General features: G+C 57.7%; 104 protein-coding genes, 7 tRNA genes and 1 pseudogene (1 of these 112 cut by a window edge). 68 read left to right on the top strand and 44 right to left on the bottom strand.

The genetic code is table 11. From position 1 onward, the window contains the following. The 3 genes from Absy_RS11995 to uvrA form a co-directional block, all read right to left on the bottom strand. Positions 1-48: the beginning of a YVTN family beta-propeller repeat protein gene (locus tag Absy_RS11995; protein ID WP_048854988.1), read on the bottom strand. The gene continues 1,152 nt to the left of window position 1, outside the view; only the first 48 of its 1,200 coding nucleotides appear in the window; it begins with the start codon at positions 46-48; its stop codon lies beyond the left edge, outside the window. A gap of 134 nt (positions 49-182) precedes the next feature. Continuing rightward, positions 183-1,007 (bottom strand): creatininase family protein, encoded by an 825-nt coding sequence (locus tag Absy_RS12000; RefSeq protein ID WP_048854989.1) that lies wholly within the window; start codon positions 1,005-1,007, stop codon positions 183-185. Further along, complete coding sequence (gene uvrA / locus Absy_RS12005) at positions 1,004-3,871, bottom strand: excinuclease ABC subunit UvrA (protein WP_048854990.1); 2,868 nt, start codon at positions 3,869-3,871, stop codon at positions 1,004-1,006. Before uvrA ends, Absy_RS12000 begins: the two co-directional genes overlap by 4 nt. Positions 3,872-4,110: 239 nt before the next feature. Here uvrA and Absy_RS12010 point away from each other — a divergent pair, with 239 nt between their 5' ends. The 4 genes from Absy_RS12010 to Absy_RS12025 all read left to right on the top strand — a co-directional run bounded on the left by Absy_RS12010 (position 4,111) and on the right by Absy_RS12025 (position 6,427). Next, positions 4,111-5,067: a tetratricopeptide repeat protein gene (locus Absy_RS12010; protein ID WP_048854991.1), complete on the top strand. Its 957-nt coding sequence runs from the start codon at positions 4,111-4,113 to the stop codon at positions 5,065-5,067. Positions 5,068-5,146: 79 nt separating this feature from the next. Further along, entirely contained in the window at positions 5,147-5,788 is a 642-nt protein-coding gene (locus Absy_RS12015) for an LON peptidase substrate-binding domain-containing protein (protein WP_084597192.1), read from the top strand. Between the two features lie 23 nt (positions 5,789-5,811). Beyond that, positions 5,812-5,997 (top strand): Trm112 family protein, encoded by a 186-nt coding sequence (locus tag Absy_RS12020; protein WP_048854993.1) that lies wholly within the window; start codon positions 5,812-5,814, stop codon positions 5,995-5,997. A gap of 34 nt (positions 5,998-6,031) precedes the next feature. Further along, the gene (locus Absy_RS12025) at positions 6,032-6,427 is read left to right on the top strand and encodes a hypothetical protein (protein ID WP_048854994.1); all 396 of its coding nucleotides are present in this window, start codon (positions 6,032-6,034) and stop codon (positions 6,425-6,427) included. A 9-nt stretch (positions 6,428-6,436) separates the two neighbouring features. Here the strand turns inward: Absy_RS12025 and Absy_RS12030 are convergent, their stop codons facing one another. The 4 genes from Absy_RS12030 to Absy_RS12045 form a co-directional block, all read right to left on the bottom strand. Next, positions 6,437-7,669 (bottom strand): multidrug effflux MFS transporter, encoded by a 1,233-nt coding sequence (locus tag Absy_RS12030; RefSeq protein WP_048854995.1) that lies wholly within the window; start codon positions 7,667-7,669, stop codon positions 6,437-6,439. A 142-nt stretch (positions 7,670-7,811) separates the two neighbouring features. Continuing rightward, the gene (locus Absy_RS12035; RefSeq protein WP_048854996.1) at positions 7,812-8,351 is read right to left on the bottom strand and encodes a Spy/CpxP family protein refolding chaperone; all 540 of its coding nucleotides are present in this window, start codon (positions 8,349-8,351) and stop codon (positions 7,812-7,814) included. Positions 8,352-8,830: 479 nt separating this feature from the next. Then, positions 8,831-8,906: transfer RNA gene (locus Absy_RS12040), tRNA-Ala, on the bottom strand. Between the two features lie 99 nt (positions 8,907-9,005). Further along, on the bottom strand, positions 9,006-9,638 hold the full coding sequence (locus tag Absy_RS12045) for a Maf family protein (RefSeq protein ID WP_048854998.1): 633 nt from the start codon (positions 9,636-9,638) through the stop codon (positions 9,006-9,008). Between the two features lie 368 nt (positions 9,639-10,006). On the opposite strand from Absy_RS12045, the gene hemE reads away from it, so the two are divergent. The 5 genes from hemE to Absy_RS12070 all read left to right on the top strand — a co-directional run bounded on the left by hemE (position 10,007) and on the right by Absy_RS12070 (position 13,207). Beyond that, a complete protein-coding gene (gene hemE / locus Absy_RS12050; protein ID WP_048854999.1) occupies positions 10,007-11,086 on the top strand; it encodes a uroporphyrinogen decarboxylase in 1,080 nt (359 codons plus the stop codon). After that, positions 11,086-11,778, top strand: a complete 693-nt coding sequence (locus Absy_RS12055; protein WP_048855000.1) for an HAD family hydrolase — start codon at positions 11,086-11,088, stop codon at positions 11,776-11,778. Before hemE ends, Absy_RS12055 begins: the two co-directional genes overlap by 1 nt. Further along, on the top strand, positions 11,778-12,230 hold the full coding sequence (hemJ, locus tag Absy_RS12060) for a protoporphyrinogen oxidase HemJ (protein ID WP_048855001.1): 453 nt from the start codon (positions 11,778-11,780) through the stop codon (positions 12,228-12,230). The genes Absy_RS12055 and hemJ overlap by 1 nt, the downstream gene beginning before the upstream one ends. A 246-nt stretch (positions 12,231-12,476) precedes the next feature. Continuing rightward, complete coding sequence (locus Absy_RS12065; RefSeq protein ID WP_048855002.1) at positions 12,477-13,061, top strand: LOG family protein; 585 nt, start codon at positions 12,477-12,479, stop codon at positions 13,059-13,061. Between the two features lie 69 nt (positions 13,062-13,130). After that, positions 13,131-13,207 (top strand) — tRNA-Pro (locus Absy_RS12070). 253 nt (positions 13,208-13,460) lie between these two features. On the opposite strand, the gene Absy_RS12075 is transcribed toward Absy_RS12070, so the two are convergent. Continuing rightward, a complete protein-coding gene (locus Absy_RS12075) occupies positions 13,461-13,907 on the bottom strand; it encodes a hypothetical protein (protein WP_052945766.1) in 447 nt (148 codons plus the stop codon). 217 nt (positions 13,908-14,124) lie between these two features. Here Absy_RS12075 and Absy_RS12080 point away from each other — a divergent pair, with 217 nt between their 5' ends. Beyond that, positions 14,125-14,805 (top strand): hypothetical protein, encoded by a 681-nt coding sequence (locus Absy_RS12080; protein ID WP_219810141.1) that lies wholly within the window; start codon positions 14,125-14,127, stop codon positions 14,803-14,805. Positions 14,806-14,861: 56 nt separating this feature from the next. Here the strand turns inward: Absy_RS12080 and Absy_RS12085 are convergent, their stop codons facing one another. Continuing rightward, positions 14,862-15,326, bottom strand: a complete 465-nt coding sequence (locus Absy_RS12085) for a methylated-DNA--[protein]-cysteine S-methyltransferase (protein WP_048855004.1) — start codon at positions 15,324-15,326, stop codon at positions 14,862-14,864. A 186-nt stretch (positions 15,327-15,512) separates the two neighbouring features. Between Absy_RS12085 and mnmE the strand changes: the two genes are divergently transcribed. The 8 genes from mnmE (at position 15,513) to Absy_RS12125 (ending at position 22,360) form a co-directional block, all read left to right on the top strand. Next, on the top strand, positions 15,513-16,832 hold the full coding sequence (gene mnmE, locus Absy_RS12090; protein ID WP_048855005.1) for a tRNA uridine-5-carboxymethylaminomethyl(34) synthesis GTPase MnmE: 1,320 nt from the start codon (positions 15,513-15,515) through the stop codon (positions 16,830-16,832). A gap of 24 nt (positions 16,833-16,856) precedes the next feature. Further along, entirely contained in the window at positions 16,857-18,737 is a 1,881-nt protein-coding gene (gene mnmG / locus Absy_RS12095) for a tRNA uridine-5-carboxymethylaminomethyl(34) synthesis enzyme MnmG (RefSeq protein ID WP_048855006.1), read from the top strand. Beyond that, positions 18,721-19,323, top strand: coding sequence for a 16S rRNA (guanine(527)-N(7))-methyltransferase RsmG (gene rsmG / locus Absy_RS12100; protein ID WP_048855007.1), 603 nt, complete (start codon positions 18,721-18,723; stop codon positions 19,321-19,323). Before mnmG ends, rsmG begins: the two co-directional genes overlap by 17 nt. Beyond that, entirely contained in the window at positions 19,310-20,101 is a 792-nt protein-coding gene (locus tag Absy_RS12105; RefSeq protein WP_048855008.1) for a ParA family protein, read from the top strand. Before rsmG ends, Absy_RS12105 begins: the two co-directional genes overlap by 14 nt. Further along, on the top strand, positions 20,098-21,009 hold the full coding sequence (locus Absy_RS12110; RefSeq protein ID WP_048855009.1) for a ParB/RepB/Spo0J family partition protein: 912 nt from the start codon (positions 20,098-20,100) through the stop codon (positions 21,007-21,009). Before Absy_RS12105 ends, Absy_RS12110 begins: the two co-directional genes overlap by 4 nt. A gap of 67 nt (positions 21,010-21,076) precedes the next feature. Further along, positions 21,077-21,152 (top strand) — tRNA-Lys (locus Absy_RS12115). Positions 21,153-21,416: 264 nt separating this feature from the next. Continuing rightward, entirely contained in the window at positions 21,417-21,866 is a 450-nt protein-coding gene (locus Absy_RS12120; protein ID WP_052945767.1) for an Ivy family c-type lysozyme inhibitor, read from the top strand. Positions 21,867-21,874: 8 nt separating this feature from the next. Further along, positions 21,875-22,360 carry a DUF4186 domain-containing protein gene (locus tag Absy_RS12125; protein WP_084597182.1) on the top strand — a complete coding sequence of 162 codons (486 nt, stop codon included), beginning with the start codon at positions 21,875-21,877 and terminating at the stop codon, positions 22,358-22,360. On the opposite strand, the gene ubiM is transcribed toward Absy_RS12125, so the two are convergent. From ubiM to Absy_RS12170, 9 genes and pseudogenes are all read right to left on the bottom strand, one after another. Further along, complete coding sequence (gene ubiM / locus Absy_RS12130; protein WP_048855010.1) at positions 22,336-23,535, bottom strand: 5-demethoxyubiquinol-8 5-hydroxylase UbiM; 1,200 nt, start codon at positions 23,533-23,535, stop codon at positions 22,336-22,338. The two genes, Absy_RS12125 and ubiM, sit on opposite strands and share 25 nt — an antisense overlap. A 5-nt stretch (positions 23,536-23,540) precedes the next feature. After that, positions 23,541-24,131 (bottom strand): nitroreductase family protein, encoded by a 591-nt coding sequence (locus Absy_RS12135; RefSeq protein ID WP_048855011.1) that lies wholly within the window; start codon positions 24,129-24,131, stop codon positions 23,541-23,543. A gap of 39 nt (positions 24,132-24,170) precedes the next feature. Beyond that, on the bottom strand, positions 24,171-24,545 hold the full coding sequence (locus Absy_RS12140) for a histidine triad nucleotide-binding protein (protein ID WP_048855012.1): 375 nt from the start codon (positions 24,543-24,545) through the stop codon (positions 24,171-24,173). A 5-nt stretch (positions 24,546-24,550) separates the two neighbouring features. Continuing rightward, entirely contained in the window at positions 24,551-25,018 is a 468-nt protein-coding gene (locus tag Absy_RS12145; RefSeq protein ID WP_048855013.1) for a phosphoribosyl-ATP diphosphatase, read from the bottom strand. Beyond that, positions 25,015-25,803, bottom strand: coding sequence for an imidazole glycerol phosphate synthase subunit HisF (gene hisF, locus Absy_RS12150; RefSeq protein WP_048855014.1), 789 nt, complete (start codon positions 25,801-25,803; stop codon positions 25,015-25,017). The genes Absy_RS12145 and hisF overlap by 4 nt, the downstream gene beginning before the upstream one ends. Next, positions 25,797-27,136, bottom strand: a pseudogene (hisA, locus tag Absy_RS13100) (1-(5-phosphoribosyl)-5-[(5-phosphoribosylamino)methylideneamino]imidazole-4-carboxamide isomerase). Before hisA ends, hisF begins: the two are co-directional and overlap by 7 nt. Further along, on the bottom strand, positions 27,136-27,792 hold the full coding sequence (gene hisH / locus Absy_RS12160) for an imidazole glycerol phosphate synthase subunit HisH (RefSeq protein ID WP_048855086.1): 657 nt from the start codon (positions 27,790-27,792) through the stop codon (positions 27,136-27,138). Before hisH ends, hisA begins: the two are co-directional and overlap by 1 nt. 135 nt (positions 27,793-27,927) lie before the next feature. Further along, the gene (gene hisB, locus Absy_RS12165) at positions 27,928-28,524 is read right to left on the bottom strand and encodes an imidazoleglycerol-phosphate dehydratase HisB (protein ID WP_048855015.1); all 597 of its coding nucleotides are present in this window, start codon (positions 28,522-28,524) and stop codon (positions 27,928-27,930) included. A 58-nt stretch (positions 28,525-28,582) separates the two neighbouring features. After that, positions 28,583-30,634 carry an NAD(+) synthase gene (locus Absy_RS12170; protein WP_048855016.1) on the bottom strand — a complete coding sequence of 684 codons (2,052 nt, stop codon included), beginning with the start codon at positions 30,632-30,634 and terminating at the stop codon, positions 28,583-28,585. Between the two features lie 182 nt (positions 30,635-30,816). Here Absy_RS12170 and Absy_RS12175 point away from each other — a divergent pair. Together Absy_RS12175 and Absy_RS12180 are read left to right on the top strand one after the other, a co-directional pair. Further along, a tRNA-Gly gene (locus Absy_RS12175) sits at positions 30,817-30,891 on the top strand. A 691-nt stretch (positions 30,892-31,582) separates the two neighbouring features. Then, positions 31,583-31,852, top strand: a complete 270-nt coding sequence (locus Absy_RS12180) for an HU family DNA-binding protein (protein WP_025826862.1) — start codon at positions 31,583-31,585, stop codon at positions 31,850-31,852. 87 nt (positions 31,853-31,939) lie between these two features. Here the strand turns inward: Absy_RS12180 and Absy_RS12185 are convergent, their stop codons facing one another. The 6 genes from Absy_RS12185 to Absy_RS12210 form a co-directional block, all read right to left on the bottom strand. Further along, positions 31,940-33,181: an MFS transporter gene (locus tag Absy_RS12185; RefSeq protein ID WP_048855017.1), complete on the bottom strand. Its 1,242-nt coding sequence runs from the start codon at positions 33,179-33,181 to the stop codon at positions 31,940-31,942. A 242-nt stretch (positions 33,182-33,423) separates the two neighbouring features. Further along, positions 33,424-33,498, bottom strand: a tRNA-Gln gene (locus Absy_RS12190). A gap of 68 nt (positions 33,499-33,566) precedes the next feature. Further along, on the bottom strand, positions 33,567-34,217 hold the full coding sequence (locus tag Absy_RS12195) for a TetR family transcriptional regulator (RefSeq protein ID WP_048855087.1): 651 nt from the start codon (positions 34,215-34,217) through the stop codon (positions 33,567-33,569). A gap of 66 nt (positions 34,218-34,283) precedes the next feature. After that, a complete protein-coding gene (gene proC, locus Absy_RS12200) occupies positions 34,284-35,105 on the bottom strand; it encodes a pyrroline-5-carboxylate reductase (RefSeq protein ID WP_048855018.1) in 822 nt (273 codons plus the stop codon). Positions 35,106-35,107: 2 nt separating this feature from the next. Continuing rightward, a complete protein-coding gene (locus tag Absy_RS12205) occupies positions 35,108-35,608 on the bottom strand; it encodes a type III secretion system chaperone family protein (RefSeq protein ID WP_048855019.1) in 501 nt (166 codons plus the stop codon). Positions 35,609-35,669: 61 nt separating this feature from the next. After that, positions 35,670-35,960 carry an accessory factor UbiK family protein gene (locus Absy_RS12210; protein WP_048855020.1) on the bottom strand — a complete coding sequence of 97 codons (291 nt, stop codon included), beginning with the start codon at positions 35,958-35,960 and terminating at the stop codon, positions 35,670-35,672. Between the two features lie 295 nt (positions 35,961-36,255). Here Absy_RS12210 and Absy_RS12955 point away from each other — a divergent pair, with 295 nt between their 5' ends. Together Absy_RS12955 and Absy_RS12215 are read left to right on the top strand one after the other, a co-directional pair. Beyond that, on the top strand, positions 36,256-36,387 hold the full coding sequence (locus tag Absy_RS12955; protein ID WP_257006382.1) for a hypothetical protein: 132 nt from the start codon (positions 36,256-36,258) through the stop codon (positions 36,385-36,387). Further along, positions 36,384-37,307: a DnaJ C-terminal domain-containing protein gene (locus Absy_RS12215; RefSeq protein WP_048855021.1), complete on the top strand. Its 924-nt coding sequence runs from the start codon at positions 36,384-36,386 to the stop codon at positions 37,305-37,307. The genes Absy_RS12955 and Absy_RS12215 overlap by 4 nt, the downstream gene beginning before the upstream one ends. A 51-nt stretch (positions 37,308-37,358) precedes the next feature. On the opposite strand, the gene Absy_RS12220 is transcribed toward Absy_RS12215, so the two are convergent. Further along, positions 37,359-37,772, bottom strand: a complete 414-nt coding sequence (locus tag Absy_RS12220) for a hypothetical protein (RefSeq protein ID WP_048855022.1) — start codon at positions 37,770-37,772, stop codon at positions 37,359-37,361. A 172-nt stretch (positions 37,773-37,944) separates the two neighbouring features. Here Absy_RS12220 and Absy_RS12225 point away from each other — a divergent pair, with 172 nt between their 5' ends. Further along, a complete protein-coding gene (locus tag Absy_RS12225; protein ID WP_048855023.1) occupies positions 37,945-38,274 on the top strand; it encodes a hypothetical protein in 330 nt (109 codons plus the stop codon). Between the two features lie 30 nt (positions 38,275-38,304). Here the strand turns inward: Absy_RS12225 and Absy_RS12230 are convergent, their stop codons facing one another. The 5 genes from Absy_RS12230 to Absy_RS12250 all read right to left on the bottom strand — a co-directional run bounded on the left by Absy_RS12230 (position 38,305) and on the right by Absy_RS12250 (position 44,644). Further along, positions 38,305-39,057 (bottom strand): 2OG-Fe dioxygenase family protein, encoded by a 753-nt coding sequence (locus Absy_RS12230; RefSeq protein ID WP_048855024.1) that lies wholly within the window; start codon positions 39,055-39,057, stop codon positions 38,305-38,307. Positions 39,058-39,069: 12 nt separating this feature from the next. Continuing rightward, positions 39,070-41,541, bottom strand: coding sequence for a mechanosensitive ion channel domain-containing protein (locus Absy_RS12235; protein ID WP_048855025.1), 2,472 nt, complete (start codon positions 41,539-41,541; stop codon positions 39,070-39,072). Positions 41,542-41,677: 136 nt separating this feature from the next. Beyond that, complete coding sequence (locus Absy_RS12240) at positions 41,678-42,328, bottom strand: RDD family protein (RefSeq protein WP_245614840.1); 651 nt, start codon at positions 42,326-42,328, stop codon at positions 41,678-41,680. Between the two features lie 54 nt (positions 42,329-42,382). Beyond that, positions 42,383-43,630: a bifunctional glutamate N-acetyltransferase/amino-acid acetyltransferase ArgJ gene (argJ, locus tag Absy_RS12245; protein ID WP_048855026.1), complete on the bottom strand. Its 1,248-nt coding sequence runs from the start codon at positions 43,628-43,630 to the stop codon at positions 42,383-42,385. An 81-nt stretch (positions 43,631-43,711) separates the two neighbouring features. Further along, positions 43,712-44,644: a peptidylprolyl isomerase gene (locus Absy_RS12250; RefSeq protein WP_048855027.1), complete on the bottom strand. Its 933-nt coding sequence runs from the start codon at positions 44,642-44,644 to the stop codon at positions 43,712-43,714. Positions 44,645-44,888: 244 nt separating this feature from the next. On the opposite strand from Absy_RS12250, the gene secA reads away from it, so the two are divergent. The 17 genes from secA (at position 44,889) to thiD (ending at position 63,370) form a co-directional block, all read left to right on the top strand. Beyond that, positions 44,889-47,612, top strand: coding sequence for a preprotein translocase subunit SecA (gene secA / locus Absy_RS12255; protein ID WP_048855028.1), 2,724 nt, complete (start codon positions 44,889-44,891; stop codon positions 47,610-47,612). 40 nt (positions 47,613-47,652) lie between these two features. Further along, entirely contained in the window at positions 47,653-48,402 is a 750-nt protein-coding gene (locus Absy_RS12260; RefSeq protein ID WP_048855029.1) for a YebC/PmpR family DNA-binding transcriptional regulator, read from the top strand. A gap of 2 nt (positions 48,403-48,404) precedes the next feature. Continuing rightward, complete coding sequence (gene ruvC / locus Absy_RS12265) at positions 48,405-48,911, top strand: crossover junction endodeoxyribonuclease RuvC (RefSeq protein ID WP_048855030.1); 507 nt, start codon at positions 48,405-48,407, stop codon at positions 48,909-48,911. Beyond that, positions 48,908-49,519, top strand: a complete 612-nt coding sequence (gene ruvA, locus Absy_RS12270) for a Holliday junction branch migration protein RuvA (protein WP_048855031.1) — start codon at positions 48,908-48,910, stop codon at positions 49,517-49,519. The genes ruvC and ruvA overlap by 4 nt, the downstream gene beginning before the upstream one ends. Further along, positions 49,516-50,592, top strand: coding sequence for a Holliday junction branch migration DNA helicase RuvB (ruvB, locus tag Absy_RS12275; protein WP_048855032.1), 1,077 nt, complete (start codon positions 49,516-49,518; stop codon positions 50,590-50,592). The genes ruvA and ruvB overlap by 4 nt, the downstream gene beginning before the upstream one ends. Beyond that, complete coding sequence (gene ybgC / locus Absy_RS12280; protein WP_048855033.1) at positions 50,589-51,002, top strand: tol-pal system-associated acyl-CoA thioesterase; 414 nt, start codon at positions 50,589-50,591, stop codon at positions 51,000-51,002. Before ruvB ends, ybgC begins: the two co-directional genes overlap by 4 nt. A 98-nt stretch (positions 51,003-51,100) precedes the next feature. Continuing rightward, positions 51,101-51,841 carry a protein TolQ gene (tolQ, locus tag Absy_RS12285; protein WP_095351614.1) on the top strand — a complete coding sequence of 247 codons (741 nt, stop codon included), beginning with the start codon at positions 51,101-51,103 and terminating at the stop codon, positions 51,839-51,841. A gap of 2 nt (positions 51,842-51,843) precedes the next feature. Then, positions 51,844-52,275, top strand: a complete 432-nt coding sequence (tolR, locus tag Absy_RS12290) for a protein TolR (RefSeq protein ID WP_048855035.1) — start codon at positions 51,844-51,846, stop codon at positions 52,273-52,275. 32 nt (positions 52,276-52,307) lie between these two features. Next, positions 52,308-53,315: an energy transducer TonB gene (locus Absy_RS12295; RefSeq protein WP_173957567.1), complete on the top strand. Its 1,008-nt coding sequence runs from the start codon at positions 52,308-52,310 to the stop codon at positions 53,313-53,315. Between the two features lie 24 nt (positions 53,316-53,339). After that, a complete protein-coding gene (tolB, locus tag Absy_RS12300; protein ID WP_048855036.1) occupies positions 53,340-54,710 on the top strand; it encodes a Tol-Pal system beta propeller repeat protein TolB in 1,371 nt (456 codons plus the stop codon). 319 nt (positions 54,711-55,029) lie between these two features. After that, positions 55,030-55,503 (top strand): peptidoglycan-associated lipoprotein Pal, encoded by a 474-nt coding sequence (gene pal, locus Absy_RS12305; RefSeq protein ID WP_048855037.1) that lies wholly within the window; start codon positions 55,030-55,032, stop codon positions 55,501-55,503. A gap of 144 nt (positions 55,504-55,647) precedes the next feature. Then, on the top strand, positions 55,648-56,511 hold the full coding sequence (locus Absy_RS12310; protein WP_181015907.1) for a tol-pal system YbgF family protein: 864 nt from the start codon (positions 55,648-55,650) through the stop codon (positions 56,509-56,511). Positions 56,512-56,607: 96 nt separating this feature from the next. After that, a complete protein-coding gene (tilS, locus tag Absy_RS12315) occupies positions 56,608-57,843 on the top strand; it encodes a tRNA lysidine(34) synthetase TilS (protein WP_084597184.1) in 1,236 nt (411 codons plus the stop codon). Positions 57,844-57,961: 118 nt separating this feature from the next. Beyond that, the gene (ftsH, locus tag Absy_RS12320) at positions 57,962-59,887 is read left to right on the top strand and encodes an ATP-dependent zinc metalloprotease FtsH (RefSeq protein ID WP_048855039.1); all 1,926 of its coding nucleotides are present in this window, start codon (positions 57,962-57,964) and stop codon (positions 59,885-59,887) included. Positions 59,888-59,984: 97 nt separating this feature from the next. Next, positions 59,985-61,016, top strand: coding sequence for a dihydropteroate synthase (gene folP / locus Absy_RS12325; protein WP_048855040.1), 1,032 nt, complete (start codon positions 59,985-59,987; stop codon positions 61,014-61,016). A 146-nt stretch (positions 61,017-61,162) separates the two neighbouring features. Continuing rightward, positions 61,163-62,506: a phosphoglucosamine mutase gene (glmM, locus tag Absy_RS12330; protein ID WP_048855041.1), complete on the top strand. Its 1,344-nt coding sequence runs from the start codon at positions 61,163-61,165 to the stop codon at positions 62,504-62,506. Between the two features lie 30 nt (positions 62,507-62,536). Further along, positions 62,537-63,370 (top strand): bifunctional hydroxymethylpyrimidine kinase/phosphomethylpyrimidine kinase, encoded by an 834-nt coding sequence (gene thiD / locus Absy_RS12335; RefSeq protein ID WP_048855042.1) that lies wholly within the window; start codon positions 62,537-62,539, stop codon positions 63,368-63,370. A 47-nt stretch (positions 63,371-63,417) separates the two neighbouring features. Here thiD and Absy_RS12340 read toward each other — a convergent pair whose 3' ends face one another. Next, a complete protein-coding gene (locus Absy_RS12340) occupies positions 63,418-64,182 on the bottom strand; it encodes a response regulator transcription factor (RefSeq protein WP_048855043.1) in 765 nt (254 codons plus the stop codon). Positions 64,183-64,615: 433 nt separating this feature from the next. On the opposite strand from Absy_RS12340, the gene tsaE reads away from it, so the two are divergent. From tsaE to Absy_RS12370, 6 genes are all read left to right on the top strand, one after another. After that, positions 64,616-65,074, top strand: coding sequence for a tRNA (adenosine(37)-N6)-threonylcarbamoyltransferase complex ATPase subunit type 1 TsaE (tsaE, locus tag Absy_RS12345; RefSeq protein WP_084597186.1), 459 nt, complete (start codon positions 64,616-64,618; stop codon positions 65,072-65,074). Then, positions 65,071-68,148, top strand: a complete 3,078-nt coding sequence (addB, locus tag Absy_RS12350; protein WP_048855045.1) for a double-strand break repair protein AddB — start codon at positions 65,071-65,073, stop codon at positions 68,146-68,148. Before tsaE ends, addB begins: the two co-directional genes overlap by 4 nt. Beyond that, the gene (gene addA / locus Absy_RS12355) at positions 68,145-71,738 is read left to right on the top strand and encodes a double-strand break repair helicase AddA (RefSeq protein WP_048855046.1); all 3,594 of its coding nucleotides are present in this window, start codon (positions 68,145-68,147) and stop codon (positions 71,736-71,738) included. The genes addB and addA overlap by 4 nt, the downstream gene beginning before the upstream one ends. A gap of 129 nt (positions 71,739-71,867) precedes the next feature. Then, positions 71,868-72,194, top strand: coding sequence for a thioredoxin TrxA (gene trxA / locus Absy_RS12360; RefSeq protein ID WP_048855047.1), 327 nt, complete (start codon positions 71,868-71,870; stop codon positions 72,192-72,194). A gap of 166 nt (positions 72,195-72,360) precedes the next feature. Continuing rightward, positions 72,361-73,266: an acetyl-CoA carboxylase, carboxyltransferase subunit beta gene (gene accD, locus Absy_RS12365; protein WP_048855048.1), complete on the top strand. Its 906-nt coding sequence runs from the start codon at positions 72,361-72,363 to the stop codon at positions 73,264-73,266. Positions 73,267-73,274: 8 nt separating this feature from the next. Further along, positions 73,275-74,624: a bifunctional folylpolyglutamate synthase/dihydrofolate synthase gene (locus Absy_RS12370; RefSeq protein WP_048855049.1), complete on the top strand. Its 1,350-nt coding sequence runs from the start codon at positions 73,275-73,277 to the stop codon at positions 74,622-74,624. A gap of 106 nt (positions 74,625-74,730) precedes the next feature. Here Absy_RS12370 and Absy_RS12375 read toward each other — a convergent pair. Next, positions 74,731-74,805: transfer RNA gene (locus Absy_RS12375), tRNA-Thr, on the bottom strand. A gap of 140 nt (positions 74,806-74,945) precedes the next feature. On the opposite strand from Absy_RS12375, the gene cysS reads away from it, so the two are divergent. Both cysS and Absy_RS12385 read left to right on the top strand, forming a co-directional pair. Continuing rightward, positions 74,946-76,322 carry a cysteine--tRNA ligase gene (cysS, locus tag Absy_RS12380; protein WP_048855050.1) on the top strand — a complete coding sequence of 459 codons (1,377 nt, stop codon included), beginning with the start codon at positions 74,946-74,948 and terminating at the stop codon, positions 76,320-76,322. Continuing rightward, entirely contained in the window at positions 76,319-77,092 is a 774-nt protein-coding gene (locus Absy_RS12385; RefSeq protein WP_048855051.1) for an RNA methyltransferase, read from the top strand. Before cysS ends, Absy_RS12385 begins: the two co-directional genes overlap by 4 nt. A 159-nt stretch (positions 77,093-77,251) precedes the next feature. On the opposite strand, the gene Absy_RS12390 is transcribed toward Absy_RS12385, so the two are convergent. Further along, on the bottom strand, positions 77,252-77,917 hold the full coding sequence (locus Absy_RS12390; RefSeq protein WP_048855052.1) for an alpha/beta hydrolase: 666 nt from the start codon (positions 77,915-77,917) through the stop codon (positions 77,252-77,254). Between the two features lie 476 nt (positions 77,918-78,393). Here Absy_RS12390 and Absy_RS12395 point away from each other — a divergent pair, with 476 nt between their 5' ends. From Absy_RS12395 to Absy_RS12420, 6 genes are all read left to right on the top strand, one after another. Then, positions 78,394-79,542: a cysteine desulfurase family protein gene (locus Absy_RS12395; protein WP_048855053.1), complete on the top strand. Its 1,149-nt coding sequence runs from the start codon at positions 78,394-78,396 to the stop codon at positions 79,540-79,542. A gap of 10 nt (positions 79,543-79,552) precedes the next feature. Continuing rightward, positions 79,553-80,716, top strand: coding sequence for a cysteine desulfurase family protein (locus tag Absy_RS12400; protein ID WP_048855054.1), 1,164 nt, complete (start codon positions 79,553-79,555; stop codon positions 80,714-80,716). 75 nt (positions 80,717-80,791) lie between these two features. After that, on the top strand, positions 80,792-81,106 hold the full coding sequence (locus tag Absy_RS12405; protein ID WP_048855055.1) for a ferredoxin family 2Fe-2S iron-sulfur cluster binding protein: 315 nt from the start codon (positions 80,792-80,794) through the stop codon (positions 81,104-81,106). Between the two features lie 28 nt (positions 81,107-81,134). Next, positions 81,135-82,217 (top strand): tRNA 2-thiouridine(34) synthase MnmA, encoded by a 1,083-nt coding sequence (gene mnmA / locus Absy_RS12410; RefSeq protein WP_048855056.1) that lies wholly within the window; start codon positions 81,135-81,137, stop codon positions 82,215-82,217. Between the two features lie 23 nt (positions 82,218-82,240). Then, positions 82,241-82,900 (top strand): glutathione S-transferase family protein, encoded by a 660-nt coding sequence (locus tag Absy_RS12415; protein WP_048855057.1) that lies wholly within the window; start codon positions 82,241-82,243, stop codon positions 82,898-82,900. A 4-nt stretch (positions 82,901-82,904) separates the two neighbouring features. Next, complete coding sequence (locus tag Absy_RS12420; RefSeq protein WP_048855058.1) at positions 82,905-84,035, top strand: glycosyltransferase family 4 protein; 1,131 nt, start codon at positions 82,905-82,907, stop codon at positions 84,033-84,035. 50 nt (positions 84,036-84,085) lie between these two features. Here the strand turns inward: Absy_RS12420 and Absy_RS12425 are convergent, their stop codons facing one another. Both Absy_RS12425 and Absy_RS12430 read right to left on the bottom strand, forming a co-directional pair. Then, positions 84,086-84,736, bottom strand: a complete 651-nt coding sequence (locus Absy_RS12425; protein ID WP_048855059.1) for an RluA family pseudouridine synthase — start codon at positions 84,734-84,736, stop codon at positions 84,086-84,088. 6 nt (positions 84,737-84,742) lie between these two features. Then, the gene (locus Absy_RS12430) at positions 84,743-87,319 is read right to left on the bottom strand and encodes a DNA translocase FtsK (RefSeq protein ID WP_245614844.1); all 2,577 of its coding nucleotides are present in this window, start codon (positions 87,317-87,319) and stop codon (positions 84,743-84,745) included. 561 nt (positions 87,320-87,880) lie between these two features. Here Absy_RS12430 and Absy_RS12435 point away from each other — a divergent pair. The 5 genes from Absy_RS12435 to Absy_RS12455 all read left to right on the top strand — a co-directional run bounded on the left by Absy_RS12435 (position 87,881) and on the right by Absy_RS12455 (position 94,078). Next, complete coding sequence (locus tag Absy_RS12435) at positions 87,881-89,998, top strand: GMP reductase (protein ID WP_148315560.1); 2,118 nt, start codon at positions 87,881-87,883, stop codon at positions 89,996-89,998. 15 nt (positions 89,999-90,013) lie between these two features. Then, on the top strand, positions 90,014-90,709 hold the full coding sequence (locus Absy_RS12440) for a histidine phosphatase family protein (protein WP_048855062.1): 696 nt from the start codon (positions 90,014-90,016) through the stop codon (positions 90,707-90,709). 83 nt (positions 90,710-90,792) lie between these two features. Next, a complete protein-coding gene (gene tldD / locus Absy_RS12445) occupies positions 90,793-92,250 on the top strand; it encodes a metalloprotease TldD (RefSeq protein ID WP_048855063.1) in 1,458 nt (485 codons plus the stop codon). Between the two features lie 117 nt (positions 92,251-92,367). Then, positions 92,368-93,630: a tyrosine--tRNA ligase gene (gene tyrS, locus Absy_RS12450; protein ID WP_048855064.1), complete on the top strand. Its 1,263-nt coding sequence runs from the start codon at positions 92,368-92,370 to the stop codon at positions 93,628-93,630. A 28-nt stretch (positions 93,631-93,658) separates the two neighbouring features. Further along, positions 93,659-94,078, top strand: a complete 420-nt coding sequence (locus tag Absy_RS12455; protein ID WP_084597188.1) for a hypothetical protein — start codon at positions 93,659-93,661, stop codon at positions 94,076-94,078. Between the two features lie 168 nt (positions 94,079-94,246). On the opposite strand, the gene Absy_RS12460 is transcribed toward Absy_RS12455, so the two are convergent. From Absy_RS12460 to Absy_RS12490, 7 genes are all read right to left on the bottom strand, one after another. Further along, a tRNA-Thr gene (locus Absy_RS12460) sits at positions 94,247-94,321 on the bottom strand. 68 nt (positions 94,322-94,389) lie between these two features. Then, a complete protein-coding gene (dksA, locus tag Absy_RS12465; RefSeq protein ID WP_025828648.1) occupies positions 94,390-94,803 on the bottom strand; it encodes an RNA polymerase-binding protein DksA in 414 nt (137 codons plus the stop codon). 343 nt (positions 94,804-95,146) lie between these two features. Next, the gene (gene ssb, locus Absy_RS12470; RefSeq protein ID WP_048855066.1) at positions 95,147-95,716 is read right to left on the bottom strand and encodes a single-stranded DNA-binding protein; all 570 of its coding nucleotides are present in this window, start codon (positions 95,714-95,716) and stop codon (positions 95,147-95,149) included. Between the two features lie 93 nt (positions 95,717-95,809). Continuing rightward, on the bottom strand, positions 95,810-96,409 hold the full coding sequence (gene rsmD, locus Absy_RS12475) for a 16S rRNA (guanine(966)-N(2))-methyltransferase RsmD (RefSeq protein ID WP_048855067.1): 600 nt from the start codon (positions 96,407-96,409) through the stop codon (positions 95,810-95,812). Further along, positions 96,409-97,185 (bottom strand): pseudouridine synthase, encoded by a 777-nt coding sequence (locus tag Absy_RS12480; RefSeq protein WP_048855068.1) that lies wholly within the window; start codon positions 97,183-97,185, stop codon positions 96,409-96,411. The genes rsmD and Absy_RS12480 overlap by 1 nt, the downstream gene beginning before the upstream one ends. Beyond that, positions 97,182-97,913 carry a gamma-glutamyl-gamma-aminobutyrate hydrolase family protein gene (locus Absy_RS12485; protein ID WP_048855069.1) on the bottom strand — a complete coding sequence of 244 codons (732 nt, stop codon included), beginning with the start codon at positions 97,911-97,913 and terminating at the stop codon, positions 97,182-97,184. The genes Absy_RS12480 and Absy_RS12485 overlap by 4 nt, the downstream gene beginning before the upstream one ends. Positions 97,914-98,042: 129 nt before the next feature. Further along, positions 98,043-98,198 (bottom strand): hypothetical protein, encoded by a 156-nt coding sequence (locus tag Absy_RS12490; protein ID WP_173957588.1) that lies wholly within the window; start codon positions 98,196-98,198, stop codon positions 98,043-98,045. 219 nt (positions 98,199-98,417) lie between these two features. Here Absy_RS12490 and Absy_RS12495 point away from each other — a divergent pair, with 219 nt between their 5' ends. Next, positions 98,418-98,909, top strand: a complete 492-nt coding sequence (locus Absy_RS12495; RefSeq protein ID WP_048855091.1) for a nucleoside deaminase — start codon at positions 98,418-98,420, stop codon at positions 98,907-98,909. Between the two features lie 184 nt (positions 98,910-99,093). Continuing rightward, a complete protein-coding gene (locus Absy_RS12500; RefSeq protein WP_048855070.1) occupies positions 99,094-100,668 on the top strand; it encodes a Do family serine endopeptidase in 1,575 nt (524 codons plus the stop codon). A 122-nt stretch (positions 100,669-100,790) separates the two neighbouring features. On the opposite strand, the gene Absy_RS12505 is transcribed toward Absy_RS12500, so the two are convergent. After that, on the bottom strand, positions 100,791-101,573 hold the full coding sequence (locus Absy_RS12505) for a Crp/Fnr family transcriptional regulator (protein ID WP_245614841.1): 783 nt from the start codon (positions 101,571-101,573) through the stop codon (positions 100,791-100,793). A 301-nt stretch (positions 101,574-101,874) separates the two neighbouring features. On the opposite strand from Absy_RS12505, the gene Absy_RS12510 reads away from it, so the two are divergent. The 6 genes from Absy_RS12510 to Absy_RS12535 all read left to right on the top strand — a co-directional run bounded on the left by Absy_RS12510 (position 101,875) and on the right by Absy_RS12535 (position 108,440). Beyond that, the gene (locus tag Absy_RS12510) at positions 101,875-102,708 is read left to right on the top strand and encodes an OmpW/AlkL family protein (protein WP_048855071.1); all 834 of its coding nucleotides are present in this window, start codon (positions 101,875-101,877) and stop codon (positions 102,706-102,708) included. A 9-nt stretch (positions 102,709-102,717) separates the two neighbouring features. Beyond that, the gene (gene hemN / locus Absy_RS12515; RefSeq protein WP_048855072.1) at positions 102,718-104,109 is read left to right on the top strand and encodes an oxygen-independent coproporphyrinogen III oxidase; all 1,392 of its coding nucleotides are present in this window, start codon (positions 102,718-102,720) and stop codon (positions 104,107-104,109) included. Between the two features lie 159 nt (positions 104,110-104,268). Continuing rightward, the gene (locus Absy_RS12520; RefSeq protein WP_052945770.1) at positions 104,269-104,946 is read left to right on the top strand and encodes a 2OG-Fe(II) oxygenase; all 678 of its coding nucleotides are present in this window, start codon (positions 104,269-104,271) and stop codon (positions 104,944-104,946) included. Between the two features lie 114 nt (positions 104,947-105,060). Continuing rightward, positions 105,061-106,698 carry an electron transfer flavoprotein-ubiquinone oxidoreductase gene (locus Absy_RS12525; protein WP_048855073.1) on the top strand — a complete coding sequence of 546 codons (1,638 nt, stop codon included), beginning with the start codon at positions 105,061-105,063 and terminating at the stop codon, positions 106,696-106,698. A gap of 63 nt (positions 106,699-106,761) precedes the next feature. Further along, positions 106,762-107,511, top strand: coding sequence for an electron transfer flavoprotein subunit beta/FixA family protein (locus Absy_RS12530; protein WP_048855074.1), 750 nt, complete (start codon positions 106,762-106,764; stop codon positions 107,509-107,511). 2 nt (positions 107,512-107,513) lie between these two features. Beyond that, positions 107,514-108,440, top strand: a complete 927-nt coding sequence (locus tag Absy_RS12535; RefSeq protein WP_048855075.1) for an FAD-binding protein — start codon at positions 107,514-107,516, stop codon at positions 108,438-108,440. Positions 108,441-108,509: 69 nt separating this feature from the next. Here Absy_RS12535 and Absy_RS12540 read toward each other — a convergent pair whose 3' ends face one another. Continuing rightward, positions 108,510-109,157, bottom strand: a complete 648-nt coding sequence (locus tag Absy_RS12540; protein ID WP_048855076.1) for a TetR/AcrR family transcriptional regulator — start codon at positions 109,155-109,157, stop codon at positions 108,510-108,512. A 137-nt stretch (positions 109,158-109,294) separates the two neighbouring features. Here Absy_RS12540 and Absy_RS12545 point away from each other — a divergent pair, with 137 nt between their 5' ends. Then, positions 109,295-110,815, top strand: coding sequence for an efflux transporter outer membrane subunit (locus tag Absy_RS12545; RefSeq protein ID WP_245614842.1), 1,521 nt, complete (start codon positions 109,295-109,297; stop codon positions 110,813-110,815). Positions 110,816-110,898 lie beyond the last annotated feature (83 nt).

Consider the following 110,898-nt stretch of genomic DNA (forward strand, 5'->3'; position numbering starts at 1 on the left):
CACGCCCAGAATGGCGACCGCCGCAACCAGATACTGTTTAAAACCCATAATCCAGACCCTCTGTGCCTGTTTCACTCAAAACCAATAATGACGCCCTGCATTTATCATGCGGGATAAATAACGTCTATTCGACTACGGTTAAAATCTTCCATTTATTATTATAGAAAAATTATTTTATATATTTATTTGTTCCGTGCATTATCAATTGCTTTAACCGCCGCATCTACCTGCATGGATAATCCGGGCTGCCCTAATGTGGATGTTGCCCGCCTTGGGTCTCCCCCATAAATACCCTGTGCCGGAGAAGGGTTGGGAGCATGGCGCAGAGCATCCTCGCGCACCATGGATGGATCAACAGCAAGCATGAGTGATGTATCGCTTATATCTGCATGTTGACCCACATCCAGCCTGTGCCCGTTCTGTCTCAGCCATTCACTATACTGGTGAGGAATCACATCATAATAAGACCGTATGTACAACGCGCGTGCGCCTGTTGTCTGCCATCGCACATTCAGTTGTGCTGCAAGCCTTTCCAGATCCTTCTGGTAACCTCCATGGTCACCAATAAATACAACCAGCTTAAACCCCTGCACCCGAAAACTGTCGGCCACTGAAGTTAACATTTTTGCAAACACATCTGGCGGCAGCGTAATTGTTCCGGGAAAACGCATATGCGATGTACGGGGAGCCGTTCCACCCTCGGGCACATAAGCCACAACTGGAGCCACCAGAGTATGACCTGACTGGCGGGCTATTTTTTCAGCCTGAAAGAGAACGCGACTATTATGTTTGCCAACAGCTATGTAAGGACCACTTTGCTCGGTGCCCCCAACAGGAACAATGATGGTTGTAAAACCACACGATATATCCTGTTCAATTTCAGTCCATGTCAATTTTTCAAATGCGACTGCTTTAGGAATTTGTGTACATTGCGCCTGCGCTTTTGCCTGAAATGGGAAAAGCGTAAACAATGGCAATAATACCCCTGCAAACCATGCTTTTTTCATGATTTCTGAACCAGAAGCGGTGCCAGAAACTGACCAGTATAACTGGTTTTGCAAGCTGCTATTTGTTCTGGTGTACCTTCGGCCACAATGGTTCCGCCTCCATCGCCCCCTTCTGGTCCTACGTCTATAATCCAGTCGGCTGTTTTAATAACTTCCAGATTATGCTCAATCACAATGACCGTATTCCCCTGATCAACAAGAGCATGTAAAACTTCAAGAAGTTTTCTGACATCATCTGTATGAAGGCCTGTTGTTGGTTCATCCAGAATATAGACGGTCCGCCCTGTTGCTCGGCGTGCCAGTTCCTTGGAGAGTTTAATACGCTGCGCCTCCCCCCCAGACAGGGTTGTCGCCTGCTGACCCAAAGCGACATAGCCCAGACCAACTTTTTGCAAAATTGCCAATCGGTCACGAATGCGGTTCTGCGCCGAGAAAAGCGGATATGCCTCATCCACATTCATGGAAAGTACATCAGCTATGGTTTTCCCTCGGAAGCGAATATCCAGTGTCTCCCGGTTATAGCGTGATCCTTTACAGGCATCGCAGGTTACAAACACATCTGGAAGGAAGTGCATTTCTATTTTTAGCACCCCATCTCCCTGACAGGCCTCGCACCGTCCACCTTTTACGTTAAAGGAAAAACGACCCGCCTTGTACCCTCTGGCCTTGCTTTCTGGCAGTTCGGCAAACCAGTCGCGGATGGGGGTAAATAAATCTGTATAGGTCGCAGGGTTGGAACGCGGTGTACGCCCAATCGGAGACTGGTCAATATCAATAATTTTATCGAGCTGTTCCATCCCTTTGATTTTTTTATACGGCTCGGGTGATGTTGCAGCCCCCATAAGCTGACGCGATAGTGCCTTGTACAGCGTATCAATCACCAATGTGGATTTACCACTACCGGAAACACCCGTTACACAGGTAAATGTACCCAGTGGGAAGTGGGCTGTAACGTCCTTAAGATTATGGCCTGATGCACCTTCTACCGTCAGCATCCGTTTTTTATTCACGGGTCTGCGCTGCTCTGGCACCTCTATCCGCTTACGGCCAGAAAGGTACGCCCCCGTAAGACTATTGGGGTTTTTAGCAACCTCCGCCGGAGTGCCCTGTGCAACAACCTGACCACCGTTAACACCTGCGGCCGGCCCCATATCCACCAGCCAGTCCGCACTCCTTATTGCATCTTCATCATGTTCGACAACAATTAGTGTATTCCCAAGGTTTTTTAAACGGTCTAGCGTACCAAGAAGTCGCTCGTTATCACGCTGGTGCAGACCAATGGAGGGTTCATCCAGCACATAAAGTACCCCCGTTAGCCCCGAACCAATCTGGCTGGCCAGACGGATACGCTGGCTCTCCCCACCAGAAAGCGTGGCTGACCCGCGTGAGAGGGTCAGATAATCCAGCCCCACATCATCCAGAAACTTCAAACGTTCCAGAATTTCCCGCAGAATCCGGCGTGCAATTTCGGCACGTTGCGGAGTAAGGGTTGGTAAAACCGTATCAAACCAATCCAGCGCATGACCAATAGACAGGTCACATGCCTGCGCAATAGTCTTGTTAGCGACACGAACCGAGAGTGCCTCTGGCCGTAACCGTGCACCATGGCAGACATGGCAGGATTTTTCTGACTGATAACGGGAAAGTTCTTCTTTAACCCATGCACTATCGGTATTGGCCAGTCTTTTTTGCAGGCTGGTCAAAACCCCTTCAAAGGGCCGATCGACAACATAGCTTTTTTTACCATCCTGATAGGTAAAACTTATATTATCTTCAATCCCGTAGAGAATACCATTCTGGACCTCGGCTGGCAGGTCGCGCCATGGCGTATCCATACTAACGCCAAAATGCTTTGTCAGACTTTCCAGCGTCTGTTCCAACAGAGGGGATTTTGCATCTTTCCAAGGTGCAATAGCCCCTTTAGCCAGAGAGAGCGCAATATCGGGCACAACCAGAACCGGATTGAAGTACGTTTCCACCCCCAACCCGTCACAGGCAGGGCACGCTCCCTGCGGCGCATTAAAAGAGAAAAGGCGAGGTTCAATCTCTTCAAGAGTAAACCCACTGACAGGACAGGAAAAATGAGATGAGAACACAAGTTTTTCTGGTTCTCGCTCCTCGTTTTTCAGCACTTCCTCGGCATAGACAATACCGTCACTCAACCCCAGAGCGGTCTCAAAACTATCTGCCAGCCGAGCTTCCATACCGGGTTTGACCACCACGCGGTCCACGACCACTTCCACCGTATGGCGTAATTTACGGTTAAGGGCGGGAACATCTGCAATCTCGTACAATGTGCCATCCACTCGCACACGGGTAAAACCCTTGCGCTGGAGTTCGGCCAGTTCCTTGCGATATTCTCCCTTACGGTCCCGGATAACCGGGGCCAGCAGCATAAGCCTCGTCCCCTCGGGCATGGCCAGCACACGGTCCACCATCTGCGTGACTGTCTGCGCCTCAATGGGCAAACCGGTTGCGGGGGAATATGGTATCCCTGCCCGTGCCCAGAGCAGACGCATATAGTCGTAAATTTCCGTAACAGTACCAACCGTGGAGCGTGGATTTTTGGATGTGGTTTTCTGCTCGATGGAAATGGCGGGGGATAAACCTTCTATGGAATCCACATCCGGTTTACCCATAAGCTCCAGGAACTGGCGGGCATAGGCAGACAGACTCTCCACATACCGGCGCTGCCCCTCGGCATAGATGGTATCAAACGCCAGTGAGGATTTACCCGAACCCGAAAGCCCGGTCACAACGGTCAGCCGGTCACGCGGAATATCAATGTCAATATTCTTCAGGTTATGAACACGTGCCCCACGCACCCGAATGCTGTGCTGACCGGGAAGACCTGATTTTGTCATGGAGAGTTCTCTGCCGCCGTTCCTGTTTTGTCCTCTATTATGGCGCTTTAATCCATTCCTATGCAATCCATGAAACACACGGCAGCCATGGCGCCATGCAAAATAGCCTGTCCCGCTATTCCGCCCATTGCGCTTGCCACCATGATTGACCATTTACAGGCACAAGTGATGTACTGTGACCAAAAGCATGGCAGACACCCTTTTTGCCTGCACGATATAAATTTGAGGAACAAAGCCAGATGGAGCATCTGATCGGTCAACCAGCCCCGGGTTCGGACAAGAGCTTTGGCAGCTCCGGCGGGACCGCTGTTATTACCGAAGGCACACAGGCAACCTTTATGCAGGATGTTATGGAAGCCAGCCGGACAGTGCCTGTTCTGGTCGACTTCTGGGCAGACTGGTGTGGACCATGCAAACAGCTGACCCCCATTTTGGAAAAAGTTGTTACCGCCGCCAAAGGCAAGGTGCGGCTGGTTAAAATCAACATAGAAACAAACCGCGCACTGGCAGGCCAATTGGCACAGGCAGGCCTGCCGCTCCAGTCCATTCCTCTGGTTGCCGCTTTCTGGAAAGGGCAGATTCTGGACATGTTCCAGGGTGCCGTGCCCGAAAGTGAAGTGAAAAAATTTGTAGAAACCCTGCTAAAGGCCAGCGGAGGCGGCACCTTGCCTGCAACCGAGCAGCTACACGAAGCCGATGTGGCCATGGAAACCGGACGCCCGGCAGAAGCCGCCGCCATGTATTCCGCAGTCATTGGTGAAGAACCGGAAAACCCCAAGGCTTGGGGTGGCCTCATCCGTGCCATGCTGGCCCTTGATGACGAGGAGGCCGCCGCCGCCGCGCTGGCTGACGTACCAGCAAAAATTACAGAGGCCCCCGATGTAGCCGGTGCACGGGCTGCACTGGAACTTAAAAAGGAAGGTCGTCAGGCGGCAGAAGCCATGGAAGGTATTCGCGCACGGCTAAACGCCAATCCTGAAGATTACGAGGCCCGCTGCGAACTGGCGACAGCCCTGAACGCGGCAGGCAAACGCACGGAAGCCGCAGACGAGCTGCTTCACATCATCAAGATTGACCGTGAGTGGAAAGAAGGTGCGGCCCGCCAGCAGCTTCTGCGCTTTTTTGAAGCATGGGGGAACGAAGACCCCGCCACGCAGCAAGCCCGCCGCAAGCTCTCCTCCCTCCTGTTTTCCTGATCTGACCTTGCCAAGCGCTGCCCCCCCTTTTTCTGATGAAGAGGATGATGTTCCCCGCCGCATTCCACGGTTGGGGGACATGACCTTGGCGGATATTCCGCCAGAAATGGGGCTTTTCCCGCTTAGTGGTGTACTGCTTCTGCCACGGGGCAAACTCCCGCTTAATGTGTTTGAACCCCGTTATATTGCCTTGGTTGAGGATGCTCTGGCATCCCACCGGCTTATCGGTCTGATTCAACCACGCTGGCAGGAAGATGAGGATGAGGATAACGAGGCTCCTCCCCTTTATTCCATTGGATGCCTCGGCCGCCTGACCTCCATGACCGAACGGGCAGATGATACTTATGCCATAACCCTGACAGGTCTGCTGCGCTTCCGGCTTCTGCGGGAGACAGGGTTACGGAGGGGATACCGGGTGGCCCGGATTGATGTATCCTCCTTTGCGGGGGATCTTAACGAAATTCCCTCCGAACCGTTTGATAGGGCCCAGCTTCTAAGCTCACTCAAACATTATTTTCAAAAAAAAGGGCTGAATGCGCGCTGGTCCCTGATAGAACAGATGGACGACAGCCTGCTTCTGGTCACTTTACCCATGATCTGTCCTTTCCCTCCGGCGGAAAAACAGGCATTGCTGGATGCAGAAAATCTGACGGACCGTGTGCGGGTACTGCAAACACTGCTAGACTTGTCTGGTCCGGAACAGGAAGGCCCTCCTTCCTGATTACATAATGTGGGAACCGTTTTATGTCTGATACAGCTCCGCTTGATCCGCGCCTTCTGTCCATTCTGGTTTGCCCGGTAACCAAAGGTCCGCTGGTTTTTAATGCACAGACCAATGAACTGATTAGCGAAAAAGCCGGACTGGCGTTCCCCATCGTTGATGGTATTCCGGTTATGCTGCCAGATGAAGCACGCCGTATTGAAGGCTGATTGACGTTTTTTTCCCTCTGCTTCGGACCTGCCCATGCTTCTGGGAAAAAAAAACAGCCTTCTTGTTGGTAGTCTGCTCCTGCTGGGCCCCCTGCTAACAGGTTGCCACCATCTGATTGAGGGAGATGATATTGATCTCCCTCCCGAACGGCCAGGCCGCTTTTTGCCAGAAGCCGCACCAGCAGAGGCGCGGGCCGCACAAAGAGATGTGGAACGGCAGGAAAAACTGGAAGCAGCGCAGGAAGCCGCAGGCATAAAAAAGCCTGATACACCACCAAAACCCGAAGACCATTACGAAGTTCTGCCGCCAATGTATGATGGTGGCGGCACAGCCGGGCCAATGCGCACGGAAAATGGCCACACCATTACGCCACAGGCTCAGGCTGTGTACGGCAAGCAGGACGATACCCAGACGCAAAAATCCAAGTAATGCGCTCTGTTACTCATATCCTTCGTGCTGGTCAGATGTTCTGCGCCGTAACAAATCGCCTATGGCCATACCGATTACGCCGGTCATCATTCCCACGGCAGTGGGAATGGCTCCCCCTCCGGGCAGAAGCCCCACCAGAACACTGCTCAATGAACCAAAGCTGAACTGCATGGTACCCAGCAGGGCAGATGCACTCCCCGCCTGATGCCCATGCCGGGAAAAAGACATGACTGTGCCATTGGGGCCAATAAACCCCAGCGCACCCGTCATCCCCACAATAAAGATGCAAGTCAGCCACGGATGAGCCAGCCCCACAACACCGGTTAGCGCCAGCGCCACAAACACGCACCCCAATGCAAAGGCCCATAGAATGGCCCCTTCCAGCAAGGCTGGCATGGACACACGGTGTATCAGCCGTCCATTAATCTGGGTACCCAGAATAAACGCCGCAGCATTAGCCCCAAAAAACAGACCAAACGCCCCAGCCGAAAAATGCAACGTCTGCTCAAACAGAACAGGGGCACTCCCCAGATAGGCAAACATAACAAATGTGGAAAATGTTGTGATCAGCGCATTGGAAAAAAATACCGGCTCCCGCAGAATACTCCGGTAGCGCAACAGAATTTCCACCGGGCGGAAACGAATACGCTTAGCAACGGCCAGCGTATCGGGCAGCATCAACATAACACCAATAATGGCAGCCACGCCATACAGCGCACCAATCCAGAATATCCAGCGCCAGTCACCAACTTTTAGAACCAGACTCCCCAGCCCCGGAGCAAGAACAGGCATAACACCAAAAACCAGCGTTAACTGCGCCATAATGTGCGCACCTTTTTTGCCGGTTGCCACATCCCGCACAATAGCACGGGGAATAACCGCACTGGCGGAACCACCAAATGCTCCGATAAAACGAAACAGACAAAATAAATGGTACCCACTTGCCAGAGCGCACCCAACAGAGGCCAGAGCATACACCCCAAGCCCAACGACTAACGGTCCCTTGCGCCCAAAACGGTCCGACAGAGGTCCTTGCGAGAACTGACCAAATGCCAGCCCCAAAAACCAAGCCCCCAACGTAAACTGGGCCGAACCGGGCCCTCCCCCCAGATCCCGCTCAACAGAGGGAAATGCGGGTAGATACATATCTGTTGAAAGTGGACCTATGGCCGTTACCAGCCCCAGCAGAAAAATCAGCCGGAAAGGAAGAGTAGGCGTCTGGGGGGAAGAAGGGGCTGTCATCTCTTGAATACCAGAGGAAGAATTGTCACTCTTCTCCCGTCCCTTAGGTTTTGTCCACCACCTAAAACCGGGCACCTCCTGTTCAGTCATCGTATCCCAACAAAAAAGGCTGCCGGAATAACCGGCAGCCTTGGCCAGAGAATTACTCTGCTTTAGGGGCCTGTGCGGCCTCGGGCGGTGGGGGCATTTTGCCACCACATGCCGGCGGCGGACCGGGCGGATGATCTGGCTGCTCTGCAATCTGTTTGAGTTGCTTTTTGGTCAGAATATCGTGAATCTGGGCTTCAACCTGCAAACTATGAAGAGCATGCTGTGTGTGCAGGGCACTGATCTGCTGTTCCAGGTCCTGCAATTTAGCCTGATCAACCGGACCGGGTGTTGTCAGCACGGTACGGATCTGATCCTGCAGGGCATGGGCCTGCTCCATGCCTGCCTTTGGATCTTCAGGCTTGTTGGCATCCAGAACGGCCTTGATCTTTTTTTTCTGGGAGGATGTCAGCTTGAGTCCTTCCAGCCTTAAAATATGTCCACCCGGCCCCGGACCATGGTGCATACAGCCACATTCCGGCGGAGGAGGCGGCGGGGCACCAACTGGAGAGGCAGCCTCGTCAGCTCGTGCCGCAGCACCAGAAAAAGCTGCAAGGCCCATAACCAATGTTGTTGCCAGCAATGCTCTTTTCATCAATTCTGCCTTCGTTTCATATCATCTCTGCAAAGCGGCCTGCGCTCTGCCTGTTGAGAACTGTGGCATCTGGATATGTCTGAAAAAAGGCAAATATGCCTCCGACTATGGCACGGATGCCTCTGTTACCTTATTCATCCACCTAATTTTTTCTATGCTGGCTACGTTTATGGGCTAACCGCACCATGTTTTTGTTCAGTTGCCAGACAGCCATGCCGCAAACATTTGCGATGCAAAAATTCGCTCTTTCCATCCCACGATTTCTGGCGTTGCCAAGGACTCCACTTATGGCCAAGAAGGCGACATAGCGCACTTGTTGCAAACCATCTCATGGCATTCTCCCTTTATTGCTTCGCCATTTTATCATGCTCAGGGAGCAACATTTACCCCAACCCAAGCATTACAAGAAATTTTAAAGGGAGAAACGGAGTCCAAGCGCTAAGAGAAAACGTGTTTTTCAGAGGCTTAGGAAGAAGAACTGGTGGAGCCAAGCGGAATCGAACCGCCGACCTCTTGAATGCCATTCAAGCGCTCTCCCAACTGAGCTATGGCCCCACTGTTCTGTCACACATTGACCTGTGACCACGTCAAGCAGTCACGCTGTGTGTGTTGAGCCTCTTACAACCTCCTGAAAATGCTGACAACCCCTAATTTTTAATCAGACAGCACTTTCATATCCCGCAACGCAGCTATAAGTGGCAACAGGGGCAACCCCTGAATGGCAAATGCGTCTCCTTCTATATGAGAAAATAGCTGAATGCCCGGCCCCTCCAACCTGTAAGCTCCAACAGAACCAAGGCAGGCACCAGCTTCCACACTCAAATAATGTTCCAAAAACGTGTGTGAAAACATCCGCATGGTCAGTTTTGGTTCAGCCATATGCCGCCACAGGATCTGCCCATTCCGGCACAGAACCACCGCCGTATGTAAAACGTGCGTCTTTCCTCTTAACTGAAGCAATTGCTGGCGGGCACCATTCAGCCCCTCTGGCTTGTCGTACCATATTCCCTCGCAGGACAGCATCTGATCTGCACCGATCACAAGCGTATTAGGCTTTGTAACAGACAGAGCTTTTGCTTCGGCCAGACGCAGAGCAACCGTAGCAGGTGACCAGTTCTGCTCTTGCCCTGTTTTCTTAAGACAGGACTCATCCACGGCGGAAGCTTCAACCCCAAAGGCCAATCCGGCATTTTGGAGAATACGACGTCTGGCTACAGAACCACTTGCCAGCAGCAGTTTGTCTGCTCTGTTCTGTATTGGAGTCGGCATTAGTACTAAATCGGTCACGCGAACGAGTCTCTTTCAGATACTGGTCAAAAAAGGGCCTGTGAGTACTATCCTGAGTACCGGGGTACATGTGGATTGTACGGAGTTCAGAACATGGCCGTACCGAGTACCGGGCACAACCTGCAACTCTCATGAACCGGTGAGTTGTACACAGGGGTGGTTGGATGTTTTCTGGATAACCTCAAAAAGCCTTTATTTTGCAAGGGTCTTGAAACTGTACACACTGTGGGAAAGATGGGGTACATTTTTGGAATGCCGGGTACCCCGTTATCAACAGTACCCTCATACTTCATCAAACCTTTTTCTTTCTTTTTTTATAGGAAGAGGGGCGTGGACAGCGCGGACAAAGACGTGCAGGACTGCTGCTCATGACAACGCAAACACACATTCCCGCCGCCAAACGTCTGCTGAGAACTCTAAACGGGGAGGCTCTGTGGCCCCCGCCAATGTGGTTGATGCGACAGGCTGGGCGGTTCCTGCCAGAATTCCGCGCCATGCGTGCTCAGGCAGATTTTCTGACCCGTTGCATGACACCCGACATTGCAACTGAGCTTACGTTGCAGCCAATCCGCCGCTTTGGCATGGATGGTGCAATCCTGTTTTCAGATATTCTGATTCTGCCATGGGCTATGGGTCAGTCCCTGGAGTTTGTGGAAGGAACAGGCCCCGTTCTGGGAGCGATCCGTTCCGAGCAGGATTTGAATGCGCTTGATCCAGCCCGGATTGCGGAAGCAACAGCCCCTGTGCTGGAAACCCTCTCTCGGTTGCGCAAAGCCGTGGATGGGCCAGAAAGCATTGGCGCAGCCAAACCGGGTGCAACAACATTGCTTGGTTTTACCGGTGCGCCGTTTACTGTTGCCTGTTATATGGTCGAGGGGCGTGGCTCGCGTGAGTTTTCTGTAACGCGGAACATGGCTTTTTCTGAACCGGCTTTGTTTGACCGGCTTATGGCCTTGTTGACCGAAACAACGGCAACCTACTTGTGTGCCCAGATTGAAGCTGGGGCAGAAGCAGTTATGCTCTTTGATTCATGGGCTGGGTTACTGCCACCTTCTGAATTTCGCCGTCATGTCATTCAGCCCAGCCGACAGATTGTCCAGACTATCAAAGCTCGTTATCCGCATGTAAAGGTTATTGGTTTTCCACGTTTGGCCGGGGTTATGGCTGCTGAATATGCGCGCGAAACAGGCGTGGATGTTCTAGCGCTTGATACTGGGGCAGATATGGCAATTGTGCGCAATATGGTGCCAGAACATTTGGGGCTGCAGGGGAACCTGGACCCTGTTTCCGTTCTTGCCGGTGGTGAGGCTATGCGGCAGGAAGCCCTGCGTGTGCGTGAAGCCGGGCGGGGCCGTGCCCACGTCTTTAACCTCGGGCATGGTGTTCTGCCGCAAACACCTGTTGATCATGTGGCGGATCTGGTTCGCACAGTGCGGGAAACTGCCTGATGTCTACAGCGCTTTCTCAGGTTTTTCGCGGGCCGCTCAAACTGGTCATTTTTGACTGCGATGGTGTGCTGGTTGATAGTGAGGAAGCCTGTTGCCGCCTGTGTGCGCAAGCTGCACGGGATGCCGGGTGGGATGTTCCTGACCATCTGGCAGTGCAGACCTTTTCGGGCATGTCTTTGGCAACCATTCAGCCCATGATTGAGCAGCACGCAGGCAAACTGCTTGGTCCACAGTGGGAGCCGACCATGCAGCAGCGCTTTGTAGCGGCTATGAAAGAAGGCGTGGAGCCTATTATGGGTGTCCATGCCATGCTGGATGCCGTGCAAAAACTGGGTGTTCCCGTAAGGGTTGCATCCAATTCCTCCTGCGAGGAAATGGATGTGAAATTTGCCGTAACCGATCTGGCTCCGTATTTTAAAGGTCGTATCCATTCCGCACGAGATATGGGAATACCAAAACCCCGTCCGGATGTTTACCTGAAAGCTGCGCAGGCAGAAGGTGTTCTGCCGTGCGAATGTGTGGTGCTGGAAGATAGTGACCCCGGAGCCCAGGCAGCTGTTAGTGCCGGTATGGCATGTGTTATGCTGAGGCCGCCTGAAAAATCGATACCAGATTGGAAAGGTCTAGAAAGGATAGAGAAGTTATCGGATTTTCTAGATATTCTTTCCAAGTTGGTCAAGGATAGTTCATAATGGTTTTTGACGTACTTCTTCCGTGGGTCAGGTGGTTTGTTGCCTTCCATATTATGTCTGTTATGGCATGGATGGCTGGGTTATTTTATTTACCTCGTCTGTTTGTTTACCATTGTCAGGTCAAGGTTGGCTCTGCGGAAAGTGTGCGATTTAAAATTATGGAACGTCGCCTTCTTAAGGCTATTATGATTCCGGCCATGTGCTCCAGTCTACTTTTTGGTGTTCTGTTAGTGTTAACACCTGGTTCTGTTGATTGGAGTGCAGGTTGGTGGCATTTAAAACTGTTTTCTGTTGTCATGATGTTTGCATTTCAGGGTTTTTGTGGCCGGTGGTGTCGTGAATTTGCGTGTGACAACAATCAGCATTCCGAAAAATTCTATAGAATAGCAAACGAAGTTCCAACCATTCTCATGATGATTATTGTTATTATGGTTGTTGTAAGACCTTTTTAAGACCTGAAAATTCTTTGTTTTTTGAAAAGTGGTTAATACGCTCTAATTGAATTGGAGCTTACGGAGTAGAGATGCTCTGTTACAATGCGTGCTGACTGATAGAGACGGAATATGAGTGTGTTATGCAGGCATGATGCACGACTGTCCGGATTTTAAAAACATATGCAAAAATTATGGATTGTTTTTTTTGCATATGTTTGAATTGATGAAATTTAAAGAAACAGTTTAACAAGGAGAAGATAGCTGATGTCCTTAACTGTGCGTTCCGTTGCTGTTTTTTGTGGCTCCCGGATGGGGGAAAAACCAGTTTATAGGCAGACTGCTGAGTTGACTGGAAAAACACTGGCCGAAAAAAACATCCGCTTGATCTATGGTGGAGGGGCCAATGGATTAATGGGTGTTGTTGCCGATGCTGTTATTAAATCAGGGGGTGCTGTAACTGGCGTTATTCCCGAATTTTTAAAAACGCGTGAGCGTATGCACGATCAGGTTTCGCAGCTGATTGTTACGGATTCCATGCATGCGCGTAAACAGATCATGTTTGCTCAGGCCGATGCCTTTTGGATTTTACCGGGTGGGTTTGGCACGTTTGATGAAACCATGGAGATCCTGACATGGAAGCAGCTTGGCCAGCATAAAAAACCTATTCTGCTTGTAAATGTGGATGGTTGGGGGGATGCCATGGTTGCTATGCTGGATATGGCGGTTAATCAGGGCTTTGCCTCAGCCGAGGCACGAGCACTGTTGCAGGTTGTTCCGGACGTACAGGCTGCTTTGGCGTGCTCCATTATGTCGGAACAGGTGGATGATTTGCCTGTGTCGGCTCTTTAGTCTGGCGCGTTAATGCATTTCCTCTCTTGCTTATAAGGCAAGAGAGATGTATAGCGCATTCAGCCATAACGGAGTGTAGCTCAGCCTGGTAGAGCACTGTGTTCGGGACGCAGGGGCCGGAGGTTCGAATCCTCTCACTCCGACCATGGTTTTTCTGGAAAAATTTTAATACTCCCCACTGGGGAAGTCTTCTTTAAAGACAGACTTTTTATGCTCTGTTTTGTCCGGTTTAAAATCCTGTCAAAGCAACGTTTAACTTATGATGGTGCACGTTCTTATAAAAGATACAAATTGAGACGAATGAGCACAGGAAATTCCAAAAAAACATGATTTAAACAAGAAAAAACCCCATCCTCAACGATAAGGATGGGGTTTGCAGCACGGAATTGATGTGCGTGCTCAGGCCTGTTTGGCTGCTACCGTATAGGCTCCATCAACAGATGTATTAGCCGCAAACAGGCTGGGGGGGCCATCGTGCACGTGGCCAACCAAAAGGCTTTCCCAGCGGTGCATATCGGCCTGTCTGTCTGCAATAAGACCCTGATTGAGTTCTTCTAACCGTAGGGCTGCAAAAGATCCCAGTAGAATGCTGGAGACAAAAGCCGCACTTGCAATCAACCCGGGCAGGGAGAATGCATAATCCGACCAGTGCTCGGATTCCGGGAGTGACTGCCACAAAAAATGTGATAGGGCAGAATTATCTGTAAAATCCTGCCAGTGTACGGCCAGACCAGCGTGGAAAACGGAAAATTTAAGTCCACAGGTCATAAAAATAAAAGTGGAGCAGATCGCAAGGCTCAAGGCAGCAAGCCAGAGAGAGACAAAAGTTGTTTTTTTCCATGCCATGTGTCCGGCCTCCTAATTTTGGGTCTGTTAGGGGGCAAAAGCAGAACCGGTGCATGGGAGCACCGCGCTTTCTCCATTGTTTAAAATGTATATCAGGTATTCTTATTATGCAAGGTAAATCGTGTGAAAACCGCTTTTCTGACATGCCAAAAAAGAAGGAAATCTGCGCTGGTAACGACCAGTAACCATGCCCATTTTTAAAACATGTTTTTCTTGTTTGCTACGGGCAGACATTGAGTGGGGGCTTAAAATGAAGCAGGCAGGCAAGGTTAAAATAGGATTACTGGCTGTTCTGTTGGCAGGTGCAGTTCTATCTTTCCATTCCGCACATGCCCAACATGGTGGGGGTCACTTTGGTGGCGGACCGGGAGGCGGCGGACATTTTGGCGGCCCCGGCCCTGGTCCCGGCTTTGGTGGTGGATGGCATGGCGGTGGCCCCGGTGGCTGGGGTGGTGGTGGTTGGAGAGGCGGCGGCCCTTGGGGATGGGGCGGTAACTGGGGTTGGGGTGGTGGCTGGGGAGGCTACTATGGTGGCTACCCCGGATATGGCGCCTGGAACCCATATTGGGGGAATCCTTACTGGGCTGGTTGGGGCTGGGGGTGGTCCATGCCTTATGTATATGGCCGCACGGCCTATACGGAGTCTTATGGTGGGTCATACCCGCAATACGACCAGCCTCAACCTCCTGCTCCGCCACCAAATGCGGTGCCTCAGGTCGGTGGGCAAGTCTATGCCCCGGCATCCTACTATGCCAGTCCCGATTATGGGCAATACCCACCAACAGCCAATACCATGCCACCGCCATCTAACATGGCAGGTAGCGATGGAACGGCCATGTTTAACTGTAAAGATGGGTATTTTTACAACAACTTAACGCAGAATTGTGACAAGCGATAACAGGGCTGTAACTGGTTGCGTCTTATGCCAGGCGGGAAGCGCAACCAGTATTGTCATCAGGCCTGTGTGGGCAGGGGAGCCCCTTCCAGTTCCAGCAACCATACTTTGTCATTGACGCCCCCATCTCCTGAATATCCGCCCAGTCCGTTGCGGGCGAGTACACGGTGGCATGGAATAAGAATGGGAATGGGGTTACGCCCAACGGCTTGCCCTATGGATTGGGGGCTTCCGCCAGCTTTTTGGGCAAGTTCGCCGTATGTTATGGTGGTGCCAACTGGAATGGTCTGCAAAAATGCCCATACTTTTTGTTGGTATGCAGTGCCATAGGGTTCCAGTGGAAAAGGAAAAGCCCCCATAAGTGCGGGGTCATCAAACCACTGGTCCAGCCAGTCCCGTGCTTTGCAGAGCAAGGGTGTTTCGGTCTGGTCACGGCCCCAGCCCCAGTCCAGGGAAATGATTTTCCCATCCTCTTCAGATAAGGTGAGTGGCCCCAAAGGGGAGTGGAGGGAAAGCTGGGGCATGGTCAGGCACTTTCTGAATGAGTAATTGCGGCGGATATGAATACTGAACAGGGCAAAACCACCCTGACCTCTTAAAGTTCTCATATAGTCTGCTTTTTATTATTTTTTAAATCTACGTTTGCAGACAAAACTGCATTAAAAGCATTTGGCTGGAGTTAAGAGCGGAAACGGAAGGGAACAGGCACTGTGGGGTATCAGGGGGAAGGCACTATTTTTGCTCTTTCTACAGGGGTGGAGCGCGCGGCTATTGCCGTTATGCGTGTGAGTGGCAAAGGAAGTGCTGATCTTCTGGTAAGGCTCTGTGGTGCTTTGCCACCACCACGCAAAGCGGTTTTGCGGCGTGTGTGGCAACAGGCAGATGTGCAGGATACATTGCTGGATGAAGCCCTTGTGCTCTGGTTCCCCGGCCCCAGAAGTTACACGGGTGAGGATGGGTTTGAACTGCACCTCCATGCTGGACCGGCTATTATTCAGGCTGTTTCCAACGCTCTGGTCCAAGGTGGCGCACGGCCAGCAGAACCGGGGGAGTTCACCCGTCGGGCCTTTACCAATGGACGGATGGATCTGGTTGAAGCCGAGGGGATAGCAGACCTTATTGCGGCAGAAACAGAAAGCCAGCGCAGGCAGGCGCTGGCACAGGCCGATGGTGCTTTGAGCCGTGTTTATCAGGGATGGGCAGACCGGTTAAAAAAGCTACTGGCTTTTCAGGAAGCGTTGATAGATTTCCCCGACGAAGATCTTCCCCCAGAAGTGGAAGAGGAAATACGGTCCGGGATTCGCCAGTTGATTGCGCAGATGCATCAGCATCTGGCTGATGGTCAGCGCGGCGAGCGAATTAGGCGGGGGGTTGTATTTGCCATTACAGGCCCACCAAATGCGGGTAAGTCCAGTCTGTTAAACTGGCTGGTGGAGCGCGATGCTGCCATTGTATCGCCCATTGCAGGCACAACGCGGGATGCGCTGGAAATTGTTGGCAGTCTGGGTGGAATAAAAGTCACCTTCATAGATACAGCCGGACTGCGTGAAACCGAGGATGAAATAGAAGCCGAAGGGGTGCGTCGCGCATTGTTTCACGTGAAACAGGCAGATTGTGTTGTGCAGATGTTTGCTGCAACCGAAGCACCACAGAAAATTTTTCCCGGTGCATTGCTTGTTGGGAACAAGCTTGACTTGGCACCTCTTCCGGCAGAGGTAGAGGGCATTCCTGTTATTCCTGTCAGCTTAAAAAATGGACAGGGTCTGGATGTGTTGCGTACTTGTCTGGAACATAAAGTGCAGGCGTTAACGGCATCTTCCACATCCATGCCATTGCTGACCCGGGCGCGGCATAGCGCAGGTGTTAAGGAGGCTTGTGCCGCTCTGGAGGAAGCCTTGCAGCAGGAATGGCCGGAAGTGCGGGGCGAGGAGCTGCGGCTGGCCATGCGGGCCCTGGGGCGTTTAACCGGGCATGTTGGGGTTGAAGAACTGCTGGATGCTATTTTTGGGCAGTTTTGTATTGGTAAATAAAATGATGGTACAAGGCGTGGTGTTATGACGGTGTCTTACGATGTGATTGTGGTGGGAGGCGGCCACGCAGGGTGCGAGGCCGCAGCCGCAGCGGCACGTTGTGGGGCCAGAACACTGCTGCTTACACATAACAAAAAAACAGTCGGGGCCATGTCCTGCAATCCGGCTATTGGCGGTATTGGCAAAGGGCATCTGGTGCGCGAGATTGATGCGCTTGATGGGCTAATGGGCCGCGCAGCAGACCGGGCTGGTATTCATTTTAAACTGCTTAATCGCTCCAAGGGGCCAGCCGTGCAGGGGCCAAGGGCACAGGCCGATCGGATGCTTTATCGTCAGGCTATTCAGGATATGCTGGCGCAAATGCCCGGGCTAGATATTGTGGAAGGTGCTGCCGCGGATTTGTTGTGCCAAAGCACCGGGCAGATTTGTGGTATTGTCTGTGAAGATGGCAGGCAATGGCAAGCTGGTGCTGTGGTGCTGACAACAGGGACTTTTTTGGATGGTGTTATCCATATCGGACATAAGTCACAACCTGCTGGGCGCATAGGGGAGCAGCCCGCTATTGCACTGGCTCAGCGGTTGCGGGGAATGAACCTCCGGATGGGACGGCTAAAAACTGGAACTCCGGCAAGAATAGAACGCAAAAGCATTAATTGGAGTGTGTTGGCCGAGGATAAGGGGGATGCCATACCAGAACCCTTTAGCCGGATGACACAGTCCATTACAAACCCGCAGATGGTTTGCGGGATTACAAACACAACACAAAAAACACATGATATTATAAGGAAACATCTGCACTTATCGGCTGTTTATGGGGGGGCTATTTCCGGCCGTGGGCCACGTTACTGCCCGTCCATTGAAGATAAAGTAGTGCGGTTTTCTGAAAAAACCAGTCATCAGATTTTCTTGGAGCCAGAAGCTCTTCCCGAGCACGAGGGCGGCCATCTGGTGTACCCCAATGGCATTTCCACCAGCCTGCCCGCCGATGTGCAGGATGCCATGATCCGGTCTATACCGGGGCTTGAGCACGCGGTTATTGCCCAGTATGGCTACGCTGTTGAGTATGATTATGTTGACCCGCGTGAACTCACAACATCCCTAGAGTTGCGCCAATGCCCCGGCCTGTTTTTGGCCGGGCAGATTAATGGCACAACAGGGTATGAAGAAGCCGGCGCCCAGGGGCTGCTGGCAGGGGTTAACGCAGCCCGGTTGGCTGCGGGTCAGTCTGCCGTCAGCCTTGATCGGGGCAAAGCCTATATTGGCGTTATGGTGGATGACCTGACAACTCAGGGCGTAAGTGAACCATACCGGATGTTCACATCCCGGGCGGAATACAGGCTGACCCTCCGCGCAGACAATGCCGATATCCGCCTGACTCGTCTGGGCATGGAATGGGGGTGTGTGGGGGCTGAGCGCAAAACTGCATTTGAGCGCGAACTGGCTGAAATCGATTCTGTTACACAACGGGCGCAGGCCGAGGGCTGGCAACCACAGCAACTTGCCGTTGCAGGGATGAAGGTTGCGCAGGACGGTCGGCGTAGAACATTGCTGGAGGTTCTGGGCTATGGCGCTGACCCGTCAGTTGTGGAACAGATTGCACCGTGGTTCCTGAATGTGCCGGACCGTGTGCGGCAATATGTAACAACACAGGCTCGCTACAGCGGGTATCTGACCCGGCAGAACAGGGAAATTAAACAGCTGGAAGCCGAGACGGAAATCCGCTTTCCCGCCAGAATGGATTTTTCCTGCATTGGTGGCTTAAGTTCTGAAATGAAGGAAAGGCTGGAACAGGCCCAACCAGAAAGCTTTAGCGCTGCGCAAAGAATTCCCGGTATTACGCCATCAGCCCTTATGGCTATTTTGGCGTATCTGCGCAAAGGTCAGGACCATGCCCATGTTGGTTGAGAGTGTTTCTGTTTCACGTGAAACAGAAGAGCGTCTTCTGGCATATGCGGCTCTGCTCAAAAAATGGAATGAGCGGATTAATCTGGTTTCCCCCAAGGATATAGATAACCTGTGGGAGCGGCATATTCTGGATAGTCTCCAGCTTGTTCCTTTGATAAAAGGGCACAAGCAGTTTGTTGATATGGGGTCTGGGGGTGGTTTTCCCGGTATTGTGGTCGGCATTGCGGCCGATATTCCGGGGGTTCTGATTGAATCTGATCAAAGAAAATCCGCCTTTTTGCGTGAAGCGGCCAGAATAACCGGTGCAAAAATAACTGTTCTGCCGTGCCGACTGGACCAGGCCGAGGTGGCACCAGCCCCCGTTGTTACAGCCCGTGCATTGGCCCCGTTGGATAAACTGCTTGAATGGGCTCGTCCGTTGCTGGAGCCGGATGGTATTGGCCTGTTTCTTAAGGGGCGGCAGGCCGAGCAGGAAATTGAGGATGCGGCAAGGACCTGGCGGTTTGATGTCCGGTCATGGCCAAGCAAGACAAGCCCTGATGGTGTGATTCTGGAAGTGAGTAATTTTAATCGTGCAGAAGGCTAAAAAAAACAGAAAAAACTGCTGCATTCTTGCAGTAGCAAACCAGAAAGGTGGCGTGGGTAAAACAACTACGGCCATTAATCTGGCAGCATCTCTGGCAGCCGATGGCGCTCGTGTTGTGCTTCTGGACCTTGATCCGCAGGGGAATGCTTCCACGGGTGTCGGTGTCAGCTACGATGCCAGAAAGGGTGGGGCTTATGCCTTGCTTATGCACGAAAAAACAGCACAGGATGTTCTCCAGCCAACCGAGATAGACAACCTTTCCGTCATTGCCGCTAATACGGAGCTGGTCGGTGCTGAGATTGAGCTGGTTGATACGGAAGGGCGCGAACACAGATTGCGCGATGCTCTGGCACCACTGGCCCAGCAGGTTGATTATATTATTATTGACTGCCCACCCAGCTTGGGCCTGCTTACCCTGAACGCCCTTGTTGCGGCCCAAGGTGTGCTGGCTCCTCTCCAGTGCGAGTTCTTTGCGCTTGAGGGGTTAGGGCATCTGGTTAAAACCATTGGGCATGTGACCAAGAACCTGAATCCAGATCTCAAGATCGCGGGTATTGTGCTGACCATGTATGATAAACGCAATAATCTGTCGGAGCTGGTTGCAGCAGATGCGCGCAGCTTTTTTGGCGATGATGTACTTGAGACCATTATTCCCAGAAATATTCGTATTTCCGAGGCGCAAAGCCATGGTTTGCCGGTCATGACATATGATTCCCGTGCAACCGGCGCAACGGCCTATCAGGCTCTTGCCGCTGAAATTATGAGGAGAACGGCATGAGCACACCACCACGGAGCAAGTCTGCATCCCGCCCAAAACTGGGGCGGGGGCTTGCCGCGTTACTGGGGGATGCCGCTGGTGCATCCTCGGGTGATAAAGGGACTGTTGCTGAACATAAAGGTGGTGCTGTGAGTGTTCTTCCTGTTGAGGCTCTTGTGGCCGGGCCTTTCCAGCCACGGCAGGATATGGAGCCGGGTGCTCTGGAGGAACTGGCCTCTTCCATCCGCGAACGCGGGATATTGCAGCCTATTCTGGTCAGACCAGACCCGAATAAAAAAGGGCAATACCAGATTATTGCAGGTGAGCGGCGTTGGCGTGCTGCCCAGCTTGCCCAGTGCCACGATGTGCCGGTTCATGTTCGGAACCTGAGCGAAGCCGATGCCATGGCTGCTGCGCTGGTGGAAAACCTCCAGCGTGCGGACCTGAACCCGGTGGAAGAGGCCGAAGGCTTTAACCGTCTAATGGACGAATATAGCCTGACGCAGGAGGATCTGGCCAAAGCTATTGGTAAATCTCGCCCTCATGTTGCCAACACATTGCGTTTGCTCAAGTTGCCAGAGGCCGTTCGGGCCGAGCTTAAAAAAGGCGCTCTGTCTGCCGGGCACGCAAGAGCATTGCTCGCGCACCCCAATGCTACGGCCGCTGCGGCTGAAGTTATTGCCAGAGGTCTTTCCGTCCGTCAGACGGAAGCTCTGGTGCAAAAGGCTCTGGAACAACAGAACCGTAAACCTGTTGTGGAAGAAAAAAAGGATCGTAATCCAGAAATTGCAGCGCTGGAGCGTGATCTGGCAAGTAGACTCGGTTTGAAGGTCGCTGTTAATTTTGATGGCCGCAAAGGTGGTTCATTGGAAATCCACTACAAAAGTCTTGATCAGTTGGATACAGTTCTGGCGCTGCTAAAATCTTGAATTTTCAGTCTTGTGTTCGTTAAAAAGGGGTGGTAAAAGACCCCAACTTCAGCCCAATAGGCTGTAAGGGTGCATAGCTCAGTTGGTAGAGCAGCTGACTCTTAATCAGCGGGTCCAAGGTTCGAGTCCTTGTGCACCCACCAAGCTTTTCCTTAGCTTTTGGTGGTTTTTTATGCTCCATTTTAACGGGAGCATAAATGCGAACTGTTTCCATAAATTCTGCATGTATGGCTGCGTCATCACTTTGTCGCACGAGTCATGTGAGCCTATTTTGGGTTCATAAAAATGTATAAGCTATGCACTGCCCTTATTTGTTCATGATGCACAGATAAGGTGCGAGCCTAACGGCCAGAAGCCGCCGTCTATGGCGTGACCTTGCTGGTCAACTGAGTCCATGAGGTGCAATTATGCGTTTTTCTCTTCTGCTTTTATCTGCATTGGGGCTGGCAACGCCCGCATTCGCTGATGAGCTTCCCGTAACTGCAGAATTTGCTGCCCAGCCTAAATTTGCACCCGCATATCATGCCATGAGCACGCTTCCACCATGGGTCAGTGGGTTAAAAGCCACATCGGTACCAGTTGAAAAAACCAGTATTGATGGCAAACCTTATCTGCTGGGCCATATGTGCAAACCCCATGATTGCGCAGATTACCAGTTGGAAGTCATTTTTACACCAGATGGTCACAAGGCGTGGGGGTTCCTGTCTGTTGTAAACAACGGCGCGCTATATCAAATGCCATTGGGCGAACCAACACAGTCGGTGCTGGAGGCGCTTAAAGCGGCCTATAATACAAACAATCCCGATCGGCCTGGTCATGGCCCAAGCACTGGCAAAACAGCTCCAGCATCCCCATAACATTAGGTATGACCGGATTTCAGTGCGACCTTTTCTCCCAATCTGCTGTGGCACCGCATGTGGCTGTGCCAGCAGAACTATGGGAAAAACTGGCCAGATCCGCTTTTCGGCAGCGGTTTCATCTCAATGCGCAGGATATGGCTTACCTGCGGGAAAAAGGTTTGCCGCTTGTTCTTGAGCATGGGCAGGATTTTATTGCCCGCCGTCTTGCTCCAGCATTACCCCATAAGGATGGGCGGCAAACACCATGGAAGGGTCACCCGGTTTTTGTGGCGCAACACGCAACCGGTACGTGTTGCAGAACCTGCTTGGCCAAATGGCATAATCTGCCATCTGGCCGGCGGTTGACCGCGCATGAACAGGCTTATGTTCTCAGTGTGTTAACCCACTGGTTGGAGGGCGAATTAGCACGTTCGGTTAAAGCAGTCAGATCCAGACCGGTAAGCAAGAATAGTCAGCCCACACCTTTTCAGGCTCCCGGAGTGGAGGGCTGACGGTCCATCAGTAGCGATGTGACTGCTTTTTTAAACGGTAAAAATTTATCGGCTACGCGCAGGCATCCTTCCCGTATCTGGCGGAAGGGTGGGCCATCATGGGTATAGAGGGAGGCTATGCCATTTGTGCCAGCAAACAAAAAGGCGGTTGCCTTACGGTGTTGGCGTTCAAATGCCCGAAGGGCTGTGGCCGAACCTGCATCTCCATTTCCGGCCACGGCAGCCAGAACATGCTGTACCAGTGTTTCCTGCCCTTTAAGGCCCAGATTAAACCCATGTGCAGTAATCGGGTGCATACCCACGGCAGCATCGCCAACAAGTGCCAGCCTGCGGTTGGTAAACCTATGTGCGTAAACCCCTTTAAGTGGGTACACATGCCGGGTGCTGACCAGCCGCATGGCCCCCAGGCGATTCCCGACACGGCGCATGATTTCAGCATTAAAAGCCTCACGCGGCATATGGGCTAGCTGTTCAATCTCTTTGGGGGGCAGGGTGAGCACAAGTGAGGATGCCATGCCATTTACGGGGAGCAGGGCAATTGTCTGTCCCTCATCAAACCATTGCAGGGCAACATTGTGGTGAGGAGATTCGTGCGCCATGCGGCAGACCATCATGGACTTGCGGAAGTCATGCACAATGGCACCAATACCCGCCCTCTGGCGGGTGGGAGAAAACCGTCCGTCTGCTCCTACAACCAGCTTTGCATTGATCTGCCCATGTGTATGGTGGACGGCCGCGTAGTCGTGCCCTTGGCGAATAGTCTGCACACTTGTGGCAGGTAGAAGAGTAATATTGGGCGTGTGGCTGGCCGCAGCAAACAGGGCGCGGCGGATCTGGTTATTGGAAACCAGCCAGCCGAGCGCATCCACACCTTCCCCCCGTGTGTCAAACGTTAAGGGGTGGCGGAAGCTGCCGGTCTCAATCCGTGCTTCCTGTAGGGGGCACACAACAGCTTGTGGAATAAGCGACCACGCACCGGCCTGTTCCAGCAGACGGACTGAATGGTGGGTCAGGGCGATCTCGCGCCCATCAAATCCGGGTTCAGACCATGAGCTGAGTGGCGCACGCTCCACCACCGTTACCGAAAGACCTCCCTGCGCCATAAGAAGAGCGGTTGCCAGCCCAACTGGCCCGCCACCAATAATGGCAACGTCTGTGTGCTCAATGTTGGACATGGGGGTTAGTCCTTGTCTGCGCCAAAGGTTACGGGGTGTCCGTGCCAGCGTGCGGTAAACAGCTCCGGGTCAGCGCGTTTTGGGGTATGGAGGGGGCCATCGGGAGTGCCGACAAACAAAAAACCTGCCAGTCTGGCCGGGGCAGCAAACCCCAGATCAGCCGCCAGAATGGCATCATCCACCAAAGCGCCAGAAACCCAAACACCGCCAAAACCAGTGGCATGTAAGGCGTTAAGGATATTCATGGCACCCGCGGCTACACACATTTCCTGCTCCCAGAGTGGAATTTTATGTTCAGGTCGCAGGTGCATACCCAGTGCAATAATCATGGGCATGGTAGAAAACCGGCTACGCCGTTTTTCAATTTTGGCGGCAGGTGCTTCGGGTTCGACACGCGCCATGCTGGCCACAATACGTTCGGCCAGAGCCGGGCGGTCATCCCCTTCAATAACAACATAACGCCAGGGCTGGAGCCGCCCATGGTCGGGCGCACGCATGGCCGTGCTCAGGATTTGCGTCAACTGGCTGGGTGAAGGTGCTGGGTCCTTCAGCCGGTCGGTGGATGCGCGGGAGAGAAGCATGTCCATAGGCGTCATGGTCTGGACCTTTGTTGCTAAAGAGGGAGCCGCAAAGTGTTACTGCGGGAACGCAGGAAGTGGCGCACCCCCCATAAGATGCAGGTGAAAATGCGGCACTTCCTGCCCGGCATTGGTGCCTGCGTTGGTAATCAGCCGGTAGCCGTTATGGTCCAGCCCCAGCGTGTGGGCAATCTGGCCGGCTGATTGCATGACACCAGCAATTTCCTCCGCAGGGGCTGTTTGGCTGAAGTCCATAAAAGACACATAAGGTTTTTTGGGAATGATCAGCACATGAACAGGGGCTTTTGGGGCAATATCCTCAAAAGCCAGAACCCATTCGTTTTCAAACACGGGTTTGCACGGAATTTCGCCACGCAGGATTTTGGCAAAAATATTCTGCTGGTCATAAGGGCCTTTGCCGGTCACAGCCATGATGCTCAGTCCTGTTTTGGGGTGCTGGGTGTCGTCAGGGTCGGTTTGGGGCGGGATGCTTTTTCGGCAATGCCGCTTGTGCCTTCGCGCCGGGCCAGTTCTGCCCAGACTTCATCTGGTGTAACGCCTGCATCAACCCACATGACAATCAGGTGGTAGAGCACGTCGGCACTTTCCCCCACCAGCAGGCTGGTGCGGCCTGCCACGGCCTCGATCAGGCATTCCACGGCTTCTTCGCCAAACTTCTGGGCGATCTTGTATGTCCCGCGGGAGAGCAGGCGTGCTGAATGGCTGACCGATGGGTCAGCGTTCTTGCGGCTTTGCACAACATCATACAGCCGGTTCAGCACGGATGCGTCTGCCTCTTCGGAAAGAGGGGGAAGCTCCAGAGTGTCCGCCGTCTTGGCTTTTTTGGCCTTGATGGTTTTGGTCTCGGCTTTGGTGGTTGCTTTTGATGGGGCTTTTTTAATCATGACGTCTGACTGACCTGAAAAGGAGCGGGGGATGGACGAACTGGCAGCCCGGCAAGTGCCAGTGCCTGTTTAACCTGCGCAACGGTAAACTGCCCAAAATGGAAAACACTGGCGGCCAGCAGCCCGGTTGCTCCGGCGCGGGCTCCTTCCACAAAATGGTCAAGCGTGCCAACACCGCCAGAGGCTACAATAGGCAGGCGCACGGCCTGCGTTGCCGCCCGGAGCAGGTCCAGGTCAAACCCGCTGCCCGTACCATCGCGGTCCATGGAGGTCAGCAGGATTTCTCCCGCGCCGCGTTCGGCAGCCTGTTTGCACCAGTCTATGGCGTTTATTCCTGTAGGCGTGCGCCCGCCATGGGTAAAAATTTCCCACTGGCCGGGGCCGGTCTGCCGGGCATCGGCGGCAACCACAACGCACTGGCTGCCAAATTTACGGGCAGCCTCGTTAATCAGGTCCGGGCGGGCAACTGCGGCGGAGTTCATGGCGCATTTGTCTGCCCCGGCCAGTAGCAGGCGGCGCATGTCGTCCGTTGTCCGCACACCTCCGCCCACTGTGAGGGGCAGAAAGATTTTTTCCGCCGTTTTACTGACGACATCCAAAATGGTGTCCCGGTTTTCGTGGCTGGCGGTAATGTCGAGAAAAGTCAGCTCATCCGCGCCTGCGGCATCATACACCGCGGCCTGTTCAACCGGGTCTCCCGCATCCCGCAGGGAGACAAAGTTGACCCCCTTGACCACACGGCCATTTTTAACGTCCAGACAGGGGATAACGCGTAGTTTTAGCATCCGCTTAGCACTCGCAGGGCTTCCGTGGGGGCTACCCGCCCATCATACAGGGCACGGCCAACAATAACACCTTCTATACCCGGTGTGGTGTTGGCTGCGGTACGCAGGGCAGCAAGATGGTCAATGCTGCCCACGCCACCACTGGCAATAACCGGAATGGAGACCGTGTTGGCCAGAGCAACGGTCTGGTCAATATCCAGTCCTTCCAACATGCCATCGCGGCTGATTTCGGTAAAGATGATTGCGGCCACACCTGCGTCCTGCATCCGCAGGGCAAGGTCGGTTGCCTGCATGTCAGAGACTTCGGCCCATCCCTCGGTCGCAACAAGGCCGGAGCGCGCATCAATCCCTGCCACAATACGACCGGGGAAGGCCTTGCAGGCTTCCCGCACCAGTGCCGGGTTTTTAACTGCGACCGACCCCAGAATAACCCGTGTAATCCCGGCTTCCAGCCATGCGGCAATGGTCTGCATATCGCGCAGACCACCACCAAGCTGCACAGGCACATGGGCTGCATCCAGTATGGAGCGCACGGCATCCGTATTGGCGGAAGCCCCTGCAAAAGCACCGTTCAGGTCCACCACATGCAGCCATTTAAAACCCGCATCCTGCCATGCCGTGGCCTGTGCGCCGGGGTTGTCGGAATAGACGGTTGCATCATCCATTTCCCCGCGGCGCAGGCGAACACACGCCCCGTTTTTCAGGTCAATGGCTGGGTAAAGGGTCAGCGGGCGGGAGGCATTGGGTGTGTTCATGGGGTGTGGCTGGCTTCTTGTTCGTTGCTGGTCTTGGTTGACTGGAAGGGCAGGGTATCGTCCAGACATTTGGTCAGGAACAGCCCCGGTACGAGTTCGTCCCCCACGCGGGCATAAAAGGGATGTTTGCCCCAGATGTGGAACCCGGCCTTGTTAAAAAGCGACATGGCGGCGGTCTGTGTTTGCAGCACATCCACGTTTAAAACCCTGAACCCCATGTTCCGTGCGGCATTTTCCACCTCCTGCAGCAAGGCGGACCCTAAGCCCTGTTCACGCGCATAAGGGGCAACAAACAGGTGCGCCAGTGTAACACACATGGCCTGGAGTTCGTTATTGCGGGGTGCGCGAATAAGCTGGGCCCCGCCCACAATAACGCCATCCAGCCGAATGGCGAACAGCATACGCTCGGGGACCAGAAGCAGACCGCGGAAATAGCGTTCCAGTACCTGCCGCCCCTGTGGCTGCAACCAGCCAAAGCCCCCACCATCCAGAATGGCGGCGTCCACGGACTCGCACAGGGCCTGTAGATCGTCCTCTTCAAGCGAAAGAATACGTTGAACGCGAGCGCTGCGCGACATCAGAGCGTCGCTTCCGGTTGCCATGCAAGAAAGTTTGCAAGGATTTTTAGCCCAACGGTCTGGCTTTTTTCCACATGGAACTGTGTGCCAGCCACATTGCCACGGCATACCATGGCAGGCACCCGGCCCCCGTAGTCCGCACTGGCCAGCAGAGTGTCCTCCGTTGTGTTGCGCAGTGCGTAGGAATGCACAAAATACCCATGCGGTGCAGAGCCAAGCCCCTGTGTGAGCGGGTGTGGCTGAAGGAGCTCAAGCTCGTTCCAGCCCATTTGGGGCAGGCGCAGGCCGGGTGCATCCATGGGAGCAATTTCTCCCGCAATCCAGCCAAACCCTTCTGTTACGCCATGCTCAAGCCCGCGTTCGGCCATAAGCTGCATACCCACGCAAATACCCAAAAAAGGTGTGCCTTTTGCAACGGCCTGCAAAATGGCGTCTTTTAGGCCGGGTATGGCCTCCAGCCCACGTGCGCAGTCTGCAAATGCTCCTTGGCCGGGCAGAATAATACGGTCCGCCTGCCGGACCGCAGCGGGCTCGTTGGTAATGATGACAGAGGCGTTCCGGCCCGAAAGCTCGGCCGCACGCAAGGCGGCGCGGGCGGCAGAAGCCAGATTGCCCCCTTCATAATCAACAACAGCAATGGAAAGAGGCTGGGCCATAAAACCCTCTTGGTTCTGATCCTGCGGAAGACCTTGTTCTCCACCCGTATCGGGGCAGAAAAAAGGCCGGTTATCTATCTGGACTGCCTCCACGCCCGGTTGGGAGCATGGTTGGATCAAGTGCCGCCAGTCGGTTTACAGCACACCCTTGGTGGAAGGGATAGCGCTGAGTGCCCGTGGGTCTGGCTCTACCGCCATGCGCAGGGCACGGGCAAGAGCCTTGAATGCGGCCTCGGCAATATGGTGGCAGTTTTTGCCCGCTCTTTGGTTCAGGTGCAGGGTTATCAGGGCGGACATGGCAAAGGCACGGAAAAATTCTTCCACCAGTTCCGTATCCAGCGCACCAATGCGGTCACGGTCAAAGGTGGCATCAAACGTCAGGAAAGGCCGGCCGGAAAGGTCGACTACCGCCTCGCACAGCGCCTCGTCCAGCGGCACAAGGGCGGAGCCAAACCGGCGTACGCCACGCTTGTCGGCCAGTGCCTGCCGCATGGCCTGCCCCAGTGCAATGCCTGTATCTTCCACCGTGTGGTGGCCATCAATATGCAGGTCGCCCTTGACCGTTATGTCCAGATCGAACAGGCCGTGTTTGGCCAGAGCGGTCAGCATATGGTCAAAAAAGCCGATACCGGTTTCAACCCGGGCATTACCGGTCCCGTCCAGATTCAGGGTAATGGCAATGTCGGTTTCGCTGGTAACGCGGTGAACGGTGGCGTGGCGCGGTGTTGTCATGGTTACAGCTTATAGCCCAAGACCTGGCACAATGCCATTCCGCCAGCGGGGGCCTGTTTCAGGCATTGGGCACATGGTCGTCCAGTTCCTTCAGCCATATGGTTGCGTTGCCATCGGATGGGGCGCGCCAGTCCCCTCTGGGGGAAAGGCTTCCTCCGGCCATCACTTTAGGGCCGTTGGGCATGGCCGAGCGTTTGAACTGGCTGGTGGTAAAAAAGCGGAACAGAAAAACCTTCAGCCACCGGCGAATGACCTCCAGCGAATAGCTCTTCTGGTCCTGTGGCAAAAAGCCCGGTGGCCATGCGCCATGTTGTGCATTGCTCCACGCCTGTTCAGCCATAAAGGCAATACGGGTGGGGCCAAAGCCGTGGCGTAGAATATAATAGAGTGTAAAATCATGCAGGGCATATGGCCCTATTGTCTCTTCCGTACTTTGGCTTGCCCCTTCGGCTGCGGGGATTAACTCGGGGGAAATTTCCGTTTCCAGCACGGTGCGCAGTACGGTGCAGACATCTGCGGGGAAGTGACCAGAGGCAATGCACCAGCGGATTAAATGCTGGATCAGGGTTTTGGGCAGGCCCGCATTCACATTGTAATGGGCCATCTGGTCGCCCACGCCATAAGTGCACCACCCCAGCGCAAGCTCGGACAGGTCCCCCGTGCCAATAACAATGCCGTTGTGCTGGTTGGCCAGACGGAACAGAAAATCTGTGCGTAGCCCGGCCTGCACATTTTCGAACGTAATGTCATGCACGGGTTCCCCTTTGGCAAAAGGGTGGTCAATGGTCTGGAGCATAAGGTGGGCTGCTGGCCGTATATCCAGCGTTTGGTGCTGAATGCCCAGATGTTCCATCAGCGCTTTGGCGCTGGCCTGTGTTTGCTCCGTCGTGCCAAAACCGGGCATGGTATAGCCCCGTATGGCTGTTCTGGGCCAACCCAGCTCATCTGCCGTGCGCACGGCTACCAGCAGGGCGTGCGTGGAGTCCAGCCCGCCCGATACGCCAATAACCATCCCTGCCGCCTTGCAGCTTTTCAGGCGTTGTTTGAGCGCGCTGACCTGAATGGCAAAGGCTTCAAAACAGTCCTGTTCCAGTCTTGCGGCATCTTCTGGCACAAATGGAAAGCGGGAGAGCGGGCGCAGCAACCCAAGGTCCGTTGGGGGTGGGTTAAGGGTCAGGCCTATGGAGCGCCAGAGCTGGTCTGTGGTGCCGTTTACGCTGGCGCAGTTGGCAAAAGTGCCCATTTGCTGGCGTTCATGGCGGATGAGCGTCAAGTCAATATCAGCCACAACAGCCCGCGCGCCGGAAGGGAAGCGATCGCTCTTGGCCAGAAGGGTGCCGTTTTCAAAAATTGCTGTCTGCCCGTCCCATGCCAGATCCGTGGTGGATTCTCCTTCTCCCGCCGCGGCATACAGATAGGCTGCAACACACCGTGCAGACTGGGAGAGGCATAGCAGGTTGCGGGTCTGGGCCTTTCCAACGGTAATGTCACTGGCGGACAGATTGGCCAGAACCGTAGCCCCCGCCATGGCCTGTGCTGTGGAGGGTGGGGAGGGCACCCACAGATCCTCACAGATCTCTATTCCAAGGCAAAAGCCGGGTACATCGTGGGCTGTAAACAGCAGGTCCACACCAAAAGGAACCTCCTGCCCGGCCAACAGCATGGTCTGTTCCCGTACTGTGGCCCCGGCGGCGAAATGCCGTTTTTCGTAAAATTCGCGATAATTTGGAAGGTAGCTTTTGGGAACCACGCCCAGAATGCGTCCCTGATGCAGCACAACAGCACAATTATACAGGCTGGTTCCATGCCGGAGCGGTGCCCCCACCACTACAACAGGGAGCAGCCCGGTTGTGGCCTGTGCGAGTTGTTCCAAAGCCTTTTCGACCGCGTTGAGCAGAGTGCTTTGCTGGAGCAGATCCTCAATGGAATAACCGCTCAGCCCCAGTTCGGGGAAAACGCATAACCCCGCCCCTTGCTCGGCACAGATGCGGGCCGTGGTCAGGATCTGCTCTTTATTGGCATGAGGGTCCGCAAGGGTAACGGGCACCGTACAGGCTGCCACGCGCACAAACCCCTGATGGTACAGAGATCGGAATAGGGACGTGGTCACGGCTTTCCTTCCTTGCTGCCGGGAACGTGGTTCTGTCTAGCAGGTGGGTAAACCGGCCGCCAAGGGCTGGTAAAGCGCAGGATAATGACAGCTGCGTGCAGAGATATGAAAAAAAAAGCAGCTTTTTTGCATTTTCCCTCTTGCGCGATTGTTCAGTCCCCCATAAAAGGAGCCCATCTGATGCGGGCGTAGCTCAGGGGTAGAGCACAACCTTGCCAAGGTTGGGGTCGTGGGTTCGAATCCCATCGCCCGCTCCAGATTTTCTCAAGAAAATTTGGTCCGGTTAATGAATGTATCATACAGTCATTAATCCGCATTGTTTACCAGCTTGGTTGGTAAGCACTTCTCCCATTTCAAAGCAGAACAGGTCTGTTTGCACAGGTCAGATCCTTTGGGGGGGGCATCCATAAAATTTGCCAAAGTACGGCATGAACCATACTGCCCCTTAACCTGTGGGATGTGGGGCCTGAGCCGTGTGACACCTTGATAAGCTGCATCATGAATTCTTTTAAAAACAATCGATCAATAAATATTTTTTTAAAATCTTAACCCATCTTTGCAGGGCTTGGATAGCCGCAGCGGAAGGGAGGATATTTCGATTCTGTATAGAAACGATATGTGGTTGAACTATTTTTTGTAAATTCTCATACGCATTTTCTATACATAATTCTGTAATAACAGTTTGTTCGCCTGTAACACTTCAGGAATAGAGTGGGCTGTGTCTGCCGGTATGCACTGGTATGTTCTGCTGGATGGGCTGGGGAACTTCTGTGTCCGTAAAGTCACAGATTCTGTTTTTGCTGTTCCTATCGGCAGGAATCGAAAAAGATAGATTTTTTATGTTGGTAATTTTTAAAAAATGTGACTACAAGCCGTAAAGCCTTTTAGGCATATCCGTTCAATAATTGTCATGTACAAAATTCTGTCTGAAAGGGAGCCAGTAACTCTATGAGCAAGGCCTTTATTGCAGCAGTGATTCAGGATTCAATCAACTGCACTGGGGTTGCCGCCAATCAGGCAGCGAATGACCTTATTGATGCCATTGTGGTCGAACTTAAGCGTGAAGGTGGGTTTACTCTGCCCTCTTTTGGTACGTTTACGGTCCGTAAAACAAAGGCACGCAAGGCGCTTAACCCCCGCACTGGTGAGCCGGTCAAGGTGAAGGCTGGTAAAACGGTTCGTTTTAAAGCCAGCCCCAATCTGAAAAAAGCTGTCTGAAAATACAATGTTCTCCGCCATTTCTGGCGTGGGGGCAGGTCAAGCCGCACCAGTATTTCTGGTGCGGCTTTTTTATTGTCTATGGTCCTAGATTGTCTCGGTCGTAATATCTTCCAGCCTGTCCAGTTTGCGCAAACCGGGGAACAGGCCCATCCACACACCGGTTACGACCAGTGTGCCAATCCCCCCCAGCACAACGGCTGGCACTGGCCCCATAACGGCAGCCAGCATCCCACTTTCAAACTCTCCAAGCTGGTTGGATGAGCCGATAAACAGCATGTTCACGGCGGATACACGACCGCGCATTTCATCTGGTGTGCCAAGCTGGACCAGCGCGCCACGTACCATAACGCTAATAACATCTGCGCCACCCAGAATAGCCAGCATCAGCACGGATACGGCAATCGAGTGCGAAAAACCGAACAGAATGGTGGCAATGCCAAAAATGGCGACCGAGGCAAACATCCATTGCCCTGCGTGGCGGCCAAGGGGATGGCGGGCCAGCACGGCGGCAACAAGCAGGGCACCAATAGCTGGTGCTGCCCGCAACAGGCCAAGCCCCCAGGGGCCCGCGTGCAGAATGTCGGTGGCAAAAATGGGCAGCATGGCCGTAGCCCCGCCCAGCAGCACGGCAAACAGGTCAAGCGAGATCGCACCCAGCATGGTGGGTTTGCGCCGCAAAAATGCAATACCGCCAAAAACAGCGGCCAGTGTGGCGCGCTGGCGGGGGCGGGTGGGTTTTGTCAGCACCATTGACCCGGTTGCCAATGCAGCGATGGCAAAGCTGAGAGCACATAGGGAATAACAGACCCCAGCGCCTAGACCATACAAAAGGCCACCCAACGATGGCCCGGCAATGCTTGCAACCTGAAAAAGTGAGGAAGAAAGTGCTGTTGCACGCGGGAAAAGTGCTGGAGTGACAAGTGATGGAAGAAAAGTCTGTTGAGCAGGCATTTCAAACGCCTTGCAGGTCCCAAACAGGGCGACCAGCCCATAAATCATGCTTGCCGTCAGTTGGTGGGTAAAGGAAGCATACGCCATAAAGGCCGCAGCCAAGAGCTCTATAGTCTGGCACGCCATAACAATGCGCTGGCGGTTATGCTGGTCTGCAACATGCCCTGCGGGAAAAATAAACGCCACCATGGGCAAAAACTGCGCAAGCCCTACAAAACCCAGTGCTGCTGCACTATGGGTTAGGGCGTAAACCTGCCAGCCAACGGCCACAGCCTGCACCTGCCCCGCAAAAGCGGAAAGGGCCCGCGCTCCAATGGCAGCGACCAGGCCGGGTTGGCGCAGGAGGGAGGAGGAATTGGCTGGGTTATCTGGCATGGCAAAAACTATGTCGTATCCACAAAACGGGTGAGGCAGAAGCGCTGAAAAATAAAACCGTTACAGCAATGAATCGCGCAAGGCCACGCACAGCGCTCATCAAAACACCGTATCAGCAAAAACAGTACCATTATGGTCCTAATTCTATGGACCAGATTATCAGGCTAAAAAGGTATGTTGCCGCAACCACCCTATGGCTGGTGGAAAAATTGCCTGATTATGAAAAAAGGAAAAACAGGTTCTGGCTGGGGCGGGAGGATTCGAACCTCCGCATGGCGGAATCAAAATCCGCTGCCTTACCGCTTGGCTACGCCCCAATGGCCTGAACTGCCTGCGCCCCTTTTAAGCCAAACAGGAGGCAGTCGTAAAGACCAGTTGAGGGAAATTAGTTGCTCTGGCCTGATATTGCCGCACCTGAAAAGCTGGCATCCACATCATCCAGGTCTGCCAGTCCGTCCTGTATGGTATTTTCCTCAGCATTTGAGGGGAACAGGCCAAAGCGTCCGGCCTTGTCCAGAGCCTGATCAAGGGCGGCCATGGTGCTCCCCATGTCCGGGCTTTCGTCTTTTTCCCACACGCGCAGTGTATGTGTCCACACGGCGACAAGCATGTTCACATGCACAAAGCCGCGGATACCGCTGGTATTAACGCCTGCGGCATCGGCCATCCAGCGCATACTTTCTACCGTGGCTCCACCCAGCAGGAGTGTTAAGGCCGGGTCCAGAGGCAGGCTGCGAAACACGGACTGAAGCCCACCCCGGTACTGCTGGAATACGTCCAGCCTGCGCATCAGCAGGTCAAACAGGCGTTCGCGCACAGCACCACTGAGCATATCATCCGCCAGAGCCACATCATCGGCAAGGCGGCCAAGCCGGAGGAGAATGCTGGCTTTGAGTGGAAAACGCCGCCGGGCTTCGGGCAGGGGTAGCCCGGCGTGGCGGGCTGCGGCCAGCACGGTCACGGCAGGCCAGCCCCGCTCTTCCGCCAAGGTCAGGGCAGCCGAGACAAGGGCTGTGTCAAAGTCGTCATTATCCATATCAAAGACCTGTTGCATAAGCAGTAAATGGCAGGGCTGGGATGGTCCCTGTAGAGCAGAAAAAATTTAGCTGGCCAGTTCTTTGGCGCGGCGCACAGCCGCCGCAATGGCGGCGGAGGTTGTGGCGGGCCAGGCCTGCGGTGCCATCATGATTTTAAGGGCTTCTGCCGTGGTGCCGCCGGGACTGGTCACATTGCGGCGGAGTTCATCCGCATCCGTGGGGAGCGTATGCAACATGCAGCCTGCTCCATACAGGGTGCCGCGGGCCAGTTTGCGGGCAATATCTGTCGGTAAGCCCTGTTCTGCTCCGGCTTTTTCCAGCAGTTCGGCCAGCAGAAAAACATAAGCCGGACCACTGCCGGAAATAGCCGCCACGGAGTCGATCAGCCCTTCCTCATCAACCCATACGGTCTCTCCAACGGCTTTGAGCAGCGCATCACAGTGGGCTTTTTGCTGGTCTGTGGCGTTGGGGGGGGCGTACAGGCCGCTCATGCCTGCCCCAAGCGCGCTGGGTGTATTGGGCATGGAGCGGATAATAACAGGGTTGGCCTGTGCATTGGCCTGCACATAGGTTGCGTGCAGGCTGGCAATGGTGCGCCCTGCCATGACGGAGAGCAACGTGGCCTGCCCAAAACGCTGGGCCAGTTCTGCCAGAACCGGGTCAGCTTTTTGGGGTTTGACCGCAACAATAACAATGTCTGGCGTAAAGTCGGCCGGAATATCCTGTATGGAGCGGACAATCTGGTGGGGGGCAGGCAGGTCCGCCATATGGCGGTCAATAATGACGGAGGGTGCCAGACCAGCCTTGAGCCAGCCTTCCAGCATGGCGCCACCCATTTTGCCACAGCCGACAAGCAGAATGGAGGGAAGGGGGTAGAGGTCAGTCATGTTCATGCTTCTCCATGACAATCCAGCATGGCCGAAGCCAGTGCATCCGCTGCACTCAGCCCGCCAGTCAGGAAAAAGCGCAGGGCCGGGTAAAAACGTTCACACTCGGTCAGGGCAATGTCGATCATGTCTTCAAAAATGTCGGTTGCGTTTTCTGTACCACGCAGGAGCAGGGCATGGCGGAACAGCAGCACGCCATCCTCGGTGTCCACGCTAAAGTGGCCAACCCATACCTGCTCGTTGGCCAGTCCGATCAGCTCGTACAGGGCTACGCGCATGTCCGGGCTTACGCGCAGGTCAAAGGCGCAGGTGAACAGGATGGTCCCCAACTCCGCGGACCATGAAAAAAACAGACCGTAATCGCACCATCTGGCTGGGGCTTCTGCCGCCATTTCTGTTGGGGTGCAGCGGTCAAAGGTCCACCCATGCCCGGCAATGACCTGTTCCATCAGGTCAAGCGGGTTTGTGGGGGCGGCGGTAGAGCCGGTTGTCAGGGCTGGCATGGCATGACTCCCGTGCCTGCGGTCAAAAACAAAAACGGGACGGTAGGTGTGCGTCCGGGTCTTAGTGTGTGCTGGCTTGGTGGCTGCCGGTTACGTGCTGTTCCAGGGCTTCCACGCGGGCTTCCAGTGCGGCCAGGCGGCGTTCGGCCTCTTCTTGGCCAATGCGGGCCTGTGCGGCCAGTTCGCGCATGACTTCAAATTCCTCGCGGCGGACAACCTGCAGGCTTGTCAGCACTTCATCCACACGGCTGCGGACAATGGCGTTCATTTCCTCGCGCACACCGGTCAGGGCGGATACGGCACCCCCGGCAACACCTGCAAGATCATCAAAAAAGCGCGGTTTGTCAGCCATGTGGTGGTCTCCAATCAATCCGTTACGAGCCGCCACCAGTCTGTTGCTGTCTGGCGTAGCGCTCTTATGCTTCCGACTTTATAAAGAATAAAGCCTTTGCCGGACAGAGGCCATGCCTCTGCTTTGCGTTTTTGCAACCCTGTTGGTCTTTGTAGCGCACAGGTGGCTTTTGTTTGCGCTCCATTGACCGCATAGGGTCGCATTCCCATTATTAAAGGTAATCTGTTGAAAAAACGGTCCACGGTGCCAATACACATTGCGCAGGCGTGCGCCGTGCTATGGAGAACGGAATTTAATGACTACAGTCTTGGCGGAGGATTTTTACAAACCCCGCCTGAACGCCCATGTCGGGGTTATGGCTGGGTGCGGGGGGCGTGTGGCGCTACCCTGTGTTGGTAACACGATGGGGGAAGGGGCGGCTGCATGAGTGATCGCGATCCGTATTCAGTATTAGGCATTGCCAAAACAGCCAGTCAGGATGACATCCGCAAGGCCTATCGCAAGCTGGCAAAAAAATATCATCCGGACCTTAATCCGGGGGATAAAAAAGCCGAGGAAGAATTCAAGGCCCTCAATCAGGCCAACGATCTTCTGTCCGATGCAGACAAGCGCGCCCGTTTTGACCGGGGCGAAATTGACGCCTCCGGGCAGGAACGCCACCCCGGCTTTGGTGCTGGTGGTTTTGGTGGAGGGGGCTTTGGCGGCGGCTTTGGTGGTGCTGGTGGGTTCCGCCCCGGTGGGCCGGGCATGGGCGGTTTTCAGGAAGAAGATCTGAGCGATCTGTTTGGTGGTATGTTCGGGGGTGGTGCACGTGCACGCCGTGCGGGACCACGCAAGGGGGCGGACCGCTCCTTCTCGCTCAATGTCAGCTTTCTGGATGCCGTCAATGGTGCCACATCGCGCGTTAACCTGCCCGATGGTGCAACGCTGGATGTGCGTATTCCACCCGGTATGGAAGATGGCAAAGTCCTGCGCCTGCGTGGCAAGGGAATGCCCGGTGTGCAGGGCGGCCCGCCGGGTGATGCGCTGATTACCGTAACCGTGCTGCCAGATGCGACCTTTACGCGGGAAGGGGTGGACCTGCGCGAGACACTGGCAGTGGACCTGAAAACCGTGGTGCTGGGTGGCCCCATTATGGTGCCGACTCCTACCGGTACGGTTAAAATGAATGTACCTGCCGGGTCCGATACAGGTACAGTGCTGCGCCTGCGCGGCAAAGGTGTGCCTGCACATGGCGGTAAAGAAGCGGGGAATCTTTACGTTCGGCTTGAAGTCAGGGTTGGCAAGGCCGACCCGGCGCTTGAAGCGTTCCTGAAGGACTGGACGCCCGAAACCGTGGTCGGGTAAGGGGCTGCCCCTCCCCATGCGTCTGGCGCTGGGGAGGGAGCTTTGGTGTGCTTAGGGGTCGTTGCGGTACAGGGGCACATCTACTCTGTGCCCGTTGGTGTTGGTAATCACGATCTGCCCTGCATTTTGGGAGACCAGAGTAAAGGTCAGGGTTGTGTTGTTCTGGGTGCCCGACCAGACGGAGCCACTTTTTCTGGCAAGGCTAAAGCGGCTCTCTCCAATGGTCGCGGAATAAATTTCCGGCACCGAGACCAAAAGCCTTGCGGCTGGCCCCATGGCTTTGTTGCCAGCCACAATAAAGGGCGGCACCTCGGCCCGGACGGTCCATGTGCCCATAAAGGTGGCCGTAGGATAATTGGTCTGCGCCTGTGTTGCAGGCTGGGTTGGGGCAGATGCAGCGGGTGCAGCCATGGCCGGTGCTGCGGCTAACCCAAGCAGGGCGGAAAAAAGCATGACGTGTTTCATGTTGGTATCCGTAGTAAAAAACTGATCTGGTCTATGTGGCGTGTTTGCGCAGCAGTCGTCCAGTGCGGGCAATGAGGGGCTGATACCTGAACTGCTTGACGAACAACTGGGACAGGACCAAAAAACAGTACCTTAATCAGGTCTGCATGATAACCACGTGGAGAACAGCATCATGAGCGAGCAGGAAACACAAGGCCGTGTTGACGGAGCCGCTCCTCCACACGAGGAACAGGTGCCGCAGGCTGTGACCACCCCGGCAGAAGGGGACACGCCTCTCTCCGCCACGGTTCAGACCCAGACGCATGAGGCTTTGTCCGAGCCAGTGCATGTATTGCCCGCAACCAAACCCGATGCGCCCGCGCCGGTGCAGCATCCGGTTGCTCCCCCTGCCCGGGATGATGGCATGTCTTTTAAGGAATTTTCCCAGATGGCGGGGGCGCTGGCTTTTGTGCTCTGCTTTGTCGCTCTTGGTCTACATGCCATTTACTACGCAGGGTATTAGGCATTTTGCTGGCTGTGGTAGCCTCTGGCCCTATTCGTGGCGGAGGGTTACCACCAGCACATCCCGGTAGGCAGGTTTGTTCGGGTCCACGGGGTGTACGGGCGTAACGCCGTGGTAAACCCGGTTGTCGTTTACAACAGCCGTATCCATCGGGTTGGTCAGGGTAAAGCTCCCGACCTGTGTGTGGCCGAGATCGTGGATGGAGGTTTCCCCCCGCGCCACGTTTTCCCGCCGGATCATCACAACAAAAACCCAATCCACGCCGTCTCGGTGTAGCCCCTCTGGTGTGGGGCACCCTTCGGTGTCTGGTCGTGCTTCAATGCGGAACTGGTGTATTTCGGTATGCCACGCATTGGGCCTGCGCTCTGGTGGGGTCATGTCCGTTGCAACCCGGTAGGCCAGACGCAGAATGGCCATAAGGGCAGGGTGCTCCCCAATGGTGGGGAGAACGGGTTTAAACCACCGCTCTATCCCGCCATTAAGGGTGTTGTAATCCCGGCTCTGGTAGTGGGGCTGGTGTGGTTTGCGCGTGCTCTCCCCTTCTGTCAGGGAGAATGTGGCATAGCGTCTGCGTCGGTAACGCCCGCCATCGGCCATGTAGCGGTCCACGCCCAGTTCGTTCCAGCTTGCAGCAAACGTATCCCATCCTAGCAGACCATAGGATTCCAGTACGCTTTGCATGGCCTCCGCTTGCAAAAAGGCAAAGCCATTCTGCAAAAGAGGCACTTCCATGGACTGGATGATATGACCCGCAAGGGTAGCCGAAAAAGTCTGCTCGGACATGGGGTGGTTCTCTTATTCGTGTGCTGCGGGGCGGGGAGCCTGTGGCTGGGGCGCTGCGGGTTGTTCCACGGCTGGGGTGGGTGCAGCGGGGGGCGGAGTATCATCCTGTGGGCCGGTGGGCATGGCATCAAGCGCCATGTGCATGGGCACATTGGGCGGTGTGGTGGAGTAGCTGGTGGGGGTGAAGAACTTAATCCCGGCAGCGGCCATGCGCAGGGCAATGCGGCGGTAGAATTCGCGCTGGACTTTCCACTTCATCATCGGTGCAGTTTTAATAATGCCCACCAGTACCGCGCCATTGCCATCGGAATTATCTACACCCAGATCCGTGTAGTCCGAGAAGATCATGGAGCGGAAACCATCTTCCTTGCGCATCTGGGCAATGGTTTCCTGCATGATCTTGACCACTTTGCCCGTGTCTTCGCTCAGGTCCAGCGTCTGGCGTACAATAATCTGGTTAAAGCCGCGGGCTGTGTTGGCAATGGAGGTCACGGAGGAGAACGGGATAATGTGCAAATCGCCATCAAACGACCGGACACGGAGGGTACGGATGGAAAGATGCTCAACCGTACCGGCAATGCCCCCTGTTGTGACCCAGTCCCCGACCTGAATGGCATCCTCCGCCAGCATGAAAAAGCCGGTGATCACGTCTTTAACAAGGCTTTGCGAACCAAAGGACAGGCCAACACCCAGAATACCAGCACCCGTAAGCAGTGGCGTAACATTAATCCCGATCTGTGAAAGAGTGGTCACAGCCACAAAAATAATGATGACCGTCAGCAGTACCGTGCGGATGATGGGCAGCACCGTGCGCAGGCGGGCGGCGCGTGCTTCCTGCGCGGAGGCGGAATAACGGGAGATCTGCTTGTTCAGAATACTGTTGACCGTCTCCCACGCCAGAGCGGCAATGGTCATGCCAATCAGCAGGCAGACCACCGCACCAACAAGCCGCAGACCAAGGGCTGAATGGAGGAAGAAGTCAAAGGTGGGAATGCTCCAGCTTTGTGCAATGCAGACTGCCGTGGTCAGAATAATGGCGATTGTCATGATCTTGCGCACATACGGGTAGTAAAAATCAGCCCGTTTCTGCAGGTCTGGGTACTGGGCCTGCAATTCCGGCCCAACGCGGAACAGACGGTCCTGAAGGCCATAGACCAGCAGCGCCAGCACGCGTGAGACAATCAGGCACAGGAAGGTCAGCAATGTGCCATGCAAGATCCACTGGTATCCCCCCTTCAGGTGGGCTGCCCAGACAAACCACAACGCCATGTCCAAAAAGATGATCGGCACCCACCATAATTTGGCCAGCGTGCCTGCAAACGCCCATAGAGCATTTTTACGCAACCCCGGTGATGGCTGGAGTGCCCGTGCCACAATATGGCGGATACGCCAGATAAAGGCGGCAATAATCAGGTGTTCGATCAACACCACGCCGCGCATCATGGCTTCTACCCCCTGAGTATCCAAATCAAATTCCCGCCCAAGGATGGACAGGCAAATGACAATGGAAGGGGCCGCAACCAGCACGTTCCACCACCGGGTCAGCAGGCGTGCCGTATCATCGGGCATGGGCACAAGGCGGATTGCGGGGGAGCGTGGGACCAGAATGGTCTCGATAATCAGGTACAGGCCGCGGGCAATGGCATAGGCATTGACCAGTGTGAGCGCCACGGTACGGGCCTGATCAGTCGAGGTCAGGAATTCCGCACCAAGGTAGCCAAGCAGGAGGCATACGCCCACGGGCAGCAGTTTAAGCAGGAAGTGCAGCGCATTATACGGAACCCGCACAAGGTAGCGGAGCACCTCGTTGCCACGGCGCTGGTCTTTTTCGCGCGTCTGGCTGGTATCGGCTTCCGTGTCGGTGCTGGTATCTGCATCAGCATCTGTTGGAAGGGGTGCGGTCTGATCCTGCGCCGCTGTCTGGCGTGCCTCACGCGCTTCGGCCAGCTTTTTAACGCTGGTCAGGGGCTTGCGCAGGCCAATGCTGGCGGCCCGTTCTGCCGCAAGTGCCAGCACCATAATCAGCAGGGCACGGCCAAAAGAATCCAGCAGAGACTGGCGGGACTGGGGGTTCTGCACTTCGTGGCGGAACCATGTGCCAACTTTGCCCAGATCGGTAAACAGGCTGGTAAAGTTGTTCACATATTCCGTGGCCGTGTTCCCCAGATCATCCAGTTCCGAATGTACGGAATTGTCGATCACAGCGGCGGAATCGGTGCTGGTTGCCGCAGTCTTGGCCTGTGTTTTGGGGGCTGCGGGCAGCCCCTTGGCCATAAGAGAAAGCGTTTTTGTAAATTCGTCGCGTTTTTGCGGGTCGTTCAGCACGTTCAGGAGCTGCTGGGCATCCTGCTGGCTCAGGCCAGTGGTCGGGGTATCCGCACGGGCAGGCGCGTAGGAGAGCAGGCCACAGCCGAGCAAAAGCACAAGGCAGCTTCTGAAAAGCCATGAAAAAAAGAAATACCGGTCCCGTTTATGTACGGTCATTACCTGCCCTGTCCTTTGCTGAACGCTCTAAGGTCTGTTGCGCTACGCGCCTGATGTTGCCAGCAGGGTAGGAGGCAAATCTGGCTGTATCAAGACCAGCAACCGGTTCAACTGTTATTCGGGCAGGGATATGCGCTCAGTCGTGGGGGGGGAACGGTATAATCTGCGATGGTTTTGTGTGCCGCAGGACCAGAGTGCCTGCAATCATGTCATGCAGTGCCTGTTTGCGGCGCGTAAAGGCAACGATCAGCAGAAGCGGCGGAAAGAACAGCAGAGCCTTTGCAACAAACCGGATCAGAGCGCGCAGGTGGGATATCTGCCCCCCTGTAAGGGTCACAACCTCCAGCCTGCACAGGCGCTTGCCCGGCGTTGCCCGGAACGAGGATGCCTCGAACAGAACAAAATACAGCATGGGCAGCAGGCTCAGAAGAACACCAAACGTATGCCAGTCCGAGCCGGAGTGCAGATGCGGAATAAGGATGGAAACAGGGTGCGCATGGGGGAGCGGGGTCGTGGCAATATTGACCACATCCACCGTTTGGCCAGACCCATCGGGAATGGGCAGTTCTTCCCATTCCACATTAATTTTAGGGCCGAAGAACAGGCTTAAAATGCCTTCGACCATGCTGAGGATGACCCCATCAAGCAAAAATGCCCAGACGCGCCACCAAAAGCCCGCGTAAACCCATACGTCCGATTGGGACGCATTCCATGCGGCTGCACCTTCGGGCGTTGGCTGTGGTGCCGCACCCCAACCGGGCGGAGGCGTAATGGTGGACATGCTCATGGCTCCAATGGTGTGCCGCGGGTAGGCAGAGGGTCAGTAAAAACGGAACAACATTTAGCTGCGGTACGAGCCGTTAATATCGATATAGCCGTGTGTCAGGTCGCAGCTCCATGCGCGGGCCGTACCGTTGCCCAGACCCAGATCAACCGCAATATCAATTTCCTGCCCCTTCATATGGGCAACGACCGGGGTTTCATCATACCCATCGGTTACGGTTCCATTGCGGGCAATGCAAACACCCCCAATGGATACGCTCAGCGTATCGCGGTCTGCGGGTTCACCACATTTGCCAACGGCCATAACCACGCGGCCCCAGTTGGCGTCTTCTCCCGCAATAGCGGTTTTGACCAAGGGAGAATTGCCAATAGCCATGGCCACACGCCATGCGGACTCGTCGGAAACAGCACCGCTGACGGTAATGCTCATCAGCTTGGTTGCGCCCTCCCCATCACGAATGACCAGCAGGGCCAGTTCGCGCAGCAGGTCGTTCAGTGCAGCCCGGAAATCGGCCAGAGCCGGGTCCACCAGTGCGTCCACCGTATCGGCCACGGGGGCGTTGCCTGCTGCGCCGGTAGCAAACAGCAGAACCATGTCCGATGTGGAGGTATCGGAATCAACGGTAATGCAGTTGAAGGTCTTTTTGACCCCGGTACCAAGGAGCGTTTGCAAAATGGCAGGGGGCAGAGCCGCATCCGTTGCAACAAAGGACAGCATGGTGGCCATGTCCGGCGCAATCATGCCGCTGCCTTTGGCAATGCCCTGAATAACCACATCCGTGCCATTGATCCGGGTTTTGCGGATGGCAGCCTTGGGGAAGGTGTCTGTGGTCATAATCCCGCGTGCGGCAGCGTCCCACCCGGTTTCGGACAAGGTGGTGTGCAATGCGGGGAGGGCAGATGTAATGCGCTCGGGAGGCAGAATTTCGCCAATAACCCCGGTGGAGGCCAGATACACGCCATCAGGCGTGCAACCGGTAATCCGGGCCGTGGCCTGTGCCGTGGCCTCGCAGGTTTCTCGCCCTGCACGGCCAGTGAACACATTTGCGTTACCGGCATTCACAACCAGCGCACGGGCCTGCCCGTTGGGCAGAATGGCACGGCACCAGTCTACCGGCGCACCGGGGCATTTGGATTTGGTAAAAACACCGGCCACCGTGGTGCCGGGTGCAAATTCGGCAAGAACCAGATCGGTCCGGCCCTTGTAGCGGATACCCGCTGCAATGGCACCAAGCCTTACCCCACGAACAATGCCAAGCTCAGGCATTGGCTGGGCAAGGGGAGAAATGGGGAGAGCCTGCGCCATTTGGCGGTATCCTTGGCAGATGTCAGGCCAGATTCCCCAGGCGTGGCCTGGGTGGTCTGGCCTGTTGTCGGTTGGAGTGTTTTATTTTTTGGGTGCGGCAGCGCTTGCACCTGCGCCTGCGGGCGCATCTGGCAGGGGCTTGCCTGTGGTCGGGTCAAAGCGGACGATTTTTACGCCTGCTGCGGCTTTTTCCACGGCTTCACGCACGTATTTCTGGATCAGGGCCTGACGGATCTTGTCATGCACTGCGTCCAGCGTGGGGGTTGGGTCGGTGCGGGTGTCCAGCACCTGAATAACGTGGAAGCCATACTGGCTCTGCACCGGCTTGGAGCTGACTTCACCCTTCTTCATGGCAAAGGCGGCGTTGGAGAACGCGGGGATCATGTCGCCTTTTTTGAACCAGCCAAGATCACCACCGTTCTGCGCGGCGCTGCCCTTGTCGGTCGAAACTTCGGCAGCCAGCTTGCCAAAGTCCGCGCCAGCCTTGAGCTTTTTAATAACGTCGTTGGCTTCGGCTTCGGTCTTGACCAGAATGTGGCGTGCGTGAACTTCCTGCTCGGCAGGTTTGCCCACGTAGTTCTCATTGTAATACTGCTTGATGGAATCATCAGACAGGTGGGGCATAACCTGCTGGGACAGCCATGCGTTCTGCAGGGCATTGTCGGCTGCGGTCTGCATCAGCTTCTGCGTGTCGGGTTTTTTGTCCAGCCCTTCCTTTTTTGCAGAGATCAGAATGGCTTTCTGGTCTGCAAGCTGGTTGACCATCATCGGGTAGATCAGGGTCGGGGGGAGCTGGCGCATCTGTGGCGGCATGGTGCCCATGGCGTTCTGCACATCGGCTACGGTGATTTTTTCACCATTAACGGTCGCCACAACCGTGTTCGGGTCAGTGGGCTGTGCAGGCGCTGTGGAGGCCGCCGGTGCCGGAGCCGCCGCAAAAGAGGGAGCACACAGCATGGAGGAACCGAGCAGGGCAGTTGCTGCCAACCCGAACGCGTAGGGAATAAACCGCATAGGACAAAACCTTAAAGTCGGTAAAAAACAGTCCGATATGTATGGCGGAGGCTACCCGCCCCGGCAACCCCTGTTTCGTCCGTATGGGGTGCCTGAACGGTAAGCTTGGTTGACCGAACCCCTGCCCGGTCCTATTTTGCAGGGCAAGCCACGCAAAATGCCTGTGTCTTCCATCCTGTCCTGCAGCGTTTTGCGGGATGACAGGGGGTGGAGGGCAAGGCTGCACTGTTCTGGAAAGGTGTTCATGCTTTCACGCTTCGTCCGCGCCCTGTTCGGCACAGCCAATGACCGGACGCTCAAGGCATTCCAGCGCCGTGTGTCGGAAATTAACGCCCTGGAGCCCCAGATACAGGCTCTGGATGATGCTGCCTTGGCAGCCAAAACCCTAGAGTTCAGGGACCGGTTGGCCAAAGGTGCCACACTGGATGACCTGCTACCCGAGGCATTTGCCGTCACGCGGGAGGCATCGCGCCGTGTGCTGGGTATGCGCCATTTTGATGTGCAGCTGATTGGTGGCATGGTCCTGCACTCTGGCCGCATTGCGGAAATGCGGACGGGGGAAGGCAAAACGCTGGTGGCAACACTGGCGGTGTACCTGAGCGCGCTGGCGGGCAAAGGTGTGCATGTGGTCACGGTTAATGACTATCTTGCCTCCCGCGATGCGGCAGAAATGGGGCAGCTGTACACTTTTCTGGGCCTGACCACGGGCGTGATTGTGCCCAACATGCCAGATGAGCACCGGCGGCAGGCGTATGCTGCGGATATTACCTACGGCACGAACAATGAGTTCGGGTTCGATTATCTGCGCGACAACATGAAGTACCAGCTGAGCGAAATGGTTCAGCGCCCCTTCCACCACGCCATTGTGGACGAGGTGGACTCGATCCTGATTGATGAGGCACGGACACCGCTCATTATTTCCGGTCCGGCGGAAGATAGTTCCGACCTGTACCGCGCGGTGGACACCGTGGTGGCCCAGCTTGTGCAGGACCCCGCCACTTTTGAAAAAGATGAAAAATTCCGCACCGTCATTCTGACCGATGCTGGTTCCGATGCCGTGGAACAGCTCCTGCGTGATCAGGGTGTGCTTGATGAGGGCGGGCTGTACGACCTGCACCATGTTGCCGTGGTGCACCACGTACAGCAGTCCCTGCGGGCACACACCCTGTTTGCGCGCGATGTGGATTACATCGTGCGGGACGGCAAGGTGGTGATTATTGACGAGTTTACGGGCCGTATGATGGAAGGCCGCCGGTATTCGGACGGACTGCATCAGGCCCTTGAGGCCAAGGAAGACGTGGAAGTCCAGCAGGAAAACCAGACGCTGGCATCCATTACCTTCCAGAATTTTTTCCGTCTCTACCCGCGTCTTTCCGGCATGACCGGCACCGCCATGACGGAAGCCGATGAATTTGCCGAAATCTATAATCTGGACGTGGTGGCCATTCCCACCAATCGCCCGGTGGCCCGTAAGGATGAAGACGACGAAATTTATCTGACCGAGGCCGAAAAATTTGCGGCTGTTGTCAAGCTCATTCGTGAGGTGCACCAGCGCCAGCAGCCCATTCTGGTTGGCACCACATCGATTGAGAAAAGCGAGGCCCTGTCCGCCCTGCTCAAGAACGAGGGCATTCCCCACCATGTGCTGAACGCCCGCTTCCACGAGATGGAAGCCAAGATTGTGGCGCAAGCCGGGGCTCCGGGGGCCATTACCATTGCCACCAACATGGCAGGCCGCGGGACGGATATTAAGCTCGGCGGGAATGTGGAGATGCTGATTGGCCAGCAACTCGGACATATGGACGACACCCCCGAGCGCGCTGCAGCTGAGCAGGAAATTCGCGATCAGGTAGCCAAAGACCACGCCATTGTGCGCCAGGCCGGTGGCCTGTACGTTATTGGCACTGAACGGCATGAAAGCCGACGGATTGATAACCAGCTCCGTGGGCGTGCTGGCCGTCAGGGTGATCCGGGGAATTCCAAGTTCTTCATCTCGCTGCAAGATGACCTGATGCGTATTTTCGGGTCGGACCGCATGAGCGGCATGTTCCAGAAAATGGGGATGCAGGAAGGCGAGGCCATTGTGCATCCATGGCTGAGCAAGGCACTGGAACGGGCGCAGAAAAAGGTCGAAGCCCGCAACTTCGACATGCGCAAGAACACGCTCAAATATGATGACGTGATGAACGACCAGCGTAAGGAAGTGTACGCCCAGCGGCGTGAGTTCATGGCGCAGGATGACGTGTCCAGCATTGTGGCCGATGCGCAGGAGGATGTGACCGATGCGCTGGTTGCCCGCCACATTCCAGAAAAATCCTTTGCGGAACAATGGGATGTAGAGGGTCTGACCCAGCAGGTCCATAAGGTGTTTGGCCTTGATCTGCCCATTGCTGATTGGGCGCGTGAAGACGGTATGGATGCCGAAGGCGTTGCCGAGCGGATCAGTCAGGCTGTTACGCAGTCTCAGGCCGCACGGGCTGCCAATATTGGCCCCGATCTGATGCGCTTTATTGAGAAGCAGATCCTGCTGACAACGTATGATGCGGTGTGGAAGGAGCACCTTCATGCGCTGGACCAGCTCCGTCAGGGCATTGGCCTGCGGGCTTATGGGCAGAAAGATCCGCTGAATGAATACAAGCATGAAGCCTTCCAGCTTTTTACCTTCATGCTTGAGGAAATGCGTCAGCGCGTTGTGTCGCTGATGGCGCATGTGGAGGTTTCGCCTCCACCTATGGAAGACCCTTTTGCAGACACGGCGGCCATTCATGCCGATCCGGAGGTTGCGGGGTATGCCTCAGAACCTGGCATCGGGCTTACGCCGGGGGCCGCACCGGCAATGGCTGTGCCCATCGGGGGCAGCGCCATTATGCCGGATGATCCGTCAAGCTGGGGAGAAACCCCCCGCAACGCACCCTGCCCATGCGGATCGGGTAAAAAATATAAGCATTGTCACGGGCAGCTAGGCTGAATACGGCCCGCCAGATGGCAGGACAGGTAAGGTAAGGAATATGGCTGGTCATTCCCAGTTCAAGAACATCATGCACCGCAAAGGTGCGCAGGACGCCAAGCGTGCCAAACAGTTTGGCAAGATCATTCGTGAGTTGACCGTGGCAACCCGTGCGGGCCTGCCAGACCCCAACTCCAACCCCCGCCTGCGCGCGGCCATTGTGGCCGCGCGTGAAGTCAATATGCCCAAGGACACCATTGAACGTGCGATTAAAAAAGCATCTGGTGGTGCCGGTGGGGATGACTACGCGGAAATGCGCTACGAAGGCTATGGCCCCGCAGGCGTTGCGGTCATTGTGGAAGCCCTGACGGACAACCGCAACCGTACCGCATCCGAAGTGCGGGCAGCGTTCTCCAAAAGTGGTGGTTCCATGGGGGAAACCAATTCCGTCTCCTTCATGTTCCGTAGGCTTGGGGTGATTACGTACCCGGTTTCGGTTGCATCGGAAGATGACATGCTGGAAGCCGCGATTGAAGCAGGGGCGGAAAATGTGGTTTCCACCGAAACCACGCACGAAGTCACATGCGAAGTGGAATCCTTTTTTGCCGTCAAGGATGCGCTGGAAGCCCGCTTTGGTGAGCCCGAGAGCGCCAAGCTGGACTGGCGCCCAGAAAACACCGTGACACTGGATGAGGAAAAGGCACGAAGCCTGTTCAAGTTCCTTGATGTTCTGGAAGATAATGATGACGTCCAGAACGTCTATGCCAACTTTGACCTGCCGGATGATCTGGCGGAAAAACTGTCGGCCTGATTGTGGTACGTCTGCTCGGCATTGATCCCGGCCTGCGGTTTACAGGGTGGGGCGTGATTGATGTCGAGGGCAACAGGCTCCGGCATGTGGAAAATGGCGTGATTGCCACCAATAGTGCGGACAGTGTGCCAGACAGGCTTAAAGTCCTGCATGACAACCTGCATATGCTGATCGAGCGGTTGCAGCCAGCAGAAGCGGCAGTGGAAGAAACCTACGTGAACCGCAATGGTGCCGCCACCCTTAAGCTGGGCTACGCCAGAGGGGTTGCGCTGCTGGCTCCGGCTTTGGCGGGGCTGAGTGTTGCGGAATATGGAGCACTGGCGGTTAAAAAAGCGGTGGTTGGCACCGGTTCTGCCGATAAAAAACAGGTGGAAATGATGGTCCGCAGGCTTTTGCCCGGCGTGGAGGTCATTCGGGCAGATGCGTCCGATGCGCTGGCCATTGCTATTTGCCATGCCCACCATAGAGCCAGTGCCCGCCACATTGCAGCCGGAGTCCGAATGGCATGATTGCGTTTTTGTGCGGGTTGGTCATTCAGGTGGATCTGGGCAGTTGTGTGGTGGACGTAAACGGCGTTGGCTACCTGGTTGCGGCTTCGACCCGCACATTGGCGGCATTACCCAACCCACCAGAAAAAGCCCGTATTCTGATCGAAACCGTTGTGCGTGAAGACGCCATTCTACTCTATGGTTTTTCCGAAAGTGCGGAGCGGGAGTGGTTCCGCCTGCTTACGGGCGTGCAGGGTGTTGGGGCCAAAGTGGCTTTGGGAATTTTATCCGCCCTTTCTGCCGGGGAACTGGTGGCCGCACTCAGTACGGCAGATAAGGCCAGCCTTATGCGTGCGCCCGGTGTTGGGGCACGGCTGGCCGAACGAATCCTGACCGAACTGCGCGATAAAGCGGGCAAAATGCCCGGCGGCTCCTCCGGGGGCTTTACCGTGCCGGTTATGGCAACGCCCGTGGGAAGCATAGAAGCTGATGCCCTTATGGCACTGGCTGGTTTGGGCTTTCGCCGTATGGAGGCCGCTCCCGTTGTCCGCCGTATTATGGAGGCCAGTGGGCCAGAGGCCACACTGGATGCCGTTCTGCGTGACAGTCTGAAGGATCTGGCGCGATGACGCCGGATTTTACCCCCGAGCGCGAGATTGATGCGACCCGTCAGGGTGAGGATGTGGGCGAGGCGGCACTACGGCCCCAAACCCTGTCCGACTTTACGGGGCAGAAGGCCAGCCGGGAAAATCTGTCCGTTTTTATTCACGCGGCCCGGAATAGGGGCGAGGCACTGGACCATGTGCTTTTGCACGGTCCGCCGGGGTTGGGCAAAACCACACTGGCCCAGATTGTTGCGCGTGAACTGGGGGTTGGGTTCAGGGCAACATCCGGGCCGGTTATTCAGCGCGCGGGTGATCTGGCGGCGATTCTGACCAATCTGCAACCGCGTGATGTGCTGTTTATTGATGAAATTCATCGCCTTCAGCCCGCCATTGAGGAAATTCTCTACCCGGCAATGGAGGATTTTCAGCTCGACCTGATTATTGGCGAAGGGCCTGCCGCCCGCTCTGTACGGATTGATCTGCCGCCCTTTACACTGGTTGCGGCCACGACCCGTGCGGGGCTGCTGGCAACACCGCTGCGTGACCGCTTTGGTATTCCGCTGCGGCTGGTGTTTTACACGCCGGAGGAACTGGCGCGGATTGTGGCGCGTGGCGCGGAAAAGCTGGGTTTTGCCTTGTCTGCCGCTGGCGCTATGGAAATTGCCCGTCGCTCGCGTGGTACGCCCCGTATTGCTGGGCGGCTGCTGCGCCGTGTGCGCGACTTTGCCTCCCTTTCCGTGCCAGAAGGGCAGGTGGTCGAGGTGGATGTGGCCGATGCGGCCCTGACCCGGCTGGAAGTGGACGGTCTGGGGCTGGATGGTATGGACAGGCGATACCTGCGGCGCATAGCCGAATACCACCACGGAGGCCCTGTTGGGGTGGAAACTCTGGCGGCGGCTCTGGCCGAATCACGCGATACTCTTGAAGATGTGATTGAGCCATTTCTGATACAGGAAGGGCTGGTCCTGCGTACCAGCCGTGGCCGCGTACTGGGCGAGCGTGGCTGGCGCCATCTTGGTTTGGCGCCGCCTCCCAGCCCGGAAAACACCGGGGGGTCCCAGATGGACCTTCTGGCGGATGATGAGGAAGCGCCATGAGCAGCCATTCCATAGATTTTCGTGTTTATTATGAAGATACGGATGCAGGGGGCATTGTTTACCATGCCCGCTATCTGGCTTTTGCTGAACGCGCCCGAACCGAGGCCATACGCAGTTGCGGTATGCCAGCCTCTGGCCTTTTGCATGATTACGGGCTGGTGTTTGTCGTGCGTGATGCGCGGTTGACCTACCGTATGCCCCTGCGGCTGGATGATGTGCTGACCATTACAACCCGGCTGACATCGCTCAGGGCCGCCAGTTGCCGGCTGGAGCAGATTGTAACCCGTGGGGCGGATGTGGCCGCCGAGGTGGACGTGGGGCTGGCATGTGTGCGTGCGGCAGATGGACGTCCTGCCCGATTTCCGCCTTCTTGGCATGATCTTCTTACCCAGCTGGCGCCAAAGGATTGAAAAGCGCCTCTTCTGCTTTTTTACGGAAAACAGTAAGAAGCAGCAGTGTTGGGCCGTGAGGAATCTCGCCCGAGTCGGAGACTGGTTGCCCGCAACGGGTGCAGTGGCAGGAGGCATTATTGGATCGTGCGGTTGATGCGGCAAATCTCGGCGTAAGCGCGGCGGGAGACCTGTCGGTCTGGGCGTTGTTTATGAACGCCTCACTTGTGGTTAAGCTGGTCATGCTTGGGCTGCTTTTGTGCAGCATCATGGTCTGGGCCATTATTATCGACAAGTTTGTAACAATCCGGCGGATCAACCGGGCGGCATCGGGGTTTGAAGACCGGTTCTGGTCCGGTGGCAGCCTGGATGACCTATACGAGAGCGATGGCGCAAAGCCCGTAAGCCCAATGGCCGCCGTGTTTGGCGCTGCCATGGGGGAGTGGCGGCGTTCGGCCCGCATCCCCGGTGTGGATCTGGTGCGCGGTGGCGTTAAGGAGCGCGTTGACCGCGCTATTGCCATTACCATTACCCGCGAGATGGATCGCCTGCGGCGTTGGGTTATTTTTCTGGCGACTGTTGGGCCTGTGGCTCCGTTTGTTGGTCTGTTTGGTACGGTGTGGGGGATCATGCATTCCTTCAGCTCCATTGCAGCCGAACACAACACCAACCTGAGCGTTGTGGCCCCCGGTATTTCCGAAGCGCTGTTTGCAACCGCCATTGGCCTGCTGACGGCCATTCCGGCCTATGTGGCGTATAACGTGATCAGTAACAGTCTGGACCTGTTTGAAGACCGGCTGGATGGGTTTGGCACTGAATTTGCCGCCATTCTCTCCCGCCAGTCTGAAGAAAGGGTCTGAGCATGGGTATGCCGTCTGGTGGGAGTGGTCGCCGCCGCAGGCGCCCCATGGCCGACATTAACGTAACACCTATGGTGGACGTTATGCTGGTGCTGCTGATCATCTTCATGGTCACATCCCCCATGATGACCAGCGGCGTGAACGTGGATCTGCCCAAAACCGATGCCCGGCCCGTTAATTCGGATACCAAGCCGATCACCGTGTCCATCAAGGCAGATGGCTCCCTTTATCTGGGGGATACACCCGTGACCACGGACCAGCTTGTGGCCCAGCTTAAGGCCGCTGCAAACAATGATTCCGAACACCGCATTTTTGTGCGTGGGGATGCCCATATCGATTATGGGCAGGTCATGCAGGTTATGGGTCAGATCACCGCGGGTGGCTTTACGCATGTGGCTCTGCTGGCGCAGCAACCCGCCAGCTCCGGGCAATAAGCCATCCGGTCGGGTGGAGAGGTACGAATACGATGCCCATGGCACGGCCACGCCGGTCTGAACAGGTTCTGCTCAGGCGGTCCCTTTATGTGTCTGGTGCGGCGCATATTGCCGCGCTGGTTGCACTGCTGATCTCTCTGCCGCCGCCCAAACCAGCGGAAGAGCCACCACAACCAACGGTCGAGATGGAGTTCGAACCCTCGGACGCGCAGGATGGTGGGCCTTCCGCCAAGGCTGAAAAGCCTGCGGAGGAACCGCGCCCCCCTGCACCCGCCGTGCAGGATGCTCCACCCACTCCGGAGCCGCCCAAGGACGTGCCGAACGAGGAACCCCCACCTCCGCCACCTCCACCGCAGCCTGTGCCGCCGCCGCCACAAACGGAGCCGGAACCGCTGCCGGACGTGCCTTTGCCCCCCAAGGCCGAGGAACCCTCGCCAGAAGCGGTCAAGACACCTCCGTCCCCGCCAACGCCGCTCAAGCCTTCGACCAGTGTTGCTCCGCCATCCCCCATGACCCAGCAGACGGATACGCTGCCGGACATGGTGGTGCCTTCGCACATTACGCAGCCTAACAAGGCCAAGAAGAGCGAGCCGGATACGCACTCCCTGCTGGAAACGCTGGATTCCTTCCGGTCGGACCAGAAGCAGACGCACGCGCCTAAGGCACGGGCCAACCCGCAGGCGGGTGGCGCACCCAATGGCGGTGGGTCGCCGGTGGGCACTAACATTACGGGGAGCCTGAGCGCTGGGCAGCAAAAGGCCATAGGAGCGTCTGTCCGTCGCTGTTATTCGGAAGATACGGCAGCCAAGGACTATGCCAGCTTTGTGGCCCATCTTGTGGTGACCGTGGATGCAACGGGGGAGGCGCGCATTGTGCAGTTTGACCCCCAGACACAGGCCCGCATGAATGCCGATACGTCTTACCGGGCACTGGCCGAGCGTGCGCGTGCGGCCGTGCTCAGCCCCACATGCGCCAAACTGCCAATTCCCAAGGAACTGCTTGGGCAGACCCGGCAGTTGAAATTTGTCTTCAGGCCTTGATGCAGGCCATACGGAGGAAAACACATGTTGATGAGTACCCGGCCTCTTATTTCTGATCAGGAAGCAGATGCTCTGGTGGGCGCGCTGCGCCGCCGTACCCTGTTGGGCGCAAGTGTTGCTGCCGGGGGCATTATGGCAACCCCGCTGGCGGCGTTTGCCGCAGCGCCTGCCGCCGCACCGGAGGCGGAAATTACGGTTGATCAGGCCCGTACCGCGCCTATTCCCATTATTATCCCCGACTTTGGGGGTGGGCTTGGCCAGCAGATGGCGGAAGTGCTGACCAATGACCTGAACAACACGGGCCTGTTCAAGGTTATTCCGGGCGCATCCAGCGCTGCCAAACCGGATTTTGCCACAGCCAAGGGCTTGGGCGCACATGCACAGGTTACGGGCAGTGTATCAGGCAGTGGTGCGTCCGTGCGGGTGGAAATCCGCCTGTGGGACGTGCTGACCCAGCAGCAGATTCAGGGCACGGCTTACACAACATCCTCAGCGAACTGGCGGCGGATTGCCCACATTGTGGGTGATGTGATTTACGAGCGGATGTTGGGTGAAAAAGGGTATTTTGATACCCGAATCGCTTTTATTTCCCGCTCTGGCCCGCGTGGGCACCAGCGCACCCGTCTGGCTATTATGGACCAGGACGGGGCAAATGCCCGGATGCTTACGGCAGGGAACTGGCTTACGCTGACCCCGCGCTTTAGCCCGGTCAAAGACCAGCTGGCTTTTATGTCCTACGCCAATAACCGGCCACGGGTTTACCTGTTTGACCTCAATACCGGTCGGCAGCAGATTCTGGGTGATTTTCAGGGCATTTCCTTTGCGCCGCGCTTTTCGCCCGATGGGCGGTCGGTCCTTCTGTCCGTAACCCGCAATGGTGGGTCCGATCTGTACTCGGTTGATCTGGGGTCTGGCGCACGCAGGCAGCTTACGGCTTCCGGCGCGATTGATACCAGCCCGTGCTACAGCCCTGATGGCTCGCAGATCGTGTTTAACTCCGATCGTGGTGGCAGCCCGCAGCTTTACATCATGCCCGCAGGGGGGGGGAATGCGCAGCGTATTTCCTACGGTCATGGCACATATGGCTCACCTGTGTGGTCCCCCCGGGGGGATCTGATCGCCTTTACCCGTATTGCGGGGGGCATGTTCTCGCTCGGTGTGATGCAGCCTGATGGGTCAGGCGAGCGGATTATGACGGAAGGCTTTACGGTGGAAAGCCCGAGCTTCTGCCCCAATGGGCGTGTGCTGGCTTACTGCCGCCAGAGCCGCGCCGGCGCGGGGGGGAGTGGATTCAGCTCCACCATCGGCATGGTGGATATTACCGGCTTTAATGACCGGGTCCTGCCCACGCCGGAAGGGGCATCCGACCCGGCATGGTCCCCGCTGAACGGTTGATGGTTTCTTCTCCCGCGCCGGGGTGGCGTGGGAGAAGTTTTCATAATTCTGCCTCAATTTTCTTTATAATTCCGTAAATTGGGCTTAGTATGCTCGGGGCTGGGGTGTGTTGTTTATGTATCAGTCAAGGTATGGCTGATATGATAATGAGAGAACACGCTTGACCGGCTGCTTAAGCTATGGCTTAGGGCGGAATGGTCTCCAAAATTCGTCGGCTCTTCGAAGGGTTCGGAGGGGAGCAGAAGAATACGCGGGGATACAAGGTTATTAACTTCTTTTTCTCCGAATAGCCCTAAGGCTAATTCTCAGGATCCGACACATGAGACTGAAAGTTGTTGCTGCGCTTGGTATGGTTGCTCTTCTGTCAGCCTGTGCGCACGAAAATGCAAACACGGGTGCTTCCACCGGCGCGGCTGTTCAGCCGTCTGGCCCGGTGCCGGGCAGCGAAGCTGATCTGGTCGCTAACGTGGGGGACCGCGTATTCTTTGACCTGAACAAGAGCGGTCTGAGCGAAGATGCCAAGACAACCCTGCAGAAGCAGGCTGACTGGCTTGCAAAGTATCCTCAGGTGAATGTTGAAGTTGCAGGCAACTGCGATGACCGCGGCACCGAAGAATACAACATTGCTCTTGGCCAGCGCCGTGCAAACGCTGCTCGTGACTTCCTGGTGGCTAAAGGCGTGACCTCCTCACGCATTTCCACCATCTCCTACGGTAAAGACCGCCCCACCGCTGTGGGCGATACCGAAGAAGCATGGGCACAGAACCGTAACGCCATTACGGCTGTGAAGTAAGATTTTCAGACTTTTCTGAAATCTGACTGATCAAACAGAACAGGCCGGGCCTTCAAGCCCGGCCTGTTTTGTATTTCGTGTCTTGTTTTGCGGGAAGGAATGATGGAATTCTTGCCCGATTATTATGGATGGGGTGAGGTTCCAATGAAGTCCCGGGTTAAAGCATTACGCGTTGTTCGCCATGGTCTGGTGTTTTCGGGGCTGGTTGCCGTGCTTATGGGCACAACCAGTCCGCTGAGCCATGCGCAGGATGTTACCAGCCGGGAAGGCATTGCCCTCCAGAACCAGATTCTAGGTCTCAAGCAGACCCTGAGCCAGATGCAGGCCTCTCAGGGGGAAGGCGGGGCGCTCCCACCTCCGTCTGCTACGCCCGCAACAGGGGGGGGCGCTGCAAATGGTGATCTGGTGTCCCAGTTGCTGGAGCGGGTCAATACGCTGGAACAGCAGCAGCGCGACATGCGCGGCGAAATTGACCAGCTGACCAATGATTTGCAGCAGAAGACGGCCGCCCTGTCCAAGCAGATGGCAGATAGCCAGTTTGCTGCTCAGGCAGGTGCGGGTGCCGCTGCTGGGGCCGCCCCGGCCGCCGCAACGGCTGCGGATACCGCCGCAGCACAGCCGACAACGCCCGATGGCCTGCTGAGTGCCGGTAAGGCAGCATTGCAGAAGCGGGATTATGATACCGCGCATGATAACGCGGAAGCCGCCCTGAAAAATGCCAAAGGTGCCTTCCGGGTGGATGCACAGTTCCTTCTGGCGCAGTCCCTTGCCGGGCAAAAGCAGTACCGCCAGTCTGCCGTGGCCTATTACGATGCGTACCGCCAGTCCCCCAAAAGTGGTCGTGCGCCAGATGCTCTGCTTGGCGTAACGGCCTCTCTTCTGGCGCTGGGCGATAAAAAATCCGCGTGCGAGGCCTTGGGTAAGCTGAACAAGGAGTTCCCATCCCCTGCACCGCGGGTTGCCCATGCGGCGGAAACATTCGGGCGCAAGGGTAATTGTAACGGATGAGCGTGCGCGGCAGGGAGTAGGGGTATTCCAGTTCTTTTTGCCCATCGTCCGGTTTTTACTGACCAGCCTGTTCCACCCGACTGGTTTGCAACCCTTATGCAGGCGTTGGGGCCTTGGGGGGCGGATGCTCCGGGGCAGGCCCCTGTTGCAATAGCGGTTTCTGGCGGGGGGGATAGCCTTGCGCTGGCATGGCTGGCCCGGCGCTGGCGGCGTAATCTGCTGGCGCTGGTGGTTGACCACGGATTACGCCCCGAATCCGCAGCGGAAGCCCGGCTTACGCTTGATCGCCTGCGGGCGATGGATGTGCCAGCCCGCCTGATTACCCTGATAGACCTGCACAAAGGCCCTGCCATGGCTGCGCGGGCCCGTGCTGCCCGTTACGCCCGTATGGTGGAAGCCTGCCAGCAGGCGGGTTGCGTGGACCTTTTGCTTGGGCATCAGGCAGATGATCAGGCAGAAACCGCATGGATGCGCTTCAACGCTGGCAGTGGGCCGGATGGGCTGGCGGCCATGGGGTGGATAACCCATACGCCGGATGTGCGGCTGGTGCGGCCCCTGCTTGGGGTCTCCCGCATGGCGTTACGCAACACATTGCGTGCGGCAGGGCTGGCATGGGTGGATGACCCGTCCAATCTGGACCAGCGGGCCGAGCGCGTGCGCGTGCGCTTTGCCTTGCACGCGAGTGGGCAGTCTGAACAGTTCTGGTGCATGGCCATGGATGCGGGGCAGCAGCGTATGGTGCGTGATCGCGCCCATGCGGCCACTCTGGCACGGACCTGCGCCTTTTTTGCGCAAGGCTGGGTGGGGCTGGGGCCAGACCTGCCTGAACCTTCCGTATTGTCGGCGGTTATCCGTACTGTGGGAGGGTTGCGTTACCCTCCGGCTCCTGCGGCTGTGGAGCGCCTGTGCAAGCGGGCACAACCAGCCACACTGGCCGGAACCCGGCTTGTCAGATGGCGTGGAGAATGGTTTGTCATCCGTGAGCTGGCAGGAGTAGCCGCCCCGGTAGCCGCCCGTGCTGGTGGCGTATGGGATGGCCGCTTTGTGCTGCAAGCCCCTTCTGCCCTTTTGCGTTGCGGGGTATATGTTGGGGCTGCTGGTTACGGGTTGGCGCGCAAGACCCGTGCTGGTTGGCCAGCCCTGTTCTGTGCAGGGTTGCCTGCCTTGTGGTGGCAGGGGCAGCTTGTTGCCGTGCCACATCTGGATTGGAGCCTTGCGGCAGAATGGTATGGCGCTTTTTTTGAGTTCAGGCCGCCTGTTTCCGTAACCGGAGGGGGCGTGTACGGGTGCAAAAAAGCACAGGACAAAGACTATATGGGCCCCTCGGACTAGGAAAATGGTTCAGGCATCCCATTTATAAGAGCAAAGGTTGCTTTTTTCCCCGGGCGCCGGGCAAGATGGCAGGGCACTCCGGCGCTTTACGCACTAGAAGTATGGACACTCGGGCAAGATGAACAATTTAGGTCGCAATCTGGCGCTTTGGGTCAGCATTATCCTGCTGCTGCTGTTACTGGTGAACATGTTTCAGCCGGGTACGGCGCAACATGCCGCACAGCAACTGGCATATTCCGATTTTGTGGCGGACATTGACTCAGGGCATGTCCGGTCGGTTGTGATGCAGAATCACAATATTTCGGGTACGCTGACCGATGGCACAGCGTTTGAGACCTACGCGCCCATGGACCCCTCCCTTGTCTCGCGCATGGTGGGTAAAGGGGTGGAGGTTGTGGCCAAACCGCTGGAGCAGGACGGTAGCCCACTGCTGCGTTACTTCCTGAACTCCCTGCCCATTATTCTGCTGGTGGCGGCATGGCTGTTTATGATGCGCCAGATGCAGGGTGCTGGTGGCCGTGCAATGGGCTTTGGCAAATCCCGTGCCAAAATGCTGACCGAAAAACATGGCCGCGTTACATTTGAAGATGTGGCAGGCATTGATGAGGCCAAGGGTGAACTGCAGGAGATCGTGGATTTCCTCAAAGACCCGCAGAAGTTTACGCGGCTTGGGGGTAAAATTCCCAAAGGTGTGCTGCTGGTTGGCCCTCCGGGTACGGGTAAGACCCTGCTGGCCCGCGCCATTGCGGGTGAGGCCAATGTGCCATTCTTCACCATTTCCGGTTCCGACTTTGTGGAAATGTTCGTAGGTGTTGGTGCATCCCGCGTGCGGGACATGTTTGAGCAGGGCAAAAAATCCGCTCCGTGCATTATCTTTATTGACGAAATCGATGCCGTTGGCCGCCACCGTGGCGCTGGCATGGGCGGTGGCAATGATGAGCGCGAGCAGACCCTGAACCAGATGCTGGTGGAAATGGACGGCTTTGAAAGCAATGAAGGGGTTATCCTTATTGCCGCCACCAACCGCCCGGATGTGCTGGACCCCGCACTGCTGCGACCCGGTCGTTTTGACCGGCAGGTCGTGGTGCCTAACCCCGATGTCAGCGGGCGCGAGAAAATCCTGCGTGTACATATGCGGAAAGTGCCGCTGGCATCGGATGTGGACCCGCGCATTATTGCCCGTGGTACGCCCGGTTTTTCTGGCGCGGATCTCGCCAATCTGGTCAACGAGGCCGCCTTGTCCGCTGCACGCCTTGGCCGCCGCACGGTCTCCATGCGGGAGTTTGAAGATGCCAAGGACAAGGTGCTGATGGGCGTTGAGCGTCGCTCCCTTGTTATGAGTGATGACGAGAAAAAGCGCACGGCCTACCATGAGGCCGGTCATGCCATTACGGCCGTGCTGGTGCCCGAGAGTGAGCCTATTCACAAAGCCACCATTATTCCGCGTGGTCGCGCATTGGGTATGGTCATGCGCCTGCCCGAGGACGACCGACTGTCCATGAGCAAAAAGAACGCCATTGCCCATCTGGTTGTGGCTATGGGCGGTCGTGTGGCGGAAGAGGTGGTTTACGGTAAGGATAATGTCTGCAATGGCGCGATGGGGGACATTAAAATGGCCACCCGCGTGGCCCGCAGCATGGTTACCGAATGGGGCATGAGCGAAAAGCTGGGCATGATCGCCTATGCTGATGAAGATCAGGGTAACAGCTTTTTTGGTGCATCCCGCAATTTCTCCGAACAGACAGCGCGGGATATTGATGATGAAGTCAAACGCCTGATTGATGAGGCTTATGTGCAGGCCCGCAATTATCTGCATGACCATGTGGATGAACTGCACCGTCTGGCCGAAGCTCTGCTGGAGTACGAAACCCTGACTGGTGAGGACATTCGCCAGATCATGCGTGGCCAGCCGATTGAACGGCCAGAGGAAGCAGATGATGGTCCGGTTAACCGTCGCGCTTCCGTGCCGCAGGTTACGGGGGAATCCTCCTCATCCGGCCCGGTGGATGGGGGTGGCGTTGTGCCTGCGCCCCAGCCCGGTTAAGGCTGAATGCAGGGTTTTGACAGGAAGAATACAAAAGAGGCGGCACTCATGTGCCGCCTCTTTTGTATGGTGGGGACCATAACAAAGGATGTAAGGCATGTGGCGCAGACTGGTGGAACCTATGGGGTTCCTGTTTGGGCAAAGGGCGCAGGAGGCCATTCGCCAAGGGGTTGCATTGCCGTTCCAGAACAGTAGCGCTGCGTTCACAACCGTGTTGCTGATTGACGCAGAGCAGGTTGCAGGCCCCATGCCTGTCGGGAATGTGCCCAATACCTGGTTGCCAGTGTTGCAGCGTCTTGTTAACCCCGTACCGGACGCCGGGTTGCCAGCGGGGCCGCTGGTCATGGGTATTCTCAATGCAACGCCCGATAGTTTTAGCTGTGCAGGTCAGCATTTGCAGGCCGGGCAGGCCATACAGGCAGGCCAGCAGATGGTGCGCGATGGTGCCGCCATGCTGGATATAGGGGGGGAGAGTACGCGCCCCGGTGCAGCGGTTATCTCACCCCCGCAGGAGTGGGAGCGTGTTGGTCCAGTTATTGAAGGACTGCGGCAGGCTCTGCCGGATGTGCCGCTTTCGGTAGATACGCGCAATAGTCTGGTCATGGAGCGCGCATTGGCCAGAGGTGTGCAGGTCATTAACGATGTTTCCGCCCTTGAGCATGATGCTGGGGCCCTGCCGCTTCTGGCAGATAAGGATTGCGGGGTTGTGCTTATGCATATGCGCGGCACCCCCCAGACCATGGCGGAGCACGCCCATTATACCGATGTGGCTTGCGAGGTCGTGCGTGAGCTGGGGCAACGGGTGGACGCTGCGGTTGCCGCAGGCATTGCCCGTGCACGGTTGATGGTTGACCCCGGTTTTGGGTTTGCCAAGACCAATGAGCAGAATGTGGTACTGCTACGCCGGGTGTTACTGCTGGCAAACCTTGGGTGCCGGGTTGTGTTCGCCATTTCACGCAAGCGCATGATTGGTGCCCTTACGGGTATTACGGACCCGGCACAGCGCGATAGTGGCACGGTGGCGGCCTCTCTTATGGCCATGCCTTTTGGTAACCCGCTTTTGCGCGTGCACAATGTGGCCAGCATGGCGCAGGGGGTTAAGGTCTGGCAGGGCGTGTATGAGAACTGAACACACAGTACGCTAAAAATATTTTTGTCGCCTGTATGTGGTTTATTCCAAATCAAAACCGTTTTAGGAAAGACCAGCAGGACAGGGTAGGAGTTTCCGCTAGCAACGGCCAGAGTATTCAGGTCCATTGCCGACTGCGGAATGGAATGAGTATTATGAAACGATTTTTCGGAACAGACGGTATTCGTGGTACGGCCAATATTGCCCCCATGACAGTGGAAATTGCCCAAAAGCTCGGGCAGGCAGCAGGGCTGCACTTCCGGCGGGGTGACCACCGGCATTGCGTTCTGCTGGGCAAGGATACCAGACTGTCCGGCTACATGATCGAGAGTGCTCTGGTGGCTGGGTTTTTGTCCGCCGGTATGGACGTTACTCTGGTTGGGCCGCTGCCAACCCCCGCCATCGCCCTGTTAACCCGCTCTCTTCGGGCCGATCTGGGGGTTATGATCTCTGCATCCCACAATCCGTTTGGAGATAACGGGATCAAACTGTTTGGCCCAGATGGCTTCAAGCTCTCCGATCAGGATGAGCGGACCATTGAAGAGATGATGGTTACCGATCTGCACGGCGATATGGCCAGCCCCGAGCATATTGGCCGCGCCTCGCGCCTGAATGATGCCGCCGGGCGGTATATTGAGAGCGCTAAATCTTCCTTCCCCCGCAAACTGCGGCTTGATGGAATGAAAATTGTTATCGACTGTGCCAATGGCTCGGCCTACCGGGTCGCCCCCACCGCTTTGTGGGAGCTTGGGGCCGAGGTTATTCGCATTGGCTGCGACCCCAATGGGGTGAATATTAATGAGCAATGTGGCTCCACACATCCGGAGGCCCTGTGCAGGGCTGTGGTCCAGCATGGCGCGGATCTGGGCATTGCACTGGATGGGGACGCCGACCGCGTTCTGATATCGGATGAAACTGGCCGCCTGATTGATGGCGACCAGATTCTGGCCCTTATCGCCCGGTCATGGACGGCGGAAGGGCGCCTGGTGGGCGATGCCGTTGTGGCAACGGTCATGTCCAACATGGGGCTGGAACGGTTTTTGGAAAAAATGGGCATTGGGCTGGAACGTACAGCCGTTGGTGACCGGCATGTGGTTGAGCGGATGCGCGAGAAAGGCGTGAACGTAGGGGGCGAGCAGTCTGGCCATATGGTGCTGACAGACTTTGCCACCACGGGGGATGGTCTGATTGCCGCCTTGCAGATTCTGGCTGTGCTGGTGGAGTCCGGACGCCCTGCAAGCGAGGTTTGCCGTCTTTTTCAGCCGTTCCCGCAAAAATTGCGCAATGTGCGCTACGCTGGAGCCTGCCCGCTGGATAATGATGAAGTGCGCCAGCGCCAGCATGAGGTGGAACGGACACTCGCAGGTCATGGTCGGCTTTTGCTAAGGCGGAGTGGCACGGAACCGCTGGTACGCGTTATGGCCGAGGCGGAAGATGCCGCATTGGTGGACGAGGCCGTGAACCAGATGTGTGCTGTACTGGAAAAGTAATTCGCTGGGTCAGTTAGCAAAGGTGCATTCATGAATGCTCCCCTTCTCGCGCATCCTAGAGTGCTGTCCATTGCCGGGAGCGATTCTGGCGGAGGGGCGGGTATTCAGGCCGATGTTAAAACCATAACGGCCTTGGGTGGTTATGCCCTGACCGCCATAACGGCCCTGACCGCCCAGAACACACGGGGGGTGCAGGGTATTCTGCCTGTGCCCCCGGCTTTTATCCGTGATCAGATTCGCTGCGTTGTGGACGATATCGGGGTCGATGCGGTTAAAACCGGAATGCTTGGTGGGGTGGCGGAAACACAGGCTGTGGTGGCGGAAATCCACCATATCCGCAACAGTCTGCCCGACCTTGTTGTGGTGGTGGACCCGGTTATGGTTGCCAAAGGCGGGGCTGCCCTTTTAACCGAAGAGGCGGTTGCCTGCCTGCACACAACGCTTTTGCCACTTGCATCGCTCATAACGCCTAATTTGCCGGAGGCGGAAAAACTGACAGGGGTGTCCATCCGGAGCGTGGAGGATATGCGTGCCGCTGCCCAGTGGCTGCACCAGCGCACAGGGGCTGCCGTACTGCTTAAAGGCGGACATATGGAAGGGGAGAGTCTGGTGGATGTTCTGCTGGATTCTGCGGGTTATACCGAGTTTGCGGCACGGCGGATTGCAACCCGGCACACACATGGCACAGGGTGCACCTTAGCCAGTGCTTTGGCCACAAAACTTGCGCAGGGTCTGCCTTTGCCTGATGCGGTCGGCCAGTCCCGCCAGTATGTCCACAATGCTATTAGACATGCGCCAGAACTAGGGAGCGGTGCAGGGCCATTGTGGCATTCCCACGCGTGGTACCCCACCAGTCGGTCCTGAACACTGGATATCTGGCGTAGTTGCAGGCCAGATAAAGATTGTATCCGTTAATCCCCCACCGCCTGTAACTGGAGCGGCGCGTGCTCGGCCGGGACCGGCAGTTGTGCGAGCGTTACCAGTGGCTCTGGCACAGGGCCTGCCTGTGGGTCATGCAGAATATAGCCACGCCCCCATACGGTGGAAATAAGATCCTCAGCTCCAACAGTCTGGAGTTTTTTGCGGAGCTTGCAGATAAACACATCAATAATCTTGATGTCTGGTTCATCCCGCCCACCATACAGATGGTTGAGAAAAGTCTCCTTGGTCTGGGCAATACCCTTGCGCAGCACAAGAAGTTCAAGAATGGCAAATTCCTTGCCGGTCAGGTGGATGGGCCGGTCTTCCACCATCACCGTGTGGTTGTTCAGGTTCAATGTAAGCGGGCCAACCTGCGCAATGGGGTGCGCATAACCGTTGGAACGGCGCAGAATGGCCTGCACACGGGCAATAAGTTCCGCCGTTTCAAAGGGTTCTGCCAGATAATCATCCGCGCCAAGGGCAAATGCCCGGATCTTGGCTTCTGGCGTATCAATGTTGGAAAGAATGATAACGGGTGTTGTAACCTTGAGAGCACGCAGTGTGTTGAGAATGGTGTACCCATCCATATCGGCCAGAGTCATGGTGATAATGGCCAGGCCATAATCATAATTGCGCAGTAACTCGATGGCGTTTTGGCCCGAGCGTGCCAGATCAGCCGCAAAACCAGCTTTTTTCAGGGCGGAAAGAATGGCGCGGCTGGAGGTAAACTTGTCCTCGGCAAACAGAATGCGCATGACGGGCCTCACATAGCTGCAAAAGGTTTACACCTTATGGTTGTATTGAGAATTATGAATGATACCTTTACGTGTTTTTTTAAAAAAATAAACACAAATTCATATTATTTTTATTATTTTAGTAATAACAGATATGTGATTAAGGTATGGCTTGAAGGGGCATATCTGAGAGAGTTTGCTTGATCTCTGATTGAAAACATACATAAAAATCTATCGAAGTGGTATAAATAATTAAGTATTGTTAAGTAATTTACTCACGATAACTTTTTGTTTATGGGCATTTGTATTGAGTATTTCCTAACATAATTGTTGTTTGCAAAAATTTTACAATTTTTGTGCTGTGCTCTTCCCGCTTCTGGCCTGATATGAAAAAAAACAGTCTTGGACTTGTGGCATGGTCAGTCCATTACGGAGCGGGAGCAGGAACACGGTCATGTTGCTAAAAACCGAAGCCGATACGGCACAACTGGCTCGGACTCTGGCTGGTCTGGCCCGCCCGGGAGATGCCATTCTGTTATCTGGCCTGCTGGGGGCAGGCAAAAGCGTGTTTGCCCGTGCTTTTTTGCGCAGCATCTGCGCGGACCCGGCGCTGGAAGTACCAAGCCCGACCTATACGCTGGTGCAGGCATACGATGGCCCGCTGGCAGGCATTTACCATTTTGACCTGTGGCGTCTGGGTAGCCCCGATGAGCTGGACGAGCTGGGCTGGGATGATGCGTGCGAGGGGATAATGCTGGTGGAATGGCCCGAACGGCTGGAAGATATGGTTCCCCCCAACGCCCTGCACATTACGCTTGATGTCAATGCCGATGGCAGCCGCCATGCGCGCTTTACCGGCTGGCCCGAGCGGCTGGGAGCATTGCAGGCCACGGAGCAGGGTAACCGGGCATGAAGCTGGCAACCATACCCGCCCATCTGCCATTTCTGGACCAGCTAGCCGCGCGGTGGATTGCCGCAGCAGGCCACGACCCGGAGGCTATGGGGGAGGGCACAATTGTTCTGCCCGGCCGCCGTGCAGCCCGTGCATTGACCGAAGCCTTTTTGCGGCAGATGGATGGGCGCAGTATGCTCCTGCCCCGCATTATGCCCATTGGCGCTTTGGATGAGACGGAACTTGGCCTGTCCGTCTGTGGCGGGGGAGATGCGCTGTCGCTCCCGCCCGCCGTACCGGCCATGACCCGGCTGGCAGTGCTGACAGTGCTTGTTTTAAAGGCGGATCGGGCCTTTGGAACCCGCCCCACACTGGATCAGGCATGGCCACTGGCCCGCGCGCTGGCGGAATTGATGGACGAGGCAGAGTGGGCGGGTGTTAATCTGCTCGAACGCCTGCCCGATGCCGTGCAGGAAAACTTTGCCGAACACTGGCAGATCATCCTCAATTTTTTGAAGATTGTTACCGGGGAATGGCCCTCGTGGCTGCAAAGTCAGGGGTTGATCAACCCGGTAGCCCGTCAGGTGGCTTTGCTGGCTTCTCAGGCCCGGTTGTGGCGGAGCATGGGGGAGCAGGGGCACACCGCACCATTATGGGCTGCGGGGTTTACCCATGCCATGGCGCCCACGGCGGAGGCCTTGCGGGCCATTCTGTCCTGCCCGGGGGGGAAGGTTATTTTGCCCGGGCTGGATATGCTGATGCCCGAGGACGTGTTCAGTTCCTTGCCCGATAGCCACCCACAGGCCGGGATGAGCCATCTGCTGGCAGCACTGGAGACCCGGCGGCAGGATGTGCAGGTATGGGGTGCAGCCGGTGGCCAGCCAGAACGCGCGGCCGTGTTGTCACGCGTTATGCTGCCTGCTGCTGCACTGGATGACTGGTCAAAGCCCGGCCCGGTAGAGCTTGCGCATGTTAGCCGGTTTGAGGCCGCAGACCAGCAGGAAGAGGCTGTGGCGATCAGCATGATCATGCGTGACGCCATTGAACAGCCCGGCCATCGTGTGGCGCTGGTCACGCCCGACAGGGGGCTGGCCGCCCGTGTGGCCACGGAACTGGAGCGCTGGGGCATTCTGGCTGATGATAGTGCAGGAGCCACGCTGGCAGATACGCCAGCCGCAGTGCTGCTGCGGCTGGTTGCCCAGATGGTGGACAGCCGGTTTACACCAGTGGCTCTGTTGTCCGTGCTCAAACATCCTTTGGTGGCCTGTGGTCTTGCACCGGGGGTGTGCCGCGCTTCCGCCCGTCTGCTTGAGCGCGCGGTGTTACGTGGCCCATCGCCCGCGCCGGGTTTTGCAGGGCTGTGTGCTGCGGTCAGGGACAGGCAGGAACCAAAGCGGGAAAAAGATCGCCAGCGTCTAACGGAGGGCGAGAGCGCGGACCGCCCCTTTGGCCCCGAACCTTTGCCAGACTTCATGGCGCGCCTGGCATGGTGCTTCGAGCCTGTACTGGGCTGGGATCAGGCTGAAGGCGCAGTGCAGGCTGGTGTGGGGGAGATGCAGCATCAGGCCAGCGTACCAGACCTGCTCGAAGCCCTTGTGGCGACTGTGGAACGCCTTGCTGCCTCGGAGGAGGAGAACGCCACAACCCGCCTGTGGAAAGGGGAAGATGGCAGCCTGCTGGCATCCCGCCTGAGCGAGTTGATGCTGGCAACCGATGTGCTGCCACCCCAGCTACCCGCAGTGCTGGATGGGCTGTTAACAGCCGTTCTGGCGCAGGAGCGCGTTCCCACCCGCAGGGGGAACAACCCACAGGCCCTGCACCCGCGTGTGTTAATCTGGGGTCTGTTCGAAGCCCGCCTGCAAACGGCGGAAACCGTTATTCTGGGTGGTCTGTCCGAAGGGGTGTGGCCCCCTGCGCCCGATGCCGGACCGTGGATGAGCCGCCCCATGCGCAAGCGGGTTGGCCTGCCACCGCCCGAACAGGTGGTAGGGCAGGCTGCGCACGATTTTTTTGCCATGGCTACGGCGGCGGAGCGGGTTGTTCTTTCCTCCTCCCGCAGGCGGGAGGGCGCGCCAGTGGTGCCAGCGCGCTGGTTAACCCGGCTGGATGCGTTTTTGGCCGGGTGGGGTGGGCAGGTGCCTGAGCATCCGGTTCTGTCCTGGCTGGCACAGCTGGATCAGCCGGAGGGACCGGCAGTGCCCGTTGCTCCTCCTCGCCCCATGCCAGATGTGGCTTTGCGCCCCCGCCGCCTGAGCGTGACGGAAATTGAAACATGGATGCGTGACCCCTACGCGATTTATGCCCGCCATATTCTGCGCCTTGAGCCACTCGCGGAGCTGGAGGAAGGGGCAGATGCTTCCGATTATGGCATGATCGTGCATGAGGCGCTGGAGCGCTGGGTTAAAACCCACGGAGTGACCTGGCCGGAAAACGCGGAGCAGAAGCTGGTGGAGGTGTTCAAAACCACTCTTGCCAGCCATGCTCTTCGTCCGGCTTTGCAGGCATGGTGGGCGCCCCGGCTGGAGCGGATTGCAGGCTGGGTTGCACAGGCGGAGCAGAAGCGGCGGGAAACCCACGGTCAGCCACAGGCCATTCTGACCGAAATTACAGGCAGCGTGCTTGTTCCCCACGCACCGGGTGGGGCGTTCCGTCTGGTTGGCCGGGCAGACCGGGTGGAACTGGGCGCGCAGGGGCGCGTGGTCGTGCAGGATTACAAGACGGGTATGCTCCCATCCATGCGCGATGTGTTGTCTGGCTGGAGCCCGCAACTACCGCTGGAAGCCGCCATGCTACTGCGGGGCGGGTTTGAGGCCGCACCCAATGTGGCGGATATCGGTGGGCTGGTTTACTGGCGGCTGACCGGCGGGGCAGAGCCGGGGGAGGAGGTCGCTGTGGCTTCCAGGGATTATCCCAGCCTGACGGACCTGGCTGAACAGACATGGGCAAGTCTGCTGGCCCGCATTGCTGCGTACGATAACGCAGCACAACCCTATCTGTCCCACCCGCATCCGGGACAGGAGCCACGGTTTGCGGATTACGCCCGTCTGGCCCGTGTGCCGGAGTGGAACACAGGGCGCACGGAGAGCGACGTATGACCACCAAGACCGCTCACGGCGCATTGCACACCGCTATTGAACAGGCCAACCAGCAGCAGGCCATGGCATCGGACCCTACGGCATCCGTTTTTGTGTCGGCTTCGGCTGGGAGTGGCAAAACCAAACTGCTGATCGACCGTCTGCTCCGGCTGATGTTGCCCCGGGTAGAAGCAGACGGCACCCTTGTGCCCGGCAGCGAGCCAGCACGCATTCTGTGCCTGACCTTTACCAAGGCAGCTGCTGCGGAAATGGCCATTCGCCTGCAAACCCGCCTTGGCCGGTGGGTTACGCTGGCGGATGACCGGCTGGATGCAGAGCTTGCAGCCTTGTTCGTTCCCTGCACACAGCAGACCCGGCGCAAGGCGCGTGCGCTGTTTGCCGAGGTACTGGACCTGCCCGGTGGTATGCGGATTGGCACCATCCATGCGTTCTGCCAGTCGTTGTTACGGCGTTTCCCGCTTGAAGCCTCCATGAACCCGCATTTTACGGTCATGGAAGAAACCGATGCGGCTTTAGCCCTGCAAAGCTGTGTGGAAACGGTTCTCGGCGGGCAGGCGCCCAGTACGGTGGCTCCCTTGGCCGGGCAGATCGGGTTGGGAGATTTTATTGCGCTGGCAGGCACCTTGCGCCGGGCCGAACGCGCGCAGGCCGCACGGGCACTGGTCAGCACACAGCCCGAGCAGGCACAGGCTCTGCTGTGCCGGGTGCTCCAGTTGCCCCCAACGGCCCTGCTCCATTCAGATGATGCCGTTTTGCAGGCGGCCTGCACGGAGTTTCCAACCGAGGCCACTTTGCGTACGCACTTACCCGTACTGGTTGCCGAAGGGTCTGCCACCGTTAAGGACAATGTGCAGACCCTGCTGGACTGGCTGGCCCTGCCACCGCAGGAGCGGGCCAGCCAGTGGAGCGTGTGGCGCAATGGCCTGCTGACCAAGGATGGCAAGCTGCGTAGCCGTGGCCTGTTGTCCGCCAAACTGGCGGAAAAACATACAACGCTGGCCGATGCGCTGCAAAAAGAGGCCGAGCGCATTGTGGCGGTGGAAGAGGGCATGAACGCCCGGCAGCTGGCGCGTCTGGGAACTGCGCTGCTTAAAATGGCCGCTCCCGTTGCCAATCTGTTTGACCAGCGCAAGGCCATGCAGGGGCAGATGGAGTATGATGATCTGATCCACCGCACCCTTTCGCTCCTGCGGGAGCCGGGGGCGGCATGGGTGCTGTACAAGCTGGATGGGGGCATAGACCATCTGCTGCTGGATGAGGTGCAGGATACATCCCCCGAACAATGGCGGATTGCGGGTGATCTGACCGAAGAGTTTTTTGCCGGTGAGGGCGCAAGGAGCGAGGAGCAAAATCCGCGTACCGTATTTGCAGTCGGGGACTACAAACAGTCCATCTACGGTTTTCAGGGGGCAGACCCGGAGGCATTCCAGAGCTGGCGGACCCGTTTCAAGCAGCGCGCACAGGGTGCAGGGCTGCCGTGGCGGGAGCCGGAACTTACGGTTTCCTTCCGCTCCACGGCGCCGGTTCTGCAACTGGTTGATGCTGTATTTGCCGATGCACAGGCCGCCCAAGGGGTGGCGGAGGAGCAGGGGCGGTCCATGCAGCATATTACCGCCCGCCCCGGGCAGGGGGGGCGCGTAGAGCTCTGGCCACTGGCAGAAGCCGAAGGCGCGGAGGAAAGCATAAGCCCGTGGGAGCCTCCGGCCGAAAACGCGACCCGCCAGAGCCCAAGGCAGAAACTCGCCGATGCCTTGGCCAGCGCAATCGCGCACGAACTGGCTGCCTCCCCCATGCAGGGGCAAAAACCCCTGACTCCAGCCGATGTGCTGGTACTGGTTCCGCGCCGATCCTCCTTTGTGCCGTTGCTGGTGCGTGCGCTTAAAGGGCACAACATTCCGGTGGCAACGCTTGTGCGTACAGGTCTGGCAGACCAGCTGGCAGTGCAGGACCTTATGGCCCTGTGTGCGGCCCTGCTGCTCCCGCAGGATGACCTGACCCTGGCCTGTGTGCTCACATCCCCCCTTGGTGGACTGTCGGATGATAGCATGATGGCGCTTGCCGTAGGGCGTGCGCCCGGGGTGCCTCTGTGGTCCACCTTGCGCGAGCGGCACATGCAGCGGCCGGAGTGGGCACAGGCGTGGCAGATGCTCAATACCTTGTTTGGCAGGGTGGATTACCTGACCCCGTATGAACTGCTGGGTGCGGCCCTTGGCCAGCAGGGGGGGCGTGCACGCCTGCTGGCGCGGCTGGGGCCGGATGCGGCAGAACCTATAGACGAACTGCTCTCCGCCGCCTTGCGGTATCAGGAGCAGCATCCGCCATCCCTACAAGGGTTTCTGCACTGGCTCCGTCATTCGGAGGAAACCGTAAAGCGTGAGGCCGAGGCCGGAGGCAACGCCGTGCGGGTAATGACGGCGCATGGCTCCAAGGGGTTACAGGCCCGTCTGGTCATTCTGCCCGATACGGTTGGCACGCCACGATTTGAGGACCGGCTGTTCTGGGCGCAGGATCAGCAGACAGGGGTGGATGTTCCGCTCTATGTGCCGCGCAATGCGCTGTCTGTGGGGTTAACCCGCAGCCTGTACGAAAGTATGCGGCAAAAGGCGATAGAGGAATATAATCGCCTGCTTTATGTGGCTTTGACCCGTGCCGCTGACCGGCTTGTGGTGTGCGGGTGGAAGCCCGGCCGCACCGTGCCGCCGGAAAGCTGGTACGAACGCTGTCGTCTGGGGTTTGAGCGCGCCGGGGCAGAGGTGCGGGACTGGAGCCTGGGTGACTGGCCGGGTAAAATGCTGGTGCTGGAGGAACAGGCCGCACCTGCCCGGAATGTGCCAGCCCCAGTGGCCAGTCCCACCAGCGGGCAGGCCGGGTCCGTAGCTCCGGCATGTGTGCAGGGGTTACCCGGTTGGGTAGGGCAGGCTCCCCTGTGGCGGTCCAGCCCACCAGTGGCTGAAGGCCCTCTGGCTCGCCCTCTGGCTCCGAGCAGGCCGGACGATACCATGCTTGGCCCATTGCCCCCTGCGCGCTCGCCACTGGATGTGGTTGCGGTGACTCCCGCCAAAGCGCGGGAGGCCGCGTTCCGTAAGGGCAATCTGGTACATTCGCTGTTGCAGTTTTTGCCGGAGCACCCGGCCGCCACGCAGGAGGCGCTGGCCCAAAGCTGGCTGGCCCGCCCTGCCTCCGGCCTAAGCACGGAGGAAGCAGCCCACCTTGCCGCACAGATTGTGGCCGTGCTGCGTATGCCAGAACTGGTGGATCTGTTTACCCCCCATGCCCGGGCCGAGCAGCGGCTGGCCGGTGTTGCAGGGGAGCAGGTTATTGTGGGGCAGGTGGACCGTATGTGCGTTCTGCCCGACCGGGTTGTGGTGTGCGATTATAAAAGTGGTCGCCACGCGCCACGCACGGTGGCGCAAACGCCGGTGCTATATTTGCGCCAGATGGCCGCTTACCGGGCTTTGCTGCAAGGACTTTGGCCGGGCCGGGAGGTGGTTTGCGTTCTGGTCTGGACCGAGGTGCCGCGTGCAGACCTGCTGCCTGCCACACTGCTGGACCGCCACGCACCGAAGCCGCACGGTGGGTTGGCATCTTGACCACGGCGCACGCCGCCTTAAGTGTTAGGTAACCCCGGTCTGGTGGTGCGCACCCCATGGTCCGCACGACAGGGCCTGATTTGATGGACAGCTTGTGGTGCTCCAGCACCCAGCAGAAGGAAACCAGTCATGAGTGAACATACGCTTGCTGTCAGCGATTCCAGCTTTGATTCCGCCGTGCTCAAGGCATCTGGCCTTGTTCTGGTGGATTTTTGGGCGGAATGGTGTGGTCCGTGCAAAATGATCGGCCCGGCGCTGGAAGAAATTGGCAAGGACATGCAGGGCAAGGTTACGGTCGCAAAGATCAATATTGATGACAACCCTGTAACACCCAACACCTATGGTGTCCGTTCCATTCCCACCCTTATGCTGGTGCGTGATGGCAAGGTGGTGGACACAAAGGTCGGTGCCCTGCCCAAAAGCCAGCTTAAGGCATGGGTTGAAGGCGCTCTTTAAACCCCTCTGGAACACGGGCGGAGGGGGCGCGTTCAGTCTGCGCCACCTTGCCCGGACAGGGGCTGTTTTTTCATAATGACTTGGCAGATTGGTGTTGCCCGCGTAATGCAACCACGCAGGCGGGCAGGGTCCGCGTTGTCAGTTTAGTGCAGTTACAGGGTTCAAAATGAGCTGGATCACCGAATACGTCCGTCCTAAAATCCGCGGCCTTTTGCGCCGTGATGTGCCGGATAACCTGTGGACCACCTGTGATTCGTGCTCCCAGATGGTTCTGACCAAGGAGCTGCGCAAGGCGCAGAATGTCTGCCCGCACTGTGGGCACCACATGCGCGTTCTGGTCAATGACCGTCTGGCATGGACCTTTGATAATGGCGAGTTCACCCGTATTGAACTGCCCTTGGCTCCCGTGGACCCGCTGGGCTTCCGGGACCAGAAAAAATATACCGACCGCCTGAAGGATGCGCGGGCCAAAAGCCATCTGGACGAATCTCTGGTAGTCGCCCATGGCACCATTGGCGGGCATAATGCCGTTGTGGGCGTTATGGCGTTTGAATTTATGGCAGGCACCATGGGTGCAGCATTTGGTGAACGGTTTGTGGCTGCTGCCCGGCTGGCCATTTTGCAAAAATCCCCGCTGGTGGTGTTTACCGCCTCCGGTGGTGCACGGATGCAGGAAGGTGTGATCAGCCTTATGCAAATGCCCCGTACAACCGTTGCCGTGCAGATGCTGCGCGATGCGGGGCTGCCTTATATTGTGGTGCTGACCAACCCGACCACGGGGGGTGTTACGGCATCCTTCGCCATGCTGGGGGATGTGCAGATCGGGGAGCCCAATGCCCTGATCGGCTTTGCCGGTCCCCGCGTTATTCAGGACACCGTGCGTGAGAAGCTGCCAGAAGGCTTCCAGCGGTCCGAATATCTGGTCGAACACGGTATGCTGGACATGGTTGTGGCCCGCAAGGATCTGCCAGCCACTCTGGCGCGCCTGATCGGGCTGCTCACCCATGCACCAGCCGATGTTAAAGCACCGCCGCCCAAGGCTGTTGCCACCCCTGCCGCTGCTGCCGAGTAAAAACACCCATGGTTCAGTCCCCGCCCGGTGCGCCTTCCCCCGTGCCTGAATTTACTGGTCGCACCGGGGAGGTGCTGCAACGGCTGAACCATCTTTACCCCGCCTTAATTGACCTTTCGCTTGGGCGGCTGGAGGGGCTACTGGCCCGCCTGGGTAACCCGGAGCGGCAGTTGCCGCCGGTTATCCATGTGGCAGGCACTAACGGCAAAGGCAGCACCTGCGCCACTTTGCGTGCCATAGCCGAGGCCGCGGGCTGGCGTGTGCATGTTATGACATCTCCCCATCTGGTGGATGTGACCGAACGGTTCCGGATTGCTGGCAGGCTGGTGAGCGAGACGGAACTGGTGGCAACGCTGGAAGACATTGAGCGGGTCAACAATGGCGCGCCCATTACGGTGTTTGAGGTACTGACAGCCGCAGGCTTTGTGCTGTTTGCCCGCCACCCGGCAGAACTGGCCATTATAGAGGTCGGGCTTGGTGGGCGGTGCGATGCCACCAATGTACTCCAGCACCCCGCCGCGTGCATTGTAACCTCCATCTCGCGCGATCATGAGGCATTTCTGGGGGATTCTCTGGCGGCGATTGCGGCGGAAAAAGCTGGTATTTTTAAACCCGCCGTACCTGCCGTAACCGGTTTCCAGCCAGATGAGGTCATGCAGGTTCTCGCTGCTCAGGCACAGGCTGTGGGTGCGCCTCTGGCGCGGCGGGGTGTGGAGTGGGATATTGCACCACAGACATTGCCCCCGCAGGCAGAAAAACCAGCCGGACTCCGCCTGAACGATGCGCAGGGAATACTGGACCTGCCCATGCCAGCCCTTGCTGGGCCATGGCAGATGGAAAACGCCGGTCTGGCGGTTGAGGCCCTGCGTCTGTCGGGGCTGAACGTACCACAGGCGGCATGGCAGGGTGTGGGGCATGTGCAGTGGCCTGCGCGTATGCAGCGCCTGCATGGTGCGCTGGCTGCCCTGCTCCCCGCAGGGTGGGAACTGTGGCTTGATGGCGGGCATAACCCCGGTGCCGGTGCCGCGCTGGCACAGGAACTGGTGCGCTGGAAAGACCGCCCCCTGCATGTGCTGGTCGGTATGAAGCAGACCAAGGATGCCTCAGGCTTTTTAGGCCCGATTCTCCCTTATGCGGATGATCTGTGGGCAATCTGCGAACCTGAACAGCATCTGGCGTTGCCGGTGCAGGCCATTGTGGAGGCTTCTGGCGGTAAGGCGCATATTGGCCCCACGCTTGCGCAGGCACTTCATGCGCTTGTGGCGCAGGCTGGCGGCAAGCCCGCCCGGGTGCTTATCTGCGGCAGCCTGTATCTGGCTGGTGTGGCGCTCAGGCAGGATGGGTGGGTCGCAGCCTGATCACAGGCTATGCCACAAACCAGCCTGCTGTACGGCTAATGCCCGTGCCCCGGTAGGGTCGGGCTGATGCCGCATGAGGCAATAAAACTTTAAAGGGGAGAAAAAGTGGTGCCCCCATTCAGATTTGAACTGAAGACCTACCGCTTACAAGGCGGTTGCTCTACCACTGAGCTATAAGGGCACACGCACACATTCTGTGTAAGGCCGGACTATAAGCGATAAAAGGGTAAAAGCGTCAAGTCCTGTTTTTTGGAATAATCGCGCTTTTTTTGTCCCACACACATATTGCATCGTTTTCAACGGTGGCGCATCTAGGCGGACATGCCGCACGCGACCAAAAGCCCCGCCCCCGCTCTGTTTCTGCACGATAGCCAGCGCCGCGCGACTGTGCCGTTCCAGCCGCTCGATCCAGCGCATATCAAGGTCTATTACTGTGGCCCCACGGTGTATGATCTGGCGCATATTGGTAATCTGCGCGCCATGCTTACGGCGGATGTGCTGGTCAGGCTTTTGCGCAACCTGTATCCCCGCGTCACATTCGTGCGCAATATTACCGATGTAGATGACAAGATTACGGCCCGCGCCCGCGCTAACGGGGAGGATATAGGCTCCCTGACCCAGCGCACAACGGCAGAATTTCATCAGGACCTTGCCGCCCTTGGTGTGCTCCCGCCCGATATAGAACCCCGCGCGACCCATAATATAGGCGAAATGCAGGCCATGATTGCCCGCCTGATCGAAAACGGTCATGCGTACGAGGCTCAGGGCCATGTGCTGTTTGCTGTTGGGTCCTTTCCTTCCTACGGCGCGCTCTCCGGCCGGAACCCGGAGGAGCTGGAAGCTGGCGCACGCGTGGAAGTCGCTCCTTACAAAAAAGCCCCGGGGGACTTTGTGCTGTGGAAGCCATCAGACGCGGACCAGCCGGGCTGGGACAGCCCATGGGGGCGTGGGCGGCCAGGGTGGCATATTGAATGTTCGGCCATGTCGCACCGGTATCTGGGCGATAGTTTTGATATTCATGGTGGTGGGTCGGACCTGCTTTTTCCACACCACGAGAACGAACGCGCGCAAAGCCTGTGCTGCTTTCCGCACAGCCAGTTTGCCAATTACTGGGTGCATAACGCCATGCTTCTGGTGGATGGCGAGAAAATGTCCAAATCACTGGGCAACTTCCTGACCATCCGCGATGTGCTGGCACAGGCCCCGGCAGAAGCCCTGCGGCTGTTGCTGCTGGGGGCGCATTACCGTTCCACACTCAATTACACACAGGCGGGTCTGAACGAAGCACGCAAGACGCTGGATCGATTCTACCGCGCCCTGTCCAGTGTGGAAGATGTGCCAGATGCACCTGTGCCGCTAACGGTCCGCGCCGCGCTGGAAGATGACCTGAACACGCCCAAGGCTATTGCCGAACTGCATGTGCTGGCGAATCAGGCCATGGGGGGGGACAGGCAGGCCGCAGGTGCGCTCAAGGCTGGTGGTGGTCTGTTGGGGCTGTTGCAGGATGATCCGGTGCAATGGTTCAGAGGCGATGCCTCAGCGGAAGAAGACGCAGCAATCGAAGTTTTGATAACCGAACGTCTGGCCGCCAAAAAAGCGCGCGATTTTGCAAAGGCCGATGCCCTGCGCGACCAGTTGCAGGCACAGGGCATTGTGCTGGAAGATACCAAAGACGGAACAAGCTGGAGGCGCGCATGACCGGCCGGGACGGCGGAGCACCGCTGGAGCCTTTGGGCAACACCCCTGTTGTTATTCTGGTCCGGCCGCAAATGGCCGAGAACATTGGCACGACGGCCCGGGCCATGGCCAATGGTGGTCTGTTCCACCTCCGCCTTGTTAGCCCGCGTGATGGCTGGCCGCAGGACCGTGCATGGCGTACGGCTTCCGGCGCTGACCGTATTCTGGAAGCCGCCACGGTGCACGACAGCGTGGACGACGCCATAGCCGATCTGCACCATGTCTATGCAACCTGCCCCCGACCGCGCCACATTGTCAAAACGGTTATGACCGCACGCGGTGGGGCTGCGGAACTGCGGGCCGCCACCCAGCGTGGGCTTAAGGTCGGGCTGATGTTTGGTCCCGAACGCGCGGGGTTGGATAATGAGGATATGGCGCGTGCGGATGCGTTAATCCGTTATCCGCTTAATCCAACCTTTATGTCGCTCAATCTGGCGCAGGCGGTCATGATTATGGCGTATGAATGGTGGATGGCAGCAGATGCCACGCCCCCACGTACGCTGATGACCAACGAGACACACGTTGCCACCAAGGGCGAGCTTGAAAACTTTATGGGCCACCTTGTGCGGGAACTGGACGATTGTGGGTTTTTGCGGAACGCGCAGAAGCGGCCCGGCATGGTCCGTAATCTGCGGCACTTTTTTACACGTGGTGAAGTTACGGAGCAGGAACTGCGGACCCTGCATGGTGTTGTGCGCGAGCTTGCACACCCACGCCGCGCGGAGGACTAGCCACAAAGGCCTGTAAGACCATTGGTGCGCTCTGGCGCATGGTCTGTCCGGTCGGTCAGACCTCCAGCAGGGCTGTCATGGGGGTTATGTAAAAATTAACGGGGTATGTTGCCTGCTGGCGCGTCTGTTGGGCAGGCGCGCCAGGTGCAAGGCAGAGTATCAGTCTGCGGCAAGGGCCATAAGCTGCTGGCCCATGGCTTTGCCCACATGGTCTTCGACCGCAGCGGTAATCTTGTCCGCCTGTTTGGCAAAAATATGATCCGCTTCGGGGTATACGCGGTAGTCCACTGCAACGCCCTTCTGGGTGTTCAGCTTATCCACCAGTTTATGAATGGCGGGCTCGGGTGCCATGTCATCCTTGCCACCGGCAATCATAAGCCCGCCGCATGGACAGGGGGCCAGAAAGCCAAAGTCATAATGCGCGGCAGGGGGCGCAATGCTGATCCAGCCGGTAATTTCAGGCCGACGCATCAGCAACTGCATACCAACAAACGCCCCGAACGAGTACCCGGCAATCCACAGACCGCTGGCATTGGGGTTGATCATCTGCATCCAGTCAAGAGCTGCGGCAGCGTCGGAAATTTCGCCAATGCCACCATCAAACCGTCCTTGCGAACGACCAACTCCGCGGGAGTTGTAGCGCATGACGGAAAACCCCATTTTTTCGAACGTACGGTACAGGGCGTATGTAATCCGGTTGTTCATGGTGCCGCCGTGCAGCGGGTGTGGGTGCAGCACGAGGGCAAGCGGGGCGTTGGGCTCGTTTGAGTGGTGATAACGCCCTTCAAGACGTCCATCCGGGCCGGCAAACATAACCTCAGGCATGTAGGTTCCGCTTGATCTTGGAGAGGCGTCCGCGGGCATGACGCTTCCGGGTTTGATAACTGCCCCGTCGGGGAACGATGCCACGTTCCGGGTCGGAACATGCGGGCAAGGGTAAGACCCGCAAGCTTTAACGTTCAGTCAGCCCATCTCCTTTTTCCGCTTCTGGGGAAAAACGGAAAAAGGAGCGGATTCAGACACATGGTGTCTGCCCCATTGCCAGAAAAGGGGGAAAGGCACACTCTGGCGTTGACCTTGCGTAAAACGCAGGCATAATCAGGCGGGGTATTATCCGTGAATGCCGCGTACGCGGGAGAACCCGTTTCCAGCCTGCTGTATTCATTGTGCCCTGTGGTGCTGACCATGTGGCACTCTATAGCGGTTGCGGGGCCAGAATTTCCACATAAATCGTGACAAGGGCTGTTCTGCACGGTCTGCAAAGAGTGCAGTTCTGGTAGGGTAACGGGTAGATAAAACGTATGAATAAAAAAACAGACGCTTGGGCAAAGGGTTTTTCCCAACCTGTTTATCTGGATGCCAATGCGACCGAACCGCTGCGCCCCCTGGCCCGCGCGGCCATGCTGGAGGCGGCGGAACTTACGGGGAATCCATCTTCCGTGCATCAGGCCGGGCGGCGTGCGCGCGCCGTGCTGGAGGATGCGCGGAACACACTGGCCCAGCGTATGGGCGTTGCCCCCCTGAACTGCGTGTTTACCTCGGGCGGTACGGAAGCCAATGTTCTGGCCATGCACGGGCTTGGGCAGGGGCGGCGCTTTCTTGTTGGCCGTACCGAGCATGATGCGGTGCGCAAAGGTGCGCCCGATGGGGCAGACGTAGCATGGCTGGAGGTGGATGCCAGCGGGCAGATCCGGCTGGACCTGCTGGAAGCAGCATTGCAGACCCACGAGTCGCCCGCGTTTGTCTGCCTGATGCTGGCGAATAATGAGACAGGTGTCCTGCATCCCATGGCCGAGGTTGCCCGCCTGTGCCGCCAGCATGGTGCGCATTTGCATGTGGATGCGGTGCAGGCCGCAGGCCGCATGGCGCTGAATGTGGAGGAACTGGGGGCTGATAGTCTGGCCTGTTCCGGCCACAAAATGGGTGGGCCAAAAGGCGCGGGAGCGCTGCTGCTGCGTGGGCCTGCCCCCCGGCCTTTGGTCCCTCTGTTTGATGGCGGGGGGCAGGAGCAGGGGCGCAGGGGGGGCACGCCGCCACTGCCAGCCATTGCAGGGCTGGCCGCAGCCCTGTGCGATGCGTTGGACACCCCGCGCGATCTGGCCCCCTTGCGCAACAGGCTGGAGCAGGCGGCACAGGCTGTGGGGGCTGTTGTGTGCGGTGCGGGGGCACCCCGCTTGGGCAACACGGCTTCGCTGGCGCTTCCCGGTCGGCGTGCGCAGGGGCAGCTTATGCGGCTCGATCTGGATGGCATTTGCGTTTCTGCCGGTTCGGCCTGTTCATCTGGCAAGGTTGCATTTTCCCATGTGCTGGATGCCATGGGGCTGGGGGATCTGGCCGGGCAGGCCATTCGTGTGTCCCTGCCGTGGTCGGTCGAGGAAGCGGATGTGGAGCGGTTTATGCAAAGCTATGCACGCATGGCGGCCGGAGCCGGTCTGGCTATGGTGGAGTAAGAGAACGGGTATGGTGGCATTGTATTTTGACCACGCGGCAACCACACCGTGTGATCCGCGTGTGCAGAAAATTCTGCTCCGTGCTCTGGCGGAGGAGAATGGTAACCCCCACAGCACTACCCATGTCAGTGGTCTGCGGGCAGCAGACATGGTGGAACAGGCCCGGGCCGAGGTTGCCTCCCTGCTTGGGGCGGATGTGCGCGAGATTGTTTTTACCTCTGGCGCTACCGAGTCCAATAATCTGGCCATCAAGGGGGCTGTGCGCCATCTGGCGGCGCAGGGGAGCGTGCGCCGCCGGGTCATAACCGTTGCAACGGAGCATAAATGTGTTCTGCAAAGTGTGCAGGACCTGGCGTGCGAGGGGTTTGAGCCGGTTGTTCTGCCCGTCAATGCCAATGGGCAGCTTGAACCATCGGTGCTCGCCAAGGCGCTGGAGGTGCCAACGGCTCTGGTCTCCATTGCCGCAGCCAATAACGAGACCGGGGTACTGCATGACCTTGCCCTGCTTGGCGCACTGGTCACACAGGCAGGGGCTTTGCTGCATACCGATCTGGCGCAGTCTGCGGGCAAAATTCCGCTGGACCTTCATGCGTTGCCAGTCGCCCTTGCCTCGGTTTCCAGCCATAAGCTGTATGGACCCAAGGGGGCGGGCGCACTGTTTGTGCGCCGTAGCCCGCGTGTGCGCCTGACGCCCCTCTTCTCTGGTGGTGGGCAGGAACGGGGAATGCGGTCGGGCACCCTGCCGGGCTTTCTGCTGGCAGGGTTTGGTGCGGCATGTCGTATTGCACAGGCGGAAATGGCGCAGGATGCCGCGCATCTGGCCAGGGTGCAGGCGGTATTTCTGGCGCGCCTGTCCGCGCAGTTGCCCGGTTGCGCCGTCAATGCCGGTGGGGCTGAACGCCTGCCGGGTATTTTCAGCCTGCGGCTCCCCCCCGACCTGCGGGCGGTGGATGTGCTGGCGGCCATGCCTGATCTGGAGGTTTCTTTGGGTTCGGCCTGTTCTTCGGCGGAACTTGCTCCCTCTTATGTGCTGGCCGCCATGGGCCTGAGCTTTGAGGAAGCAGGAAGAAGCTTGCGTCTGTCCCCCGGACGTTTTACCTCCACCGCCGAAGCAGAACGCGCGGCGGACAGTCTGGCACAGGCTGCCTTGCGGGTGCGGGCCACCCCTCCCTAGGCCCTCACCCGTAGCAATAAGCCCAGGCCATGCAGGCCGCAGCCGCCATGATATTTTTTGGCAGGATGGAAACCAATGCCCCAGATGACGTTTGTTGAGCAGGACGGAACAGAACGCACGGTTGATGCCCCAGTCGGCCTGTCCGTGCTGGAAATTGCCCATAAGCACGATGTGGACCTTGAAGGCGCCTGTGAAGGGTCTTTGGCCTGCGCCACCTGCCACGTTGTGGTGGACCCCGCATGGGCGGATAAGCTGACCGCCCCGACGGATGATGAGGAAGATATGCTTGATCTGGCCTTTGGGCTGGAAAAAACCTCGCGTCTTGGCTGCCAGATTGTCATGACCGAAGCACTTGATGGTCTGGTCGTGCGCCTGCCCAGCAAGGCCTGACACCAGATAAGGGAAGGATAGCCCGCCCATGCGTATTCTTGTTGCCATGTCCGGAGGGGTGGACAGTTCCGTGGTGGCTGCCCGTCTGCTGGAGGAAGGGCACGAGGTTGTGGGTGCTACCCTCCAGCTTTATGATTCCAGAGGGGCAGCCAAAAAAGGCGCGTGCTGCGCCGGGCAGGACATCCGCGATGCCCGCGCCGTGGCTGACCGTCTGGGATTCCCGCATTATGTGATTGATGCGGAACGCCGCTTCCGTGATAGCGTGATAGAACGCTTTGCCGATGCCTACGCGGCGGGGGAAACCCCGGTCCCCTGTGTGGCCTGTAATCAGGGTGTCAAATTTACTGACCTGCTGGAACTGGCGAAGGAAATTGGGGCAGACGCCATGGCCACCGGCCATTATGTGCGCCGGGTGGAAGGGCCACTGGGCGTGGAGCTACACCGCCCCGTGGACGAAGCCCGCGACCAGAGCTGGTTCCTGTTTGCCACGACCCGTGACCAACTGGAGTTTTTACGCTTCCCACTGGGCGATATGCCCGACAAAGCCGCCGTCAGGCAGGAAGCGGAACGGTTTGGCCTGATTGTGGCCGGTAAGCCCGATAGTCAGGACCTCTGCTTTGTCAGCGATGGGTCTTACGTGGATCTGGTGGAACGGATGCACCCCGAAATGGCTGGCCCGGGCGAGATTGTGGACCAGTCCGGCCATGTGGTTGGCCAGCACGAAGGGGTTATGCGTTTTACCGTGGGGCAGAGCAAACGCCTTGGCAACGCCGCCCGCCTGCAGGGTGAACGCCAGATGGTGGTTGGGGTGGAGCCGGGCCGCAAGAGGGTGATTATTGGCCCTCGCGCCAATGCTTTTGTAAACAGCCTGTCCGTGCGGGATGTAAACTGGCTGGTGGATGCCCCACCCGAAGGGCTTGTCTGCCGGGTGCAGATGCGTGCGCGTGAAGAACCAAGGGCTGCCCGTGTGCTGCCCACCGCGGAGGGTGCGACCATACTGCTGGACGAACCCGCAATGCCTGCTCCCGGTCAGGCCTGTGTGTTTTATCAGGGTAGCCGTATTCTGGGGGGTGGGTTTATCCGCCGGGCGGAAGAGCAGGTCGCAGTTTAAGCAGAACAGGGAGAGCAGGGGTTATGGCCGAAGGTCGTCTGGTTATTGGCACACAACGTTATTCGTCATGGTCCCTGCGTGGCTGGCTGGCTGTGCGTCTGGCAGGGCTGGATGTGGATGTGCAGGTTGTACCGCTGGCCGGTGCGGGCCAGACCACAGCGCTCAAAACACTCTCTCCCAATGGGTGTGTCCCTTATCTGGAACACAGGGGAGCGGTCGTGTGGGATTCGCTCTCCATCGCTGAATATTGTGCCGAACACCATGCGTTTTTATGGCCAACCGACCCGGTTGTGCGGGCCTGGGCGCGTTCGGTTGCGGCGGAAATGCATTCGGGCTTCAGGGCCGTGCGTTCCGCCCTGCCCATGAATCTGGGGCGCAACAGACCGCTGGCCACCCCCTTGGGGGAGGATGTGCATAAGGATATTGCACGTATTAACGCCATATGGACCGAGGGTGTGGGCCGGGGCGGGCCGTTTCTGTGCGGGCAGGGCATGGGCAATGTGGATGCCATGTTTGCGCCGGTTGTCTGCCGCTTTCTGTCGTACAATGTGCCGGGCCTGTCCGCTGCGGCTCATGCCTATATGCAGGCGGTACGCCACCATCCGTTAATGGAGGCATGGTACACCGCGGCCGCGCAGGAGCCTGTGGCGTGGCAGCTGGATATGTACGAAAGTCTGGCCTGACCCCATGCCCACGCCAGCAGGAGGCATTGCGCAGCCCTTGCGGGTTATGACCGTACTGCCCCCGCGCGAGCGTTTTGCCCCGCAGGAGGCCGGGGCCATAGCCCTGCTGGTACACCGCATGGCGGCGGAAGGTGAGGTTGTGGTGGGTAGCGCCCCCCAGACCGCCCCCTATGCGGATGTTCCTTTTGCCCCCGTACCAGACTGCCTGTTCCCATTCAGCCGCATGGGGCGTTACCGGGCTGGAGTTGCCAGATTACTCCGTACTTTCCGCCCCGATCTGGTGGAAGTGCATAATCGCCCGGATCTGGCATGGGCCATAAGCCAGCGTTTCCCCCATGTGCCACTGGCATTGGTTTTGCATAATGACCCGTGTGGAATGCGTGCGGGTAAAACACCGCAGGAGCGTACGGCTCTGGCGCGCAAAATGGCGGTTGTGTGCGTCTCGGACTGGTTGCGAGTACGGTTTTTGGAGCAGGGCGTGCGCGGCGCTGTAACGGTCTTGCCCAATGCGCTGGACCTTGCTGTTTTGCCGCCTCCAGCCCCTGTGCGGGAGCCGATTGTGCTATTTGCAGGCCGTGTTGTGGCCGACAAGGGGGTGGATGCGTTTGTGCAGGCCTGTGCCACGCTTTTGCCGCGCCACCCCACATGGCAGGCCCGGATTATAGGGGCGGACCGTTTTGGCCCCAATTCACCCCAAACAGAGTTTTTGAACACGCTGGTGCCGCAGGCTCTGGCTGCGGGGGTGCACATGGCGGGCTACCAGCCGCACGGGCAGGTTTTGCAGGCCATGAGCCACGCAGCCATTGTGGTGGTGCCCAGCCGCTGGTCCGAACCGTTTGGCATGGCTGCGCTGGAAGCCATGGGGTGTGGCGCAGCGGTGGTCACATCGCGCAATGGGGGGCTCCCCGGTGTTGCGGGGGAGGCGGCATTGTATGCCAGCCCCGATGATCTGCCGGGGCTGGTGGCTGTATTAGAGCGGTTGATGAGCGATGCTGGTTTGCGCGCCCGCATGGCGCAGGCGGGGCGTGCCCGCGCCCGGTTGTTTGATAGTGCGGTTATTCGCCCCAAACGTCAGGCTTTCCATGCCCGACTTGTGCAGGTCTGGCCCCATGTGGAGGCACTGGCACAGGCGTAAACAGCAATCTGGCGTAGGGTGGTGGGGGTTTTTGCGTTGTTGTGCGTGGGTTACGTCCAGCCGCAGGCGTGGAGTGCGGGGTGCATGGCCAAGCGGGGTGGGGCGGTTACGGATAGGCCAGCATCCACCGGCAGACTCAGGCTTCTGGCCAGCAGGTGCAGGCCAGCGGGATGAGGGTGGCCGTATAGCGCATCGCCCACAATGGGCCAGCCCATGGCGGCGCAATGCACACGGGCCTGATGGGTTCGCCCCGTCTCCAGCTCCAGCTCCAGCCAGCTTGTTGTGGCTGAGCGGCCCAGAACACGCCATGTTGTGGCCGAGGGCGCGCCAGCATCTGCCACCTGCATGGACCAGCCTGCTCTGGTGCTGGTTTTAAGCAGGGGCAGGTCAATCCGTCCGGTGGGGGTTTGCGGTCCCCCTTCCACCACGGCCCAGTAGGTCTTGCGTGCGGTCTTGCTGGCAAAAGCCTGCTGCATGGCCAGCAAGGGCTGTTTGCGCAGGGCTATGGCAAGGCAGCCCGATGTATCTGCATCCAGCCGGTGGGCCAGCCATGGACCATCCTTGCGGCGGGACAGGAGGGGAAAGCAGTCCTCCACGCTTGGGCCGCCGCCGGGGCCAGTATGCACGGGCAGGCCAGCGGGTTTGTCCAGAATAACAACATGGCTGCTCTGGTAGAGTATGGGGGGCAGAGCCGGGGGCATGGGGGGTTATTCTTCCCGGTTGGAGCCAACAAGCACCTTGCGGCGGCCCACATGGTCGGCCCGGCTGATAATGCCTTCTTTTTCCATCTGTTCAATCAGCTTGGCAGCGCGGTTGTAACCAATCGACAGGTGGCGCTGGATGAAGGAGGTGGAAGCCTTGCCCTCCCGTGTGACAATATCCACCGCTTCGCTGTACATATCGGCTTCGGCGTTTTCATTCCCGCCAGAGCGGCTGCTGCCGCTGGAGGAAGTGTTTTCTTCCATGGGTTCGGCCAGCACGTCCTCATCATAGATCGGCTCGCCCTGTTCTTTCAGGAAGTTCACAACCTGCTCGACCTCGCTATCGGCCACAAACGGGCCGTGCACGCGGGTAATGCGACCGCCCCCCTGCATGAACAGCATATCCCCCTGACCAAGCAGCTGTTCTGCCCCCTGTTCGCCCAGAATGGTGCGGCTGTCGAACTTGCTGATCACCTGGAACGAAATACGGGTGGGGAAGTTGGCTTTGATGGTGCCCGTAATCACATCCACCGAGGGGCGCTGCGTTGCCATGATGACGTGAATGCCCGCAGCACGTGCTTTTTGCGCCAGACGTTGCACACAGGCGTCAATTTCCTTGCCTGCGGTCATCATCAGGTCGGCCATTTCGTCAATAATGACCACAATGTAGGGCATGGGATCGAGGGTGACTGACTGTTCCTCAAACACGGGGTTGCCGGTTTCAGGGTCAAAGCCGGTTTGTACGCGGCGGACCACGACCTCCCCATCCGCACGGGCTTCGGCTGCACGGGCATTGTAGCCTGCAATGTTGCGGACCTGCATGTGGGCCATGGTGCGGTAACGTCGGTCCATCTCGCGCACAACCCATTTGAGCGCGTTAACGGCTTTGGGTGGCTCGGTTACAACCGGGGTGAGCAGGTGGGGAATACCATCGTAAATGGAGAGTTCGAGCACCTTGGGGTCGATCATGATCAACCTGCATTCATCGGGGGAAAGCCGGTAAAGCAGGGAGAGGATCATGGCGTTGACCCCAACAGACTTACCCGAGCCGGTGGTGCCAGCCACCAGCAGGTGGGGCATCCTTGCCAGATCGCTGAACATGGGTTCGCCCGCAATATCCTTGCCAAGGGCAAGGGGGAGCTGGCCTGTATCCTCGCGCCATGTGGGCTGGTTGAGCAGCTCGGACAGGTAAACCGTCTCACGCGTCTGGTTGGGAACTTCTATCCCCATAACATTCCGGCCCGGAACGGTGGCAATGCGCACACTCAGGACCGACAGGGAGCGCGCCACATCATCCGCCAGCCCGATAATACGGGCAGAACGAATGCCCGGAGCGGGTTCCAGCTCGTAGAGTGTGACCACTGGCCCTGCGCTCATGCCCACAATTTTGCCCTGCACGCCGTAGTCGGCCAGAACCTGCTCCAACATGCGGGCTGTGGCGTTCAGCAGTTCGGGCGAGGGGCCGTTATGGGCATTGCCGGGGGCCGGGCGCAGCAGGCTCATGGGTGGGAGTTCCCACCCACCCTTACGGGCGGCGGTGGGGGCGCGTTCGGGGCTGCTGCCCGTGCTTTCGGTATGGCTGGCACCCGAGAACAGACGGCCCAGCAGGCCGCTTTTGGCGGGTTTGTCCGGGGCTGCTACCGGTGCGGCGCTGGCTGGCAGGGTAAAGGGTGTGGGTTCGGTTCTGGGGGTGGCAGCCGGGGTTATGGCGTTGGTCTGCCTGTTCCCTTCCTGCGGTACGGGGCCTGTTACGGGGTGGCCTGTCTGGTCCTGTGCTGTGTGGAGGACCAGCGCCGTACCGGTGGAAGGAGTGGTGGGGGCCGGGTGGTAGTGCTCGGGTTCGTCCACCTCATCTTCAAAAAGAGCGGTGGTGGGGAGCGTACTGCCATAGAACGGGTCTGCGGCAGGTTGTTTGGCAGGGGCGGTATAGGGTGCCTGTTCGGGGCCTTGAGGGTGCGGTTTGTGGCTGGCGTAGTAGCGCACAAAACGGGTGCCCAGTTTGCCCGGCAACCGCATGATACAAACAAAAGCGCGCCACAGGGCCAGCCATTCCTCGCGCCGCAGGCCGGTCCCGAGCGCAAAGAGCAGTCCCGCCAGCAGTCCCCCCAGAAGCCAGATGACCATTCCCCCCGCAGGGCCAATGGCTGCCATACCAGCAGAGATGGAAGTCTGGGCAATGGAGTGCCCAACGCCTCCACCAATGCCTGCCTGTGTTGGCCACTCCACATTGGGGAGTGCGGTAAACAGCAGGGGAATGGCGGCCAGCAATGCGCCAGAGACGGGGAGCAGGCAAAGAATGGCACCAACCCGCAGGCCAAAAATCATCCCTGTTTCGTGGCCAAGCAGGCGGTGGCTCATAAACCGCCAGCCCCATGCGACAAGAATAAGAACCGGCACAATGGCACCCAACCCGATTCCCTGTAGCAGGGTGTCGGCCATAAAGGCGCCCGTCATCCCCAAAAGGTTGGTCGGGGGCTGGTTGGTGGCCGTGTTAAAGGATGGGTCGGTCGGGTTGTACGTTACCAGAGCCGCCAGCAGGGCGCAGGCCAAAAGACAAAGGGCAATACCCCCCCCTTCTTCCATGCGCAGGCGCAGGGTGCTTTTGTGGGGCGTGGAGGAGTTGCTTGTATTCAAAGGGCTTGTGCGCGCCAAGGGTGCCGGTCCTGACTCCAGAAGCCGCGGTAACGCCCCGCCATAGGGCAGGAATCGTGTGCGCGGGGGATTGTAAAGGGTGACTGCCTTCTTCTTAGCAGCCCTGTTGAGTATTGCGAACCGCATCCTTTGCAGAAGAATACGGCCTTGGAGGGGCAGGCCCGTTGATCAGGCCCAGACCGGAGGGAAGGGTGGCAGGGAAAACAGTCATCTCCGGCGTGGCAGGCATAGGCGCCCAGAGTGTGGGCTGCTTGTTCAGATGCGGCGGATCGACAATTATAGGGGCTGTAGGTCCATTGTGCTGCTGGCTGTTCCTTAAAGAATGGGTGTGCCTGTTCCGCCCTTTGGCGCAAGCGCCGTTGGTGCAGGTAGCCGCATAGGCTGGGGGTTTTTATTTGTTTATCGTCCGCTCCGGGGTGTGCTGAGTAAATGGATGCAAGTCATTTGACCAACCTTGCGCAGTACCTGCACGCAAACCCAGACTTGCACCCTATGCTGCGACCTTGCTCCGTTGTGCAGAATCCATCCTTTGAACGCCCTGTGTGTGTCCAGCCCGATGGCAGTCTTGTGTGCAGCAGCCAGCAGGTAACACCTGCCAGTGCCTGGTTTTTGACCCGCCTCGCGTTGGAGGTGGCGGAGTTGGTCAGTAATCCGGGCGCAGGGGCAGCTGCCAGAACGGTCCTCCCTGCCGGGCAACGGATGGCGCGTATTTTGCTGGCGGCCGCAAGGCTTACGGCCCGTGCATGGTGTGGGCGCATGGTGTTCCCGGCCAGTCCGCCGCCTCATTCCATGCCGTGCTTCTGGGGGGAGGCAATGGCGGGGGAGGCTGTTCCAGCCCCCTCACAACTGGCGGCCTGTCTGGCTGATGTTGCGTTGTATGTTGCCCCCAGCCTGCGCCCGCAGGTGGGGGAGGGTCATGGGGTATATGCGTGGGCCTGTTCAGTCTGGTCCAGTTTACAGCCTGCGGAGTGGCGGGTGGTTCAAGGGGGGGACGAACGGCTGGACCTGACCGGCCCATATGGCCTGAACCGGTATGGCTGCCAGCCTTTCCCCCGCAGTGGGGAGCTGGCTTTTTCTTCCTCCACGGCGTCATCCCCTAGCGTGGTTGCGGCACGGGCCATGTATCAGGCCAATATGCGCCTGATCCGCCGTGCGGTGGAGGGGGGTGAAGGGGCAGAACTGTGCCCTGTGCGCGAGGTCCGCGCATTTGTGGCGGCGTTCTATCATCTGGATGGACCCGATCGTGTTGTGCTGGCCCCATCGGGGACTGACTGCGCTCTGGCGGCTACGGCGTTTATGGGGATGGCCAGCCCACACATCACAACGCTTCTCCCCGGTGTGGAAGAGACGGGCAGCGGTGTTCCGCTGGCAACCTGTGGCCGCCATTTTGCCCAGCGTACGGCCTTGGGATACGGGGTGGATAAAGGCGCGCTCATAGACGGATTTGTGCGGGATGCGGAGCATGTGGGCCTGCCCCTGCGTGCGGAGGGTGGGGCGCGCATACCTGATGATGACCTCTTTGCGGCCTGCCAACAGCAGATGGATCGGGCGGTCAGGGCCGGGCGGCGTGTTCTGCTGTATCTGCTGCATGTCTCCAAAACCGGGCAACTGGTGCTGCCTGCTGCGCAGGTGCGGGCTTTGTGCGCCCTTTATCCGGGGCAGGTGGATGTTCTGGTAGATGCCTGTCAGGCCCGGTTGAGGGCGGAGCATGTCCGCCAGTATGTGGGGTGGGGTTGGGCGGTTATGGTGACCGGGTCCAAGTTTTTTACCGGCCCGCCTTTTAGTGGTGCCTTGCTGCTGCCCGATGGCTGGTTGGAGCGGTTGCACCATGCAAGCCTGCCAGCCGGTCTGGCGGCCTACGCCACACGGGCGGAATGGCCGGACCTGCCAGCAGCCCTTACCCTGCCTGCGGGGATGAATGCAGGCCTGCTCCTGCGCTGGAGCGGTGCGCGGGCAGAAATGGCGGCTTTTGCTGCCGTGCCGGAGACGCAAAAATATGACCGTCTGCACCGATTTGGGGTGGACGTCCTTCATGCTCTGCGGGCCTGTCCGTACGTACGACTGTTACCGTCAGCGGATTTGGCTCCAGCGCATGGAGTGGGTACGTGGGACAGCCTGCCCAGTATTTTTGCGTTTGTTGTGCTGCTGGATGGGTACCCTCTGACGCTGGTGCAGGCCCGGCAGTTGCATGGCTGGCTGCTGGCCGACCTGACAGCCCCTCTTTGTGCCTGTCTGCGCGATGTTGCGGAGCGGGCACTGGCGGCACTTCCCTGCCACGTTGGGCAGCCGGTTGCCATAACGGACAATGCCGGGCAGGAGGGGGCGTTGGGTGCTTTGCGGATTTCGGCCTCCGCCCGACTGGTGTCCGGCACAGGGGCAAGGGTGGGTGCCGCCCGGCCAGCAGATCAGCCGGAAGGGATGGTCTGCCATGCTGGCGTGGTGCGGGTGCTGGCCAAACTGGAGCTTATTTTACGGTACTGGTCGGAGCTTGCGCACGCGCCCTCCTGCGCGGGTACGCCAGTTGAGCGTGTTCCTGTGCCGGTTGCCGGGGACTGCGTGTGGGATCAGGGCAGGCAGGGCATTTCTTCTCTTGCACTCAGGCAAAGCTGATTCCACAACAGGGGCATGAGCGAACATCTGATTGCCGAGCAAGCCTCATCCTCTTCTCAGGATCATTTTCTCGATGGTCCGGAGCTTCCCACCGGTATTACGCGTTTTTGGCTGATCCGCCACGCACTGGTGGAAGAAAATGCCCGTATGCGCATGTATGGCAGTATGGATGTGCCGCTCTGCCCGGAAAGTCTGATTGCCCAAAAACCCATGTACCGGGCTTTGGCCGAACGTCTGCCGCAGGATGCACAATGGTTTATCAGCCCTCTGTCCCGCACCCGGCGGACAGCACAGGCTATTGAGGAAGCCGGTTATGGCCCCCGCAAACTCACGGTGGAGCCAGACCTGATCGAGCAGAATCTGGGCGCGTGGCAAGGGCTCAAGTACGATGCCCTGCCTGCCCATCTGACCCTGCCGCCCCACCCCTTCTGGCCGGTTGCCGCCAGTGACTGCCCACCGCAGGGCGAAAGCGTGATAGAAGTGTGCAGCCGTGTTGGCCGCCTGCTGGACCGGCTGGCCAGAACGCACGCGGGGCGCAACATTGTGGCGGTGGCCCATGGCGGGGTGATTCGCGCAGCGCTAGCCCATGCACTGCGGATTCATGCCGAGACCGCGTTGCATTTTTCGGTCCAGAATCTCTCGCTTACCATTCTGGAACGGCTGGATGCAGGCTGGCGGGTGGTCACGGTCAATGAACTGCCCGGTGTTTAACCCGGTGCGGTTTGCGCCATTTATGTAAAACGACTGGCTGACCATACGGGCAGCCATGATTCCCAGACGGAGGGCCGTGGTCCATGTCTTTCTCTCCCTCACACGCCGGGGCGCTGGCCGCCACAGACCAGTTGTTTTTTGCCTCCAAGCAGGCGCAGCTTAGCCGGGACGAGGCTGAAAAGCTCACCCACACGGCGCTGGACGGCATGGACGATGGCGAGCTGTTCCTTGAATACCGCGAGAGCGAATCCATAGCTCTGGATGATGGGGTTATCCGCTCTGCTTCCTTTAACACCAGCACGGGCTTTGGTTTGCGTGCGGTGCTGGGGGAAGAAACGGGCTTTGCCCATTCGGATGAGATGAGCCGTTCTTCTCTGCTCCGCGCGGCCGATGCGGTCAGTGCCGTGCGCGCCGGGCGTTCCGGGCAGATGGCAGCACCACCCCGCCCCACCAACCAGCGGCTCTACACGGATGCGAACCCGCTGGGGGATACCGATTTTGCAGCCCGCTCCGGCCTGCTTTCCAGCATAGATGCCTATGCACGCGGTAAGGACCGGCGCGTGGTGCAAGTCATGGCCTCGCTCTCGGGCGAGTGGCAGGCCGTGCAGATCATTCGGGCAGACGGTGGGCGTGTGGCCGATCTGCGGCCTCTGGTGCGGTTGAATGTGTCGGTTGTGGTGGAGCAGGATGGCAAGCGCGAGAGCGGCAGCCACGGCCTTGGTGGACGTTACGAGATTAACCGCCTGCTGAATGAGGAAACATGGCACGGCGCGGTGGATGAGGCCCTGCGGCAGGCCCTTGTTGCCCTGGAAGCACAGGCGGCCCCAGCGGGGGAAATGGAGGTTGTGCTGGGTGCTGGCTGGCCCGGCATTCTATTGCACGAAGCCGTGGGCCATGGGCTGGAAGGGGACTTTAACCGCAAGGGTACATCCGTTTTTGCCGGGCGCATTGGCTCCCGCGTGGCATCCCCCGGTGTTACGGTAATTGATGATGGCTCCCTGCCCGACCGCCGGGGCAGCCTGACTATTGATGATGAAGGCACCCCGACAGGCCGCACGGTGCTGATCGAGGATGGTATTCTCAAAGGCTATTTGCAGGACCGGCTGAATGCCCGGCTTATGGGGGTGGCCCCTACAGGTAATGGCCGCCGCCAGTCCTACGCGCATATGCCTCTGCCCCGTATGACCAACACCATTATGCTGCCCGGTAATGCCACAACGGAAGAGATGATCCGTTCGGTCAAACGTGGGCTGTACGCCGTGCACTTTGGGGGCGGGCAGGTGGATATTACATCGGGCAAGTTCGTGTTTGCCGCATCCGAGGCCTATCTGATCGAGAATGGTCGGGTCACAGTGCCGGTCAAGGGCGCAACCCTGATTGGCAGCGGCGCGGAAGCCATGACGCAGGTTTCCATGATCGGGGGCAATCTGGAGCTTGATCCGGGTATTGGAACCTGTGGCAAGGCCGGGCAGGGGGTGCCGGTTGGTGTTGGTCAGCCGACGCTTAAAATGACCGGTCTGACCGTGGGTGGCACGGCTTAGGAACGCAACAGACGCCTGCCCCTCCTTTGGGCTGTTCCTGTTCTGCGCTCTCTCATGCTAGAGCGTGTGCCTGAGGTTCTGCCCGTCTGATGCGGGCCGAAGGAGAGGGACAGGAAAATGGTCGAGAGCGGATTTCGGAGTTCTTTCATGCGCGAGGCCGCAGCACGCGGTTTCATTTTCCAGTGCACGGATGCGCAGGCACTGGACGCACTTATGGAACGGGAGTCCATCTCGGCTTATATTGGCTTTGACCCCACGGCAGACAGCCTGCATGTGGGTGGGCTTATCCAGATTATGATGTTGCGGCTGCTGCAAAAGCACGGCCATCGCCCGATTGCCCTTGTTGGGGGCGGCACGGCGCGCATTGGCGATCCCTCCTTCCGGGAAGAGGCTCGCCGCCTGATGACGGATGACATCATCCAGACCAATCTGGCCGGGATCGAGGGGTGCCTGCGGCAGTTCCTGACCTTTGGCACGGGCGCGTCCGATGCGCTGCTGGTCAACAATGCGGATTGGCTGGACAAGCTGGCCTATATTGATCTGCTGCGCGATGTGGGGGTGCATTTTTCCATCAACCGCATGTTGTCCTTTGATTCTGTCAAGAATCGGCTGGAGCGCGAACAGGGACTGACTTTTCTGGAGTTCAATTACTCCATTCTCCAGTCCTACGATTTTAGGGAACTCAGCCGCCAGTATGGGCTGGTGTTGCAACTGGGTGGGTCCGACCAGTGGGGTAATATTGTCTCCGGTGTGGAACTGGTGCGCAGAACCGACCAGAAAGCCGTGATGGGCCTGACCACGCCGCTGCTGACAACCTCTTCCGGCGCCAAAATGGGCAAAACGGCCAGCGGTGCCGTGTGGCTGTCCGAAAAACGCCTGCCCGTGTTCGATTACTGGCAGTTCTGGCGCAATACGGAAGATGCCGATGTGGGCCGCTTTTTACGCCTGTTCACGGACCTGCCGCTGGAGGAATGCGCGCGGCTGGAAAATTTGCAGGGTGCCGAGATTAACGAAGCCAAAAAGATACTGGCGACCGAGGCCACAGCCTTGTGCCATGGGCGCGAGGCGGCCCTTGCCGCAGCAGAGGCCGCCCGTCAGACGTTTGAGGAAGGCCGTGTAACGGCCGCAGATTTGCCAGTGCACGAAGTTGCCCAACCCGAACTGGCAGCAGGGATTCCCGTTTTCCGCCTTCTGGTGGAGGCAGGTCTTGCCAAAACCAATGGCGAGGCCCGGCGTTTGGTGCGTGGTGGGGGCGCCCGCCTCAACAATGCCGTGATACAGGATGAAAATCGCCTGATTGTGGAGCACGATAGCGTGGACGGTGCCATCAGGCTCTCTGCTGGCAAAAAACATCATGTGCTGGTCAAGGTTGCCTCCTAACGGCCAGCCACCAGCAGGAGGCCATACTATGAAACGTCTTGTATGCAGTCTGGCTGCATTGGGAACTTTAACAACACTGGCAGGCTGTGCCGGACCGGGCCCCGGCCCCCGGCCCTACTATCCGTACGGATATGCCGGGTCCAGTTTTGGTTATGATGAGTATTATGGTTACGGCGGCGGTGGTGGCTGGTCTCGCCCTGCTCCGCGCCCCATGGGCAGGCCCGGTATGGGGCCTGGTCGCCCCGGTGGTGGTCATAATGGCGGCGGGTGGTCGCGGCCCGGTGGCGGAGGACGCCCCGGCGGAGGTGGCCCCGGTGGTCAGGGTGGTCCCGGTGGTGGTGGCGGACAACGCCCCGGTGGCGGTGGTGCGCACGGAGGCGGCCCATCCGGTGGTGGCCATGGTGGCGGTCCGGGGGGCGGTGGCCCTAATGGTCCTCCACGCGGCTGATCGTCCGGAGACATATGTTCAGGAAGGCCTCGCCATGGTGCGGGGCCTTTTTTATGGTCTGTCCGTTGTTGGGCTGCGGGCCGGTGCAAATGCAAGGCATCACACACGCCTCATGCCTCTTGGCGAGGATGAAAACGGAGAACAATAAAATTTAAGGGAAAAGTTTGCTGGTGCTGCTGGACAGGATTGAACTGTCGACCTCTCCCTTACCAAGGGAGTGCTCTACCACTGAGCTACAGCAGCACTGCTTGCGGGGTTCTAGCCGTTTGGGCCGACCACCGCAAGAGTGGGCAGAACAAAAAAGACGAAAATTAATCGTCCCTATGTGTTTTTTCCATGCGTTCGTGCTGTTCCTGCGCCTCAATGGACAGGGTTGCAATGGGGCGGGCTTCCAGACGCTTCAGGCCAATAGGCTCGCCTGTTTCCTCGCAATAACCATAGCTGCCGTTTTCAACCCGCTGGAGCGCAAGGTTGATCTTGCCAATCAGCTTACGGGCCCGGTCACGCGTGCGCAGCTCAAGGGCACGATCGGTTTCCACGCTGGCGCGGTCCGTAATGTCGGCTTCATGAATGCCCCCTTCGGAAAGGCTGGCTAGGGTATCCCCGGCCTCTTTCAAAAGATCCGCACGCCATTTGAGCAGTTTCTGCCGGAAGTACTCCGTCTGAAGAGGATTCATGAACTCTTCATCTTCTGACGGGCGATAATCTGGCGGTAAAGTAATCATGTCTGTCGTCAGCCTTTGCAATGACAGGAAGCCTGCCTTGAAAGAATGACGCGGCTTATAGCGGCAACATGCCCCAGCGCCAAGAATTTTATGCACAGATATGCAAAGAAAAGTGGAAATTATCGGTCAGTAAGATCAAGAAAAACTGATATTTGGAAAAAGTAATAAATAGAAATGATCCGATTATTAAAATTTCAATAAAACCTTCAGCCGTATCAGCGAGGGTGCTTGTCGCCGTTTTTTGCTTGGGTCTGGGGTGCGGTCTTCTTTGCCGGGTGTCAGGCATAAAAAAGGGCCGCATGGTTGCGGCCCCTATGGTCACGGTTGAAGTGGCCGGAGCGGGTTAGAACGGAATTTCGTCATCCAGATCGCCACTGCCGGAGGCATCCCAGCCACCAGATGGCGCACCGCCACCACCGCGCTGGGGTGCAGGCAGGCGGGAGGAGGATGAGCCGCCACCACCGTTGCCGTAGTCCGAATTGCCACCGCCCGTGTTGTAGCCACCGTAGCTGCTGCCACCGTTGCCACCGCCAAAGCCGCCGCCTTCGCCCTCACCGCCATTGCGGCTGTCCAGCAGCACCAGTTCGCCGCGGAAGCGGTCAACAATCACTTCGGTCGTATAGCGTTCCTGCCCGCCCTGATCGGTCCATTTGCGGGTTTGCAACGCACCTTCAAGGTACACCTTGCGGCCTTTGCGCAGGAACCGTTCGGCTACATCGGCCAGCCGGTCATTAAAAATGACCACGCGGTGCCATTCCGTCCGTTCCCGCTTTTCGCCCGATGCGCGGTCATTCCACGTGTCGCTGGTGGCGAGTGAGAAGGATACGATCTTCTGCCCGCTCTGGCTGGAGCGGACTTCGGGGTCTTTGCCCAGATTGCCGACCAGAATGACCTTGTTAACGCTTCCAGCCATGTGTCTCTTTGCCTTCTCTGTAACCTGATAAACCGTTTTGTTACGGTCTGTGTAGCGCAGCAGACTGATGAGATACCAGCCTGTAATATGTTTTTATGCAGCCCCGCTGGCTAGTTGCCAGATGGACAGGCGGGCTGCTCCATGCTGGCGTTCGGCCAGAAGCGTGTGCGCGCAGGGTAGGGCGCTCTCTGCTTCTGCCGTAAAGGGGAGGGGTTCATCCCGCCCGGTTTCAATAACAGCTATGGCGCTGGGGGTAATCCACCCTTTTGCCGTAAGGATTTCTAGCGCTTTGGTGGGCAGCCCCTTGTGGTAGGGTGGGTCCAGAAAAACCAGTGTTGCCGGTGTGGCGCGGGCTGCGGGCGGGTTGGTAACATCCCGCGGGTAAACATGGCAGCGTTCTTCCCACCCACAGGCGTGGATGTTGGCGCGCAGTGCCGCAAGGGCTGGCCGGTCGGTTTCAAAAAAAACAGCGTGGGCGGCCCCGCGGGAGAGTGCTTCCAGCCCAAGGGCGCCGGTGCCCGCAAAAGCATCCAGCACATGGGCATCTTCCAGCAGGGGTGGGCCACCCCACGGTGCATGGGCCAGTACGTCAAACAGCGCCTGGCGGACACGGTCCGCCGTAGGGCGTGTGGTGCCACCCGTGGGGGTGGCTAGCACGCGGCCTTTGCGCGTACCGGCAATAATGCGGACCATTAGCGCGTTTGCCGGTGTGTGCTGGTGCGTGGAGTCGTGGTTTTTTCCGGCGCTTTGGGGAGCTGGTCCCGTAGTACGCGTGGGGGAATTTCCTCCAGTTCACCTTTTTGCAGCGCACCAAGGAGGAATGGCCCGTAGCTGGTGCGGATCAGACGGCTGACGTGCAGGTTCAGCCCCGCCATGACCTTACGGATCTCGCGGTTTTTGCCTTCCTTGAGGGAGACCGTCAGCCATGCATTGTCCCCCTTTCGCGAATCGAGGGAGGCAACAATGGGGCCATAGCGTACGCCATCAAGCACACAGCCCTGAGCGAGGGAGGCCAGACGGGCCTCGTCCACCACACCAAAGACGCGCACACGGTAACGGCGCAGCCAGCCGTTGGAGGGGAGTTCCAGCCTGCGGGCCAGTTCGCCATCGTTGGTGAGCAGCAGCAGCCCTTCGCTGTTCAGGTCCAGCCGTCCAACGCTGATCACACGGGGCATTCCCTCAGGCAGGGAGGAAAAGACGGTGGGTCGTCCCTCCGGGTCCTTGTGGGTCGTAACCAGCCCGTCGGGTTTGTGGTAGCGCCATAATCTGGTGCGTTCTGGGGCGGAAACCGGCTGGTTATCCACCAGAACAATATCGCCATCCGTGACAAAGGTTGCCGGGTGCGTCACACTCTGGCTGTTCAGCCGCACGCGCCCTTCCTCAATCATGCGCTCTGCATCGCGCCGACTGGCCACCCCTGACCGTGCCAGCCACTTTGCAATGCGTTCTCCCCGCGCTTCCTGCGTCACGCCTGTTCTCCTGATGCCTGTATGAAGGCTTTGAAAAGAGTTCTGTCTGCCGGGTCTATGCCAAATTCCGGGTGCCATTGCACCCCAAGACAAAAACGGTGATCCGGGTCTTCTATGCCTTCTATCACGCCATCTTCCGCAATGGCATTCACCCGTCCCCGCCCACTGGTGCAGACGGCCTGATGGTGGGCCGAGTTTACACCAATGCGCCGGGCGCCCCCAAGCAGGTGGGCTAAACGGGTGTTGGGCTGAATGTCCACACCATGGCTGGCCTCATCCCGTGGGTTGGGCTGCTCATGGGGGAGGGCATTGGGGTAGGTGTCCGGAATGTGCTGGATAAGCGTTGCACCAAGGGCCACGGCGATAAGCTGCATTCCCCCGCAAATACCCAGAACGGGAATGTTGCGCTGCAAGGCGGCAGCCAGCAAAGCACTTTCCGCCCGTGTGCGGCGGGGCCGCAGGGTTACGCTGGTATGGCGTTCGGTCGCGCCATACAGTGCGGGGTCAATATCAAACGCCCCACCGGTTATGAGCAGTCCATCCAGCCTGGCCACATAGTCGGGCGCAAGTTGTGGAAAAAGGGGCAGGGCCAGTGGCAGCCCTCCAGCCGTTGCAACCGCGCTCAGGTAATTCTCACGCAGGGCACACCATTCAAAGCGCGAATACGCAGCGGCATTCCCCTCTTCCAGATCAAGGGTAATGCCAATAACGGGGCGTTCTTCTGCCATAAGCCTGTGGTCCTGCACGAAAAGCCAAGAAAAAACGAAAGCTAGCTCTTCTGTGTCAGGTGCCACAGGTTGCAGGGTTTTGCATCTTTTCGCGTCTGGTTTTGCCCGTCTGGCAAGCGGTTGCGTTGCCTAGCGGGTCAAAAACGATGGAATGCTCCGCGGGAGCATGTGCGTGCTGGCCATTTGCGCAGGAGCAGGGGCGGAGGACTCGCTAGGCAGTCTGTCCGCAACGGCAAGACCAAATCCCATTGCTGCCGCAGCCAGAATGAAAGACAGAGAATGCATGGTTCCGACCTTTCCAGCCAAGAGTATGGGGCCAGCGAACCTCGGTCCGTAATGAAGGATCACAGTTTGTTGCAAAACGGATCGTGGCAGCTTTAAGGCAGGATGACAAAGTTGTGGTTGGGATTGCAAGAAAAATATGATGTTTCGGTTTGGAAATTCTTTGTGGGTCTTCCCCCAGACCACAAAGCCATTGAAATGTTTTGTGATACGGTTGTGACCATGGCGGAAAATAACAGCACAACACCCAGCGAGGGCATGGTTCTGGCCTTGCAGCAGGCCCGTCATGCCGCCACCCGGGGAGAGGTGCCGGTAGGGGCCGTACTGCTGGATGCACAGGGCCACGTGCTGGCACAGGCTGGTAACAGGGTGGAAGAACTGCACGACCCCTCTGCCCATGCGGAAATGCTGGTCATGCGTGAGGCCGTGCGCCAGCGCCACGGCCAAAGGCTGGCGGATTGCACGCTGGTTGTCTCGCTCGAACCCTGCCCCATGTGTGCTGCCGCCATGGCTCATTTTAGGGTCGGGCGGCTGGTGTTTGGGGCGTATGACCCCAAAGGGGGCGCGGTGGAACATGGCCCGCGTCTGCCCTACCGCGCGGAGGCGCTGCACCGCCCCGATATTGTGGGGGGGGTGCGTGAGCAGGAGGCTGCGCGCCTGCTCAAACAGTTTTTTCTGGCATTGCGGAGCAAGGACCCGTCCGGGCCAGCATAATTAAAAAGCGGGCGAATGGGCGGCTGAAGGGCTTTTTTTTCCCCCGAAAGAAACCATGTTAGCCTTCGGGGCGTAAGGTGGCGCAGGCTCCGGTGGCTGTAACTGGCGCACGGAGTCGCTGAGTAGGCCGGGATCGCCCCGCGTGTGTCCTGCTTGGGTAGAACAAGGAACAGTCAAGATCGTGATGTCGGAAAAATCTGTGACAAACGTTTGCAAGCATGGCAGCCGCCGTAACTGGACCAAAGCCCTGCTTGCAGGGTGTATGCTGGTTTCGGCTGCCGGACCGTGGGCTGGCTCCCAATCCTGGGCAGATACGTCCAGCATGATCAAGCCGAGCGGCCCAGCCCAGCGGATTCCCGATTTTGTGGAACTGGTCAAACAGGTCAAACCCGCTGTGGTGTCCATTACCTCCATGATCCGCTCCGATGCCGTGGAAGGCGAAGGCGGCAGCATGGGCATGGGAGGAGGTGGGCCTTTTCCGTTCCCCTTCCCGTTCCAGATGATGCCCCAGCCCTCCAAACAGCTGATTGAAGCACGCGGGTCGGGCTTTGTTATCTCGGCTGATGGTTATGTGGTGACCAACAACCATGTGGTTAAAGGGGCGACCAAGGTCACCGTAACGCTGGATGATGGCACAACCCTGCCAGCCAAGGTTGTTGGCCGCGATGGCAAGACCGATCTTGCCCTGCTCAAGGTCACACCCACGCAAAAGCTCCCCTTTATTGAACTGGGCGAGTCGGATGATGTGCAGCCGGGTGAATGGGTGATTGCGGTTGGCAATCCCTACGGGCTGGGTGGCACGGTAACCGCTGGTATTGTTTCCGCCCGTGGGCGCGATATTAACGAAGGGCCATACGACAACTTTATTCAGGTCGATGCCCCCATTAACCGTGGGAACTCCGGTGGACCGCTCTTTACGCAGGATGGCAAGGTGGTGGGTGTGAACACCGCCATTCTCTCCCCATCCGGTGGGGGGTCTATTGGTATTGGCTTTGCTATTCCGTCCGATACGGTGCGCAGTGTTGTGGACCAGCTGCGCAAGACCGGGCATGTCGTGCGTGGCTACCTTGGGGTGAATGCGCAGGTTATTTCGCCTGTTATGGCGAGCGCGCTTAACTTGCCCGCGCCTGCTGTGGCAGGGGCACCGCCAGCCGGTGCGCTGGTGGCCAGCGTAAGCCAGGATAGCCCGGCGGAAAAAGCAGGCTTAAAAGCTGAGGACGTCATTACCGAATTTAATGGCCAAAAAATCAGCACTCCGCATGATCTGGCCGTGCGTGTGGCGGCAGTGCCACCGGGCACACAGGTGACAATCGGCTTTATACGGGCTGGTAAGGCACAGACACTGACAACCAAGATTGGCAACCTTGCCACGGCCACCGGGGACACAGGCAAAGCCTCCACCGCAGCGGGTGGGCAGCATCTTGGTATTGCTCTGGCCCCCCTTAACCGCGACACGCGCCAGCAGCTTGGTCTGCCGCAGGATGCACATGGTGTTGTGGTGAGTGATGTGGAGGCCGGGTCTCCGGCTGATCAGGCTGGCATTCGTCCGGGGGATGTCATTCAGTCCGTGGGGAGCCAGCCGGTGGATGCGCCCAAGGCTGCGGTGGGGCTGATTAAAACCGCCATGGCAGCCAAAAAACCGCTTCTGCTGCGTATTCTGCGAGAAGGACAATCGCTGTTTATTGCCATTTCGCCCGATGGCAGCACTGCGGGTGTGCCAACCGATAACAATATGGGTGGGGATGACGACGATAACTGATCACCCCTGATCGGTATAAATATCGGACGACGGGTCGGCTCCATCTGGAGTCGGCCCTTTTTTGTAACGCGGCTGCTTATGCTGCGGTGGGGGCTTTGGCCGTGGCTGAGGGGCCGGGTGGGTTATTCGGCCTTTTGCCCGGACGCAATGTTGGCCAGGGTCGCAACGGATAAAATACGGATCCGATGGTTTTCAGCACTTGCAATCAGATGGTCGCGGCGGAAGGCACTAATGGTGCGGCTGACTGTTTCAATCGTCAGGCCCAGATAATCGGCAATATCCACCCGTGTCATGGGGACAGAAGCCAGAGTCTCCGCCTCCTGCCGCCGGTTGGCGGTGAGGTGGAACGCTTTCATCCGATCAAGCAGAAATGTAGCGACTTTTTCCCGCGCGGTTTTGCGGCCCAGCAGCAGCATCTGTTCCTGCGCTTCGGCCAGCTTGTCGGTTACGGCCGCCAGCAGGCTGCGTTCAAAGGTAGGGTAGTCACTCAGCAGTGTTTCAAGCTGCGGGCGCATAAAGCGGCACAGGCGCACGTTATCTACCGTTTCTGCCCCAAAAGAGTAGGTCTGTGCCGTGCTCAGGCCCAAAAACTGCCCCGCATCGGCAAAACCCGTAATCTGCCTACGGCCATCGGGGAGGGACTTGAACAGTTTGACGGTCCCGCGAGTCACATTGAAAAAGGCCAGTGCTGGCTCCCCTTCCTCAATAATGGTCGTGCTTGGTGGCAGGATTAACTGGCGGGAAGAATGGGCAAGGGCTGCCAGCCCCTCCTCATCCATGCTGTTGCACAGGCTTCTGTTCCGTATGTCACACACAAGGCAACGCATGACATCCAAATCCGTTTTGGAGGCGGGAACCACCCCACCAACGGGCGGAAGGGCGGATGTTGGGGAGGGAAAAGTCATGCGATAAATCCAGAAAACCGTTTAGTATTAACCTGTTATGGCCTTGTTATAACGGTTGGGGCGGTTAAGGCCCACCAAGCAACATTGAACTTGTGTTGACATAAATCAATCATACCGTGGGATTATTTTAATTGCAGGACAGAACTGCAAGAAAAGCCAAAGCAACGTCTGTGGTTAAAATGACACAGTTTTAACTCATCTTCTACCGTGTGCCGAGAACTTGATCTACATCAAGGCTGCATTGGCCCGAGCATGGTCTTTCCCGCACAGAATTACAGTGCAGTGGAAGAGACAAATCGCAATGGTCAAGTTCCGTTCCTTTCTGACAGCCACAGTGGCTGGTGTGGCCGCCCTTACAGGTGCAGCACAGGCGCAGACAGCAGTTCCCAATGCTGCCTACGTTAATGCTCCGGTCATGAACCGTATCCCCGATGCGCAGAAACCTTCTGGCCATTGTGGTATTTTTGAAACCTGCGCCAGCACCAAGATCGGTCTGAGCAAGGGCGATATCATGATCCGCCTGTCGGGCGTTGGTGTTCTGCCGCAGGACCGTGACAACCATGGCGTGAGCGCAAGCGTGAACGGTGGTGCTTATGCTCATCTGAACGGCACCCGCACTTCCACCACCAATCAGGCTATGCCGGAACTGACGGTTGAATACTTCATCACCAACAACCTGTCTGTTGACCTGATTGCCACCAGCACCCGTCATGAAGTTTCGGCTGAAGGCGGCACTCTGGCTGGCCTTACAGGGTCCCATAAGACGGATATCGGCTCTGCATGGGTTCTGCCCCCGACCCTGACGTTCGCCTGGCATTTCCGCCCCAACAAGCGCTTTAACCCGTATGTTGGCGTTGGTGCGACAGCTATGTGGTTCCACAACATGCATGGTGCGGATGGCATTAAGCTGAACTCCGGCTTTACCGGTGGTCCGTCTGTTAACGTTGGCTTTGACTACCAGATCGTTGGTAACTGGTTCTTCAACGCAGACGTCAAGCAGATGTTCGTCCGTATGCATGCATGGGGCAAAGGTGGCGCTCTGGACAGCCTGGTTGCTGGCAGCACCGTGCGCGTCAAAGCCCACGAATCCCTGGACCCCACCGTGGTGTCCGCCGGTATTGCATACCGCTTCTGATCTAAGCTGATGAGCGCGGACACCGTCTCTGACCTGATCTCCCGCTACGGCGGGAATCTGCCGCGCTATACCAGTTACCCGACCGCAGCCAGCTTTTCGGATGCGGTTGGGGCGCAGGATGTGGAAGGCTGGCTGCGCACGCTGCCAGCGGACCTGCCTGTCTCGCTTTATTTTCATGTTCCCTTCTGTGATGAACTGTGCCGGTTTTGTGGGTGCAATACATCCGTTATGCGGCATGAGGATGGGCGTGTTGCCTATGGTGACCTGCTGCGCGAGGAAATGCGCCGGGTCGTTGCCTTAACGGGCGAGCAGCGTGTGGTGCACCATCTCCAGTTTGGGGGGGGGACGCCCACAACATTGCCTGCCGCATCGCTCCGGCAGCTTATGCGTGCGGTCCGCACGTTTTTCCGTTTTGCAGATCAGGCCGAACTGGCCATGGAGATGGACCCGCGCCACGTGCCGCAGGGTTATCCCGCCCTGTTGGGTGATCTGGGCTTTAACCGCATCAGCCTTGGTGTGCAGGATCTGGACGAAAAGGTGCAGGAAGCCTGCGGACGCCACCAGTCCTTTGAGCAGACACAAAGCTGCATCCAGCAGGTGCGCGATGCCGGTGTGAGCGGTGTCAACATCGATCTGATTTATGGCCTGCCTTACCAGACGGTGGAGAGCGTGGGGGAGACGGCACGCCAGATTGCCTCCCTTCGCCCCGATCGTCTGGCTGTGTTTGGGTATGCCCATATTCCATGGAAGCAGAAGCGCCAGAAGCTTATTCCAGAGGCTGCGTTGCCTGCTTCGCCCGAACGGTTGGCCCAGCGTGCGCAAATCGATGCGGTTTTGCAGGCACAGGGGTATCAGCCCGTCGGTCTGGACCATTATGCCCTACCCACGGATGCTTTGGCAAAGGCGGCCACGGCTGGCACCCTACACCGTAATTTTCAGGGTTATACGACCGATTCCTGCCCGGTTCTGCTGGGTATGGGGGCTTCGGCCATTTCCATGATGCCCGCAGGGTTTGCGCAGAACATTCCAGCCGTTGCACCCTATGCACGGGCACTGGCCGATTCGGGTGATTTGCCGGTTATCCGGGGGGTGGCCTGTACGGCTGATGACCGGTGCAGGGCGGCTATTATCGAACGGATCATGTGTGATCTGGCGGTTGACCTGAACGCTCCTACGTTGCCCGATAATCCGGGGCTGGCAGGATTTGCCGAGGAACTGGCAAGCCTGAGCCTGTTTGAGCGCGATGGGCTGATTACCCGCACCAACAGCCGGATTGAAGTGACAGAAAAAGGTCGCCCCTTCCTGCGCAATGTTGCCGCAGTTTTTGATACGAGAAAAAAAGAACTGGCAGCCGCAAGTGCAGGCAAAGCTCCGGCACCGCGTTTTTCTGGTGCCTTGTAAAATAGATCGTTAAAATTGGCATTTCTGCCATGCAACTTGATCATCCTGTTATTTTGGCGCATGGAGGAAAGCTTCTGAACCGCAGAGGCTATGCTCCAGAAAGCCTCGTATCTCTGGTTCCAAAGCCTGTTTTTTGCTTCAGCGGAAGGATCGGACATTATGTGTTCTCATGTGCCCATGCCCGGCCAGAGCGGTCATTTTGCCCTGCCGGACAGTCTGGCCCATACCCCGATCTCTTCGCACCCGTTCCCGCATTGGATGTTGGAGAATGTGCTGGAGCCAGCCGCGTGCGAGGCGCTGCTGGAATGGAACCCCGGAGAAGCCGCCATAGCGGGCGATGTTGGTGGACGGCGGGAAACCCGTAATGCCTTCCGTGTGTTTGTGGACCCACCGGCCCGCGCAAGGGATGCCCGGCTGGACCGCATGGCCCGGCAGCTTGATAGCGAAGTCATGCGCAGAACTTTTGAGACGGTGTGCAAAAGCCCGTTGGAGGAAGCGGCTCTGCGGCTTGAGCTATGCCTAGATACGGATGGATTCTGGCTGGAACCCCATACGGATATTGGGGCGAAAAAACTGACATTGCTGATCTCCCTTTCCACGGGGGAGGAGGCAGGGCAGTGGGGTACGGATCTGATGACCCCGCAAGGCGAGTCTGTTGCCCGGGCATCGGGGGCCTTTAATTCCGCTGTTTTGTTCATTCCATCGGACAAAACATGGCATGGCTTTGTGCAGCGGCCCATCCGGGGTACGCGGCGGACCCTTATTGTTAATTTTGTCGATAAAAACTGGCGGGCCGTGCACGAACTGGCCTTTGGACCGCGCATGGCCCGGTCCTGATCTTTCCTGTTTGGCGGAAATAGCGCAAAACGGGCCGGGGGGCCCGTTTTTTGCAATTCTGTGACAAATCGGGTTTAGGAAAACTACAAAAAATTCAACGGGGATAAAACGGGAATGAGTGAACCTGCGCGTGAGTCGATGGAGTTCGATGTTGTCATTGTTGGCGGTGGTCCCGCCGGACTGGCTGCCGCCATTCGCCTGCGCCAGCTTTCGCCGCAAACCAGTGTCTGCCTGATTGAAAAAGGGAGCGAGATCGGGGCGCACATCGTATCCGGTGCGGTTATTGAACCGCGTGCTCTGGCTGAACTGCTGCCAGACTGGCGCGAACGTGGCGCACCGTTGAATACACCCGTTACGGCGGAAGACATGCTGTACCTGACCGAAACAGGCAGCATCCGTGTGCCCATGCTGGATAAGGTTATGCCGCACATGGCTAACCACGGGAATTTCATTGTCAGCCTGGGTGAAGTCTGCCGCTGGCTGGCCGTACAGGCCGAGGAACTGGGGGTGGAAATTTACCCCGGTTTTGCTGGTGCTGAGGTGCTGATTGAACATAACCGTGTGGTGGGTGTGGCAACAGGGGACATGGGAGTGGGCCGTGATGGCAAACCCGGCCCCAACTACCAGCCCGGTATGGAACTGCGTGGCCGCTACACCCTGTTTGCAGAAGGCTGCCGTGGCTCCCTGACCAAACAGGTCATGGCGCACTATGACCTGCGTAAAGAGGTGGACCCACAGACCTATGGCCTAGGCATTAAGGAAGTGTGGGAAATTCCGGCCGAGAACCATCGCCCCGGTCTGGTGCAGCACAGCTTTGGCTGGCCACTGGATGACAAGACCTATGGCGGCGCATGGCTCTACCATTTTGGCGATAATCTTGTGTCCTACGGCTTTGTTATCGGGCTGGATTACGCCAACACATGGCTTTCCCCGTTTGAGGAAATGCAGCGCGTCAAACTGCACCCGGCGTTTCGTAAACATCTTGAGGGCGGGCGTCGTATTTCCTATGGCGCGCGGGCTTTGTCCGAGGGTGGGTTGCAGTCCATACCACGCCTGACTTTCCCCGGTGGTGCATTGATCGGGGATTCGGCAGGGTTCCTGAATGTGCCCAAGATCAAAGGCACCCATACGGCCATGAAGTCAGGTATGCTGGCAGCGGAAGCCGTGGTGGAAGCCATAAAGACCGATCGGGTAGAACCCGCGGCCTTGACCGAAAAAGTCCGCCGGTCATGGTTGTGGCAGGAACTGCGCGCAGCACGGAACATTCGTCCTGCTTTTGCCCGGTTCGGGGCTAAGGGTGGAGCTGTGTATGCCGGGCTGGATGCCATGCTGCTGCGTGGCCGCGCACCATGGACGCTGCACTTCAAACATCAGGATAACGACACCCTGCGGGCGGCCGATCTGTGCACAAAGCCCTTTTACCCCAAGCCCGATGGCAAGCTGACGTTCGACCGCCTGTCCTCCGTCTTTTTGTCCGCCACCAATCATGAGGAAGATCAGCCCGTTCATCTGCGGTTGAAAAATCCGTCGTTGTGGAAAACGGTCAACTGGGATGTGTTCCGTGCACCGGAGGCGCGTTATTGCCCCGCAGGTGTGTACGAAGTGGCGGACGAGCAGACAGACCCACATCTGCAAATCAACGCTCAGAACTGCGTACATTGCAAAACGTGCGACATTAAGGACCCCACCCAGAATATAGACTGGACCACGCCAGAAGGGGGTGGTGGGCCCAATTATCCGGCTGGTATGTGAATTTTGCTCAAAGTACGATAAAGCATCGTCCGAACCATCCTGCGTCTGCAAGCGAAAGAAGTCATGAAGATACTCGTACCTGTAAAGCGGGTTGTTGATTACAACATCAAACCGCGCGTCAAGGCGGATGGCAGCGGAGTGGAAACCGCTGGCGTCAAGATGTCCATGAACCCGTTTGACGAAATTGCGGTTGAGGAAGCCGTGCGCCTGCGTGAAAAAGGCGCTGCTTCCGAAGTCGTTGTTGTGTCCATCGGTGTGCAGCAGGCGCAGGATACCCTGCGTACCGCCATGGCCATGGGCGCTGACCGGGCTATTCTGGTCCTGACGGAAGAAAGCCCCGAACCTCTTGCCGTTGCCAAAGTGCTTAAAAAGCTGGTCGAAAAAGAAGGCCCCTCACTGGTTGTGCTGGGCAAGCAGGCCATTGATGACGACATGAATGCAACCGGCCAGATGCTGGCAGGTCTGCTGGGTTGGGGTCAGGGCACATTTGCCAGCAAGGTGGATGTTGCCGATGGCCGCGTGCTGGTCAGCCGCGAAATTGATGGCGGAACGGAACAGGTTTCGCTGGTTCTTCCGGCCATTGTTACGGCGGATCTGCGGTTGAACGAACCGCGCTATGCGTCCCTGCCCAATATTATGAAAGCCAAGAAAAAGCCGTTGGAAACCATTCCAGCCGCTGACCTTGGGGTGGACATGGCACCACGCCTGACCATTGTTTCCGTTGCTGAACCGACGGAACGCAAGGCAGGCATCAAGCTTGGCTCCGCAACGGAGCTGGTGGAAAAACTGCGCAACGAAGCAAAGGTGATCTGAACATGACCGCTCTTGTTCTTCTGGATCATGAAGGCGGGCAGATCAGAAAGGCAGCCCTTTCTGCTGTAACCGCCGCCGCCCGTCTGGGTGATGTGCATGTGCTGGTTACGGGCGATGCCGCTCTGGCACAGGCTGCCAGCCGCATTGCTGGTGTTTCCAAGGTGCTGCACGCGGCAGATGCCCGCTATGCCCACGAACTGGCCGAACCTCTGGCCGCTCTTGTGGCTTCGCTGGCTGCCAGCTACGACCATGTTGTGGCTGCTGCGGGTGCAACGGGCAAAAACGTGCTGCCCCGTGCAGCCGCCCTGCTGGATGTGCAGCCTATTCCCGATGTGGTGAGCATTGTGGATGCACAGACCTTTGTACGCCCGATTTACGCTGGCAATGCCTTGGCTACGGTACGTTCTGCCGATGCCAAAAAAGTTCTGACTGTGCGTAGCGCATCGTTTGATGCCGCAGCGGCAGAAGGGGGTAGCGCACCTGTTGAGGTTGTGGCAGCGGTGGAAAGCCCAGACGTGTCCCGTTTTGAGGCAGTCCAGCTTTCCGATTCCGCACGCCCCGATCTGGAATCGGCTCGTGTTGTGGTGTCTGGTGGGCGCGGTATGGGCAGCGAGGAAAAATTCCACGCGCTCGACCCGCTGGCCGATGCTCTGGGCGCGGCTGTTGGCGCATCCCGCGCGGCAGTGGATTCGGGTTTTGTGCCCAACGAATTGCAGGTTGGTCAGACCGGCAAGATTGTTGCACCGGAACTGTATATGGCGTTCGGTATTTCCGGCGCTATCCAGCATCTGGCAGGGATGAAGGACAGCCGCGTAATTGTTGCGGTTAATAAAGACCCCGAAGCCCCAATTTTTCAGGTCGCGGATTACGGCATTGTGGGTGACCTGTTCGAGGTTGTGCCGCAGTTGGTGGAAGCGCTTAAAAAGTAAGCGCTCTTCCATAATGCTGAGCATTAAAAGGCCCGTATGCCCGTGTGGTGTACGGGCTTTTTTGCGCCGTTATTTTGAACCGTAGGCAGCCATAAAAACTTTGACCGCAGCGTGGATGACTTTTTCCTCATCCGTACTGTTGGTCCCGCTGCTCAGGTTAAAGCGCCTGAGGTGGGCAATGCGCGTCTGGCATAGTGCAAAAAACTGCTCGGCGGCAAAAACCGGGTCTTCTGTTGTCAGCGTGCCGCGGGCTTCCTGCTCACGAATCCAGTTGGCCAGCGTGGCAATGGCGACTCGGGGGCCGTTCTCCCAGAATATTGCTCCAAGCTGGGGAAAACGCGGCGCTTCGGAAACAATGATCCGGTAGAGCATCAGACTGTCTGGTTGGGTAATCAGCCGTACCATGGCACGGGCCACGGCGGTCAATATCTCACGCGGGGGGGCGTTTTCCTGCACAGGGGCAAGGGCTACCGGCAGCTTTTCGCGGCAGCGCTGCTCCACAAAAGCGGCAAACAGGTCGGCCTTGTTGGCAAAGTAATTATACAGCGTTCCCTTGGATACACCGGCCTGCCGCGCAATGGCGGACATGCTGGCGCCCTCATAACCATGTTCGGCAAATACCGAGCTGGCACCAGTCAGGATCTGTTGTCGTTTGGTTTCGGACTCCCCCATGCAGGGGGAGCAGGAGGGGGCGGGAACTGGGGAAGATAAGGCCATGGATTTTCGGGCTTTGGAGACTTGTGATTGACGCGGTAGGGAAAGACGATAGGGTATGCCCTGACCGAACGGGTCGGTCAGCGTAGCGGTTATAACGCATATTAAAGCAGGCGCATAATTTCGACGAGGGTAAGCGGGTGGCAAGACGGAATACACGGCGGGCAGGCGCACTGGCAGTCAGTTTTATTCTGGCAGGATGCGCAGTAGGGCCAGATTACAAAAAGCCCCAGACGTGGTCGCCCGCCCAATGGCAGAAGGCGGCAACGCAGGAACGTAGCAGTGCGCTGAGTGTTCCCACCGAACTGGAGCCTGATGTTCAGTGGTGGGCCGTGTTCCATGACCCCGAGCTTACCTCGCTCGAGCAAAGGTTGGCGGCCCAGAACCTGGATGTATTGCGTGCATCCGAACAGCTGGCTGTCAGCCGTGGGCAGTTGCTGCTGGCGGGGGCTGAGCGTTTTCCCGACCTTGCCGCGTCTGGCTCGTACAGCCGTGTGCAGCACAGTAGCCGACAGTTGCAGCGGATTGTGGAGCGTATTGGGTCGAAATCGCCGGGTTTGATTCCAGATTCTGCGGCAGTGGGTGATGCCACCATTCCGTTGCTGAACAACTGGCAGGATGGCGTGCAGGCCAGTTGGGAGGTGGATCTGTGGGGCCGCGTCCGTCGGCAGTATGAGGCCGCCAAGTCTTATACAGATGCCAGTATGGAAGAACGCCGGGGAATCTTGATTGCCCGGCAGGCCGAACTGGCCTCCGATTACATGGCCCTGCGCAGCCTGCAGGAGCAGTTGCGTATTACCACCGAGAATCGGGATGCCGCAGCCAAACTGCTGCAACTCAGTCAGTCGCGTTACAAAAGTGGTCTGGTAAGTGAACTGGATGTGGATAGCGCACAGTCCGAACTGCAACGGACCAATGCGATTATTCCGCAGTATGAGCAACGTATTGCCATGCAGATCAATGCCATCAATCTGCTGATGGGTGCCCCCCCCGGCGGACTGAATGCCGAACTGGTGCAGACTGCTGGTATTCCGCTGGTACCGCCTGCGGTGCCTATTGGTCTGCCATCTGAACTGGCACACCGCAGGCCCGATATTCGGGAGGCAGAGGCAGAACTCCATGCCGCCACGGCCGAAGTGGGTCAGGCAATCGCGGATTTTTACCCCAAGGTCACAATCGATGCGGGGTTTGGGCTTCAGTCCTTTTCTTTCCGCGATATGGGGATGTGGAGTTCACGTATGTGGAATGTGGGGCCATCCATCACTATTCCCATTTTTCAGGGTGGCCGCCTGACCGGGCAGTTGCAGATGAAAAAAGCATCGCAGAAGGCTGCAGCCCTGCAATACCGCAAAACGGTGCTGAATGCCTGGCGTGAGGTGGATAACGCCCTGACAGCCTATCAGGCGGAACAGAAAAAAAACCAACGGCTGGTAGAGCAGGTCGCGGCAGACAGGCGTGCCATGGTTCTGGCCCAAAGCCAGTACAGGAGCGGATTGCAGAATTATCTGCAGGTGCTGGATGCGCAACGGCGGGTTCTTTCCTCCCAGACCAGTCTGGCTGAAAGTACGGCTAATATCTCCGATGATCTGGTGCGGCTGTATAACGCACTTGGTGGTGGGTGGGAGACAACCTTCCCGCAGGTTCAGCCCAAACATACCTAATGGTTGGGGGGAGGGTATTTTAAAACCGCCGTAGCGTTCTAAGCCCCTGATTTTATTATGGTGTAGGAATGTTTGTGTATGGA

Source organism: Acetobacter syzygii, assembly GCF_000964225.1.
Lineage (GTDB): Bacteria > Pseudomonadota > Alphaproteobacteria > Acetobacterales > Acetobacteraceae > Acetobacter > Acetobacter syzygii.

Excerpts from the sequence above, each read along its gene's own strand:
- Absy_RS12000 (WP_048854989.1), bottom strand. The coding sequence starts at position 1,007 with ATGAAAAAAGCATGGTTTGCAGGGGTATTATTGCCATTGTTTACGCTT.
- uvrA (WP_048854990.1), bottom strand. The coding sequence starts at position 3,871 with ATGACAAAATCAGGTCTTCCCGGTCAGCACAGCATTCGGGTGCGTGGG.
- Absy_RS12010 (WP_048854991.1), top strand. The coding sequence starts at position 4,111 with ATGGAGCATCTGATCGGTCAACCAGCCCCGGGTTCGGACAAGAGCTTT.
- Absy_RS12015 (WP_084597192.1), top strand. The coding sequence starts at position 5,147 with ATGACCTTGGCGGATATTCCGCCAGAAATGGGGCTTTTCCCGCTTAGT.
- Absy_RS12020 (WP_048854993.1), top strand. The coding sequence starts at position 5,812 with ATGTCTGATACAGCTCCGCTTGATCCGCGCCTTCTGTCCATTCTGGTT.
- Absy_RS12025 (WP_048854994.1), top strand. The coding sequence starts at position 6,032 with ATGCTTCTGGGAAAAAAAAACAGCCTTCTTGTTGGTAGTCTGCTCCTG.
- Absy_RS12030 (WP_048854995.1), bottom strand. The coding sequence starts at position 7,669 with ATGACAGCCCCTTCTTCCCCCCAGACGCCTACTCTTCCTTTCCGGCTG.
- Absy_RS12035 (WP_048854996.1), bottom strand. The coding sequence starts at position 8,351 with ATGAAAAGAGCATTGCTGGCAACAACATTGGTTATGGGCCTTGCAGCT.
- hemE (WP_048854999.1), top strand. The coding sequence starts at position 10,007 with ATGACAACGCAAACACACATTCCCGCCGCCAAACGTCTGCTGAGAACT.
- Absy_RS12055 (WP_048855000.1), top strand. The coding sequence starts at position 11,086 with ATGTCTACAGCGCTTTCTCAGGTTTTTCGCGGGCCGCTCAAACTGGTC.
- hemJ (WP_048855001.1), top strand. The coding sequence starts at position 11,778 with ATGGTTTTTGACGTACTTCTTCCGTGGGTCAGGTGGTTTGTTGCCTTC.
- Absy_RS12065 (WP_048855002.1), top strand. The coding sequence starts at position 12,477 with ATGTCCTTAACTGTGCGTTCCGTTGCTGTTTTTTGTGGCTCCCGGATG.
- Absy_RS12075 (WP_052945766.1), bottom strand. The coding sequence starts at position 13,907 with ATGGCATGGAAAAAAACAACTTTTGTCTCTCTCTGGCTTGCTGCCTTG.
- Absy_RS12085 (WP_048855004.1), bottom strand. The coding sequence starts at position 15,326 with ATGCCCCAGCTTTCCCTCCACTCCCCTTTGGGGCCACTCACCTTATCT.
- mnmG (WP_048855006.1), top strand. The coding sequence starts at position 16,857 with ATGACGGTGTCTTACGATGTGATTGTGGTGGGAGGCGGCCACGCAGGG.
- rsmG (WP_048855007.1), top strand. The coding sequence starts at position 18,721 with ATGCCCATGTTGGTTGAGAGTGTTTCTGTTTCACGTGAAACAGAAGAG.
- Absy_RS12110 (WP_048855009.1), top strand. The coding sequence starts at position 20,098 with ATGAGCACACCACCACGGAGCAAGTCTGCATCCCGCCCAAAACTGGGG.
- Absy_RS12120 (WP_052945767.1), top strand. The coding sequence starts at position 21,417 with ATGCGTTTTTCTCTTCTGCTTTTATCTGCATTGGGGCTGGCAACGCCC.
- Absy_RS12125 (WP_084597182.1), top strand. The coding sequence starts at position 21,875 with ATGACCGGATTTCAGTGCGACCTTTTCTCCCAATCTGCTGTGGCACCG.
- ubiM (WP_048855010.1), bottom strand. The coding sequence starts at position 23,535 with ATGTCCAACATTGAGCACACAGACGTTGCCATTATTGGTGGCGGGCCA.
- Absy_RS12135 (WP_048855011.1), bottom strand. The coding sequence starts at position 24,131 with ATGACGCCTATGGACATGCTTCTCTCCCGCGCATCCACCGACCGGCTG.
- Absy_RS12140 (WP_048855012.1), bottom strand. The coding sequence starts at position 24,545 with ATGGCTGTGACCGGCAAAGGCCCTTATGACCAGCAGAATATTTTTGCC.
- Absy_RS12145 (WP_048855013.1), bottom strand. The coding sequence starts at position 25,018 with ATGATTAAAAAAGCCCCATCAAAAGCAACCACCAAAGCCGAGACCAAA.
- hisF (WP_048855014.1), bottom strand. The coding sequence starts at position 25,803 with ATGCTAAAACTACGCGTTATCCCCTGTCTGGACGTTAAAAATGGCCGT.
- hisH (WP_048855086.1), bottom strand. The coding sequence starts at position 27,792 with ATGGCCCAGCCTCTTTCCATTGCTGTTGTTGATTATGAAGGGGGCAAT.
- hisB (WP_048855015.1), bottom strand. The coding sequence starts at position 28,524 with ATGACAACACCGCGCCACGCCACCGTTCACCGCGTTACCAGCGAAACC.
- Absy_RS12180 (WP_025826862.1), top strand. The coding sequence starts at position 31,583 with ATGAGCAAGGCCTTTATTGCAGCAGTGATTCAGGATTCAATCAACTGC.
- Absy_RS12185 (WP_048855017.1), bottom strand. The coding sequence starts at position 33,181 with ATGCCAGATAACCCAGCCAATTCCTCCTCCCTCCTGCGCCAACCCGGC.
- Absy_RS12195 (WP_048855087.1), bottom strand. The coding sequence starts at position 34,217 with ATGGATAATGACGACTTTGACACAGCCCTTGTCTCGGCTGCCCTGACC.
- proC (WP_048855018.1), bottom strand. The coding sequence starts at position 35,105 with ATGACTGACCTCTACCCCCTTCCCTCCATTCTGCTTGTCGGCTGTGGC.
- Absy_RS12205 (WP_048855019.1), bottom strand. The coding sequence starts at position 35,608 with ATGCCAGCCCTGACAACCGGCTCTACCGCCGCCCCCACAAACCCGCTT.
- Absy_RS12210 (WP_048855020.1), bottom strand. The coding sequence starts at position 35,960 with ATGGCTGACAAACCGCGCTTTTTTGATGATCTTGCAGGTGTTGCCGGG.
- Absy_RS12955 (WP_257006382.1), top strand. The coding sequence starts at position 36,256 with ATGACTACAGTCTTGGCGGAGGATTTTTACAAACCCCGCCTGAACGCC.
- Absy_RS12215 (WP_048855021.1), top strand. The coding sequence starts at position 36,384 with ATGAGTGATCGCGATCCGTATTCAGTATTAGGCATTGCCAAAACAGCC.
- Absy_RS12220 (WP_048855022.1), bottom strand. The coding sequence starts at position 37,772 with ATGAAACACGTCATGCTTTTTTCCGCCCTGCTTGGGTTAGCCGCAGCA.
- Absy_RS12225 (WP_048855023.1), top strand. The coding sequence starts at position 37,945 with ATGAGCGAGCAGGAAACACAAGGCCGTGTTGACGGAGCCGCTCCTCCA.
- Absy_RS12230 (WP_048855024.1), bottom strand. The coding sequence starts at position 39,057 with ATGTCCGAGCAGACTTTTTCGGCTACCCTTGCGGGTCATATCATCCAG.
- Absy_RS12235 (WP_048855025.1), bottom strand. The coding sequence starts at position 41,541 with ATGACCGTACATAAACGGGACCGGTATTTCTTTTTTTCATGGCTTTTC.
- Absy_RS12240 (WP_245614840.1), bottom strand. The coding sequence starts at position 42,328 with ATGAGCATGTCCACCATTACGCCTCCGCCCGGTTGGGGTGCGGCACCA.
- argJ (WP_048855026.1), bottom strand. The coding sequence starts at position 43,630 with ATGGCGCAGGCTCTCCCCATTTCTCCCCTTGCCCAGCCAATGCCTGAG.
- Absy_RS12250 (WP_048855027.1), bottom strand. The coding sequence starts at position 44,644 with ATGCGGTTTATTCCCTACGCGTTCGGGTTGGCAGCAACTGCCCTGCTC.
- secA (WP_048855028.1), top strand. The coding sequence starts at position 44,889 with ATGCTTTCACGCTTCGTCCGCGCCCTGTTCGGCACAGCCAATGACCGG.
- Absy_RS12260 (WP_048855029.1), top strand. The coding sequence starts at position 47,653 with ATGGCTGGTCATTCCCAGTTCAAGAACATCATGCACCGCAAAGGTGCG.
- ruvA (WP_048855031.1), top strand. The coding sequence starts at position 48,908 with ATGATTGCGTTTTTGTGCGGGTTGGTCATTCAGGTGGATCTGGGCAGT.
- ruvB (WP_048855032.1), top strand. The coding sequence starts at position 49,516 with ATGACGCCGGATTTTACCCCCGAGCGCGAGATTGATGCGACCCGTCAG.
- ybgC (WP_048855033.1), top strand. The coding sequence starts at position 50,589 with ATGAGCAGCCATTCCATAGATTTTCGTGTTTATTATGAAGATACGGAT.
- tolR (WP_048855035.1), top strand. The coding sequence starts at position 51,844 with ATGGGTATGCCGTCTGGTGGGAGTGGTCGCCGCCGCAGGCGCCCCATG.
- Absy_RS12295 (WP_173957567.1), top strand. The coding sequence starts at position 52,308 with ATGCCCATGGCACGGCCACGCCGGTCTGAACAGGTTCTGCTCAGGCGG.
- tolB (WP_048855036.1), top strand. The coding sequence starts at position 53,340 with ATGTTGATGAGTACCCGGCCTCTTATTTCTGATCAGGAAGCAGATGCT.
- pal (WP_048855037.1), top strand. The coding sequence starts at position 55,030 with ATGAGACTGAAAGTTGTTGCTGCGCTTGGTATGGTTGCTCTTCTGTCA.
- Absy_RS12310 (WP_181015907.1), top strand. The coding sequence starts at position 55,648 with ATGAAGTCCCGGGTTAAAGCATTACGCGTTGTTCGCCATGGTCTGGTG.
- tilS (WP_084597184.1), top strand. The coding sequence starts at position 56,608 with ATGCAGGCGTTGGGGCCTTGGGGGGCGGATGCTCCGGGGCAGGCCCCT.
- ftsH (WP_048855039.1), top strand. The coding sequence starts at position 57,962 with ATGAACAATTTAGGTCGCAATCTGGCGCTTTGGGTCAGCATTATCCTG.
- folP (WP_048855040.1), top strand. The coding sequence starts at position 59,985 with ATGTGGCGCAGACTGGTGGAACCTATGGGGTTCCTGTTTGGGCAAAGG.
- glmM (WP_048855041.1), top strand. The coding sequence starts at position 61,163 with ATGAGTATTATGAAACGATTTTTCGGAACAGACGGTATTCGTGGTACG.
- thiD (WP_048855042.1), top strand. The coding sequence starts at position 62,537 with ATGAATGCTCCCCTTCTCGCGCATCCTAGAGTGCTGTCCATTGCCGGG.
- Absy_RS12340 (WP_048855043.1), bottom strand. The coding sequence starts at position 64,182 with ATGCGCATTCTGTTTGCCGAGGACAAGTTTACCTCCAGCCGCGCCATT.
- tsaE (WP_084597186.1), top strand. The coding sequence starts at position 64,616 with ATGTTGCTAAAAACCGAAGCCGATACGGCACAACTGGCTCGGACTCTG.
- addB (WP_048855045.1), top strand. The coding sequence starts at position 65,071 with ATGAAGCTGGCAACCATACCCGCCCATCTGCCATTTCTGGACCAGCTA.
- addA (WP_048855046.1), top strand. The coding sequence starts at position 68,145 with ATGACCACCAAGACCGCTCACGGCGCATTGCACACCGCTATTGAACAG.
- trxA (WP_048855047.1), top strand. The coding sequence starts at position 71,868 with ATGAGTGAACATACGCTTGCTGTCAGCGATTCCAGCTTTGATTCCGCC.
- accD (WP_048855048.1), top strand. The coding sequence starts at position 72,361 with ATGAGCTGGATCACCGAATACGTCCGTCCTAAAATCCGCGGCCTTTTG.
- Absy_RS12370 (WP_048855049.1), top strand. The coding sequence starts at position 73,275 with ATGGTTCAGTCCCCGCCCGGTGCGCCTTCCCCCGTGCCTGAATTTACT.
- cysS (WP_048855050.1), top strand. The coding sequence starts at position 74,946 with ATGCCGCACGCGACCAAAAGCCCCGCCCCCGCTCTGTTTCTGCACGAT.
- Absy_RS12385 (WP_048855051.1), top strand. The coding sequence starts at position 76,319 with ATGACCGGCCGGGACGGCGGAGCACCGCTGGAGCCTTTGGGCAACACC.
- Absy_RS12390 (WP_048855052.1), bottom strand. The coding sequence starts at position 77,917 with ATGCCTGAGGTTATGTTTGCCGGCCCGGATGGACGTCTTGAAGGGCGT.
- Absy_RS12395 (WP_048855053.1), top strand. The coding sequence starts at position 78,394 with ATGAATAAAAAAACAGACGCTTGGGCAAAGGGTTTTTCCCAACCTGTT.
- Absy_RS12400 (WP_048855054.1), top strand. The coding sequence starts at position 79,553 with ATGGTGGCATTGTATTTTGACCACGCGGCAACCACACCGTGTGATCCG.
- Absy_RS12405 (WP_048855055.1), top strand. The coding sequence starts at position 80,792 with ATGCCCCAGATGACGTTTGTTGAGCAGGACGGAACAGAACGCACGGTT.
- mnmA (WP_048855056.1), top strand. The coding sequence starts at position 81,135 with ATGCGTATTCTTGTTGCCATGTCCGGAGGGGTGGACAGTTCCGTGGTG.
- Absy_RS12415 (WP_048855057.1), top strand. The coding sequence starts at position 82,241 with ATGGCCGAAGGTCGTCTGGTTATTGGCACACAACGTTATTCGTCATGG.
- Absy_RS12420 (WP_048855058.1), top strand. The coding sequence starts at position 82,905 with ATGCCCACGCCAGCAGGAGGCATTGCGCAGCCCTTGCGGGTTATGACC.
- Absy_RS12425 (WP_048855059.1), bottom strand. The coding sequence starts at position 84,736 with ATGCCCCCGGCTCTGCCCCCCATACTCTACCAGAGCAGCCATGTTGTT.
- Absy_RS12430 (WP_245614844.1), bottom strand. The coding sequence starts at position 87,319 with ATGGAAGAAGGGGGGGGTATTGCCCTTTGTCTTTTGGCCTGCGCCCTG.
- Absy_RS12435 (WP_148315560.1), top strand. The coding sequence starts at position 87,881 with ATGCTGCGACCTTGCTCCGTTGTGCAGAATCCATCCTTTGAACGCCCT.
- Absy_RS12440 (WP_048855062.1), top strand. The coding sequence starts at position 90,014 with ATGAGCGAACATCTGATTGCCGAGCAAGCCTCATCCTCTTCTCAGGAT.
- tldD (WP_048855063.1), top strand. The coding sequence starts at position 90,793 with ATGTCTTTCTCTCCCTCACACGCCGGGGCGCTGGCCGCCACAGACCAG.
- tyrS (WP_048855064.1), top strand. The coding sequence starts at position 92,368 with ATGGTCGAGAGCGGATTTCGGAGTTCTTTCATGCGCGAGGCCGCAGCA.
- Absy_RS12455 (WP_084597188.1), top strand. The coding sequence starts at position 93,659 with ATGAAACGTCTTGTATGCAGTCTGGCTGCATTGGGAACTTTAACAACA.
- dksA (WP_025828648.1), bottom strand. The coding sequence starts at position 94,803 with ATGATTACTTTACCGCCAGATTATCGCCCGTCAGAAGATGAAGAGTTC.
- ssb (WP_048855066.1), bottom strand. The coding sequence starts at position 95,716 with ATGGCTGGAAGCGTTAACAAGGTCATTCTGGTCGGCAATCTGGGCAAA.
- rsmD (WP_048855067.1), bottom strand. The coding sequence starts at position 96,409 with ATGGTCCGCATTATTGCCGGTACGCGCAAAGGCCGCGTGCTAGCCACC.
- Absy_RS12485 (WP_048855069.1), bottom strand. The coding sequence starts at position 97,913 with ATGGCAGAAGAACGCCCCGTTATTGGCATTACCCTTGATCTGGAAGAG.
- Absy_RS12490 (WP_173957588.1), bottom strand. The coding sequence starts at position 98,198 with ATGCATTCTCTGTCTTTCATTCTGGCTGCGGCAGCAATGGGATTTGGT.
- Absy_RS12495 (WP_048855091.1), top strand. The coding sequence starts at position 98,418 with ATGGCGGAAAATAACAGCACAACACCCAGCGAGGGCATGGTTCTGGCC.
- Absy_RS12500 (WP_048855070.1), top strand. The coding sequence starts at position 99,094 with ATGTCGGAAAAATCTGTGACAAACGTTTGCAAGCATGGCAGCCGCCGT.
- Absy_RS12505 (WP_245614841.1), bottom strand. The coding sequence starts at position 101,573 with ATGACTTTTCCCTCCCCAACATCCGCCCTTCCGCCCGTTGGTGGGGTG.
- Absy_RS12510 (WP_048855071.1), top strand. The coding sequence starts at position 101,875 with ATGGTCAAGTTCCGTTCCTTTCTGACAGCCACAGTGGCTGGTGTGGCC.
- hemN (WP_048855072.1), top strand. The coding sequence starts at position 102,718 with ATGAGCGCGGACACCGTCTCTGACCTGATCTCCCGCTACGGCGGGAAT.
- Absy_RS12520 (WP_052945770.1), top strand. The coding sequence starts at position 104,269 with ATGTGTTCTCATGTGCCCATGCCCGGCCAGAGCGGTCATTTTGCCCTG.
- Absy_RS12525 (WP_048855073.1), top strand. The coding sequence starts at position 105,061 with ATGAGTGAACCTGCGCGTGAGTCGATGGAGTTCGATGTTGTCATTGTT.
- Absy_RS12530 (WP_048855074.1), top strand. The coding sequence starts at position 106,762 with ATGAAGATACTCGTACCTGTAAAGCGGGTTGTTGATTACAACATCAAA.
- Absy_RS12535 (WP_048855075.1), top strand. The coding sequence starts at position 107,514 with ATGACCGCTCTTGTTCTTCTGGATCATGAAGGCGGGCAGATCAGAAAG.
- Absy_RS12540 (WP_048855076.1), bottom strand. The coding sequence starts at position 109,157 with ATGGCCTTATCTTCCCCAGTTCCCGCCCCCTCCTGCTCCCCCTGCATG.